The organism is Wolbachia endosymbiont (group A) of Melitta haemorrhoidalis (assembly GCF_964273365.1).
GTDB lineage: Bacteria > Pseudomonadota > Alphaproteobacteria > Rickettsiales > Anaplasmataceae > Wolbachia > Wolbachia pipientis.
On record NZ_OZ187004.1, the window covers coordinates 173,015 to 288,357 of the forward strand.

At 35.6% G+C, this 115,343-nt stretch carries 112 protein-coding genes, 5 tRNA genes and 9 pseudogenes (1 of these 126 cut by a window edge); 68 read left to right on the forward strand and 58 right to left on the reverse strand.

Translation table 11 applies throughout. The annotated features are described in order from the left end of the window. The 3 genes in view from ACICPZ_RS00840 to ACICPZ_RS00850 are tightly spaced (at most 9 nt apart) and all read right to left on the reverse strand, a layout consistent with a single transcriptional unit that may run on beyond the window. Positions 1-1,866, reverse strand: partial view of a type IV secretion system protein gene (locus ACICPZ_RS00840; protein ID WP_264373754.1) — the 5' portion only. Its footprint begins 672 nt before the window's first position; only the first 1,866 of its 2,538 coding nucleotides appear in the window; it begins with the start codon at positions 1,864-1,866; its stop codon lies beyond the left edge, outside the window. Continuing rightward, a complete protein-coding gene (locus ACICPZ_RS00845) occupies positions 1,859-4,264 on the reverse strand; it encodes a VirB4 family type IV secretion/conjugal transfer ATPase (protein WP_010962886.1) in 2,406 nt (801 codons plus the stop codon). The genes ACICPZ_RS00840 and ACICPZ_RS00845 overlap by 8 nt, the downstream gene beginning before the upstream one ends. A gap of 9 nt (positions 4,265-4,273) precedes the next feature. Beyond that, on the reverse strand, positions 4,274-4,570 hold the full coding sequence (locus ACICPZ_RS00850; protein WP_007548615.1) for a type IV secretion system protein VirB3: 297 nt from the start codon (positions 4,568-4,570) through the stop codon (positions 4,274-4,276). A gap of 108 nt (positions 4,571-4,678) precedes the next feature. On the opposite strand from ACICPZ_RS00850, the gene ACICPZ_RS00855 reads away from it, so the two are divergent. Both ACICPZ_RS00855 and ACICPZ_RS06515 read left to right on the forward strand, forming a co-directional pair. Beyond that, the gene (locus ACICPZ_RS00855; RefSeq protein WP_010082403.1) at positions 4,679-6,214 is read left to right on the forward strand and encodes a lysine--tRNA ligase; all 1,536 of its coding nucleotides are present in this window, start codon (positions 4,679-4,681) and stop codon (positions 6,212-6,214) included. A 619-nt stretch (positions 6,215-6,833) separates the two neighbouring features. After that, a complete protein-coding gene (locus ACICPZ_RS06515) occupies positions 6,834-6,995 on the forward strand; it encodes a hypothetical protein (RefSeq protein ID WP_010962888.1) in 162 nt (53 codons plus the stop codon). Here ACICPZ_RS06515 and ACICPZ_RS00865 read toward each other — a convergent pair. Beyond that, positions 6,946-7,089: a hypothetical protein gene (locus tag ACICPZ_RS00865; protein WP_264373756.1), complete on the reverse strand. Its 144-nt coding sequence runs from the start codon at positions 7,087-7,089 to the stop codon at positions 6,946-6,948. The genes ACICPZ_RS06515 and ACICPZ_RS00865 overlap by 50 nt on opposite strands. 204 nt (positions 7,090-7,293) lie before the next feature. After that, positions 7,294-9,927: an alanine--tRNA ligase gene (alaS, locus tag ACICPZ_RS00870; protein ID WP_264374226.1), complete on the reverse strand. Its 2,634-nt coding sequence runs from the start codon at positions 9,925-9,927 to the stop codon at positions 7,294-7,296. Between the two features lie 165 nt (positions 9,928-10,092). Here alaS and ACICPZ_RS00875 point away from each other — a divergent pair, with 165 nt between their 5' ends. The 7 genes from ACICPZ_RS00875 to gpmI all read left to right on the forward strand — a co-directional run bounded on the left by ACICPZ_RS00875 (position 10,093) and on the right by gpmI (position 15,984). Next, positions 10,093-10,536 (forward strand): PAS domain-containing protein, encoded by a 444-nt coding sequence (locus ACICPZ_RS00875; RefSeq protein WP_010962890.1) that lies wholly within the window; start codon positions 10,093-10,095, stop codon positions 10,534-10,536. Positions 10,537-10,634: 98 nt separating this feature from the next. Next, complete coding sequence (rpmI, locus tag ACICPZ_RS00880; protein ID WP_007548610.1) at positions 10,635-10,841, forward strand: 50S ribosomal protein L35; 207 nt, start codon at positions 10,635-10,637, stop codon at positions 10,839-10,841. A gap of 20 nt (positions 10,842-10,861) precedes the next feature. Next, on the forward strand, positions 10,862-11,227 hold the full coding sequence (gene rplT / locus ACICPZ_RS00885; RefSeq protein ID WP_006279340.1) for a 50S ribosomal protein L20: 366 nt from the start codon (positions 10,862-10,864) through the stop codon (positions 11,225-11,227). Positions 11,228-11,239: 12 nt separating this feature from the next. Further along, positions 11,240-12,139 carry a methionyl-tRNA formyltransferase gene (gene fmt / locus ACICPZ_RS00890; RefSeq protein WP_264373758.1) on the forward strand — a complete coding sequence of 300 codons (900 nt, stop codon included), beginning with the start codon at positions 11,240-11,242 and terminating at the stop codon, positions 12,137-12,139. A gap of 80 nt (positions 12,140-12,219) precedes the next feature. Then, complete coding sequence (gene purH, locus ACICPZ_RS00895; RefSeq protein ID WP_264373759.1) at positions 12,220-13,731, forward strand: bifunctional phosphoribosylaminoimidazolecarboxamide formyltransferase/IMP cyclohydrolase; 1,512 nt, start codon at positions 12,220-12,222, stop codon at positions 13,729-13,731. Positions 13,732-14,358: 627 nt separating this feature from the next. After that, positions 14,359-14,430: transfer RNA gene (locus tag ACICPZ_RS00900), tRNA-Asn, on the forward strand. 33 nt (positions 14,431-14,463) lie between these two features. Beyond that, positions 14,464-15,984 carry a 2,3-bisphosphoglycerate-independent phosphoglycerate mutase gene (gpmI, locus tag ACICPZ_RS00905; protein WP_264329640.1) on the forward strand — a complete coding sequence of 507 codons (1,521 nt, stop codon included), beginning with the start codon at positions 14,464-14,466 and terminating at the stop codon, positions 15,982-15,984. Positions 15,985-16,023: 39 nt separating this feature from the next. Here gpmI and fabD read toward each other — a convergent pair whose 3' ends face one another. Beyond that, the gene (fabD, locus tag ACICPZ_RS00910) at positions 16,024-17,004 is read right to left on the reverse strand and encodes an ACP S-malonyltransferase (protein WP_264373760.1); all 981 of its coding nucleotides are present in this window, start codon (positions 17,002-17,004) and stop codon (positions 16,024-16,026) included. A 128-nt stretch (positions 17,005-17,132) separates the two neighbouring features. Here fabD and rpmE point away from each other — a divergent pair, with 128 nt between their 5' ends. The 3 genes from rpmE to ACICPZ_RS00925 all read left to right on the forward strand — a co-directional run bounded on the left by rpmE (position 17,133) and on the right by ACICPZ_RS00925 (position 19,620). Next, the gene (rpmE, locus tag ACICPZ_RS00915; protein ID WP_007548602.1) at positions 17,133-17,336 is read left to right on the forward strand and encodes a 50S ribosomal protein L31; all 204 of its coding nucleotides are present in this window, start codon (positions 17,133-17,135) and stop codon (positions 17,334-17,336) included. Positions 17,337-17,374: 38 nt separating this feature from the next. Further along, positions 17,375-18,169 (forward strand): NAD kinase, encoded by a 795-nt coding sequence (locus ACICPZ_RS00920; RefSeq protein ID WP_006280584.1) that lies wholly within the window; start codon positions 17,375-17,377, stop codon positions 18,167-18,169. Between the two features lie 83 nt (positions 18,170-18,252). Then, positions 18,253-19,620: a hypothetical protein gene (locus tag ACICPZ_RS00925; RefSeq protein WP_264373761.1), complete on the forward strand. Its 1,368-nt coding sequence runs from the start codon at positions 18,253-18,255 to the stop codon at positions 19,618-19,620. A 240-nt stretch (positions 19,621-19,860) separates the two neighbouring features. Here ACICPZ_RS00925 and ACICPZ_RS00930 read toward each other — a convergent pair whose 3' ends face one another. The 8 genes from ACICPZ_RS00930 to ACICPZ_RS00965 all read right to left on the reverse strand — a co-directional run bounded on the left by ACICPZ_RS00930 (position 19,861) and on the right by ACICPZ_RS00965 (position 22,944). After that, on the reverse strand, positions 19,861-20,025 hold the full coding sequence (locus ACICPZ_RS00930; RefSeq protein ID WP_080717614.1) for an IS3 family transposase: 165 nt from the start codon (positions 20,023-20,025) through the stop codon (positions 19,861-19,863). A 238-nt stretch (positions 20,026-20,263) separates the two neighbouring features. Further along, the gene (locus ACICPZ_RS00935; protein ID WP_264374046.1) at positions 20,264-20,668 is read right to left on the reverse strand and encodes an IS3 family transposase; all 405 of its coding nucleotides are present in this window, start codon (positions 20,666-20,668) and stop codon (positions 20,264-20,266) included. Between the two features lie 62 nt (positions 20,669-20,730). Next, positions 20,731-21,015, reverse strand: a complete 285-nt coding sequence (locus ACICPZ_RS00940; protein ID WP_038198869.1) for a transposase — start codon at positions 21,013-21,015, stop codon at positions 20,731-20,733. Between the two features lie 18 nt (positions 21,016-21,033). Beyond that, positions 21,034-21,309 (reverse strand): transposase, encoded by a 276-nt coding sequence (locus tag ACICPZ_RS00945; protein WP_264374228.1) that lies wholly within the window; start codon positions 21,307-21,309, stop codon positions 21,034-21,036. 42 nt (positions 21,310-21,351) lie between these two features. After that, on the reverse strand, positions 21,352-21,732 hold the full coding sequence (locus ACICPZ_RS00950) for a helix-turn-helix domain-containing protein (protein WP_264373762.1): 381 nt from the start codon (positions 21,730-21,732) through the stop codon (positions 21,352-21,354). A gap of 33 nt (positions 21,733-21,765) precedes the next feature. After that, complete coding sequence (locus tag ACICPZ_RS00955) at positions 21,766-22,131, reverse strand: transposase (protein WP_395462129.1); 366 nt, start codon at positions 22,129-22,131, stop codon at positions 21,766-21,768. Further along, positions 22,116-22,274: a hypothetical protein gene (locus ACICPZ_RS00960; protein WP_395462130.1), complete on the reverse strand. Its 159-nt coding sequence runs from the start codon at positions 22,272-22,274 to the stop codon at positions 22,116-22,118. Before ACICPZ_RS00960 ends, ACICPZ_RS00955 begins: the two co-directional genes overlap by 16 nt. 597 nt (positions 22,275-22,871) lie before the next feature. Then, positions 22,872-22,944: transfer RNA gene (locus ACICPZ_RS00965), tRNA-Gly, on the reverse strand. Between the two features lie 180 nt (positions 22,945-23,124). On the opposite strand from ACICPZ_RS00965, the gene ACICPZ_RS00970 reads away from it, so the two are divergent. The 9 genes from ACICPZ_RS00970 (at position 23,125) to radA (ending at position 30,151) form a co-directional block, all read left to right on the forward strand. Beyond that, positions 23,125-23,745: a ribonuclease D gene (locus ACICPZ_RS00970; protein WP_010962900.1), complete on the forward strand. Its 621-nt coding sequence runs from the start codon at positions 23,125-23,127 to the stop codon at positions 23,743-23,745. A gap of 116 nt (positions 23,746-23,861) precedes the next feature. Then, on the forward strand, positions 23,862-24,185 hold the full coding sequence (gene trxA, locus ACICPZ_RS00975) for a thioredoxin (RefSeq protein ID WP_209472576.1): 324 nt from the start codon (positions 23,862-23,864) through the stop codon (positions 24,183-24,185). A gap of 42 nt (positions 24,186-24,227) precedes the next feature. Further along, positions 24,228-24,304: transfer RNA gene (locus ACICPZ_RS00980), tRNA-Ile, on the forward strand. A 70-nt stretch (positions 24,305-24,374) separates the two neighbouring features. Then, positions 24,375-25,031, forward strand: coding sequence for a CADD family putative folate metabolism protein (locus tag ACICPZ_RS00985; RefSeq protein ID WP_022626367.1), 657 nt, complete (start codon positions 24,375-24,377; stop codon positions 25,029-25,031). A gap of 39 nt (positions 25,032-25,070) precedes the next feature. Beyond that, entirely contained in the window at positions 25,071-25,457 is a 387-nt protein-coding gene (locus ACICPZ_RS00990; protein ID WP_007548841.1) for a dihydroneopterin aldolase, read from the forward strand. Further along, complete coding sequence (folP, locus tag ACICPZ_RS00995; RefSeq protein ID WP_264373764.1) at positions 25,454-26,755, forward strand: dihydropteroate synthase; 1,302 nt, start codon at positions 25,454-25,456, stop codon at positions 26,753-26,755. Before ACICPZ_RS00990 ends, folP begins: the two co-directional genes overlap by 4 nt. Beyond that, positions 26,749-27,228: a dihydrofolate reductase gene (locus tag ACICPZ_RS01000; protein ID WP_264373765.1), complete on the forward strand. Its 480-nt coding sequence runs from the start codon at positions 26,749-26,751 to the stop codon at positions 27,226-27,228. Before folP ends, ACICPZ_RS01000 begins: the two co-directional genes overlap by 7 nt. A gap of 1 nt (position 27,229) precedes the next feature. Further along, entirely contained in the window at positions 27,230-27,967 is a 738-nt protein-coding gene (locus tag ACICPZ_RS01005; protein WP_264373766.1) for a putative folate metabolism gamma-glutamate ligase, read from the forward strand. Between the two features lie 840 nt (positions 27,968-28,807). Beyond that, on the forward strand, positions 28,808-30,151 hold the full coding sequence (radA, locus tag ACICPZ_RS01010) for a DNA repair protein RadA (RefSeq protein WP_264374231.1): 1,344 nt from the start codon (positions 28,808-28,810) through the stop codon (positions 30,149-30,151). Here radA and ftsY read toward each other — a convergent pair. Beyond that, a complete protein-coding gene (ftsY, locus tag ACICPZ_RS01015; RefSeq protein ID WP_264373768.1) occupies positions 30,138-31,049 on the reverse strand; it encodes a signal recognition particle-docking protein FtsY in 912 nt (303 codons plus the stop codon). The two genes, radA and ftsY, sit on opposite strands and share 14 nt — an antisense overlap. A 203-nt stretch (positions 31,050-31,252) precedes the next feature. Between ftsY and iscU the strand changes: the two genes are divergently transcribed. The 4 genes from iscU to ACICPZ_RS01035 are packed head-to-tail and all read left to right on the forward strand — an operon-like array spanning position 31,253 to position 34,342. Next, positions 31,253-31,645: a Fe-S cluster assembly scaffold IscU gene (gene iscU, locus ACICPZ_RS01020; RefSeq protein WP_264373769.1), complete on the forward strand. Its 393-nt coding sequence runs from the start codon at positions 31,253-31,255 to the stop codon at positions 31,643-31,645. 10 nt (positions 31,646-31,655) lie between these two features. After that, positions 31,656-32,060, forward strand: coding sequence for a HesB/IscA family protein (locus ACICPZ_RS01025; protein WP_264373770.1), 405 nt, complete (start codon positions 31,656-31,658; stop codon positions 32,058-32,060). Then, entirely contained in the window at positions 32,053-32,511 is a 459-nt protein-coding gene (locus ACICPZ_RS01030) for an iron-sulfur cluster co-chaperone HscB C-terminal domain-containing protein (protein ID WP_264374232.1), read from the forward strand. Before ACICPZ_RS01025 ends, ACICPZ_RS01030 begins: the two co-directional genes overlap by 8 nt. Further along, on the forward strand, positions 32,489-34,342 hold the full coding sequence (locus ACICPZ_RS01035) for an Hsp70 family protein (protein WP_264373772.1): 1,854 nt from the start codon (positions 32,489-32,491) through the stop codon (positions 34,340-34,342). The genes ACICPZ_RS01030 and ACICPZ_RS01035 overlap by 23 nt, the downstream gene beginning before the upstream one ends. Before the next feature lie 7 nt (positions 34,343-34,349). On the opposite strand, the gene lepB is transcribed toward ACICPZ_RS01035, so the two are convergent. The 3 genes from lepB to ACICPZ_RS01050 all read right to left on the reverse strand — a co-directional run bounded on the left by lepB (position 34,350) and on the right by ACICPZ_RS01050 (position 38,162). After that, positions 34,350-35,096: a signal peptidase I gene (gene lepB, locus ACICPZ_RS01040; protein ID WP_010962911.1), complete on the reverse strand. Its 747-nt coding sequence runs from the start codon at positions 35,094-35,096 to the stop codon at positions 34,350-34,352. 949 nt (positions 35,097-36,045) lie between these two features. After that, on the reverse strand, positions 36,046-36,933 hold the full coding sequence (locus ACICPZ_RS01045) for an aspartate carbamoyltransferase catalytic subunit (protein ID WP_006280416.1): 888 nt from the start codon (positions 36,931-36,933) through the stop codon (positions 36,046-36,048). A gap of 203 nt (positions 36,934-37,136) precedes the next feature. After that, on the reverse strand, positions 37,137-38,162 hold the full coding sequence (locus ACICPZ_RS01050) for a Fe(3+) ABC transporter substrate-binding protein (RefSeq protein ID WP_010082338.1): 1,026 nt from the start codon (positions 38,160-38,162) through the stop codon (positions 37,137-37,139). A 497-nt stretch (positions 38,163-38,659) separates the two neighbouring features. On the opposite strand from ACICPZ_RS01050, the pseudogene ACICPZ_RS01055 reads away from it, so the two are divergent. Further along, positions 38,660-39,203 (forward strand): annotated as a pseudogene (locus tag ACICPZ_RS01055) (DUF6444 domain-containing protein); the annotation flags it as partial. A 7-nt stretch (positions 39,204-39,210) separates the two neighbouring features. On the opposite strand, the pseudogene ACICPZ_RS01060 reads toward ACICPZ_RS01055, so the two are convergent. Continuing rightward, positions 39,211-39,618 (reverse strand): annotated as a pseudogene (locus tag ACICPZ_RS01060) (IS4 family transposase); the annotation flags it as partial. Positions 39,619-39,834: 216 nt separating this feature from the next. Between ACICPZ_RS01060 and ACICPZ_RS01065 the strand changes: the two are divergent. Beyond that, a complete protein-coding gene (locus ACICPZ_RS01065) occupies positions 39,835-40,782 on the forward strand; it encodes an IS110 family transposase (RefSeq protein ID WP_209472550.1) in 948 nt (315 codons plus the stop codon). Positions 40,783-40,975: 193 nt separating this feature from the next. On the opposite strand, the pseudogene ACICPZ_RS01070 reads toward ACICPZ_RS01065, so the two are convergent. After that, positions 40,976-41,958 (reverse strand): annotated as a pseudogene (locus ACICPZ_RS01070) (IS4 family transposase); the annotation flags it as partial. A gap of 107 nt (positions 41,959-42,065) precedes the next feature. On the opposite strand from ACICPZ_RS01070, the gene ACICPZ_RS01075 reads away from it, so the two are divergent. The 6 genes and pseudogenes from ACICPZ_RS01075 to ACICPZ_RS01100 form a co-directional block, all read left to right on the forward strand. Continuing rightward, a complete protein-coding gene (locus tag ACICPZ_RS01075) occupies positions 42,066-42,218 on the forward strand; it encodes a hypothetical protein (protein WP_155975182.1) in 153 nt (50 codons plus the stop codon). Continuing rightward, on the forward strand, positions 42,203-43,159 hold the full coding sequence (locus ACICPZ_RS01080; protein ID WP_082942379.1) for an IS5 family transposase: 957 nt from the start codon (positions 42,203-42,205) through the stop codon (positions 43,157-43,159). Before ACICPZ_RS01075 ends, ACICPZ_RS01080 begins: the two co-directional genes overlap by 16 nt. Before the next feature lie 7 nt (positions 43,160-43,166). Beyond that, positions 43,167-43,505 carry a hypothetical protein gene (locus ACICPZ_RS01085; protein WP_231115842.1) on the forward strand — a complete coding sequence of 113 codons (339 nt, stop codon included), beginning with the start codon at positions 43,167-43,169 and terminating at the stop codon, positions 43,503-43,505. A gap of 12 nt (positions 43,506-43,517) precedes the next feature. After that, positions 43,518-43,790 (forward strand): 30S ribosomal protein S15, encoded by a 273-nt coding sequence (gene rpsO / locus ACICPZ_RS01090; protein WP_006279944.1) that lies wholly within the window; start codon positions 43,518-43,520, stop codon positions 43,788-43,790. Between the two features lie 14 nt (positions 43,791-43,804). Further along, positions 43,805-46,078: a polyribonucleotide nucleotidyltransferase gene (gene pnp, locus ACICPZ_RS01095; protein ID WP_095742791.1), complete on the forward strand. Its 2,274-nt coding sequence runs from the start codon at positions 43,805-43,807 to the stop codon at positions 46,076-46,078. Positions 46,079-46,283: 205 nt separating this feature from the next. Next, positions 46,284-46,667, forward strand: a pseudogene (locus tag ACICPZ_RS01100) (DUF6444 domain-containing protein); the annotation flags it as partial. Positions 46,668-46,695: 28 nt separating this feature from the next. Here ACICPZ_RS01100 and ACICPZ_RS01105 read toward each other — a convergent pair. The 5 genes and pseudogenes from ACICPZ_RS01105 to ACICPZ_RS01125 all read right to left on the reverse strand — a co-directional run. After that, a pseudogene (locus ACICPZ_RS01105) lies at positions 46,696-46,851 on the reverse strand (transposase); the annotation flags it as partial. 17 nt (positions 46,852-46,868) lie between these two features. Next, positions 46,869-47,632, reverse strand: a protein-coding gene (locus ACICPZ_RS01110; RefSeq protein WP_156518237.1) for an IS5 family transposase whose coding sequence is annotated in 2 segments (ribosomal slippage) — positions 46,869-47,278 and positions 47,278-47,632 — 765 coding nt in all. Because the reading frame shifts where the segments join, the coding sequence is not laid out codon by codon here. 52 nt (positions 47,633-47,684) lie between these two features. Beyond that, complete coding sequence (locus tag ACICPZ_RS01115) at positions 47,685-47,975, reverse strand: transposase (protein ID WP_395462131.1); 291 nt, start codon at positions 47,973-47,975, stop codon at positions 47,685-47,687. A 42-nt stretch (positions 47,976-48,017) separates the two neighbouring features. After that, positions 48,018-48,398, reverse strand: a complete 381-nt coding sequence (locus tag ACICPZ_RS01120; RefSeq protein ID WP_007549224.1) for a helix-turn-helix domain-containing protein — start codon at positions 48,396-48,398, stop codon at positions 48,018-48,020. An 89-nt stretch (positions 48,399-48,487) separates the two neighbouring features. After that, positions 48,488-49,320, reverse strand: a protein-coding gene (locus ACICPZ_RS01125; RefSeq protein ID WP_209472412.1) for an IS5-like element ISWpi1 family transposase whose coding sequence is annotated in 2 segments (ribosomal slippage) — positions 48,488-48,951 and positions 48,951-49,320 — 834 coding nt in all. Because the reading frame shifts where the segments join, the coding sequence is not laid out codon by codon here. Positions 49,321-49,383: 63 nt separating this feature from the next. Here ACICPZ_RS01125 and ACICPZ_RS01130 point away from each other — a divergent pair. Next, positions 49,384-49,986 carry a transposase gene (locus ACICPZ_RS01130; RefSeq protein ID WP_209472971.1) on the forward strand — a complete coding sequence of 201 codons (603 nt, stop codon included), beginning with the start codon at positions 49,384-49,386 and terminating at the stop codon, positions 49,984-49,986. A gap of 20 nt (positions 49,987-50,006) precedes the next feature. On the opposite strand, the gene ACICPZ_RS01135 is transcribed toward ACICPZ_RS01130, so the two are convergent. Further along, positions 50,007-50,108: a splicing factor 3B subunit 2 gene (locus tag ACICPZ_RS01135; protein WP_264374083.1), complete on the reverse strand. Its 102-nt coding sequence runs from the start codon at positions 50,106-50,108 to the stop codon at positions 50,007-50,009. 3 nt (positions 50,109-50,111) lie between these two features. Continuing rightward, positions 50,112-52,910 carry a WPE palindromic element domain-containing protein gene (locus ACICPZ_RS01140; RefSeq protein WP_264329429.1) on the reverse strand — a complete coding sequence of 933 codons (2,799 nt, stop codon included), beginning with the start codon at positions 52,908-52,910 and terminating at the stop codon, positions 50,112-50,114. Between the two features lie 99 nt (positions 52,911-53,009). Between ACICPZ_RS01140 and ACICPZ_RS01145 the strand changes: the two genes are divergently transcribed. The 6 genes from ACICPZ_RS01145 (at position 53,010) to ACICPZ_RS01170 (ending at position 61,647) form a co-directional block, all read left to right on the forward strand. Further along, complete coding sequence (locus ACICPZ_RS01145; protein ID WP_264374082.1) at positions 53,010-56,099, forward strand: phosphoribosylformylglycinamidine synthase subunit PurL; 3,090 nt, start codon at positions 53,010-53,012, stop codon at positions 56,097-56,099. A 95-nt stretch (positions 56,100-56,194) separates the two neighbouring features. Further along, a complete protein-coding gene (locus tag ACICPZ_RS01150) occupies positions 56,195-56,707 on the forward strand; it encodes a hypothetical protein (protein ID WP_006279733.1) in 513 nt (170 codons plus the stop codon). A gap of 634 nt (positions 56,708-57,341) precedes the next feature. After that, the gene (uvrA, locus tag ACICPZ_RS01155; protein WP_264373775.1) at positions 57,342-60,137 is read left to right on the forward strand and encodes an excinuclease ABC subunit UvrA; all 2,796 of its coding nucleotides are present in this window, start codon (positions 57,342-57,344) and stop codon (positions 60,135-60,137) included. A 54-nt stretch (positions 60,138-60,191) separates the two neighbouring features. Then, a complete protein-coding gene (locus ACICPZ_RS01160; protein WP_264373774.1) occupies positions 60,192-60,527 on the forward strand; it encodes a hypothetical protein in 336 nt (111 codons plus the stop codon). Next, positions 60,528-60,794, forward strand: a complete 267-nt coding sequence (locus ACICPZ_RS01165) for a hypothetical protein (RefSeq protein WP_244663111.1) — start codon at positions 60,528-60,530, stop codon at positions 60,792-60,794. 121 nt (positions 60,795-60,915) lie between these two features. Then, entirely contained in the window at positions 60,916-61,647 is a 732-nt protein-coding gene (locus tag ACICPZ_RS01170) for a ComF family protein (RefSeq protein WP_155969427.1), read from the forward strand. Positions 61,648-61,683: 36 nt separating this feature from the next. Here ACICPZ_RS01170 and ACICPZ_RS01175 read toward each other — a convergent pair whose 3' ends face one another. The 7 genes and pseudogenes from ACICPZ_RS01175 to ACICPZ_RS01205 form a co-directional block, all read right to left on the reverse strand. Next, positions 61,684-61,818, reverse strand: coding sequence for a hypothetical protein (locus ACICPZ_RS01175; RefSeq protein ID WP_256437791.1), 135 nt, complete (start codon positions 61,816-61,818; stop codon positions 61,684-61,686). Between the two features lie 7 nt (positions 61,819-61,825). Beyond that, a complete protein-coding gene (locus ACICPZ_RS01180) occupies positions 61,826-62,782 on the reverse strand; it encodes an IS5 family transposase (protein WP_264706272.1) in 957 nt (318 codons plus the stop codon). Positions 62,783-62,947: 165 nt separating this feature from the next. Further along, positions 62,948-64,495, reverse strand: coding sequence for a UDP-N-acetylmuramoyl-L-alanyl-D-glutamate--2,6-diaminopimelate ligase (locus ACICPZ_RS01185; RefSeq protein ID WP_264374047.1), 1,548 nt, complete (start codon positions 64,493-64,495; stop codon positions 62,948-62,950). Continuing rightward, positions 64,470-65,703 (reverse strand): annotated as a pseudogene (gene metC, locus ACICPZ_RS01190) (cystathionine beta-lyase). The gene ACICPZ_RS01185 and the pseudogene metC overlap by 26 nt, the downstream one beginning before the upstream one ends. A gap of 7 nt (positions 65,704-65,710) precedes the next feature. Beyond that, entirely contained in the window at positions 65,711-65,995 is a 285-nt protein-coding gene (locus ACICPZ_RS01195) for a BolA family protein (protein ID WP_077188332.1), read from the reverse strand. A 70-nt stretch (positions 65,996-66,065) separates the two neighbouring features. Then, the gene (dnaK, locus tag ACICPZ_RS01200; protein ID WP_012673300.1) at positions 66,066-67,988 is read right to left on the reverse strand and encodes a molecular chaperone DnaK; all 1,923 of its coding nucleotides are present in this window, start codon (positions 67,986-67,988) and stop codon (positions 66,066-66,068) included. A gap of 86 nt (positions 67,989-68,074) precedes the next feature. After that, complete coding sequence (locus ACICPZ_RS01205; RefSeq protein ID WP_095742804.1) at positions 68,075-69,838, reverse strand: ribonuclease E/G; 1,764 nt, start codon at positions 69,836-69,838, stop codon at positions 68,075-68,077. Positions 69,839-69,987: 149 nt separating this feature from the next. On the opposite strand from ACICPZ_RS01205, the gene rpmG reads away from it, so the two are divergent. From rpmG to ACICPZ_RS01220, 3 genes are all read left to right on the forward strand, one after another. Continuing rightward, entirely contained in the window at positions 69,988-70,188 is a 201-nt protein-coding gene (rpmG, locus tag ACICPZ_RS01210) for a 50S ribosomal protein L33 (protein ID WP_010082633.1), read from the forward strand. A 25-nt stretch (positions 70,189-70,213) separates the two neighbouring features. Continuing rightward, positions 70,214-70,489, forward strand: coding sequence for a helix-turn-helix domain-containing protein (locus ACICPZ_RS01215; protein ID WP_010082632.1), 276 nt, complete (start codon positions 70,214-70,216; stop codon positions 70,487-70,489). A gap of 308 nt (positions 70,490-70,797) precedes the next feature. Then, positions 70,798-71,739 (forward strand): IS5 family transposase, encoded by a 942-nt coding sequence (locus ACICPZ_RS01220; protein ID WP_264373782.1) that lies wholly within the window; start codon positions 70,798-70,800, stop codon positions 71,737-71,739. Between the two features lie 232 nt (positions 71,740-71,971). Here ACICPZ_RS01220 and ACICPZ_RS01225 read toward each other — a convergent pair whose 3' ends face one another. Further along, a complete protein-coding gene (locus tag ACICPZ_RS01225; RefSeq protein ID WP_264373783.1) occupies positions 71,972-72,853 on the reverse strand; it encodes a zinc ABC transporter substrate-binding protein in 882 nt (293 codons plus the stop codon). Between ACICPZ_RS01225 and ACICPZ_RS01230 the strand changes: the two genes are divergently transcribed. Next, positions 72,845-73,585 (forward strand): metal ABC transporter ATP-binding protein, encoded by a 741-nt coding sequence (locus ACICPZ_RS01230; RefSeq protein WP_151808002.1) that lies wholly within the window; start codon positions 72,845-72,847, stop codon positions 73,583-73,585. The two genes, ACICPZ_RS01225 and ACICPZ_RS01230, sit on opposite strands and share 9 nt — an antisense overlap. Further along, positions 73,582-75,012, forward strand: coding sequence for a 2-polyprenylphenol 6-hydroxylase (ubiB, locus tag ACICPZ_RS01235; RefSeq protein WP_264373784.1), 1,431 nt, complete (start codon positions 73,582-73,584; stop codon positions 75,010-75,012). The genes ACICPZ_RS01230 and ubiB overlap by 4 nt, the downstream gene beginning before the upstream one ends. Before the next feature lie 416 nt (positions 75,013-75,428). Here ubiB and ACICPZ_RS01240 read toward each other — a convergent pair whose 3' ends face one another. From ACICPZ_RS01240 to ACICPZ_RS01255, 4 genes and pseudogenes are all read right to left on the reverse strand, one after another. After that, positions 75,429-75,764 carry a transposase gene (locus tag ACICPZ_RS01240; protein WP_049973597.1) on the reverse strand — a complete coding sequence of 112 codons (336 nt, stop codon included), beginning with the start codon at positions 75,762-75,764 and terminating at the stop codon, positions 75,429-75,431. Between the two features lie 167 nt (positions 75,765-75,931). Continuing rightward, a complete protein-coding gene (locus ACICPZ_RS01245) occupies positions 75,932-76,279 on the reverse strand; it encodes an IS630 transposase-related protein (protein WP_022626382.1) in 348 nt (115 codons plus the stop codon). Positions 76,280-76,456: 177 nt separating this feature from the next. After that, positions 76,457-78,070, reverse strand: a complete 1,614-nt coding sequence (locus ACICPZ_RS01250; RefSeq protein ID WP_010962938.1) for a hypothetical protein — start codon at positions 78,068-78,070, stop codon at positions 76,457-76,459. A 157-nt stretch (positions 78,071-78,227) separates the two neighbouring features. Then, positions 78,228-78,635 (reverse strand): annotated as a pseudogene (locus ACICPZ_RS01255) (IS4 family transposase); the annotation flags it as partial. A 216-nt stretch (positions 78,636-78,851) separates the two neighbouring features. On the opposite strand from ACICPZ_RS01255, the gene ACICPZ_RS01260 reads away from it, so the two are divergent. Further along, on the forward strand, positions 78,852-79,799 hold the full coding sequence (locus ACICPZ_RS01260) for an IS110 family transposase (protein ID WP_209472550.1): 948 nt from the start codon (positions 78,852-78,854) through the stop codon (positions 79,797-79,799). Between the two features lie 193 nt (positions 79,800-79,992). On the opposite strand, the pseudogene ACICPZ_RS01265 reads toward ACICPZ_RS01260, so the two are convergent. Continuing rightward, a pseudogene (locus tag ACICPZ_RS01265) lies at positions 79,993-80,975 on the reverse strand (IS4 family transposase); the annotation flags it as partial. A gap of 107 nt (positions 80,976-81,082) precedes the next feature. On the opposite strand from ACICPZ_RS01265, the gene ACICPZ_RS01270 reads away from it, so the two are divergent. Both ACICPZ_RS01270 and ACICPZ_RS01275 read left to right on the forward strand, forming a co-directional pair. Continuing rightward, positions 81,083-81,235: a hypothetical protein gene (locus ACICPZ_RS01270; protein WP_155975182.1), complete on the forward strand. Its 153-nt coding sequence runs from the start codon at positions 81,083-81,085 to the stop codon at positions 81,233-81,235. Beyond that, positions 81,220-82,161 carry an IS5 family transposase gene (locus tag ACICPZ_RS01275; protein WP_264373782.1) on the forward strand — a complete coding sequence of 314 codons (942 nt, stop codon included), beginning with the start codon at positions 81,220-81,222 and terminating at the stop codon, positions 82,159-82,161. The genes ACICPZ_RS01270 and ACICPZ_RS01275 overlap by 16 nt, the downstream gene beginning before the upstream one ends. Before the next feature lie 356 nt (positions 82,162-82,517). Here ACICPZ_RS01275 and ACICPZ_RS01280 read toward each other — a convergent pair whose 3' ends face one another. The 4 genes from ACICPZ_RS01280 to rlmB form a co-directional block, all read right to left on the reverse strand. Further along, positions 82,518-83,495: a quinone oxidoreductase family protein gene (locus tag ACICPZ_RS01280; RefSeq protein ID WP_038199239.1), complete on the reverse strand. Its 978-nt coding sequence runs from the start codon at positions 83,493-83,495 to the stop codon at positions 82,518-82,520. Between the two features lie 170 nt (positions 83,496-83,665). Next, positions 83,666-84,202, reverse strand: coding sequence for a cytochrome c oxidase assembly protein (locus ACICPZ_RS01285; RefSeq protein WP_010082343.1), 537 nt, complete (start codon positions 84,200-84,202; stop codon positions 83,666-83,668). Next, positions 84,203-84,925: a Bax inhibitor-1/YccA family protein gene (locus ACICPZ_RS01290; RefSeq protein ID WP_010962942.1), complete on the reverse strand. Its 723-nt coding sequence runs from the start codon at positions 84,923-84,925 to the stop codon at positions 84,203-84,205. 79 nt (positions 84,926-85,004) lie between these two features. Continuing rightward, positions 85,005-85,769, reverse strand: a complete 765-nt coding sequence (rlmB, locus tag ACICPZ_RS01295) for a 23S rRNA (guanosine(2251)-2'-O)-methyltransferase RlmB (protein WP_038199241.1) — start codon at positions 85,767-85,769, stop codon at positions 85,005-85,007. 92 nt (positions 85,770-85,861) lie between these two features. Here rlmB and ACICPZ_RS01300 point away from each other — a divergent pair, with 92 nt between their 5' ends. After that, positions 85,862-86,362 carry a Smr/MutS family protein gene (locus ACICPZ_RS01300; protein ID WP_264329445.1) on the forward strand — a complete coding sequence of 167 codons (501 nt, stop codon included), beginning with the start codon at positions 85,862-85,864 and terminating at the stop codon, positions 86,360-86,362. A 348-nt stretch (positions 86,363-86,710) separates the two neighbouring features. Here the strand turns inward: ACICPZ_RS01300 and ACICPZ_RS01305 are convergent, their stop codons facing one another. Then, entirely contained in the window at positions 86,711-86,842 is a 132-nt protein-coding gene (locus ACICPZ_RS01305) for a hypothetical protein (protein WP_255356250.1), read from the reverse strand. Between the two features lie 402 nt (positions 86,843-87,244). After that, positions 87,245-88,279, reverse strand: coding sequence for an aspartate-semialdehyde dehydrogenase (locus ACICPZ_RS01310; protein WP_010962945.1), 1,035 nt, complete (start codon positions 88,277-88,279; stop codon positions 87,245-87,247). Positions 88,280-88,419: 140 nt separating this feature from the next. Here ACICPZ_RS01310 and ACICPZ_RS01315 point away from each other — a divergent pair, with 140 nt between their 5' ends. The 3 genes and pseudogenes from ACICPZ_RS01315 to ACICPZ_RS01325 all read left to right on the forward strand — a co-directional run bounded on the left by ACICPZ_RS01315 (position 88,420) and on the right by ACICPZ_RS01325 (position 90,153). Continuing rightward, a complete protein-coding gene (locus ACICPZ_RS01315) occupies positions 88,420-88,872 on the forward strand; it encodes a hypothetical protein (protein ID WP_015589289.1) in 453 nt (150 codons plus the stop codon). Positions 88,873-89,192: 320 nt separating this feature from the next. After that, positions 89,193-89,577 (forward strand): annotated as a pseudogene (locus tag ACICPZ_RS01320) (IS110 family transposase); the annotation flags it as partial. A 12-nt stretch (positions 89,578-89,589) separates the two neighbouring features. Next, on the forward strand, positions 89,590-90,153 hold the full coding sequence (locus ACICPZ_RS01325; RefSeq protein ID WP_010082346.1) for an IS110 family transposase: 564 nt from the start codon (positions 89,590-89,592) through the stop codon (positions 90,151-90,153). Between the two features lie 213 nt (positions 90,154-90,366). Here ACICPZ_RS01325 and ACICPZ_RS01330 read toward each other — a convergent pair whose 3' ends face one another. Continuing rightward, a complete protein-coding gene (locus ACICPZ_RS01330; protein WP_010082345.1) occupies positions 90,367-91,641 on the reverse strand; it encodes an APC family permease in 1,275 nt (424 codons plus the stop codon). A gap of 135 nt (positions 91,642-91,776) precedes the next feature. Here ACICPZ_RS01330 and ACICPZ_RS01335 point away from each other — a divergent pair, with 135 nt between their 5' ends. The 4 genes from ACICPZ_RS01335 (at position 91,777) to ACICPZ_RS01350 (ending at position 95,068) form a co-directional block, all read left to right on the forward strand. After that, positions 91,777-93,243: a hypothetical protein gene (locus tag ACICPZ_RS01335; RefSeq protein ID WP_208571710.1), complete on the forward strand. Its 1,467-nt coding sequence runs from the start codon at positions 91,777-91,779 to the stop codon at positions 93,241-93,243. Between the two features lie 133 nt (positions 93,244-93,376). Beyond that, positions 93,377-93,577 carry a hypothetical protein gene (locus ACICPZ_RS06520; protein WP_010962949.1) on the forward strand — a complete coding sequence of 67 codons (201 nt, stop codon included), beginning with the start codon at positions 93,377-93,379 and terminating at the stop codon, positions 93,575-93,577. Between the two features lie 92 nt (positions 93,578-93,669). Then, positions 93,670-94,836, forward strand: coding sequence for an aspartate kinase (locus ACICPZ_RS01345; RefSeq protein WP_010962950.1), 1,167 nt, complete (start codon positions 93,670-93,672; stop codon positions 94,834-94,836). 91 nt (positions 94,837-94,927) lie between these two features. Beyond that, entirely contained in the window at positions 94,928-95,068 is a 141-nt protein-coding gene (locus ACICPZ_RS01350; RefSeq protein WP_395462132.1) for a hypothetical protein, read from the forward strand. A gap of 10 nt (positions 95,069-95,078) precedes the next feature. Here ACICPZ_RS01350 and ACICPZ_RS01355 read toward each other — a convergent pair whose 3' ends face one another. After that, entirely contained in the window at positions 95,079-96,167 is a 1,089-nt protein-coding gene (locus ACICPZ_RS01355; protein WP_264373697.1) for an IS481-like element ISWpi2 family transposase, read from the reverse strand. A gap of 195 nt (positions 96,168-96,362) precedes the next feature. Between ACICPZ_RS01355 and ACICPZ_RS01360 the strand changes: the two genes are divergently transcribed. Continuing rightward, the gene (locus ACICPZ_RS01360) at positions 96,363-96,506 is read left to right on the forward strand and encodes a Putative reverse transcriptase (protein WP_022626389.1); all 144 of its coding nucleotides are present in this window, start codon (positions 96,363-96,365) and stop codon (positions 96,504-96,506) included. A 223-nt stretch (positions 96,507-96,729) separates the two neighbouring features. Here the strand turns inward: ACICPZ_RS01360 and ACICPZ_RS01365 are convergent, their stop codons facing one another. Then, positions 96,730-98,646 (reverse strand): ATP-dependent helicase, encoded by a 1,917-nt coding sequence (locus tag ACICPZ_RS01365; protein ID WP_264338041.1) that lies wholly within the window; start codon positions 98,644-98,646, stop codon positions 96,730-96,732. A 127-nt stretch (positions 98,647-98,773) separates the two neighbouring features. Further along, positions 98,774-99,202 (reverse strand): hypothetical protein, encoded by a 429-nt coding sequence (locus ACICPZ_RS01370; RefSeq protein WP_010082321.1) that lies wholly within the window; start codon positions 99,200-99,202, stop codon positions 98,774-98,776. 192 nt (positions 99,203-99,394) lie between these two features. On the opposite strand from ACICPZ_RS01370, the gene ACICPZ_RS01375 reads away from it, so the two are divergent. The 8 genes from ACICPZ_RS01375 to ccmE are packed head-to-tail and all read left to right on the forward strand — an operon-like array spanning position 99,395 to position 106,348. Beyond that, positions 99,395-99,982, forward strand: coding sequence for an NADH-quinone oxidoreductase subunit J (locus ACICPZ_RS01375; RefSeq protein ID WP_010962952.1), 588 nt, complete (start codon positions 99,395-99,397; stop codon positions 99,980-99,982). Further along, positions 99,973-100,281 carry an NADH-quinone oxidoreductase subunit NuoK gene (nuoK, locus tag ACICPZ_RS01380; protein WP_264373713.1) on the forward strand — a complete coding sequence of 103 codons (309 nt, stop codon included), beginning with the start codon at positions 99,973-99,975 and terminating at the stop codon, positions 100,279-100,281. The genes ACICPZ_RS01375 and nuoK overlap by 10 nt, the downstream gene beginning before the upstream one ends. Before the next feature lie 4 nt (positions 100,282-100,285). Next, entirely contained in the window at positions 100,286-102,133 is a 1,848-nt protein-coding gene (gene nuoL, locus ACICPZ_RS01385; protein WP_022626390.1) for an NADH-quinone oxidoreductase subunit L, read from the forward strand. A 3-nt stretch (positions 102,134-102,136) separates the two neighbouring features. Continuing rightward, the gene (locus tag ACICPZ_RS01390; RefSeq protein WP_264373714.1) at positions 102,137-103,579 is read left to right on the forward strand and encodes a NuoM family protein; all 1,443 of its coding nucleotides are present in this window, start codon (positions 102,137-102,139) and stop codon (positions 103,577-103,579) included. Beyond that, a complete protein-coding gene (locus ACICPZ_RS01395) occupies positions 103,576-104,961 on the forward strand; it encodes an NADH-quinone oxidoreductase subunit N (RefSeq protein WP_264373715.1) in 1,386 nt (461 codons plus the stop codon). The genes ACICPZ_RS01390 and ACICPZ_RS01395 overlap by 4 nt, the downstream gene beginning before the upstream one ends. 4 nt (positions 104,962-104,965) lie before the next feature. Further along, positions 104,966-105,838 carry a biotin--[acetyl-CoA-carboxylase] ligase gene (locus ACICPZ_RS01400; RefSeq protein WP_209472430.1) on the forward strand — a complete coding sequence of 291 codons (873 nt, stop codon included), beginning with the start codon at positions 104,966-104,968 and terminating at the stop codon, positions 105,836-105,838. Next, positions 105,835-105,972 carry a hypothetical protein gene (locus ACICPZ_RS01405; RefSeq protein WP_209472432.1) on the forward strand — a complete coding sequence of 46 codons (138 nt, stop codon included), beginning with the start codon at positions 105,835-105,837 and terminating at the stop codon, positions 105,970-105,972. The genes ACICPZ_RS01400 and ACICPZ_RS01405 overlap by 4 nt, the downstream gene beginning before the upstream one ends. Then, on the forward strand, positions 105,956-106,348 hold the full coding sequence (ccmE, locus tag ACICPZ_RS01410) for a cytochrome c maturation protein CcmE (RefSeq protein ID WP_174515681.1): 393 nt from the start codon (positions 105,956-105,958) through the stop codon (positions 106,346-106,348). Before ACICPZ_RS01405 ends, ccmE begins: the two co-directional genes overlap by 17 nt. Before the next feature lie 74 nt (positions 106,349-106,422). On the opposite strand, the gene ACICPZ_RS01415 is transcribed toward ccmE, so the two are convergent. From ACICPZ_RS01415 to ACICPZ_RS01425, 3 genes are all read right to left on the reverse strand, one after another. Continuing rightward, positions 106,423-106,845 carry a hypothetical protein gene (locus ACICPZ_RS01415; RefSeq protein ID WP_174515680.1) on the reverse strand — a complete coding sequence of 141 codons (423 nt, stop codon included), beginning with the start codon at positions 106,843-106,845 and terminating at the stop codon, positions 106,423-106,425. Between the two features lie 69 nt (positions 106,846-106,914). Further along, entirely contained in the window at positions 106,915-108,429 is a 1,515-nt protein-coding gene (locus ACICPZ_RS01420) for a magnesium transporter MgtE N-terminal domain-containing protein (protein WP_264706275.1), read from the reverse strand. A gap of 212 nt (positions 108,430-108,641) precedes the next feature. Further along, positions 108,642-108,717 (reverse strand) — tRNA-Ala (locus ACICPZ_RS01425). Positions 108,718-109,037: 320 nt separating this feature from the next. Between ACICPZ_RS01425 and ACICPZ_RS01430 the strand changes: the two genes are divergently transcribed. Continuing rightward, positions 109,038-109,110: transfer RNA gene (locus tag ACICPZ_RS01430), tRNA-Lys, on the forward strand. Between the two features lie 19 nt (positions 109,111-109,129). Continuing rightward, positions 109,130-110,383 (forward strand): NADH-quinone oxidoreductase subunit NuoF, encoded by a 1,254-nt coding sequence (nuoF, locus tag ACICPZ_RS01435; protein ID WP_264373721.1) that lies wholly within the window; start codon positions 109,130-109,132, stop codon positions 110,381-110,383. Between the two features lie 28 nt (positions 110,384-110,411). Here nuoF and infC read toward each other — a convergent pair whose 3' ends face one another. From infC to nuoI, 5 genes are read right to left on the reverse strand one after another with little or no spacing between them, the layout of a single operon-like run. Beyond that, positions 110,412-110,930, reverse strand: coding sequence for a translation initiation factor IF-3 (gene infC / locus ACICPZ_RS01440; protein WP_006279610.1), 519 nt, complete (start codon positions 110,928-110,930; stop codon positions 110,412-110,414). Between the two features lie 12 nt (positions 110,931-110,942). Beyond that, positions 110,943-112,844, reverse strand: coding sequence for a threonine--tRNA ligase (gene thrS, locus ACICPZ_RS01445; protein WP_264374070.1), 1,902 nt, complete (start codon positions 112,842-112,844; stop codon positions 110,943-110,945). Beyond that, entirely contained in the window at positions 112,841-113,056 is a 216-nt protein-coding gene (locus tag ACICPZ_RS01450; protein ID WP_155969049.1) for a hypothetical protein, read from the reverse strand. The genes thrS and ACICPZ_RS01450 overlap by 4 nt, the downstream gene beginning before the upstream one ends. Beyond that, the gene (locus ACICPZ_RS01455) at positions 113,050-113,172 is read right to left on the reverse strand and encodes a hypothetical protein (RefSeq protein ID WP_264374069.1); all 123 of its coding nucleotides are present in this window, start codon (positions 113,170-113,172) and stop codon (positions 113,050-113,052) included. Before ACICPZ_RS01455 ends, ACICPZ_RS01450 begins: the two co-directional genes overlap by 7 nt. Further along, the gene (gene nuoI / locus ACICPZ_RS01460) at positions 113,172-113,654 is read right to left on the reverse strand and encodes an NADH-quinone oxidoreductase subunit NuoI (RefSeq protein WP_038199316.1); all 483 of its coding nucleotides are present in this window, start codon (positions 113,652-113,654) and stop codon (positions 113,172-113,174) included. The genes ACICPZ_RS01455 and nuoI overlap by 1 nt, the downstream gene beginning before the upstream one ends. Before the next feature lie 131 nt (positions 113,655-113,785). On the opposite strand from nuoI, the gene mnmE reads away from it, so the two are divergent. Beyond that, positions 113,786-115,312 carry a tRNA uridine-5-carboxymethylaminomethyl(34) synthesis GTPase MnmE gene (gene mnmE / locus ACICPZ_RS01465; protein WP_264373719.1) on the forward strand — a complete coding sequence of 509 codons (1,527 nt, stop codon included), beginning with the start codon at positions 113,786-113,788 and terminating at the stop codon, positions 115,310-115,312. The last annotated feature ends 31 nt before the right edge of the window (positions 115,313-115,343 follow it).

The following is a 115,343-nucleotide window of genomic DNA, read 5'->3' on the forward strand; positions in this document are numbered from 1 at the left end:
AACTAGAGATAAAATAAATACATAGCACAGCCACAAAATAACCATCATCAGCAAAATGGCCATAAATATAGCAACAAGAGCTATTAAAATCTGTCCACCAGCAAAAATAATACCGATTACCGAACCTGCAACTAATAAGACAGGAGCAGCACCAAGCAAGACTGCTAACGTTGCAACACCTCCAGTACCAATTTTGCCACCAATTCCATCTAAAGGGGCACCTAAATAAAATAAAATTCTACAATCAAGCCTATCCCAAGGTGCAAGATAACTGTAAGATACCCTCTTTCCTGCACGAGTATATTCATAATCTGTACCTGCTTTATAATTACATATGCCTTTACTTTCAGATGATGCTTTTAGCACTATCTCTGACAAACCATTTGAGAGACGAGTTAATTCTCCATAATAATGAGACATGGTACTGCCTGTTGTGAAGTAAATCACTAAAGCGAATTTTATGATCAACATATACATTTCTTGAGGCCTCTGAACTCCACCAGACATGGCTTTTATAGAGAACAGTATTAAAGCTAAAACTAAAACAGCAGTTACAGTGTTTTTCAGCCTTTTCTGTGCTACAGATATAAAACTCTCACCATTTGGTGCACCTTTACCTGCAACTAAATTATCTAACGATTCCTTAATGCATTGCACTATCATAGAAGTTACGGGAATAGGAGCTAATGATTTACTCCCTGCCTGGTTATAACAAGCTTCAGAAACATACGAGCTAAAACAGCCAGCATTATCATAACCTACAAAAATTTTCCCCCCTTGTCCGTTGAGTCTTTTTTCTTTAGATCTGATAATAGTTTTATAGTCATCATTATTACCAATAGGAACTTTTTCCTCTCCTGTACCATCTTTATTTTTGAATATCATCACAGATTTTTCACACATAGGAGCAAGTGGGTCAGGTGGCAATTCCGTGCACCCCATATCAACCCCTTGCGGCCAAGGAGTCATTTCGATACCAAGCATGCTAACACTGGCTAACTCCACACATAATCTGCCCGTTTTTCTCACTGCTTTGAATGTAGCTCCATGTATGGGTTCGCTCTGTCCTGCTTTGAGAACTCTACATTCCAGACCACCATCAACCTTCGAGGACCATGACCCATCTACGTATCCAGTGTCTTTCTCCCTGACATCAAAGTCTATGTATCCAGGTTTTCCTCTGGAATTAAAGTCTACCTTATTAAAAAGATTACCAAAAGTTAAAGGGTTTCGATGACATACTTCTATATATTCACTGTATTGCACACCATTTTTTGGCCAGTAATAACTCTCTGTACTCTCCTGAACGTTAGAATTTAAGGCTTCTTTTTCTGCTCTTTTCCCGTCATAATCTTTTTTGTTCACGTCTTCCCGAGCTTTATTTTGCAAACAAGAAAAATATTCCTCTTCTGTTTGGTAATTTTCATTGGTGCAGCCACTATAACCTGTGTCTTCTAATTTAAAATTTTTGTATTTTCCATCATGATCACGTGCAACTGGGTGTTTAACAAAACTATGTTCACAAACAACAAGCCCTCCTATCGCTTTCCAGACTCCAACAATTGCAGCTATCATTCCAACAATAACAAGAGCGGTAAACAAACCAGCAGAAGAAACGATCAAAACAATGCCAGTAAATATTGCGCCAACAGCAATCGCTATTCCAGCAAGTGCTGCAGCTGTTTTAAACGCTCCACAATCAGGATTAGAGGCACGACTAAAACTGCCAGTGGAATTAAATCTGCTAACAAATTCTGTCTTGTCAGTACCACTTACTCCATCTGCAAGCACTGGATATGAGAGTAAAAAGTCTATATTTAGTAAAAATATCGCAATTAATAGCAATGACAGCTTAGTCTTAAACATTTTTTACCTTCTGATAAAATATAGGCAACCATACTTTTGGGTTGTCCCCAACTTCATTTAATATATCGTGTAACAATAGAACACTTTCTGCACGTCCGGATAATACGTTGATTATATCATCCAGGCCTTTTAAGTCTATTCTAGCTACTACAGCATTGACTCCTTGTTTCACCAAAAAGAATCTAGTACTCGGATCTGTGTGCTTAATTAATATATATTCACGTTCAGTTAACATAAAAACATCCCGATAGACACTAGTAGCTTTCAGATTTGGTAAAAAAATCTGTGTCGCTGTTTGTTGTACAAGCGTATCGCTAATAGTACTTTTACTTGCATCCTCAACACTCTGAGTAGCAAAAATCACAAAAGCATTTAGTTTTCTCAGTACCTTCAACCAGTCTTTTATCTTGGGTGCAAAAACTGGATTATCTATTAACGCCCATGCCTCATCAAGAACGATAATAGATGGAGTGCCATCAAGAGATATACTAATCCTATGAAATAAATAAATCAAGACCGGTCCAAGAGCAACAGGATCTTTGAGCAAGCTAGCCATCTCAAAACCAAATACTCTTGCTCGTGAAAAATCTAGCAAATCTTCTTTATTGTCAAATATTGCAGCATGAGAACCATTATCATGCCACATAGATATTGCCCCAGCTAGAGTATCAGGACCTGCAAGCCCTAAAAACGGTACGAGGTTTCTCAAGAATCTGTCTTCTTTTCTTAATTTAAAATTTCCTTCAATTGCATCATTAATTCGTGCAATATCTTCTGAAGTAAATTTATCATTATATACCGAAATTAAAGACTTTATCCACTCCATTAAAAATGTTCTATTATCAGAGGTATCATCAAGTTGTAAAGGATTAAAATTTGTTTTAGTTCTTGGTTCTATTACAGTATAGATACCACTAAGTGCTCTTAAGAAAATCTCTGCACCGCGATCTTTATCAAAAAAGAATATCCTTGGAGAAAACTTCATCGCTTGGGCACACAGGAAATTCATTAAAACAGTTTTACCAGCACCAGTTGGGCCAATTATCATAGTGTGTCCAACATCCCTTATATGAAAGTTGAAAAAAAATGGAGTACCAGATGTCGTGTCAAAAACTGTAACGGCATCTCCCCAGTGGTTATTGAATTTATTACCAGTAGGATAATTATGTTGAGATGCAAATCCAGCCAAATTAAGACTACTTATTGTAGCTTTTCTCACTATATAATCGAAATTACCAGGAATTTGCGCCCAAAATGCTGGTTCAAGGTTAACTCTCTCACGTATAGGGTAAACACCGCAATTAGAAAGCTCTGATTCTACCAACGACAGAGCGTTATCCAATGATTTAGGACTTTTTTCTATACATAAAATAGTCAGGTGATGTTGACCAAACGCAATCTTACCACTCATTGCGTCATCAAGCGCTTGAGAAATTTCTGCTATTTGAGAAATAGCTTTATCTGCAGACTGTATCATTCGATTTTGCTGTATCTGCATTTTTCCAATCGCCATTTGCCTGTTTATAAATTGAAAAGATTGCGTAATTATAAACTCGTAAGGAAGTTGTAAAAACGAATCAAGCATTCCTGCAGAAGTATGATTTCCATATTCTTTGATACTAATTATTCCAGCATATTTACTCTCATTATGAGTCACAACCTGTATCATCTTACGGCCAAAGAATAACCTATGTACTGGTAAGTATCTTGATATTTCAGTTCTTAGCGGAAAAAGCGTATTTGTAACGAAGCCACAATTTACGATTCTAGATAGAAACTCCATTATTTCGCAGAACAAACCATCTGGAGTTTCTTTTACTCCAAGAATTTTAGGCGAATAATTTCTAAGGCTTGTCACTACACGATTTGTCGTTTCCTCTAAATCTTCATACGTGGCACGTATATCACTTTCCCAAGCATGTTTTGAAGTTACATGTCCGAATTTTTTTAGTAGATGTGACAAAAATTCTACTCCTTTTGTGTCCGCTCTACGGATAATCGTAATGTATAGGTCATTAATAAATGATTGCCTTGTTGCGTGTTTTTCTCTCCATTTTAGATTTACGTGATTAGCGAAAAAATTCGGCAAACCTTGACTTGCAAATTCATCAGAAAAAATATTTTTCTTACGTCTGATAGTATGAAAATACAAACTAAATGCCGGAGATGAAATGCTTCTTAGCATCTGATTCCTGATGTTGTTCTGTATGACTAAATCCTCGTCATCGGCAGTTTCAAATGCAAAACCACTTAATTTTATAACCTTAACCAACCAATTTTCTTTTGTCATCAAGGTTGTGCTATTCCAATAGCAAGAATAAGGAATAAATTCAGCAGCGTGAACTTCCCTGTTCAGAGTAGATTTATTCTTTGATTGAATAGCCCTAAACCTCAGCATCACACAACGTTAAGCAATATCATAAGAATTGGCTCCATGGTAAAAACGATTTAAACATTTCGAGCACTTTCCCAATTTTACCATAAATAATTCAATAAACAACGGTTCTTTTGCAGAAGCTATATAACCAAGTCCATGTATACCTGGTAACATTAAGAGAATCACTCTTAAATCATTTGAATTAATGAAAATTAGCATGCAAATCAGGACGTTTAATATTGCAAACATATAACTCACACCAAAGAGCATTGCAGGTCTTGTAAGACCTTTAAATAATTGATCTGTTTGTATACTACCTGTGGACATATCTTTAACCTTCTAATAATAGCTCTAACACTAATACTATATCATTATATTAAAAATCCATTGAAACTAGTAGCACTTTAAGTTAAGATACATTATTTAATCCCGATAATGACAAATTGGCCATTTCAAGAAGCAGAAAAAATATTGCAAGAGTTTCCTAATAAAAAAGAAATAATATTTGAAACTGGTTATGGACCCTCTGGTTTACCCCACATAGGAACCTTTGGAGAGGTTTTCCGCACTACAGTTATTGTAAATGCATTAAAAAAAATAGCTCCTGGTATAAAAACCAAAATCATTGCAGTTTCAGATGATATGGATGGTTTGCGAAAAATACCAGATAATGTGCCAAATCAAGAGATGCTAAGAGAGCACTTAAATAAACCATTGACTATGATACCTGATCCATTTGGCACTCATCAGAGTTATGGTCATCATATGAATTCATTGTTGTGTAAATTTCTTGATATGTTTGAATTTGAATACGAGTTCAGGAGTGCAACAGAGTGTTATAAATCTGGCGTTTACGATGAAAAACTTTTACTCTTACTGAAAAATTATGATAAAGTGATGGACGTAATGCTTCCATCATTTCGGGAAGAAAGACAGCAGACTTATAGTCCATTCTTGCCAATATGCCCAAAAACTTCTCAAGTTTTACAAGTTCCAGTAATTGAAACAAATACAGAGAAAGGAACAATCACATATGAAGACCCAAACGGGGAAAAAATAGAAGTTCCAGTGACAAAAGGAAAATGTAAACTGCAATGGAAACCTGATTGGGGAATGAGGTGGGCCGCATTTGGAGTAAATTACGAAGCTCACGGAAAAGATTTAACTCCATCTGCTGTGCTTTCAAGTCAAATATGTGAAATACTTGGAGAAAAGCCACCACTTCTATTTTGCTACGAGCTTTTTCTTGATAAAGAAGGAAAGAAAATATCAAAATCAAAAGGAAATGGCATTTCAATTGAAGAGTGGCTAACTTACGCACCAACAGAGAGCTTAGCATTGTACATTTTTCAGAGTCCTAAAAAAGCTAAACGTTTATATTTTGATGTGATACCAAAATCAACTGATGAATATTTAGAATTTGTAAAGCGTTATCATGAGAACAAAGAAAAGGATATAAATAATCCTGCTTGGCACATTCACCAGGGCAATGTTCCCAGTATAGAAACTTCAGGCATAAATTTCTCACTACTTTTAAACCTAGCAGCAGCTTGTAATGCTGAAAACAAAGAGATCCTATGGGGTTTTATATCCTCTTATGCACCAAACGTTACACCAGAAAATAATAAAATGCTTGATAGACTTTCAGACTTTGCAGTAAAGTATTATCACGATTTTATCAAGCCAACAAAATCATATAAAACTCCAAATGAAAAAGAAAAAGCAGCGTTACTAGATTTGAAGGACACTTTACATTCTCTATCTACAACTGCTACTGCTGAAGAAATTCAATCTCAGGTATTTTCTATTGGAAAAAAATATGATTACACCAACTTACGTGACTGGTTTCAGCTATTATATGAAACGTTACTTGGCCAAAAAACCGGTCCAAGAATGGGATCTTTCATAAAGCTTTACGGAATAGGTAATACGATTTCTCTCATAGAAAGCGCTACTAAATGTATACTTTAGAGTTTACCTCCTTTCATTTGAGCTCTTTAGTTTTAATAAGAATTCCTTGACAAACTCCGCTAGCCCCCTTATCATGAAACTGAAGCTATTGTATTTGCTTTCGCCAATCTGCAGATTAAAAGGTAAGGATTACTTAATGTATCGGCGTCTTATGTTCAATTTTTTGCAGTATATAGATACTGTATGTCTTTACAAAACTTCATCTACATCTAGATTTTTATCTAAATAAGCTGAACGCGCTTATAAAGCGTTACAAGACATCAAAAAATGCCAATACTCGACAGAGATAGTAAAAGACTAGCTAACTCGGGGATTCTTTGTCTTTTTTTCTGCTTAGTAAATTTCTTAAACATTTGCAGCGTAGGTTAGTTGCAATTAAAAGCGGCTGAATCTCGCTTGTCAAGCGTTTAAAACATAAAAAACGCCAATATTTTAAAGCGGATAATAACCACGGGGCTTCTTTTGCCTTTTTTTTCATTTGGTAAATTTCTTAATATTTATAGCTAAACAACAACCGTCATCCCGCTACTTGTTAGCGGGATCTCTTGTTAGCGGCTGAGATACCGCGAATGAATCGCGGTATGACGGTTCGCGGCGGCATGACGATAAGGTTTATACCTTGTCATCCCAGTGCTTGACACTGGGATCCAGCTTTCTTTATAAATTCACCAAAAGTGCTTCATTCTATAACGCAAAACCCATACTCACCAAATCCAATGCATTACTTGCAATTAAGTTTCCTGGATCCCAGTGTCTGGGCACTGGGATGACACCATCATAAAGGAATCAGTGTCAGCTACTTTCATGACACTATTCTTTTTCCTGGATCCAAGTAGTCGAGCTACTTGGATGACAGCTAGCCTGACAACCGTCATCCCGCTACCTGTTAGCGGGATCTATGCTAAGAGATACCGCGAATGAATCGCGGTATGACGGTTTGCAACGGTATGACGGTTTGCAACGGTATGACGGTTCGCGGCGGCATAGTAATTCGTCATCCCGCTGCTTGTTAGCGGGATCTCTTGTTAGCGGCTAAGAGATACCGCGAATGAATCGCGGTATGACGGTGTAGACGATGGTTAAGTATCCCGCTGCTTGTTAGCGCCGCGGCGGTATGACGGTTCGTGGTGGTATGACGTAGAGTGCTTAGAAGCTGTTATTTTGCTATAAATGGCTGTAATGGCATCATCTATTTTATTGCTATCACAGCCTGTTTGTGCAAGTTCAGCATTCCCACCACAGTTCTTTTTAACTGCTATGGATATTAGTTCTTTTGCGCTAATCTTATTGATTAAGTCTTTACTTACTTTAATAATCAAGACTGTTTTATCTTTTTCTGTTGCCGTAAAAGCTATTACCGTTTTTGGTTTTTGTTGCTGCAAAACAAACTCTCTTATTACATTTGCTGGAATATCAGTGAAAGTGTGGCTTATAAAATTTATTCCATTTATTTCGGTGCTTTTTATATTCTCTGCACTCACAAGCTTTTTATATAGGTTTTTTATTTTGGTTTCGGATTTTTTGTGTTCTTGACTTAAAATACTTAATCTGCTTGTTATTTCACTCACTGGCGCTTTTACGAATTCTGCAACTTTTTTTAAGTTAATTTCATTATCACGTACATAATTGATTGCTTCCTGACCAGTTAAAGCTTCAATTCTCCTCACTCCAAAAGCAACAGAACTCTCTGTTACTATCTTAAATAAACCGATTTCTCCAGTATGTTCAACGTGCGTGCCACCACACAGTTCCCTTGAATCTCCAATCTTCACTACTCTTACTTGATCGCTATATTTTTCGCCGAATAACGCCATAGCTCCTTCGTCTATTGCCTGATTCATGCTTTGAATTTTTGTAGATGCGGAAAGATTTTCTCTGATTAGAGAGTTTACCATATCCTCTACCCAAAACAACTGATCTTGAGTCATTTGAGTGTTATGGCTGAAGTCGAATCTCAGTCTATCTGGTGCAACTAGGGAACCTTTTTGAGTGACATGATCACCTAGAATTTTTCTGAGTGTAAAGTGCAGAAGATGTGTAGCTGAATGATTTCTTCTTAAGGTTTGCCTTCTTTCCTTGTCAATGCTTGCTGCAACTGTGTTACCTTTACAAATTGAACCGAACTTAACTATGCATCTGTGCAAATATAGGTCATTAACCTTATTGGTATTCTCGACTATAATAATACTTCTATCAGATTTGATCAGACTGCCAGTATCTCCCACTTGTCCACCTGACTCGCCATAAAAAGGTGTTTTATCAAGTATAATGGTTATCTTTTCTCCCTCCTTTGCAGAATCAATTACTTCATTTTTAGAGGAAACTATAGCTAGTATTTTCGCATCACTTACTTCATTGAACTCATAACCAACAAATTTTGTTTTGCCAAATTTATTGATCAAATCAAACCATACTTGCTCAACAGATTTTTCACCAGATCCAGCCCATTTAGCACGTGCTCTCTCTTTTTGTTCTCCCATTGCATCATCAAAACCCTTCTGGTCAAAATTTATTTTTTTCTCTTTTAAAATATCGAGTGTAATATCCAAAGGAAATCCGTAGGTGTCATATAGCTTAAACGCTGATTCTCCAGGCAAAGTATCGCCTGGTTTTAAATCTGCAGTGAATTTCTCCAGGAGATTGATACCTTTCATCAAAGTGTCTTTAAAGTTTTCTTCCTCTGATTTTAACGTCGTTTCTATTAAGCTTTTAGCTCTGACTAATTCAGCTCCCATATAAGCCGAACTCGTGCTATCTATCAACACTGGAAAAATACGATGGAGTAGGGAATCATTATATCCAAGCAGGTGAATATAACGCGCGGCTCTCCTAATTAATCTGCGTAATACGTAATTCCTGCCCTCATTTCCAGGAAGCACTCCTTCTGCGATGAGAAATGCAGCCGCGCGAAGATGATCTGCTACGATCTTATGCGCTATTTTATTTTCCGTTCTTCCACAGTACTCCTGTGATTTACTTATCAAAGCAGAAAATAAATCAATATCATAGTTATCATGGACATTTTGCATTACAGCAGCTATTCTCTCAAGGCCCATTCCAGTATCGATACATTTTTTTGGCAATTTATGTAAATTACCTTCTTCATCTTTATTAAATTCCATGAATACCAGATTCCAGATTTCAACAATTCTATCGCCCTCTTGTAAATTAGGACTCCCATGGTCATAAAAAATTTCAGAACATGGACCGCACGGACCAGTGCTTCCCATACTCCAAAAGTTATCATCCGTTGCAATTCTTATGATTTTATCACTTGAAAAGCCACTTATCTTACGCCAAATCTCGTACGCCTCATCATCAGTATGGTAGACGGTTATGGATAGTCTGTTTTTATCAAGAGATAACTCTTTAGTGATAAATTCCCACGCAAATTCTATCGCAGTTTCCTTAAAGTAATCACCGAAGCTAAAATTTCCGAGCATTTCAAAAAATGTGTGATGCCGAGTTGTATAGCCAACATTTTCCAGATCATTGTGTTTACCGCCTGCTCTTAGGCACTTTTGACTTGAGACAGCACGTTTCATTTCAGTTTTTTGAGCACCAGTAAAAATATTTTTAAACTGCACCATACCAGCATTTGTGAACATGAGCGTTGGGTCATGTTCTGGAATCAAAGGAGAAGAAGAAACCTGCTCGTGGTCATTATTTACAAAAAATTTTATAAATCTTTCTCTGATTTCGTTTAGCTTCATCGTTTTTATTGAGGTTATCTATAAATAATAAGTTGTAATGGAAATAAAATCAATACCACTCTCTAGATCTCAGAACTTCTAGTGACATGCACCTTGTGGTAAGAAAAAATCAATATATTCACGATAAATTTACCTCATATCTGTGTTTTATATGTGGAAATTGGAATGGAAATTTATGTAGGCAAAGAAAAAAGAATAGCAAATGTGGTGACTCAACACTGGAATGACATAAAAGGATCAGACAGAGATTGGCCAGAAAGGCATGAAATAGACACTGCAGAAATAATGGAATCATGGCAGCATTGTTTTGTCATTGAAGTCAAGGATCAAGGTTATATTTGTGAAAATGCAGGAGAAAAGGCTGTTGAATTCTATGGTTTTGAGAAAAAGACGCGCATTGATAATAAGTATGCAATTGATGCACCATTTTTGCGACTATATAAAATAGATGCAGTTATTGATAAACTTGATACTGTAATAGAGAGTAAATGCCCGATCAATGAAGAGGAAGAAAGTGAAAGTGTTAAAATGAGGCAAGTATTGTTGCCACTTGGGAATAAAGAAGGTATAACACACATATTGGGCGTAATTACTTTTAAACTCCTTTAATATACAATTTTAATTTGATTCTTTAATAAAATTATTTATACTAATGCTTAATTACTATTAAAGAACTCAATAGTAGTGCTTGTAAATTTATTTGGAATATGAAGAAAATAAAATTAAAAACCAAATCTTCTGTGAAAAAGCGCTTTCACCTTACAGCTAAGGGTAAAGTTATTTCTACTCAGTCAGGCAAAAGGCATGGCATGGTAAAGAGAAGTAAATCTAATATTCGTAATCAGCGCGGTACAACGATTCTTGGTAAATCTGACTCGCGTATAGTTAAGCTTCATATGCCTTACGGTATTTAACAAAATGGAGGTAAAATAAAATGGCTCGGGTAAAACGTGGAGTCACTACTCACGCTCGTCATAAAAAAATATTGAAACTGGCAAAGGGTTATAGAGGGCGCGCAAAAAGTTGTTATAGAATTGCATTACAAAGAGTTGAAAAAGCACTGCAATATGCTTATAGAGACAGAAGAACCCGTAAACGTGATTTCCGTAGCTTATGGATAATACGTATTAATGCAGCAGCAAGAGAGCATGGGCTTACTTATGGTAGGTTTATGCATGGTCTTACACTTGCCGGCATTGATTTAAATAGAAAAATTCTTGCTGAGATGGCAGTTAATTATAAGGATGATTTTGCCAAATTAGTAGAAACTGTAAGTGGTAAATTAGCGGAGAATTCTTAAAGCAAAAACACCATGAGAATTATTTTCATGGGATCACCAGGATTTGCTGTTAATTCTCTGGGCTTGTTACTGAAATCAAAGAGCGAAGTGGTGGCAGTATACACCAAGGCTCCAAAACCTTCGGGGCGTGGACAGAAGCCAACGAAATCTCCAGTACATGTTATCGCTGAAGAAAGTAACATAGAGGTATGTACTCCTATCTCTCTAAAGTTTTCGGCAGAGCAAGAAAAATTTAGAAATTTCAAACCAGACGTTGCAGTTGTAGCCGCGTATGGGTTGATACTTCCAAGAGAAATTTTGAATATTCCAAAATATGGTTGTATTAATATTCATCCTTCATTACTACCAAGGTGGCGTGGTGCAGCCCCGATACAGCACACAATTTTAGCAGGAGATCAAGAAACCGGGGTTAGCATTATGCAATTGGATGAAGGATTAGATTCCGGCCCTATTTTAAAACAGGAAAAATTTCTTATCGAAAAGAACGATAATTACAAGACATTGCATGATAAATTATCTAAGCTAGGCAGTGATTTACTGCTGAAAGTGCTAAACGAAATTGAAAAACAGCTTCCCTTAAAACAGAACGATAACAATGCATGTTACGCTGACAAAGTGGAAGACTATAAAATTTATGCAAGTGATGCCTGTGAAGTTGCTTATAGAAAGGTTAAAGCGTTTTACCCAAAAGCATTCATTAAGATAGAAAATAAACGTATCAGGATACTTGATGCTGACTTTGAAGCTCTCGCTTCAGAACAAGGTAAGATTGTTAACGATAATATGCACATAAGTTTAAAAGGTGGCACTTTAATTCCTAAAGTTGTACAAATGGAAGGGAGAAATCCTTGCAGTATTGAAGATTTTATTCGTGGCTTGAAATCAAGCATGGTAAAAAAATTTATAGAATAGGCTGCTTTAAATTAGTGTAGAAATGTAATAGCTAAATTTCCTTTTCTTAGATATAATCTTAAAAAACTTTCCATATAAAAATGAAAATAAAAAGAGCTTTAATATCAGTATACGATAAAACGAATATAATTGATCTTGCATCGTTTTTAACGCAGCAACAAATAGAAATTCTTTCAACGGGAAATACTTATAAAACGCTATCTAGTGCAGGAATAAAAACACAAGAGGTCTCAGATTACACACAATTTCCAGAGATACTGGGTGGTAGAGTGAAAACTTTACACCCTAAAATTCATGGAGGAATACTTTATGATCGAGAAAAGCACAAAAAGGAAGTGCAAGATCTAGAAATTGAGCCAATAGAGCTGCTTATAACTAACCTATACCCATTTTGGGAGACAGTAAGTAGCAGCTCAAATGAAGAGCAAATTATAGAACAAATTGATATCGGCGGGGTGGCGTTAATTAGAGCTGCAGCAAAAAACTTTCGTTTTACTTCAGTTATTTCTAGCATTCAAGACTATGAAGCACTGAAAGCTGAGATGATAGAAAATAACAATAAAACAACATTGGAATATAGAAAACACTTAGCAACCAAAGCATTTGCTCTCACTGCACACTACGATTCTAATATTCACAGTTGGTTTTTATCCCAGAGTAAAAATAATGAGTTGCCAGAGTTTTTCGCACTATATGGGCATAAAGTACAAGAACTCAGGTATGGTGAAAATCCCCATCAAAAAGCTGCATTTTATAGTAATCAATTTACAGAATATCCGTTGGAAAAACTACATGGAAAAGAGTTGAGTTATAATAATATAGTAGATATAGAGTCCGCACTTAACATAACTTCTGAATTCGAAGAGCCTGCAGCAGTGATAATAAAGCACAATAACCCATGTGGCGCTGCTGTTAGTAATAATGCTTTGGAGGCATATGAAAAGGCTCTATCATGTGATGAAGTAAGCAGTTTTGGTGGCATAGTTGCCTTAAATCGGGAGATAGATTTAAAGCTAGCAGAAAAATTAAACGAGATATTTTTGGAAGTAGTGATAGCACCATCGGTAAACAATGAGGCACTAAAAATTTTACAAAGAAAGAAAAATTTAAGAGTGATTATTCATAAATCTTTCCAACAAAATGTGAAATACCAAATTAAAAATGTTGTTGGTGGGTTTTTGGTGCAAGAAAATAATGACCACACAATAAAAGCAGAACAAGTAACAAAGTGCACTACAACAGAAAAAGAAAAGGAAGATCTTATTTTTGCCTGGAAAATATGTAAACATGTGAAATCCAACGCAATAGTTATAGCAAAAGATGGTTGTGCTATTGGCATCGGCGCAGGGCAAACAAGCAGAATAGATAGTGTGAACATTGCAGTGAAAAAAGCAGGTGAAAAATGTAAAGGTGCAGTGCTTGCTTCAGATGCATTTTTTCCATTCCCAGATAGCATAGTAGAAAGTGCAAAACATGGAATTACAGCTATAATTCAGCCAGGTGGCTCGCTGAAAGATCAAGATGTGATAAAAGCTGCAAATGAAAATAAAATTGCTATGTTTTTCACTGGCGTTCGCAGTTTTTTCCATTAGGCTTTGTGTCTTATCGTCATACCGCCACAAACCGTCATACCGCGATTCATTCGCGGTATCTCAGCCGCTAACAAGAGATCCCGCTAACACGTAGCGGGATGACGAGCTTATCGTGCTGCCACGAACCGTCATGCCTCTGCGAACCGTCATACCGCGATTCATTCGCGGTATCTCAGCCGCTAACAAGAGATCCCGCTAACAAGCAGCGGGATGACGGCTGTCGCTTAGCCACAAACGTTAAAAAATTTACCAAATAAAAAAAAAGGCAAAGAAGCCCCGTGGTGCGAGTTTTGACCCTCTAATACTTTAAATTGGCGCTGTAATAATGTGCTAACGCTTAAAATAAGCGCGATTTGGCTGAATGTAGAAAAAATTAAAAAGACATGCAGCCGCTATAATTTTATGTAATCCGCCAATAGATACTCCAAGTTTTTTACTGAATTTTTGTTATTGAACCCGCGCGGATCAAAAACAAGTTTTGAGTCAGAAATACCCTTAATACTACAATAAGAGGGCTGGCGGAGTTTGTCAAGTAAGTTTTTTCGTTTCTGTGACCAGTTGGACTTAAAGTCTATACAAAAAACGTTTACAACCAACGTTCAACATGGTAAATTAAAAGCGGTTTATTCCTCGGTAGCTCAGTGGTAGAGCAGTTGGCTGTTAACCAATTGGTCGCTGGTTCGAATCCGGCCCGGGGAGCTTTTCTCTGTGAAATTCTAGTGTTGATTTTATATGAACATTAAATCAGTGGTTTTATGTATACTAGATGGCTGGGGAAATGGAATAGAGAATAATAAATACAACGCTATTAGCAACGCAAATCCACCTTGTTGGCAATACATTAGCTCTAATTATCCAAAATGTAGTTTATCCGCCTGTGGAGCTGATGTGGGGTTACCTGGTGGTCAAATAGGTAATTCAGAAGTTGGCCATATGAATATTGGCAGTGGTAGAGTAGTAATGCAAAGCCTTCAGCGCATTAATCAAGAGATTGGAACAATAGAAAACAATGTAAATCTACAAAGTTTTATTAATGATCTAAAAAGTAAGAACGGCATATGCCATATAATGGGGTTGATATCAGATGGTGGTGTTCATTCGCATCAAAAGCACATTTCGACTTTAGCAAATAAAATATCACAGCATGGAATCAAAGTGGTGATACATGCATTTTTAGATGGCAGAGACACATTGCCAAATTCAGGAAAAAAATGCATTCAAGAATTTACAAAGAGTATAAAGGGAAATGACACAAGAATTGCTACTGTTTCTGGGCGTTACTATGCTATGGACCGTGACAACAGGTGGGAGAGAACAATTGAAGCTTATGAGGCTATCGCATTTGCAAAGGCACCTTGTCATGATAATGCAGTATCGTTGATTGATGAAAATTATCAAAATAACATAACTGATGAGTTTATCAGGCCCGCAGTAATAGGTGACTATCAAGGTATAAAACCAGAAGATGGAGTGCTGTTGGCTAACTTTCGTGCTGATCGAATGATACAATTAGCAAGTATTTTGCTTGGCAAAACAGATTACGCTAAGGTAGCAAAATTCTCTTCAATTTTAAGTATGATGAAGTATAAAGAAGATCTCAAAATTCCTTATATTTTTCCTCCTACTTCTTTCGCTGATACTCTAGGACAAACAATAGAAGACAATAAATTACGACAATTACGTATCGCCGAAACCGAGAAATACGCTCATGTGACTTTCTTTTTCAATTGTGGAAAAGAAGAACCTTTCTCTGGTGAAGAAAGAATACTCATTCCCTCACCAAAAGTTCAAACTTACGATTTGCAGCCCGAAATGTCAGCCTTCGAGCTCACAGAAAAGCTTGTAGAAAAAATTCACTCCCAAGAATTCGCACTGATAGTTGTAAATTACGCTAATCCTGATATGGTAGGGCATACAGGTAATATAAAAGCAGCCGAGAAAGCTGTGCTAGCTGTAGATGATTGTCTTGCGAAAGTGCTGAATGCTGTTAAAAAGTCAAGCAACACCGCATTAATTGTTACTGCAGACCATGGTAACGTGGAATGTATGTTCGATGAAGAAAATAATACACCTCATACAGCACACACTCTAAATAAAGTGCCATTTATTGTGTCTTGCGATAATCTAAAACTAAGAGACGGAAGGTTATCTGACATTGCCCCTACTATTTTACAGCTACTTGGAATTAAAAAACCAAACGAAATGACAGGCAGTTCGTTGATTTCTTGCATTACCCTCTGTCATTCCAGCTAGGCAGCGTTATGCACCGGAATGACATCAAATAGATGTGTTTTAACTTAATCCAACTTTTAAATTTTTCGCTGTTAGTACTAATGATTCATTAAAGAAGCTGTCAATATCACCAATACTATCTATATTTTTTGTACTGATAGATTGGTCAATTCTTTTGACCAAATTAGATAAAACTTTATTAGGGCCAATTTCAACAAATTTGTTAATGCCACGGCTTGACATATACAAAACCATTTCTCTCCATTTCACTCTGCTTACAACTTGCTTGGCGAGTAAAGTTTTTATAACTTTGGGATCACTCTCCTCTTTAGCTGTAACATTTGATATCAAAGGAACTATAGGACGGGTTATTTTAATACCCTTCAAAAACTCCAAAACTTTTTCATCAGCAGGTTTCATAAGAGATGAATGAAAAGGCCCACTAACCTGTAATTTAATTAGTTTCCTCACACTCGAGTTTTTGAATAAATCGGGTAACATTTCAAGAGCTTCTCTAGTGCCACTTATAACCACTTGTCCGCCACCGTTATCGTTTGCAATTTCACAAATTCCGTCAATTTGAACTGATTTCAATATATCTTCCACTTCATTTATCTCTGCTCCAAGCAACGCAACCATTCCGCCTTTACATTTCAGTGAAGCTTCATGCATTGCTTCGCTGCGAACTTTCAGCAGCTCGATTGCAGACTCAAGCGTTAACGCTCCTGCAGCACACAGCGCTGTATATTCGCCAACTGAATGCCCACAAACATATTTAACATTGTGATCAGTGAAAAGAGATTTGCCAAACACATGCTCCATAACACGTAGCATTGCAATTGATACTGCCATTATAGCTGGCTGAGCGTTTTCTGTAATGGTTAATTCTTCAATAGGACCGTTGAAGATTAAATGAGACAGCTTTCCATCCAATATGCTATCTACTTCATTAAATACTTGTCTTGCAACAGAAAACTCACTATATAAGCTCTTTCCCATTCCTACAAACTGAGAGCCCTGACCGGGGAAAGCAAAAATCATGATAGTTATTATTTATTCCTTATTAAATATACTACTTTATTTATTTTTTGTCAATATTTTAGAATAATGATTGACTTAGTGAATTAAGTTCACTAGAATATTAACTGACTAAAAGTTTATAAACAACAATGAATTATCATAAAATTATTATAGTTATGACAGACGGTCAAGAGTTTGAAACTCGTTCCACTTATGGAAAGGAGGGAGATAGGGTAAAACTTGATAGAGATCCTCTTACTCACCCTGCATGGACTGGAAGTTTGACAAGCGGGTTAGCAAGTAAAACTAGCAAATTAGCTAAGTTTAACGATAAATATGGAAGCATTTTCTAATTCTCCTCCTCTTTAAGTTTTAGAGAGTTTACTGAAGCATGCATAAATACAAAAATATAGGCTATGTTGCTTCTCCATCACCAAAATCGCAGGAAGTATCTAAACTATTAAAGAAACTTAATTTTATCAATATAACAGAAGAAAATAAGTCCGAAATCGATCTATTGATAGTTGTTGGCGGTGATGGCTTTATGCTACGCACTTTGCACAATTACGTCATAGAAAATAAAAACATGCATGTGTATGGGATAAACACTGGCAATGTTGGGTTTTTGATGAATAAATGCTTTAGCTGCAGTGAAGATTTAATTGATCATATAGAGCATGCAACTTCAACTCAGTTAACTTTGCTAAAAATGGAAGCAACAGACACAAGTGGCAAGAGATATCATTACATAGCAGTAAACGAAGTATACGTTTTTAGAAAAGCGAACCAAATAGTAGAGATGAATATTACTATTAATGATAAGCTAAAAGTAGAAAAATTTAGAGGGGACGGAGTAATATTATCTACCCCCACAGGCAGCACTGCATACAACTTCTCTGCCGGTGGCCCAATCTTGCCGCTAAATTCAAATTTACTTGCACTCACTTCTATCAATAGCTATTACCCAAGGCATTGGAATGGAGCGTTAATATCAAACGATACAATCGTACAAATTGACATTAACGACACAAAAAACCGTCCAGCACTTGTAGTATCAGATTACAAAGAATTTCATGATATATCACAGATAAAAATACAAAAAGACCATGAGAACACAATCACTTTGCTTTTTGACAAAGATTACCCTCTGAATGAAAGAATCTTTGATAGACAATTTCTATACTAATAATTATCCGTAAATTGGTATTTACTATATCTTAATAACTATAGCGTAATCAATGCAGCATAGTAATTAATTTTGGAGTGAATATGCCTGGACCAGTAAATGAAGAACAAACAGTAACATTAATTTCTTCCACATCAATAAGTGAAGATGGCGAGATAACACCAGGAATTTTACCAATACCAGCACTTAGGACAAGTACTCCGAAAAAAAATGATGAAAATACAGCTTTAGAAGCTTTGTTAGAGGAAGAATTTAAAGAGAAAAAAAACAGCAATGCTAATTCAAGAGATCCGTTAACTCTTGAGACTCAAGTATCACCTCCTTCCCTAGAAGAAACAAAAGGTGAAGAAACTCATGTTGACGTGCCACAAAATTCAACTCTAAGCAGATCACCTTCTCAAGAGACAGTATTTAGTCCACCTTGGAATAGTGAAATATTAGAAGATTTACAAAGAACTAACAGCTCAAGTATACCTCCAACTGGCTCACTACCATCATACACAAGCGCAGCAGATGGCTCTAAAAAGTCTTTGCTTACAAATAGTAAATTTAACATAAATGACGATGCAATTTTAAAAAATAAAAAAACAAACAGATTCTTGCCAAGAGCAAAGTATTCCATGCAGCAGAAGGGCTTTATAATTTTTACTGCAAGTGCTATTATACTCAGTATATCTGCAGCTTTATTATATTTACAAGATAAAGCAAAATTTATTGCATTTTTTACAAACAGCCCAAAATATATCACTATACCAGTTATCGCACTTGCTGCATTGCTTGCAATTGGTCCAATATTTTTTGCAACAAGGCAATTTATAGATACTGAAGAACATTCCATTCAAAAAAAAGATGCGGATAAAATTTTAGCTGAGGTGTTGGAGCACCAGCCAAAAGATAAAGCTATAAAATCTGTAAGACTGGAATATAGCAATGGCACTCATTCAAATTTTGTACTTAATGCTTGGGAAGCTAAACAAGGCTTCACTAACATTGACGAAAAAGTAATTACTAGAACTAATAAAATAAAATCAGTAATTAACGACAGACCAATATTTACTGCATTATTTACTGGTGTAGTTGCTGCAAATATAGCGTTTCCTCTAGGGCTACTTGCAACACATGGTGTTAATGGTGTACAAAAATTTTACCAAAACCCTTTGACTAATAACATAGGATTATCATTACTTATAGGTTCTGGTATACTTGCATTATCAATTATATGTCTTGGCGTGCATTATTATAGAAAAACAAATTGCACTAACCTTATATATTCTGAAGAAGAGATTGATCCTAAAGATGTTAATGGGAAATTCATTGAGGAAATAAAACGAGAAAGAACAAATGTTCTTGGGGAAAATCACAGTAAAGACGCTAAACGCAGCAGCTTAACGCTTGAGCAAGTTGTGGTTCAATCTCATAATTGTAAGGATATTGTTTATAGTGTCGGTTAATAAAATGCATGATATAGCTAGTGCAGCCCTACGTCATACCGCTGCAGACCGTCATACCGCGATTCATTCGCGGTATCTCTAGATCCCGCTAACACGTAGCGGGATGACGATTGTCAGGGTAGCACCTCCCTCCCCTGTCATCCAAGTAGCTGACTGACCTTACCCAGAAAAAGTGGAGAGAAAGTTTGGAATGTTTTTCACAAAGAGAATGATGAATCAAAATGCTCAGGAATGCAATAGTTAATAGTGACGTTGTTTGTTATAAAAAATTTCTATGTATTCAAATATTGCAGTTCTAGTTTGTTGAGCAGAGTGTTGTGAAGTATCAATAAGTATTTCTCTTTTCAATGAGCTAAAGAAGCTTTCCACAACAGAATTGTCGTAACAACAACCTTTATGACTCATCTATGTTTTTTATGGATAAGAGATATTGATAACCTTGCAAAGTATATTGTGAACCTTGATCACTATGTAATAGTAGATTTTTGGCAGGTTTACGCTTGTTAACGGCCATTAATAAAGAGTCCATAACCAATTGTTTATTTATTGAACTGCTCATTAACTACCATGCGTGAATATAGATCGATTATTGTTGCCAAATATAGCCATCCTTCTTTGGTTTTTATATAAGTAATCCCATACTTTATTTGGTTGATCGACAATAAAGTTTTGGTCTAATATATTGGGAGCTACTGTCCGTTTGTTGTTTCTTAATTTTAAATTTTCTTCTCAATATAGCCTGAATACCATTTTTCTGCATAATACTTTGCACTGTTTTTAAGTTGCAACTTTTACCCAAAGCCTTTAATTCAGCATGAATTTTAGGAGCTCCATATCTACATTTAGAAGCTTGATATATTTTTTGAATATCTGCTAATAACTCTTTATTTGCTGATTCTCTACTGCTTATTTTCCTTGTAGTCCACTTATAGTAGCCACTAGCAGAAAATCCTACATAATTCCTGTACTTTATAGCAGTTATAGCCTTTCTTATAATAGTCCGAATGCGATAAGATATGTGTTTATGGCTATAGCAGGCCAGTAGCATATTACGGTCTGTTCGGATTATTGTAAAAAGAGCTATACTATGCTCTTTTATAAAAAAATATTTTACTCTTTTTGACTGGCCAGGGCTTTTTTTAAAATGTCTCTTTCTCTTGTTACTTTTGCTAACTCTTTCTGTAAATCAAATCTCTCTTTGTCATAAGGTGCTACATCTGGAAATGCATTTGCCGCTGACTTTTTTTCGTTATATTTCTTCATCCATTTTCCTAATACACTATCCCTTATTCCTAGATCTCTTGCTACTTTTGCAACTGGTTGACCTACCTTTCTTTGTTCATTTGCCAGCTTAACAGCTTCCAATTTGAATTCTGCCGTATATTCTCTTGCCATTTCTAATCCTCCAAAATTTTATTTTACCCAAAAAAACTCTTTTCTTTCTCTCCACTTTTTCTGGGTAAGGTCAGTCTGTCCAGGTTCCAAGATCGGTGTCAAAAATTGCTCAAACCATCCATTAAAAACATCCATATTACAGTGGCCTTCAAAGGTTAACGGAACAACTATCTTTCTTCCACTTAAGGCTGCAACCATACTGATTCGTTGAGTTTTCTTTCCAGATTTTAAGGCATAAAACCGCTGTCCTTTCTGGCAATATCCGTAGTTCGGTGTTATCAATGCCAGACTCATCTATATACACTAAGTTTTTAGGTTCTTTTGTCGCTATAATTTTCAAAAATTCAGCACGTTTTTCTTCGTTTCTTTCCTTGTATCCATATGTCTTTTTTTGCGCGTAAATCCAATTTTTTTAAGGGCTCGATAGATCGTTTGGATACTAACGTTGTTCCAAAGTTTAGCCATTTCCGATAGAGTCTTTCCTCCGTATTCTCTGGCAAATTTGGCAAAGGTATCCCAGTCGGTAATTTTGTGATTGTAACCCCCATTTCCAAGTTTTTTTGATTGAAAGTCTCCTGTTTCTTTTCTTCTTTGCTGCCACTCCCATAAAGTAGTTCGTCCAATCTTAAATCTTGCTGCCACTGTTTCTCTGCTTTCTCCTTCGTCTAGCGCTTCCATTGCTTTTTTTCTTAAATCATAACTATATGCTGCTGGCATTCAACCTCCTTATCATCATCTACCCTTATCCTATCACATCCGGACTTTTATGGAAAGAGCTATATTTTTATCAATTCTGCAATCATTTATCTTAATATTAAGTTTCTTAAACCTTCTTGATGCTTGTGAATAGCTGATAACTGCCAAATCTCTTCCTATTTGTTGCAAATACCCTTTTATAAACCCGACTGTTTGTCTTAAACCAATTCTAAAGAAACTGACGATTATATGCACCAAAATCACAACTTTATCACTATAAATATAGTTGCCGCCCTGCATTTTTGGACAATTCTCGTACCAATTTTCTATGGCGTCATTGATATAACAAAAAATGCTTCCTCTTTCTTGGAGAAATTTGTTATATTCATGGCAGTTACTGACTCTCATTCTTTGTGGCATATTTTTTCTTCAACAGTTAAATGGCTATTTATAATGAATTTTGTCAGTAACTGCCAGTTCTTTTCACTTGAGCGATGCAACAAAGCCATCCCAGTGTCACGCACTGGGATGACATCATCCTTTTTTTGGGATTCCAGCGTCACGCGCTGGAATGACAGCAGTCCTACGTCATACCGCGATTCATTCGCGGTATCTCAGCCGCTAACAAGAGATCCCGCTAACAAGTAGCGGGATGACGATTGTCGTTTAGCTATAAACATTAAGAAATTTACCAAACGAAAAAAAAGGCAAAAGAAGCCCTGGGGTTATTATCCGCTTTAAAATATTGGCGTTTTTTATGTTTTAAACGCTTGACAAGCAAGATTAAGCTGCTTTTAATTGCAACTAACTTACGCTGCAAATGTTTAAGAAATTTACTAAGCAGAAAAAAAGACAAAGAATCCCCGAGTTAGCTAGTCTTTTACTATCTCTGTCGAGTATTGGCATTTTTTGATGTCTTGTAACGCTTTATAAGCGCGTTCAGCTTATTTAGATAAAAATCTAGATGTAGATGAAGTTTTGTAAAGACATACAGTATCTATATACTGCAAAAAATTGAACATAAGACGCCGATACATTAAGTAATCCTTACCTTTTAATCTGCAGATTGGCGAAAGCAAATACAATAGCTTCAGTTTCATGATAAGGGGGCTGGCGGAGTTTGTCAAGGGATTTTTGACGAAATGATTTTGAAAGCAAAGAGCGGGAGAAGGGGTTCGAACCCTCGACCTCAACCTTGGCAAGGTTGCGCTCTACCAACTGAGCTACTCCCGCAATTAAATTAACCTAAATTTACTTAATTATAGGCATATACAGCGATTTGTAAACCCCGTGTACACGAAAAATGTGAGAGCCCATAAATTTGCGTGGTTCCTTCTATGATCTTTTCGTATACTTAAGACTCATTTTTGATTATCATAGGTTTTCAATTGTGCCAAAAAATGTATTAATTTTATGGGAATATTTTTATATAAAGACGACTTGCCAGCTAGTTCAATACCAGATGATATAAGGTCTATAGCTGTTGATACCGAGGCAATGGGGCTACTTCATAGCAGAGATAGATTATGCCTTGTGCAGCTCTCTTTTAATGATGGCAACGCTCACTTAGTTCAACTCAAGAACGATTATACAGCGCCAAATTTAAGAAAAATATTAGAGGATAAAAATATAACTAAAATATTTCACTTCGCGCGATTTGATGTGAGCATAATACGTTATTACTTGGAAACTTGGGCACTTCCGTGCTATTGCACAAAGATAGCTTCACGTTTAGTTCGCACTTACACAGATAATCATAGCTTAAAAGAGTTGTGCTTAGAGCTGCTTGATACCAAACTAAATAAGCAGCAGCAATCTTCTGATTGGGGAAATGAAAATTTAACAGACAAACAAAAAAGTTATGCTGCATCTGATGTTTTGTATCTCCACAGGATAAAGGAAAAGCTAGACTTAATGCTGGAACGTGAAAATAGAAAAGAATTGGCCCAAAAGTGCTTTGAATTTCTTCCTACTCGTATTGAGTTAGACTTAATGGGTTGGGAAAACGTGGATATCTTTAACCACCAGATGTAATAGAAGTTTTTTGTTTGTGCAAAACACTTTAGGGCAATTTTTCAAGCTCTGCGGTAAGAATTTAGTTGATTAACTGCTAATAGATACGCTATATTTTACAAAAATTTAGGTATTTTATGAGTGATGATATTACATCGGTAAATGATCAAAATTTCAAATCTGAAGTCACTGACTATAAAGGGTTTGTTCTGATAGACTTTTGGGCAGAATGGTGTGGGCCATGTAAAAGTCTAATGCCACGTATCGAACAATTGGCTAAAGACAGAAAAGGCAAGATTAAGATCTGCAAATTCGACATAGATGAAGGGACTGAAGTGCCAAGTAAGTATGGGGTTCAATCTATACCTACTTTGATTATATTTCAAGATGGTAAGGAAATTGCACGCAAAATTGGTGCAACAAATGATCTGCTAAGTTGGGTTGATAGTGAAATAAGCTAATAGACAAATTTGCTTTTGTGTGTATTATAAATATTGATAAAAGGGATTGTAGCTCAGTCGGTTAGAGCAGTTCGCTCATAACGAATTGGCCGTAGGTTCGAGTCCTACCAATCCCACCATTGTTAGCATGATCGTAACAATGAGAAAACTATAGTATATGAACTATATATTAATGTAATGGGGGAAATGATGGAATTTACTAAGTCTCTAAATAACAAGTTAGATGAATTGCACTTACTAAATCATCCATTTTACCAGTCATGGAATACAGGAAGCTTAAGCTTGCAAGCTTTACAAACCTATGCTAAAGAATATTATCACCACGTTGCTGCGTTTCCTCGTTACATCAGTGGTATACATTTTCTGTGCCCAGATCTAAAAATGCGACAGGTTTTACTTGGTAATTTAATAGAAGAGGAACAAGGTGATGAAAATCATCCAGAGTTATGGAAACGTTTTGCTGAAGGGCTTGGCGTTGCGCGATCTGATCTTCGTGAAAGTGCACAGATTAAGGAGACACAAGAATTAATTGATGGTTACTTTGACATTGTAAGATCAGGTTTTGCAGCAGGTCTTGGAGCCTTGTACGCTTACGAACGTCAAACTCCAGAGGTTTCCAAGTCTAAAATTGAAGGTTTAAAAAAACACTATTCAATAAGTGATGAGCGTTCTCTTCAATTTTTTACGGTCCATATGCATGCTGATGAATGGCATTCTGAGGAATGTGCAAATCTCATTGAAGATCTAGATGAAAAAGAGCAAGATAAAGTTATGCAGGGTGCTCAAAAGGGAGCAAGGCTCTTGTGGGGTTTTCTTGATGGAATGATGAATGCTAGCGTGTGTTAGTAGTTGTAAGTAGCTTAAACTCAGTGATGTTGGAATGCAATGTCTGCATGTAATCTTCTTATATCTGACTTACGGCTTTGGGTTCATTTAGGCTATAGTGCAGAAGAGAAGTATCATTCTCAATTAGTTAGTGTTAATATTGATTTTACCTTTAAATCCCCCCCTTTAGGACTTACAACTGACCGGCTTGAGGATACTATATGCTACTTGGAGGTAGTTCAGAGTATTCAATCTCTCGTTCAAAGCAAGCAATTCAACTTAATCGAGCATTTAACTCATGATATATACAGGACCATTAATAACCTTGTGATGCAAAAAAAGCTTATTATTTCTTCTATAGGCGTAACTATTCACAAAGTTGCACCACCTGTCCCCAGTGTGCATGGAGGTGTTTTCTTTACTTATCGTAATGCGTTGCAAGAATGATTTACATTTCTATTGGCTCAAATATGGGGAATCGCTTTTCCCATTTACAAAAGGCTGCTCAGTTACTGCAGGAGCGCTATTTTAAAAATTTAAAATCTTCAATTATTCTGGAAACTAAGGCTATTTTACCAAATGATGCTCCACCTGGGTGGGACAGGCCATTTCTAAATATGGTTGTGTATGGAAGTTGTTCTTCTTCTCCTGAAGAGCTGTTAAAGGGCCTTAAACAAATTGAATGTGACATTGGCCGTCTGCAGGTCTATGAAAAATGGGCACCTCGCGTTATTGATTTGGATATTTTGTTATGGGATGACCTGACACTTGATACATCCTACCTTAAGATTCCTCACCCAGAATTGATAAACAGACCATTTTTGCTTCACTTGATGGCAATGCTGAGCCCTATGGATAATACTCCAATAATCAACAAAACGTTCGGTACTGTTGCTTATGATATCCCTAATATTCAAGATTGTTTTTTAAAGAGTTTTACGCTTTCGCCAGAGCTTGTGGGTATTGTCAATATTACTCCTGATTCATTTTCAGATGGTGGTCTTTATTATGATGCAGATCAAGCAACCAAGCAGGCACTGCGGCTGTTATCAGATGGTGCAAGCATAGTTGAACTTGGTGCTCAATCAACAAGACCTGGCTCCTCAATACAAACTCCAAAAGCAGAATATGCACGCTTAAAACCAGTGCTTGATGACCTTAATCAATATATGAAAGTTGGTGACATTAAAGTCAGCATTGATAGCTTCTGGTCAGACGTTATTTTAAATGTTTTGGAACACTACAACATTGCCTGGGTAAACGATCAGAAGGGAGACCTAGATGATAATACCTTAAAAGCGATTGCTAGCAGTGGATGTAGTATCGTTATTATGCATTCACTCTCCATACCACCACATAGTGACAACATTATCCCAAGTGACATTGATCCAATTGATACCATAAATAATTGGGCAGAAAAGAGCATTAACAGGTTACTTGCCCTAGGTTTTGATCAAAGCTCGATCATTATTGATCCTGGTATTGGTTTTGGCAAATCTATGTACCAGAATATCCAGATTTTACGCAGTATAGAAACGTTACAAAATTTTGGCTGCAAAGTTCTGGTTGGTCATTCTAGAAAGTCATTTATTTCTTCTTTTTCTACAGAACCTGTCTTTAACCGAGATTTAGAAACAATTGCTTTATCATCTGCATTGCACAACAAGGTTGATTTCCTTCGAGTGCATAATGTGCGTGATCACATGCGATTCTTTGTAGCTCAAGCTGCTTTACAGGGATGCTAGTTATCGGAATTATGGCTGTTGATCCCAAGGGGGTAATTGGAATAAATAATGGATTGCCCTGGCATTATCCAAGTGAGTTAGATCATTTTCGTCAGGTGACTGACAAACAAGTTATTGTTATGGGAAGAAAAACATTTGAAACTATGCCTCAAAACATATTGAAGGATCGTATCCCTGTTGTTTTTTCTCGTAACAAATTAAATTCTTGTTTTAACAGAGGAGTAAAATGCACTATTATTTCTTCTATGCAAGAGTTTTTGTCAATCCAAAGTAATTCTAAAGTCTTCATGATTGGTGGAACACAAATAGCGCATCTTTTTTTGGAGTATGATCTAATCTCAGAATTTATCATAACAGAAATTCACAAACCCTATAAAGGTGATGTATATTTCAACTTAACACTTCTTGATGGATGGCATAAAACTATTCTCACCAAAACGAAAGATTATACTATATGTAGGCTAATACGTTAATATGCATGTTAAAGCAATTTATACCCACCGCATTGAATGTGGGGAAGTATTAGAGCAGGTTCTTGATCGCTATGTTTCAGAGTTGCTAGGAGAGGAAGTTGTTCTTGCTATCACATCAAAAATCATTTCTATTTGTCAAAAACAAGTGGTTTGCAAAACTGCTTGTTCTAAAGAAGAGCTAATCAAAAGAGAAGCTGATGCAATTGTTGATGTAGACCATAATTCTTACGGCATCTATTTAACAATCAAAGACAATATCTTAATTCCATCTGCTGGTATTGATGAATCAAATGGTAATGAAATGTATATTTTATACCCAAAGGATGTTCAGAAAACAGCTCTATCAATATGGAACTATCTCAAGACAAAACACTGCATAAAACATCTTGGTATTTTGATTACAGATAGTAACATAACACCTATGCGCCTTGGGGTTACGGGCGTTGCTCTTGGTTGGTGTGGATTTGAACCACTTTATTCCTATATAGGCAAGCCAGATCTTTATAATCAACCACTGCAAGTAACACAAGTCAATCTTCTTGATGCACTGGCAACATCTGCTGTTTTAGTTATGGGAGAAGGGGCAGAGCAAACACCGATGGCAATAATTAGTGGTGCACCAAAGGTTCACTTTCTTACTCGTCCGCCAACTACAGAAGAAGAAAAAAGTGTGAAGATATCTATGGAAGAGGACCTTTACTCTCCTCTCCTCATGCGAGCCCGCTGGTTAAAGAGTTAAAGAGGAACTTAAAAATTTGCTATTAGACTTCTTACATAACCATATAACATTGGGAATAGAAACAAAAAACTTACTTGACACCCTTCGCCAGCCCCCTTATCATAAAATTGAAGCTATTGTATTTGCTTTCGCCAATCTGCAGATTAAAAGGTAAGGATTACTTAATGTATCGGCGTCTTATGTTTAATTTTTTGCAGTACATAGATACTGTATGTCTTTACAAAACTTCATCTACATCTAGATTTTTATCTAAATAAGCTGAACGCGCTTATAAAGCGTTACAAGACATCAAAAAATGCCAATACTCGACAGAGATAGTAAAAGACTAGCTAACTCGGGGATTCTTTGTCTTTTTTTCTGCTTAGTAAACTTCTTAAACATTTGCAGCGTAAGTTAGTTGCAATTAAAAGCAGCTTAATCTTGCTTGTCAAGCGTTTAAAACATAAAAAACGCCAATATTTTAAAGCGGATAATAACCCCAGGGCTTCTTTTGCCTTTTTTTTCATTTGGTAAATTTCTTAACGTTTGTAGCTAAACGACAACCGTCATCCCGCTACGTGTTAGCGGCTAAGAGATACCGCGGCGGTATGACGGTTTGCGGCGGCATGACCTCGTCATTCCCCTACGTGTTAGCGGGATCTAGAGATACCATGACGGTATGACGGTTCGCGCGGTGGCATGACCTCGTCATCCCGCTACGTGTTAGCGGGATCTATGCTTTGAGATACCGCGAATGAATCGCGGTATGACATAGGGAACCCTTTCTTGGGTTAGCTATAGATTTACTTCGCATATTCAGCTAATTTTTATTACAATTACAACAAAATAATTTTGGCTTTGATGAAAACTGTATATGTATGTCAATCCTGTGGTCACAGCACTGGTAGGTGGGTAGGGAAGTGTATTGCATGTGACAATTGGGATACAATTGTTGAGGAAATAGCAGTAAAAACGGGCAAAAGAAGTATATCTGCGCCAATTTTAATAAAGACGTTATCAGGTAGCGAAATTATCACTCCAAGTCGTTTTCTAACAGGAATAGAAGAATTAGATAGAGTTTTTGGTGGGGGTATCGTTCAAGGTGCTAGCATTTTAATTGGAGGCGAACCTGGAATTGGGAAATCCACCCTTTTGCTTAGAATTGCAGCTAATGTTGTGCAACTTTCCTCTTTTGAATGTCTTTATGTATCTGGCGAGGAATCTTTAGAGCAAGTGAGTCTCAGAGCAAAGCGTCTTAAGATAAATGAACCTAAAATTAAGCTTTTATCTACAGTGTCTTTAACTGATGTAGTAGCAACAATAAAGGAAAACAAAAGTATTAAATTCTTAGTAATTGACTCTATACAAACAATGTATGATAGCAGAATTACATCAGCACCAGGAACTGTAACTCAGGTCCGCACTTGCGCACATGAATTAACCATTCTTGCGAAACAATATGGTATTTCTCTCTTAATAGTTGGTCATATAACTAAGGATGGACAAATAGCTGGACCTAAAACTTTGGAGCATATGGTGGATACGGTATTATATTTTGAAGGTGAAAATAGCAATCAATATCGCATTTTGCGTACTATTAAAAATAGATTTGGCCCTGCAAATGAAATTGGTGTTTTTGAGATGTCTGAAGCAGGACTTGTGCCTGTTGATAACCCATCATCATTGTTTCTGATGGCCCATGACAGAGAAGTAGTTGGCAGCGCCGTATTTGCAGGAATTGAAGGTTCAAGACCAATTTTAATGGAAGTTCAAGCATTAATAGCAGGAACTAATATGGCAACCCCAAGAAGGGCAGTAGTTGGGTGGGATATTAATAGATTGGCTATGATCATCGCGGTGCTAAATGCTCGTTGCAAAATGTTTTTGCATGATAAAGAGGTATACCTAAACATTGCAGGGGGACTCAAAATACAGGAACCATCGGCTGATCTTGCTGTTGCTGCTTCCCTTATTTCAAGTATAGTAAATTTACCGCTGCCAACTTCTTCAATAATCTGCGGTGAAGTTGCACTTTCAGGAGAAATTAGGAACATCTCGCATGCTGATCTCAGACTAAAAGAAGCACAAAAGTTAGGATTCAAAAAAGCAATTATGCCTAAAAATGGTAACTATTCTTCTCATGATATTGAAATAATCAAGCTTGGTCACGTAAGGGAATTAAGAGAAGTCTTTAATTACAATTAAATAACGCTTCAGCAAATTCTTTGCTAGTAAACTCCCTTAAGTCCTCTATATTTTCGCCAATTCCTATAGCATGTAACTTTATCTTATAAGCTTCTGCAAGTCCAATTACCACTCCACCCTTAGCAGTGCCATCTAGCTTTGTTACGATTAGCCCGGTAACATTAACCATTTTGCTAAATGCTTCTAATTGGCTATAAGCATTTTGGCCGGTAGTTGCATCAAGAACTAAAATAACATCATGAGGGGCAGTGTCATCCAATTTCTTTATCGTTCTATATATTTTTGATAACTCCTCCATAAGGTTCACATTATTTTGCAGCCTTCCTGCTGTGTCAATTAGAACAACATCAACGTTGTCTTTTATAGCTTGACTTACAGCTCTGTATGCCACACTTGCAGAGTCGCTACCGTACTCTCCAGTAACAATTAAGCAATCAGAACGTTCTGCCCAAATGTTTAATTGCTCACTAGCAGCCGCTCTAAATGTATCGCATGCAACAAGCATAACGGATTTTCCCATTTCCTTATATTTATATGCAAGCTTACCTATAGTTGTGGTTTTACCGTTACCGTTTACTCCGCATACCATTATTATATGTGGTTTTTTATTTAAAATTAACGGCTGTACAACTGGGCTCAATATAGCTTCTATTTCGTTCATTAACTGCTGCGAGATAATATTATGTTCAACTTCCTTGTCAAACTTGATGCTTGTGAGCCTATCGATAATCAACTTAGAAGTTTTATGACCAATATCCATGCTAATTAGCAATTCTTCTAGCTCATCTAAAAGCGACTGATCTAATTTTTTTTTGCCAGAAAAAATACTTTTCACCCCGTCGCTAAAGCGAGAAGAAGTTTTTAACAAGCCTTTATAAAGGTTACTAAACAAACTCAAGGGAATACTCCTTTTTAAATTATAAACTTAATGACAACATAGAGACGCTGATTGTAAAGAAATACACGTATTATGTGTATTTGTAAAGTTAAACAGTCGTTTTACGGGAATTTTGAAAGTAAAAATCACGTAAAACGATTGTTTTCCTTTAGTTTTTAACCTAAATATGTTATAATGTAAAATAGCAGTTTATAGGTAATTTTATGAGTTATAATGAGAAAATTTTAGATCATTATGAAAATCCAAGGAATGTTGGCTCTCTGGATAAAAATGATCCAAGTGTTGGTACTGGTTTAGTTGGTGCACCATCGTGCGGTGATGTAATGAAATTGCAGATAAAGGTCAATGACAAAGGTGTTATTGAAGATGCAAAATTTAAAACTTTTGGCTGCGGTTCTGCCATTGCTTCAAGTTCCTTGTTAACAGAGATGATAAAGGGAAGAACCATCAGTGACGTTACACAGATAAAGAATACTCAAATAGTGGAAGAGTTGTCTTTACCTCCAGTGAAGATACACTGTTCGGTGCTTGCTGAAGATGCTATAAAGGCCGCTATTTATGACTATCAAAGCAAACAAAGTAAAGGTGGACATTGAGAACTAAAGCATGAAAGAAGTAGGCGGAGGTGAAACTGTAAAAAAGAATAAAAAACTTATCACTATAACTGCGGAAGCAGTAGAAAGGATCAGGTATTTATTGGACCAAAAGAAGCATACTAACCTTGAGAAACCGGAAGAAGCAATAGGAATAAGAGTGCTAATTAAGCAAAAAGGATGTTCTGGTTTAAAATATGATATTGAATATGCATATGATACTCGTCCTTTAGAGTCGGTAATTGAAGAAAACTGCAGTGATGACCAAAAAGTTAAAGTGTTGATCGATCCAAAATCCGTCATGTTTATTCTTGGCTCTGAAATGGATTATGTAGAAGAAAAATTTTCATCGGGTTTTGTTTTCAAAAATCCTAATGAGAAAGGAAAATGTGGTTGTGGAGAGAGTTTTCATGTCTAGCAGCTATTTTACATTGTTTGAAATTGAACCAACTTTCAATATCAGCTTTGATGAGTTAGAGAAAAAATATATTGAGCTAAGCAAAACTGATATAAATGAAAGACAGTCCCAAAACATGGAAAATATTAACAGAGCTTATCAGATACTAAAGTCACCGCTAAAACGTGCCGAGCATTTGCTAGATTTTTTTGATGTGAAAAGCCAAAAGGACCACTTAAATTCTGAAATATTAAGTGAATCAATGGAAATAAGAGAATATTTGCTGGACTGCGATGATCTACAATTTGCAAGCAGGATGATTGATGAAAAAATAAAAGGTTGCGTTAAAAACCTAATTAACACTTTTGCTGTAAAGAATTTTGATGGAGCTGCTACACAAGTCTTAAGATTGAAATATTTATATAAGTCATTTGAGGAGGTGAAAAAGAATGCAACCGATTCAAATTTCTGAACCAAATTCAAGTGAAGTAGTTTTTGGTATAGATCTTGGTACTACCAATTCTTTAATTGCCATGGTAAATAAAGCTGGCAATGTGGAGATATTTAAAGATGAACAAGGAAGAGAACTGCTGCCTTCTGCTCTTTCATATGAAAATAATACATTGAAAACTGGCTACGATGTCGGTCAAAATGCAATCTACTCAATAAAGCGTTTAATGGGTAAAAGTGTTGAAGAATTAAATAAAGAAGGCGTCAATTTTGAAATAGATCATGAAAGCGAAAAAGTTATTAGAATAAAATGCGCAGAGGAAAAGTATCTTACTCCTATTGAGATTTCTGCTGAGATATTAAAAGCTTTATGTGAGAGGGTAAAAAAGTCTAAGGGGCTGGAAGTAAAAAAAGCAGTGATTACTGTGCCAGCTTACTTTGACGATTCAGCACGTAACGCAACCAAATATGCGGCAAAATTAGCTGGAATAGAAGTTCTTCGCCTCGTTAACGAGCCAACCGCTGCAGCGCTTTCTTACTCCATTGAAAAGAACAATAGCAGTGGAATATATGCAGTTTATGACCTTGGTGGCGGAACGTTCGATATTTCGATATTGAAATTGCACCAAGGAGTGTTTCAAGTTCTTGCGGTTGGTGGTGACACCAAACTCGGCGGTGATGATTTTGATCATTTGCTGAGTTCAATTGTGATTGATAAGTATAGAGAAAAGGTAGGTTTAAACAAAGAATGCTCTAGTGTCATCCCAGTCTGGGATCCAGAAAGTTTGATTACAAATGAACACACTAGAAAGTTATATAATAAGAACTGGATTCCAGTGTCAGCTACTTGCATGACAACACTTATTGAATCACGTATTGTAAAAGAATACCTGAGCGAAAACACCGTAGGCACTTTTGAATTCAATATTAACGGCAAGCCATTTAAATGTGAAATTACCAGAGAAGAATTTGAACAGGCAATAAGTCCTTTAGTTAATAGGACTATCAATATAGTCACTCGTACTATAAGTGATATAGATCTTAAAATTGACGATATAAGAGGAGTAATTTTAGTTGGTGGTGCAACTAGAACACCATTGGTTCAAAATTCACTAGTCAAACTCTTTGGAAATAAAGTACTAAATGACGTGGATCCAGATAAAGCAGTTGCCATTGGGGCAGCTCTGCAGGCTCATGATTTAACTTCGAGCTCAAAAGATAGGAATATTCTCCTGGATGTTTTACCTCTATCACTTGGCATAGAAACTATGGGAGGCATAGTTGAAAAAATCATACCAAGAAATACGCCACTGCCAGTTTCAGAAACAAAAGAGTTTACAACTTATGTCGATGGACAAACAGCAATGAAAATTCACGTTTGTCAGGGAGAACGTGAAATGATAGAGGATAACAAATCTCTAGCGCAGTTTGAACTAAAAGGTATACCGCCACTGCCTGCAGGTTCTGCAAGAGTTGAAATAGAATTCACAGTTAACGTTGACGGAATCTTGACTGTTACTGCAAGAGAAAAAACCACCAGAATCGAGCAGACAGTTGAAGTAAATTCAAGTTTTGGCTTGAGTGAAGCTGATATTCAAAATATGGTTGACCAGTCAATAAACAGCTTTGACGAGGATATGAAGGCTCGTTCCCTTGCAGGCGCTAAAATTAATGGAAATAAACTCATACACTTGGTTGAAAACAATAATAACCTTTCCACTGATCAAAAGTTGAAAAACCTATTACAAAATGCAAAAAACGCTTTACAAGGCAATGACTTGAATGAAATTAACAACACTATCGCCGAGTTAGAAAATTCTTCTTTAGAGTTGTGTGAATTAACAAATAGGTAGAAAAAGCTTACACAACCTTGTGCAATACCCTATTTAATCTCAAAGCAACAGGTAACCTGAAATTAAATGGTAACCAATCGACCTTTCCTAATTTAAATGATAAACCAACTATGCTTACACGCCCAATGATATTTTCCATTGGTACAAAACCAACTTCAGGAAACCTACTATCTAAAGAATTATTTCTATTGTCTCCCATAACGAAAAATTGATCGTTAGGTACATAATAAACCGGAGTGTTATATGATAGCTTATTAGAAATGTCATCTACCAAAATCTCATGTTCCTTGCCACTTAAAAGCGTTTCTATATATCTTGGTATGTTACGATTTGACTCATAATCAAAAAAACTTTCAATTTGCCTTCGCTCTACTTTCTGATCATTTAGGTATAATTCTCCCTCTATCATTTGCACTTTGTCACCTGGTGTTCCTATTACTCGCTTAACAAACCTGATGCTGTCATTTCTTGTGGGTTTGAAAACTACTATGTCGCCACGCTTTGGAGGGGTATAAAAAATCCTGCCGCTAAAAATGTTTGGAGAAAATGGAAAGGAGTGTTTACTGTAACCGTATGAATATTTACTAGTAAAAATGTAATCCCCTTCAAGTAGGGTGCTTTTCATTGAACCAGAAGGTATATGAAATGGCTCGAATAAAAAACTACGTATTGATAGCGCAATCAACAGTAAAAAAAACAATGAAGATAAAAATCTTCCCGTTCTTATCACCCAGTTTTTGCTTAGTTCTTCCAACTTTTCCAACTTTGTTTTTCTTATAGATTAAGCTTATTATAATACATAAATTAAAAAATGGTAATATGAAATTTTACTTGTGAATGTTATTCCTCTATTCAAAACAATTTTGAAAAGGCGGTTCATTTCTTTCAACGGTGTCATCCAAGTAGCGTGACACATAACTGTACGAACATTGCAATTTGCAGGTGGCAGATGAAAGTAGCTGATGCACATCTGTACGAACATTTGCTTTTGTTAAGGTAATATGGTGTTATGAAAGTAGCTGACACTGGAATGGCTTTGTTGCATCGCTACTTATGAAAGGCTAACTATAGTTAGGATTATAAGCAACCTATTGAAAATCTTGTTTTTTTGCAATCAATCTGATCAAATTTAAGAATAGTAATTTGTTATTTATATTAATAAATTTAATTCTATTGAAAATAGCTAAAGCATTGAAATTCTTGAATTTTAGCCGGATTGGTAAATGGTAGTGAAATTTCTTTTACTCAAATTTAGGTATTCATTGACCGTTCTTGTTATAAATACCAGAATAATAAGCTACTGATATTCCCTATCTTTTTTATCTTTAATCCATCATAGCTAGCGATGCAACAAAGCCCACTGGAATCTAGGTTGTAACCGTTCACGGATTGTGAGAATGAATAAAGAACTAAGCAGTCGTAACTTTTGGAAGGGATTTTGGCCATTGAGACGTGATGTCAAAAATATCGACAACATTCTTTCCACAAATCTTTCTCCATGTTCCGACCAGGTGAAAAAGCTGTTTTTACGATAGCCGTCTAATTTGCCGTTCTGCAAGGTTGTTGATTGACTTCAGGCTTTCGTAAAAACTTCCACACCATATCCTCGGCCTTAACATCTTAATGGCCATTCTCAAACCATTTACAAGCCTTGTCATTTCATGCCCCCCCTTTTTGCATTAGTTGTGTAGCATCTTTTAATATTAGCAAGGCCTATAATAGTGCAACACTGCCTTACGTATTGCCAATCCAAATTCTACTTGCTGTAAAATAACACAATCTGCTACATCGCTGCTAATCTCAATCCCTCTGTTTATTGGCCCTGGGTGCATAACAATCGCATCTGGTTTTGCGTATGATAGCTTTTGTGAATCAAGTCCATACAAATAAAAATATTCTTTCTCTGAAGAACTATTATTCATGCGCTCTTTCTGCAATCTCAAAAGCATAATTACGTCAGCATCCTTTATACCTTCAATTAATGAATAATGGACTGAATCTACTTCAGGAAAATGCTTACAAATCAAAGTTGGTGGTGCGACCAAGTTTATCTCTGCTCCAAACATTTTTAGCAATCTTATATTTGATCTTGCAACTCTACTGTGCAGAATATCTCCACATATCACAACTTTGAGGTCCTTTATTTGCTTTTTGTGATTGCTGATTACAAGATAGTCTGCAAGAGCTTGAGTTGGATGTTCACTACTTCCATCGCCTGCATTGATTAGCGAGCAGTTAACATACTTTGCCAGTGTATTAATGATACCACTACTTTTATGCCTGATTATTATGTAATCAGGATTCATTGCATTTAATGTTTTGATCATGTCTTTTAGATCTTCTCCCTTGTTAATAGAAGAAGATCTTATTGGCAAAGTTACAACATTTGCTCCAAGGCTTTTTGCTGCTATTTCAAAAGACGCAAGTGTACGCGTTGAATCTTCAAAGAATAAATTTATTACTGTCTTATTTTCCAAGATATGACTATTTGCAACTTCTTTTTTAAGGTACTGGTTGGCCAACTTAGTTATATTTTCTACATCATCGACTGTAAGGTCTGAGATGTTTAACAAATTCCTTCTCTTGTTCATAGTTTCCTTTTCAACTACTTGAACCTATTCTACTTTCTTATTACCTTTTTTCAATAGACTTCTTGTGCAGCAATTGTTTTGGTGAAAGAACGGAAAAAGATAGTAAAGTCAAAATTAAGTTAGAAGGAAGAAAAAGTTCAGCGAGTCAAGAGTAAGGTATATTAGCATAAATCTTTCATCCCAATGTTTAGTGGCGCTGGGGATTACTTCCACTTACACTCATCCGCTATCATAACAGCCTCAAAAAGATGCTTCTCAAGTTCACTTAGAGGCAAATCACTTTGTGAATAATTTCCCCAAGATTTTAGTATATCGGAAGTTTCAACGCCTTCAATAATAGGATATTCTTGGTTTTTTTTAGCGTATAACTCTTGAGCCTGCTTGCTTACTAAAAATTCCAATAAGACTATAGCATTTTCCCTGTTTTTTGCGTTTTTTGTTACTGCTGCACCACTGATGTTTACCATTACACCGTGATCGTTGCGATTAGGAAAAAAAGCCCCTAGCTTGTCTGCAACATTCTTTTTATTTTCTGATGAAAGAATTCTCGCAAAGTAGTAGCTGTTTACTATTGCAACATCTCCCTCACCCGCTGCTACGGCGTAAATTTGATCAGTATCACCACCACTTGGTTTTCTTGCCATATTGCTCACAATTCCGCTTACCCATTCTTTCGTCTTTTCAAAACCATTATTTGCAATCATAAAAGCAATTAACGATCTGTTATATGGACTTGTAGAAGAACGCACTAATATTTTTCCTTTCCATTTTTCATTTGCTAAATCTTCATAAGTACTTAAGTCCTTAGGGTCTACTGACTCTTTATTGTAAACCAATATCCTAGCTCTTTTTGTAAGACCAAACCAATAATCTTCACTGTCTCTAAATCTTGCAGGTATAACACTTTTTAAAACCTCTGAATCTACTTGAGATAAAAGTCCTCTTTTTTTTGCTAGAATTAAGTTGATTGCATCAGCAGTCAAAAATAAGTCAGCTTCACCACCGTTTTCCATTCGTGAAAGTAGCTGAGAATAATCATCAATGATGTAACGTACTTTAATACCTGTATTTTTCGTGAATTCATCAAACAAAGTACGTACTAATTCTTCTTTGCGCGATGAATAAACATTTACCACTTGTGAGTCATTAGTTCCGTCGTTTCTGTATAAATAAGTAATAACTATCAATATAATTGCTATTAAGGATGTGAATATAAAGGCTTTTTTCATATTGGATAAAAAATAACTTCTTTCAGTTAAAGTTACCAAGATGGTACAACTTTAGCAAGTGTAAAGTTCGTTAGATAAATCATAAAAACTTCCTTGACAAGCTTCGCCAGCCCCCTTATTATAACACTGAAGCTATTTATTTATCTTCGCAATCTCTGCAGTGGATTAATGACAAAAAACTTAATGTATTTGGCGTAAATCATGCTTAATTTTTTGCACTATGTGCACCTTATGTCTTTATAAAATTTCTAGGTTTTTACCTAATATAAGCTGAAATGCGCTATTTAAAACATTAAAAAACGCCAACTTAAAAAATGGATAGTGAATAACTAGCTACCCTAGGGTTTCTTTTGCCTTTTTTTCTGTTTAGTAAATTGTATCCGTTCAGCGGAGTGGTAGAATAAGGTAGACAAAGCAAGATAATAAAGATAATCATAGAGCAAAAGTGAGGTAATGTGGTAAACCTTTGAGAACTTTGCAAAAATTTACAGCAAAAAATAGAAAAACTGAAAGCAGAGATAGAAAACTTAAAAGCAGAAAATAAAGCTTTAAAGATAGAGAACGCTGAATTAAAGGAAAGGCTCGGTTTAAATTCAAAAAACTCATCCCTGCCCAGCTCAAAAGAGCTATACAAAATAAAAAAGGACAAGCCAAAAAGCGAAAGGAATGTTGGCGATCAGGTTGGGCATAAAGGAAATTTTCATGCCACAATGGAAGCGGATAAAGTAGTAAAAATAGAGTTGCCTAATATTTGCGAATGCGGAGGAGAGCTTGTAATATGCGAAAAACCTTATGTTCACCAAAAAGTTGATCTTCCGGAAATTAGGCCTTATGTAGTAATTGGAACATGGTCGTTGTTGGAGATGCAGAAAAAGAAAAAGTAGCAAGTTACCAGAAGGTGTTACGCCAGATACATTTGGTCCAAGGGTTAAGTCTATAATTGCAGCACTCAGCGGATTTTACAAAAACTCAAAGCGTGAAGTGGCTAGTATCATAAATGACATTTTTAATTTGAACATAAGTGTTGGCAGCATATCAAATCTTACTATTACCCACAAATATGAGGTTCGTGAGCAAGTCGCCATCCTTCTGCTAAATCAAAGAGACGTTTATATCCTTTCCAAAGAGTAATTGGTCCTGGTTTTGGGTCATTTTTTCTTGCTAAATGGCCTCCAAGTTCATGAAACAGCTTCTTTTATGTTGGGAACTACACTTGGACATGGTTTTCTGTGTATTTTAACGTATAAAACTTTCCATTCTTCTTCAGCTAATAAGGTAGTACATGGTAATGTTGGGTTAGCTCTTGCAATTGATGTAATAAAGAAGATCCTCCAAGCAATAATACTCATAACTGTTAGATATCTCATTAGTCTTTCTGCTATTCCAAGCCTACATTCTTCAACTTTGAGACCGGATTTAAAATTTTATGTAATATCTCTATTTTCCATCTAAGGCAATTGTAAGTTAAAAACGTGATATAAAAGAGATAAGAGAGAAAGATAACCCTGCTCACTAGGAATAGCGGGCGTGCGCGACCGAAAGGAAATTGGTATTACAACCGTTGGTATCAAGGTACGCTAGCCCTATCTCTCGATACGTTTGAATAGTTGCTTGGGACATATATATGCACCCGTTTACAATCTTAAATTAACTAAAACTATCGAGGTTTATTATGGTTACATCTTATCAAAATTTTATTGGCATTGACATCGGAAAATTTAAAAATGTCGTTGCAATTCACAAACAGAAGAATGCTGTCGAATTTGATAATAATGCTTCTGGTTGGCAACAATTATTTCAAGAGTTTTCAGATATTCTACCTAATGCTTTAGTGACTTTAGAAAATACAGGGAAATATGAGCTTGGCTTATCACATTTTCTTACCGACAAAAATATTGCCGTGCATCGAGCTAATACTCGTAAAGTAAAAAGCTTTATTTTATCTCACGGAACTTTAGCAAAGTCTGATAGATCAGATGCAAGAGCTCTTGCTCAATATGGATTTGAACGCCATAGAACTATCTCTCTATTTGTACCTACCTCTACAGAACAATCAACTTTGGCTGCACTTTGTCAACGTCGTGATGATATTACGCAAATGAGAACTCAAGAAAAATGCAGACTTGAAGCACCGGAAAATGATCATATAAAAGAAAGCTGTCAAAAGACCATTGAGTTTTTCGATAGTCAAATAAACGAACTCAATGATACTATACAAAAGATTATTGATGAAAGCCGCGAATTACAACAACGCCAAAAAATTCTTAAAACAGTTCCTGGAATAGGTAAAAAGTTATCACAAGATTTTTTGTGTTTAATGCCAGAGCTTGGTTACTTAAATAGAAAAGAAGTAGCAAGTCTTGCCGGAGTTGCACCGCATCCAAAAGAAAGTGGTAAAGCTGTTGGTTACCGAAGGATTACAGGTGGTAGAAGTAACGTTCGTTCAAAGCTCTTTACAGCCGCTATGGCTGCTACAAGGTCAAAATCTATACTTGGCGCCTTTTATTCTAAGCTTGTTGAAAGTGGTAAGAAGAAGATGGTGGCTATAACAGCCCTAATGCGTAAAATTATAGTAATTGCTAATACAAGACTTAAAGAAGCAATTAATTTGCATACTTAAAAATCTTCACAACGGTAACTGAAATTGGCTAATGAATATGTGCGTCCACACAGACTTAAAGCACATATTCATTAGCTTAAGCAGAAATTGCTGTGGTAGCTGTTTGATATAAAATTCTATTTCTATGACAAACGGGTTTTTATTGCCCATATAATTTGCAAAATTACACAAATAAAAAAATTTTTAAAAAACATAGTTGATACCAACTAATTTTTTCAACAGCTTCATCGAAAGTATTAACTGAAAGATTCGTTAATAGCATCCATTCTAGCGGTTTTTTTTAAGGGAAGGGGAGTTTTCTCAACAACATAAACTGCATAAAGTGGTAATTTAGGTAGTTCTTCCGTCTTATGCCTAATATTATTCTTAGATGGATTCATCATAAACTTTCCAAATCTAACTTCCAAACGTGCTGTTCTTTTTGGCTTATTATCTTTTACAGGAACTTCAACTTCTACCGTACCTGCACAATGAGAGGATTTAATAAATGCCCATAACTTCTGCTCACCTTTTTCAGGATATCGAGATTTTCTATTTACTGCTCTATCTCTGCATGCTCTAACTAGCACTGCCGAATTAAGATTATGTGCAAGCTCAAAAAAGTCATATATATCTGCTTCTCTATCGCATACAGTTATAGTCTCAGTTTGAGTTGGATCAATAATATTATTTGTTTTTCTTAAAGTTTCCAACCACTTTACGCTTTCTTTATCTTCAATGCGATCGCTCTTTTTTTTAAGGTTCTCAGTTTCTTCAGGTCTTGAATAAACTTTTTGATCTAGTATCCCTAGTACCAAACCTTCTATACTAACGGCAAGAGCTGTATGCATTATAATACCTTTTGCAGTATCATAACTGGACAAATTTGCTAATCCGCTTGTTTTTTTATGGTTATTATATACAATGTAACTGGTATCTTGAATGACAAGAACCCTCTTGTGAGCTTTTGTTCTCTCAACCGTCTTATTAATATGTGTAGCTAAAATATCACTTTCTTTTACATTCTCATTTTGAAAAAAACGTTATGCTGTTTTTGCTTCTGACCAACTTTCACATGCTTGATTAATCTAACTTTCAGGTAATTTTGTCAAACATATCAGCAATCTTTACTAATCGCTCAGTTAACCTTTTATCTCCAAATTCATTTTTAGCCCATTCACTACTTTTACTTGCCATTTTACACCCTCAATATTTGCAAACTTTAATATTGTAATATTTTACTTTTTAGTCCATTTATATTTGTGGGTAATAGTAAGGAATGACACCGTCTTGGATGGAAACCAGTGTCAGCTACTTTCATGACACCATCACAAGGTGAAACTGGATCCCAGTGGGCTTTGTTGCATCGCTCAAGTGAAAAGAACTGGCAGTTACTGACAAAATTCATTATAAATAGCCATTTAACTGTTGAAGAAAAAATATGCCACAAAAAATGAGAGTCAGTAACTGCCATGAATATAACAAATTTCTCCAAGAAAGAGGAAGCATTTTTTGTTATATCAATGACGCCATAGAAAATTGGTACGAGAATTGTCCAAAAATGCAGGGCGGCAACTATATTTATAGTGATAAAGTTGTGATTTTGGTGCATATAATCGTCAGTTTCTTTAGAATTGGTTTAAGACAAACAGTCGGGTTTATAAAAGGGTATTTGCAACAAATAGGAAGAGATTTGGCAGTTATCAGCTATTCACAAGCATCAAGAAGGTTTAAGAAACTTAATATTAAGATAAATGATTGCAGAATTGATAAAAATAATATGGAAGATATCGAAATTGCTATAGACAGTACAGGAATTAGTATATACAACAACACTCCTGGTCACAGCAAGGAAAATAGCACTGACAGAAAATATCGTGGCTATGAGCAAACGAGAAAATTGCACGTAATGTTGAATATAAACAACAAAAAAGCCATAGCTGTAAAATACAGTAACGGTGTCTACTCTGATCACTATGGAGCTTGTGATTTGCTAAAAGAAGTCGATTTTCAGTATGTCATAAAAGTACTATATGCAGATAGGGCATATGACAGAGAAAAGCTCTATAAGCTGTGTAATCAATATGGTATAAAAAAGAAAATTCCTCCGAAAAACAACGCAGCAGAGCATCCAAAGTTAGACTATATGGCTGAGAGAAATTCTGCAGTCAAGCTCATAAAGTCATATGATGAAGATGGTATAAAGAAGTGGAAAAAAGAGATGAGTTATGGAAAAAGATCTTATATAGAAAGTTTTTTCTCGCAACTGAAACAAACATTCGGGTTTAGTTTTAGGAATAAATCTGAGACAAATAGAGAGAAGGAACTACTTGTTAAATGCTATTTGCTCAATAAGTTCACTGATATTGGTATGGCTAAATTTGAGATAGCTTCATAAATTTATTGTGCGTTACCTACTATCCGAAGAGCGATGCAACAAAGCCATCCCAGTGTCAGCTACTTGGATGACAGAGGGGGGTGGGATGACAGAAGATGATGGAGTGACAGGGAGTAATACAAAAAGTTTCGTCATCCCCATTGAATCGGCTTTAAAATCGATGTTCAAAGTTGAAATTTCCCTAGAAGATGCGGGGAAAATCAGAAAAGGTCAGGAAGTTGTATTAAATAACTTGCGTAATTTAAAGAATCATGATATTTGTTGTACGGTGGTGGGTAGTGTACCTATTGCAATCTGCAGTTTTATTTATGGTTGTGTGAAACCTATTCGTGTTTTTAATATTTAAAATGAGGTTTAGATGTCGATAACATCCGAAAAGAAAAAGAGTTTGATAAATATATATGCAATTAAAGAAGATGATACAGGCTCATCTTTTGTACAATGTGCAATTTTGACCGAGAGGATCAGTAACTTAACTGAGCATTTTAAAGTGCACAAGCATGACCATCACTCTAAGCGTGGTTTACTTATATTGATAGGTAGAAGACGCAAGCACTTAAATTATATAAAGCGTAAATTTGGTAATGAAGCCTATCAGGAATTAATAGAGAAGTTAGGCATTAGAAAATAATCGAGGAATTTAATATGTTTAAAATTATAAAAAAATCTATAGAGTGGGGTGGTCGTGCCTTATCTTTAGAAACAGGAAAAATAGCACGCCAAGCTCATGGTTCAGTAGTTGTAAATTACGGTGATACTTCTGTTTTAGTAACTGTTGTCCGTAAAAAGAAGGAAGAAAGCGTTGATTTCCTACCTTTAAATGTGCAGTTTATCGCAAAAAGCTATGCCATGGGTAAGATCCCTGGCGGGTTTTTTAAAAGAGAAGGCAAGCCATCTGATAGAGAAACTTTAATCTCAAGAGTAATAGATAGAAGTATAAGACCACTATTCCCAGAAGGATTTCATGATGAAATTAGTGTGGTGTGCAATCTATTAACTTATGATACAGTCAATCCTCCTGAAGTGCCAGCATTGATTGGTGCTGTTGCAGCTCTTGCAATTTCTGGTGTTCCCTTTCACTTTACTATAGCTGGAGTGATGGTTGGTTGTGATGAAAATAATAACTATATACTCAACCCTTCTGTTCAAGAGATGAAAGCAAGCAGCTTGGATCTGTTTTTGTCTGGTGATGAAAATTCAATTTTAATGGTTGAATCAGAAGTGAAAGAGCTCTCTGAAGAAAATGTTTTTAATGCAATAAAATTTGGCCATGAACACCTTAAGCCTGTCATTAAGCTCATAAAAGAGTTTGCTGATACAATTGGCAATAAACCTGAGAGCTTTGCCCCTATTGATGCATCAGATATAACACAAGAGCTCGAAAAATACGGTAAAGATTTTGAAAAAGCATATTCGCAAACAGTAAAACAAGAGCGAGTTCAAGCTCTAGAAGCGATCAGAGAGAATATATTGAATACTCTTAAAGAAACTGGAAAAGACGAAAAGTTAATTACGTATGCAGTAAAAAACTTTGAAAGATCTTTAGTACGTGAAATAATTAGGAAGAAAAGTGTAAGGATAGACGGTCGTAAGCATGATGAGATACGTCAGATAGAAGTTGAAGTTGATATTCTGTCCAAAACTCACGGTTCTGCACTATTTACAAGAGGCAATACTCAGGCACTGGTTGTTACTGCTCTTGGCACCACTCAAGATGAGCAAATTGTGGATGATATTGAAGGGGATAGACGTGAGCATTTCATGTTGCATTATAACTTTCCCTCATTTGCTGTTGGAGAAACTTCTGCTGCGCGTGCACCAGGAAGAAGAGAAATCGGTCATGGCAAACTTGCTTGGAAAGCAATTCATCCTGTTTTACCCGATAAGTCTGAATTTCCTTATACAATAAGAGTAGTGTCCGAAATTTTGGAGTCTGATGGTTCTTCTTCTATGGCAACAGTTTGTGGGACTTCTCTTGCTTTAATGGATACGGGTGTGCCAATAAAGGCCCCTGTTGCTGGAATTGCTATGGGTCTCATCAAAGATAAAGACGAGTATGTAATACTTTCCGATATACTTGGTGATGAAGATTATCTTGGTGATATGGACTTTAAAGTAGCAGGAACTAGTGAAGGGGTTACGGCGCTACAAATGGACATGAAAATTTCTGGTATAAGCTTTGAAATTGTTGAAAAATCTTTAGAACAGGCAAAAGCTGGAAGATTACATATTTTAGAAAAAATGAATGCAGTGATTTCAGAACACAGTGATGATGTCAAAGACCATGCACCAAGGATGTTATCATTTTACATAGATAAAGACAAAATTTCTGCTGCTATAGGTTCTAAGGGGAAAAATATACGCAGTGTGTGTGAAAGAAGTAATGCAAAAATTGAAATAGGAGATGATGGTAAAGTTTCTGTTTTTGCTACGAGTGGCACTGAAGCTGAAATTGCAAAGAGTATGATGATTGATTCAATAACAGAACTAGAACAAGGTTCTATAGTTGATGTCAAGGTTGTAAGAATAGAGAAGTCTATTGTAGAGCTTGAATTTCTTAATGGCAGAAAAGGAAAAATGCACATAAGTGAAGTAGCTAATGAACATATAGATTCTATAGAGAGCGTACTTAAACAAGATGATACTTTCAAAGCACTAGTAATTGACTTCGAAAAAGGTGGGTGTCCAAAGTTGTCAAGACGTCGGGTTGATCAAGAGACGGGAGAGTTTTTTGAAGGTGAGCTTTACAACGAGGAAAGGAAAGATGGTCCAAATGACAGGGATAATTATTACAATAATTCATTTAGTAGAAAACCTGGAGGAAGTCACCATAAGAGGCCTCCTCGTCCTCGTTCTGGTTTCAGCAACAGAAATAGGCCGAAATTTGGTAATAATGATTCATCATCAGGTTTTTATTAAGAGTAAACTTCTTGCGTTACCTCTCGTCATTCCAGTGCTTAACACTGGAATGACACCCTTTCTGGTGAAGGTTGTTCTCAAATCACAATGTTAGTACAATTGTGGTGTTAGCTATAGCTAACCCAAGGTATCCGTTCAGCGGAGTGGTAGAATAAGGTAGACAAAGTGATCTAAAAAGATAATCATAGAGCAAAAGTGAGGTAATGTGGTAAACCTTTTAGAACTTTGCAAAAATTTACAGCAAAAAATAGAAAAACTGAAAGCAGAGATAGAAAACTTAAAAGCAGAAAATAAAGCTTTAAAGATAGAGAACGCTGAATTAGAGGAAAGGCTTGGTTTAAACTCGAAAAATTCATCTCTACCGAGCTCTAAAGAATTGTACAAAACAAAAAAGGACAAGCCAAAAAGCGAAAGGAATGTTGGCGATCAGGTTGGGCATAAAGGAAATTTTCATGCTACAATGGAAGCGGATAAAGTAGTAAAAATAGAGTTGCCTAATATTTGCGAATGCGGAGGAGAGCTTGTAATATGCGAAAAACCTTATGTTCACCAAAAAGTTGATCTTCCGGAAATTAGGCCTTATGTAGTATAGCATTTCTCATAATAGTCCGAACAGGTCATAGGAAGGCAGAATCAACAGCACGACGAAAGGATTCGAATAGAGGAATGTTTTTCCTGGCTCTGTTTTTTATAGCAAACCAATGATGCTCAATTTTGTTGAAATCTGGAGAATAAGGCGGCAGATACAAAATTTCTGCACCAACCCCTTTAGAACCTGTCTTGAAAGGAGTTAAGCAGCTAATTTAGTAAGCATAGAAGTAATCATATTAAATAAGATATTGTTTTTTGAAGTAAGAGGAGAATGCTCGTAATCCTTGCTCATGCGTCTAAAATTGGAAAGCCAAGCAAAGGTTCGTTCTACAATCCAACGTTTAGGAATAACCTGAAATCCTGTATCAACCAATTTCTTGGTAATCGTTAGCAAACATCCAGTTTCCAACAAACATCGATTTTGTAATTTACCTTTGTATCCTTGATCAGCAAAAAACTTACGTAATGTTGGAGCTTTGCATTTAGCTTGAATAAAAAGATTGGTAGCACCATCACGATCCTGAATGCTTGCGCTGTGTACCTCTGCAGTAATTACAAGACCTAGTGTATCTACAATAATATGGCGTTTTCTACCCTTTATTTTTTTACCGGCATCATATCCTCTTGATCCCCTTTTTGAGTCGTTTTCACTGATTGACTGTCAATTATACCTACTGAAGGTGTTTCATTTTTACCAACCATTTTTCTTACCTCTTTTACTAGCATGTCATGTATTTTTTTCAATTTTCCATTATTACGCCACCTGATAAAATAGTCATACACCGTTTTCCATGGGGGAAAATCCTTTGGTAGCATTCTCCACTGGCAACCACCCCTCATTATATACCTTATTGCATTAATAATTGTTCTGATGTTATGTTTTCTTGGTCGTCCTATCGCTCCTTGTGCAACATAGGGCTCTAAAATTTCCCATTCCTTGTCACTTATATCACTTGGATACAATTTACCCTCCTATTTTTTGCTTACCTCATCATACTCTTTTCTTTATTCCCTTTCAAGACAGGTTCTTAGCAAGCTCGATAATCTTATCAGACTTATGAAAAGTAGCATTGTCAAGAATGACAGTCTGTCCAGGTTCCAAGATCGGTGTCAAAAATTGCTCAAACCATCCATTAAAAACATCCATATTACAGTGGCCTTCAAAGGTTAACGGAACAACTATCTTTCTTCCACTTAAGGCTGCAACCATACTGATTCGTTGAGTTTTCTTTCCAGATTTTAAGGCATAAAACCGCTGTCCTTTCTGGCAATATCCGTAGTTCGGTGTTATCAATGCCAGACTCATCTATATACACTAAGTTTTTAGGTTCTTTTGTCGCTATAATTTTCAAAAATTCAGCACGTTTTTCTTCGTTTCTTTCCTTGTATCCATATGTCTTTTTTTGCGCGTAAATCCAATTTTTTTAAGGGCTCGATAGATCGTTTGGATACTAACGTTGTTCCAAAGTTTAGCCATTTCCGATAGAGTCTTTCCTCCGTGTTCTCTGGCAAATTTGGCAAAGGTATCCCAGTCGGTAATTTTGTGATTGTAACCCCCATTTCCAAGTTTTTTTGATTGAAAGTCTCCTGTTTCTTTTCTTCTTTGCTGCCACTCCCATAAAGTAGTTCGTCCAATCTTAAATCTTGCTGCCACTGTTTCTCTGCTTTCTCCTTCGTCTAGCGCTTCCATTGCTTTTTTTCTTAAATCATAACTATATGCTGCTGGCATTCAACCTCCTTATCATCATCTACCCTTATCCTATCACATCCGGACTTTTATGGAAAGAGCTATAAGAGGTTGTCCGGAAACTAGTAAATTCAAGCATATTCCCTCTTTAACATAACCCTACTCATAGCTAGGTATATGAAATTCTCAGTGGATGTTGTGAGTAAATCATACTCCTTCGATAGCCTTCTATTCCTATTAACCCAAGCAAAAGTCCTTTCTACAACCCATCTTCTTGGCTGTACTTTAAACCCTTGTTCTCTTGTTGGTAGTAGCTCAGGTGGCGTATCTTTGTGCACCCAAAATCTACATGGAGGCCTTTTAACAATTTCAATATCTATGTCATATTCTTCCTTTATGTGATTCTTTAAATTTCTTCCTTGGTATCCCATGTCAGCCCACATTTTTTTAACTTTAGTATATTTTGTTCTCATATTGTTTAATGCTATTTTAATACCATCTCTATCATTTTCGTTAGCAGCGCCTACGTAACAACCTAGTATAAAACCCTGAGTGTCTGTAATTATATGCCTTTTTCTACCCTTTACTTTTTTACTTCCATCATAGCCTTTGATCCCCCCTTTTCTGTAGTCTTTACAGATTGACTATCTACTATACAGGCACTCGGCTGCTCATTCCTTCCTATTTTTCTTCTACTATATTTTGTAATTTCATAATTCATTTTCTCAAAAATTCCCTGCTTCTTCCATTGCCTGAACTGCTCATACACAGTCTTCCATAGCGGAAAATCATTTGGTAAATACCGCCATTGACACCCTGTACGCAATACATAGAAAATTGCTTCTAATATTTCTTTTTTGCTATACTTTGGCGGCCTTCCTCCTTTCTTGTATGATACTCTGAAGTGTTTTTCTATTCTTGCCCATTCCCTTTCGCTTAGATCTGTTGGATACTTTTTTCTCATCTTTACCCCGTACTAAAATTTCAGATATTATAGCCTTTTACTTGTTTCCGGACAACCTCTAATATGGAAGATATCGAAATTGCTATAGACAGTACAGGAATTAGTATATACAACAACACTCCTGGTCACAGCAAGGAAAATAGCACTGACAGAAAATATCGTGGCTATGAGCAAACGAGAAAATTGCACGTAATGTTGAATATAAACAACAAAAAAGCCATAGCTGTAAAATACAGTAACGGTGTCTACTCTGATCACTATGGAGCTTGTGATTTGCTAAAAGAAGTTGATTTTCAGCATGCCATAAAAGCACTATATGCAGATAGAGCATGTGATAGGCACAAGTTTTATAAGTTGTGTAACGAATATGATATAAAGACAAAAATTCCACCAATAAACAATGCGGCAGAACATCCAGAAATAGATTATATGTCTGACAGGAATGCTGCTATTAGGTTAATAAAATTATACGGTGAAGATGGCATGAAAGAATGGAAAAAAGAAGTAAATTATGGGAAAAGATCTTATATTGAAGGGTTTTTCTCAAGATTAAAGCAAATATTCGGATTTAGTTTTAGGAATAAATCTGAGATAAATCGAGAAAAAGAACTAAATGCTATTTGCTTAATAAATTCACTGATATTGGTATGGCTAAATTTGAGATAGTTACATGAATTTACCATAAATCACCATCTCATAAAGTGTGATGCAACAAAGCCATCCCAGTGTCTGGGCACTGGGATGACACCCTTTTGGATGGAAACCAGTGTCAGGTACTCGGATGACACCATTTACAACCACTCTCCTACCCTTTCTAGCTGTTTATAGCTGTTAAATCTCAGGAATTTATCAAAATATGGAGAGGCAATAAAGGGTGTGGAATTACTTAAATAGTTAGATAAAAAACCAGGCAGATCATTTTTTAATTCTTGCATTTTGTATCTATAATTTTGTATAGAAATAACTTTTATTTTATCATAATCAAGTTTCCAATAAGCAAGTTCTGAGACTTCTCTTTTTGTTATATGTTCTACCGCTAAGGCTTGTAAAATTAATTGCGGAAAAAATCCCGACATTACTTCTTCATTGGAAGGTGGTGTACCAAGCTTATAGTCTATAATTGCCACTTGCCCACTTGGTAGATACTCAACTCTATCACATCTTGCTATCAGTGAAATTTCTTGTGGCTTATTTGTCATCCAAGCAGTTTCATACTGATCACAAGAACCAGTGTCACGCGCTGGAATATGAAATATCGGACAGGAAAAGTTCTTTTCCAACTCAACATAATTGCTTCGAGTTTCATCAAATTCGACAAAAGATTGAATTATCCTTTGCAGTCTTACCCACCACATATTTGAAAAATTAAACTGACTAGTCGAGAATGCTTTTCGTGCAATGCTCATTGGCGATTTTTTGTTGCGTAAATATCTTGCAAGAATGTTGTGTACCATAGTGCCAAATTCCAATATCGATGGCTTGAAATTCAAGTCTCTTAATTGTTTAAGACCCAGTATATATTCAACGTAAAATGAATAAGGATTACGAATTAGCTTTTCTATTGCACTGCAAGACATCACCTGCATTTTTTCTTTTCTAACTTCGGTTTGAGGTTTTGGCATAGGCTGAGTACATGGAACAGTACATTCAGGCGTATTTAATATCCTTAGCCAATCACGATACGGCTGCTTCCCCTCCTTGAGTAGAATTTCCAAACGCTGCAATAGAATTGGCTTTCTATGGCTTAGCGATCTTGTAATATAAACCTTACTTGCACAAAACAAATTGTGTAAAGTATAAAAAAAATACCCCTGCTCTTCTTGCGCAGAAGGAAGATTAAATTTTTCTCTCGTAAGTGCATTCAAAAGCGGACTTTGAAAGCTTGGCGCTTCATTAAATCCAGCAAGTATTACAACTTTGTTGTGATATAAGCTGAATTTATTCAAGTCACTTGCTACAAAGAAAAACTCTTTCTCTAAAAATAAGGTCAGAATTTGGCTATATAACTCTAAGGAGCATTTAATTCCTACACCCTCACATGCATTTGAGAAATTACAGGTAAAATTACCTATTTCACTATTTAGCTCTGAAAAATTTATACCAGATAATATATTAATACACTGCAAATGAGTTGCTACCACATCGAAAATAGAGCAATTTATAGAACGAAGTAAAGGATTAAATATAACCTCTAACTTACTGATAATAAGTAATATATCTTCTTTGTATTTTAGCTTTTTATGGGCATTGATAGCATTTATAATATCGCTCAGACCATTTGTACTAAAGTTGCGTAATATCTCTATTTCAAATTCAGATAAAATCCGAGTGTACTCTTCTTGAGTGTAACCAAAAGTCACTAGCCTATGTTTAAGGAGCGAAAGTAATGACACACTGCTCCAATTTGAGGTCAAAACTTCGATACTATAAAGCAGAAGCGTTATATAAGGGTAATTTTCCGGTATGGCACTGTGTTGCCTTGATAAACATGCTATACGAGCTGCAAGTAATTTATCAAAGACGACCAAAGAAATGTTTTCATAACCTTCATTTTCTATAATTAATGATGTCACTTGTGCTTCTTCCTCTCTGGAATCACAAGTGATGACTTCAATATTGCCAACATGTCCACTACTAACTTTGCTTAGATCGGCAGTTGTATCAAAGACGTAATCTAGATATTCCTCAGGACTTCCTGTTATCCCAGCCCTTTCTTCTGTCATCCAAGTAGCTGACACTGGGATCCAGTTTTCATTATACAGCCACCTGGTGCGCTCATTTAAAGTTAAGTTTTCTGGATCCCAGTGTCTGGGCACTGGAGAACACGCTTCTGGCAGAAAACTAACATCCCTTCTATCCACTTTTAAATAATCGAGCAGATCTTTCAGGCAATATTGATAATGTTTTTTATCAAGCGATTTCCAGTCTTTCTCTTTAATTTTCAAATTCAAGTTAGGCAAAATTATTTTTCCAAATGGCAGATCATATATAGCCCTAATTAACGACTTATCCTTTCCAATTCCAACAAAGATTATATATTGGTCTTTTTGTAAAGAGATTATCATATTGTTTATGTAATCACTCTTATGTTTTAATATATCTACTACTTCTAAATCTTTTAAAGTTTTACTCCAAGTCTCAGTGAGTAAGCTTATGAAATTCTCTATTTTTTTTGAATGTTCATCAAATTGATAACAATCCGTTGTTTGGGTAGATTGAATTTTATCAAGCAGTGATGGCAGGCTATAAGCTAAATCAATTGGAAAATTATCATTATTTTTTCTATTCCACTCCAATATGAATTGAATGAGTAGCAGTGTCCTTTTTGTTGGCTTGATAACTTTAACCCTATCAAGATTTAATATTAAATCTTCCTCATCAATATTCTCTAGCGAAACTATCTCTGGCAAAATTATGCATTTTTTAGCGTTATGATTCTTGAATGCACTCAGCAGCGCTATCACATCCCTCTTGCAAGGAAGTATGATTTTTACTTCAGGAATTTTTTCTCTTTCATATTCAGAAAATATGTGCTGAACCAGCACATCAAAAAGAGATTCATCCACATTAACGGTAAAAACTCTTCCCACTAACAGTAACAATTAATACAATATTTTATTGTATAGAAATTATTCAAAATATAAACGTGCTTGTATGCTATTATATATTAAAATTTTTTATAACATTACATGGCAAACATTAGAATAGAAGTTTTAAATAAATGCGAGCAAATTGGCCGCAGATGGTTAGTCAACGTTTACTCGATTTACATACGCAAAGGATTACCATCCAAATTATATGAAGAAATTTGCGGGCTATTTTATAATAAAGTCATACAAGACTGCCGTTATTATTCCTACAATGAAAACCTTGAAGAAGTTCCGTATGATTTCATAGAACCACAAGCAAAGTGGGGCTTGGAAATAAGCTTCCTACCTGGCATGACCGATAATGTAGGCAACACAGTGAAACAAATTGTTAGAGAGTATTTAATAAGCAAAGGCTATATCGACCAGCCTGTCATCCCAGCCCCTTCTTTTGTCATCCCAGTGCTTGACACTGGGATCCAGAAAGAGAAAACGCAGATTCCAGCGTCACGCGCTGGAATGACACCAATTGAGATCAAAGCAAGAAGTTCAAAATTGATTCTAAGTCAAGGAGATTTACCAACCGAAGATGATATAAAACAAGAGTTCAACCCCATCACTGAGTATTGCACACTTATCTGTAAAGAAAATAATAACTATAGCTGGAAATATTATGGTAAATATAAGTCATTAAATACCCACTCCGGTGTCATTCCAGCGCGTGACCAGGAAAAAAAAGAATGGATCCCAGTGTCAAGCACTGGGATGACAGAAAAAAAGGCTGGGATGACAAAAGAGAGCACTGGAGTGATATCAAGTAGTAATGGGGCTAAATCTGTTGATTTAAATGTAAGTGACCAAGAACTTGAGAAAATCAGCAGAGATGGAATCGATGGTAATGGCACTTTAGGGCTCTCGCTGGCAGCAATGAAAGCTATAAAGGATTACTTTAAAAAACTTGGTAGAAATCCATATGATATTGAACTTGAGTCTCTGGCACAGACTTGGTCTGAACATTGTAAACACAATATTTTTTGCTCCCCTATTGATGAAATAAAAGACGGTCTATATGCTCATTATATTAAGCGTGCAACGCGTGAGATAAATTCTGACATATGCGTGTCAGTTTTCTCCGACAACGCAGGAGGAATAATTTTTGATGACGATTACTTGATTGTAGATAAAGTTGAAACTCACAATAGCCCTTCAGCTCTTGATCCATTTGGTGGAGCAATGACCGGAGTGCTTGGAGTTAATCGCGATATAGTGGGTTTCGGGAAAGGCGCAGAGCCTATAATGAATACCTATTACTTTTGCTTTGCCAAAGAAGCAAAAGGCAAATTTTATAGGGATAAAGAGCGCACTGATGAGATCTTACCGCCAAAATATATAATGAAAGAAGTGATTCACGGTGTTAATGTTGCTGGTAATTGCTCTGGTATTCCAACACAACTTGGATCGGTATATTTCGACGATAGATTTTGTGGCAAGCCATTAGTTTTTGTCGGAAGCATTGGAATTATTCCACGCAATATAAATAATGCACCTTCACACATTAAAGGACCAAAAAATGGCGATAAGATTGTAATTATTGGCGGAAGAGTTGGAAGAGATGGAATTCACGGTGCAACGTTCTCTTCAGAGGCTTTATCGGGAAATAGCCCTTCAACAATTGTGCAAATTGGTGACCCTATAACACAAAAAAAATTATCCAATGCCGTCATAAAAGCAAGAGATCTTGATCTTTATAATGCAATAACGGATAACGGAGCAGGTGGGCTGTCGTCGTCTATTGGTGAAATGGGAAAAGACGGATTTGAAGTTGATTTGAGCAAGGTTCTCCTTAAAAACGATGGTATGGCTCCGTGGGAAATATGGATATCAGAATCACAAGAGAGAATGACCTTAGCAGTGCCAGAAGAAAATCTCCCTATGTTCAAGCAAATCATGAAAAAACATGATGTGGAGGTTTGTGTGATTGGAGAGTTTAATGAGAGTGGTAAAGCTGTTGTTAAATGTCCTGAAGGGAAAGTAATAATGGACATCGAAACTGAATTTCTGCATGACGGTAATCCCAAAGTGCATTTACAAACAAAGCCGTGGTCTAAGGAGCCTGCTGTCATTCCAGCACACAACACAGTAAATCAAGAGACTGAACTAAAAGAAATGCTAAGCAGACCAAACATACGCAGCAAAGAGTTTATAGTGGTGCAATATGACCATGAGGTTCAAGGATCGTCAATACTGAAACCACTGCAAGGCAAAGGAAGAGTGTGCAGTGAAGCTGTTGTCTCAAGGCCTGTTCTTTCTTCAAATAAAGGTGTTGTAAAATCGCAAGGATTTGGCTCAAGTTATGGAGAAATTGACACCTACCACATGGCAGCATGTGCAATTGACACCGCGATACGCAACTATGTAGCCGCAGGAGGAAATATAAATCATCTAGCGTTGCTCGACAATTTTTGCTGGTGTGATGCTTATAATCCAGAAAGGTTGTGGCAACTAAAGAAAGCTGCAGAGGCTTGTTACGACTTCGCAACTGCATTTAAAACACCATTCATATCCGGAAAAGACAGTATGTTCAATGACTTCAAGGGATATGATGAAAATGGCGAGAAAGTGATAATCTCTGCACCACCTTCATTACTCATCTCAGCAATTGGAATTATAGAAAATATTGAAAATGCGGTATCGCTTGATGTAAAAATGCCAGGGGACTTGATATATGTGCTTGGAGAAACACTTGATGAACTTGGTAGATCTGAATATCAGTTATATAGTGGAATAGGTAATAACAACGTACCAAAAGTTGATGCAAAGAGCGCTAGGAAGTTGTATGAGCGTTACAACCAGGCAATAAAAGATGGCATAATTGCCTCTGCAATTGCACCAAACTTAGGCGGATTAGTTATTGCTCTGGCAAAATCGCTAATTGCAGGAGACCTTGGTGCTGAAATCGATCTTTCACTAGTGCCAATAGGAAAAATACAAAATACAGACATAATAAACAAGATAATAATGTTTTCTGAATCGCAAAGTAGAATTTTGGTTACTATTGCACCACAAAATCAGAAGAGGTTTGAAGAATTGTTTGAAGGTGCAGTTTATTCATGTATTGGCAAAGTAACAGAGAAAAAGGTGCTAAACATAAAGGATGTTTTAAAAGTAGATCTGAAAGATGTGGCATGCTAATATAAAATATTTTTCTTATTATGCTAAATAACTCTTTTACTATATGTAATGTTTATTTAGAATGAATGTATGTTATTAATTTTGGGTAGGTAATTATGTCTATTTTATCGATACTCCTGTTTATCAGTCTTTCTTTACTCAACACTTCAAATAAATTGATGATATGTGCTGCCTTATTTGTGGGAGCTGCTTTAGTTGTAAATTCAATGGTTGAATTTTATGGCAGAAGCAAAGCTACGTACAACTTAATAGTGTGTACAGCGCTATGTTGTGTTTTTAAATGGCAAAGTTTTAATTTGATGATATTGATTTCATATACTGCAATTTTAGTATCTCTTCTCTCAAGCATAATTATTTTTGAAAAATTGAAGTCCAAGTTGAATTTTCATATGGCAAATTTCATTACTTTAATTATAGCATCAGTGGTTGATAGTGCCGTTGTATGTGTTGGATTACTATACAAATTTTCTGCAGGTAAATGCTTATCAATATACATTAGAGATTTAATTTTTAAGTTTTCTTATGTGTCAGTATTGAGCATCTGCTTGTTTGTAGGAATGTATTTATTTTGCTTGGCGAACAAGAAGTATTTTAAGATTTCCACATAACCTGTTTTCTGATATAGCTAAACTGACTTTGGGTCCTGGGGGTGTATTTGGTGGTCCTAATACGTAACAACAGTTTAGAATTTATAGGTAGCCTAAACCCACAACTGTACAAACACTATGATTTTAGCCTATCAGGGGGGTGTCATTCCAGTGCCCAGACACTGGAATCCAGAAAAAAGAATGGTGTCATCCCAGTGCTTGACACATAGCTGTACGAACATTCATTTTTGAAGGTAAATTGCACAGCAAATGGTGTCATTCCAGTCTGGAATCCAGAAATTTTGCTTATAACTGAGCTGATGAGCTAAAGGTAGTTGTCTTACGCTAAAACAAACGTTTTTAATTAAGTTGCATAGAACCAGTGTCTGGGCACTGGCCCACTGGTGGGAATTGCTCCTAAACTACAACGTTCGTACAGCTATGTGCTTGACACTGGGATGACATCATAGAGGCACTGGCCTACTTAACCGTCATACCGTCGCGGTATCTCAGCCGCTAACAAGTAGCGGAATGACGATTTATCAAACGCTGCTTAATTTTCCGTAACAGTTGAAAAAATCAATAGAAAATCAATATATCACTATAAATTCACGTATTTTGAGGCTATAATGGTTAATACGCTATATGGTATAATATGGACGATTTTATCAGAGTTAAGGGCGCAAGGGAACATAATCTGCAAGGTGTAGACGTCAATATACCGAAAAATAAGCTAGTTGTTATAACTGGGCTAAGTGGTTCTGGCAAGTCTAGCCTTGCATTTGATACGATTTATGCAGAAGGCCAACGCCGGTACGTTGAAAGCCTGTCAGCTTACGCGCGTCAATTTCTCAACATTCAGGATAAACCAGATGTTGAGTCGATTACAGGTCTCTCTCCTGCAATATCTATCAACCAGAAATCGATCTCAAAAAATCCAAGGTCAACAGTTGGAACTGTTACCGAAATTTACGATTACTTGCGCTTAGTATATGCACGAATAGGAGTTCCTTATTCACCTGCAACTGGATTACCAATAACAAAACAAACGGTGTCTCAAATTGTAGATACTATAATTGCGTTACCTTTAGAAACTAAGATATATATACTTGCCCCTGTTGTGCGTGGTAGAAAGGGAGAACATCTTAAAGAGATATTGGAAATTAAAAGACAAGGTTACGTAAGGTTCAAAATAGATGGTGAAGTGTACAATGTAGATGACTTGCCTAAACTCGATAAGAACAAGAAACACGACATTTTTGTGGTTGCAGATAGAATATCAATATTGGGCGATATAGGAAATCGACTGCCAAGTAGTATAGAATCCGCACTAAAACTTGGTAATGGTCTAATGTATGTAGAAATAGTAAACCTACCTGACAACCATAATTCCGAGTATAAAAATGGTCAAATTCTGACTTTTTCAGAGAATTTTGCATGCCCCGAGTCTGGTTTCACTCTTGAGGAAATAGAACCAAGATTATTTTCTTTTAACAGCCCTTACGGTGCATGTGGTTCGTGTAATGGGCTTGGTAAAAAGCTGGCTATTGATGTGAAGCTGATAGTGCCAGATGAAACTCTTTCAATATCTGAAGGCGCTTTAAAGCCAGTGGGATCAATGTTCCGTCAAGTGCACACAGGTTATGGATTTTTAAAAAGTGCAATTCTATCACTGGCTGAAAATTGTAAATTTAGCCTTGATGTTCCGTGGAAGAACATAGATCAAGAAGTAAAAGATATGATACTCTTTGGCTTCGGTAAATTTCAAGGTTTGGTCAGTATCTTAGAAAACCAGATGGATTATGATGAAACGCTTGTTGAGCGATATTGCTCTGTTACTCACTGCAGAGAATGCACTGGCTATAGATTGAGAAAAGAAGCGCTTACAGTAAAAATTGATAGCAAACATATAGGTGAAATATCAGGGCTTAGTATCGATGAATCCCTTAAGTGGTTTGAAAATTTGCCAGACAAGCTCACAGAACAACAGAAGCAAATCTCAAATAAAATACTAAGTGAAATAATCAAGAGGCTAACATTTTTAAAGAATGTAGGGTTGAATTACCTAACGCTTGATCGAGAATCTAGCACTCTCTCTGGCGGCGAGAGTCAGAGGATCAGACTTGCTTCGCAAATTGGCTCAGGATTAACGGGGGTTTTATATGTTCTTGATGAACCCTCGATTGGCCTTCATCAATGTGATAATGATCGGTTAATTGCCACACTAAAAAACTTAAGAGACATGGGTAACACTGTAATCGTTGTTGAGCATGATGAAGATACAATAATGGCTGCTGATTATGCGATTGATATTGGTCCTGGAGCTGGCGTAAATGGTGGAAAAGTTGTTGCAGAAGGAACACCAGACCAGGTGCAAAGAAATTCGGGGAGCATAACAGGGCAATATTTGAGTGGAGAGAAAAAAATTTTAATTCCAAGGAGAAGAAAGCAAGCAACTCAGTTCATAAAAGTAATAAATGCATGTGAAAATAACTTAAAAAATGTGAACGTTAAATTTCCTATAGGGAATCTTATTTGTGTTACTGGAATATCAGGAGGGGGAAAATCAAGTTTAGTCATAGAAACGTTATATAAATATTCAGCACATAAGATACATCATTCGTCTGCAAGGTATGGTCAGTGTGATAGAATAGAAGGCCTTGAATATATAGATAAAGTTATAGAAGTTGATCAGTCGCCAATTGGTAGAACTCCTGCGTCAAATCCAGCAACATATGTTGGTATGTTCACTCATATAAGAAATTGGTTTGCAGGTCTTTCGGAGTCAAAAGCAAGGGGATATAATATAGGCCGGTTTTCATTTAATACCAGAGGGGGAAGGTGTGAGGCTTGTAAAGGTGATGGGCACTTAAAGATAGAGATGCATTTTCTACCGGACGTTTATGTGAAGTGTGAGCAATGTAAAGGGCGAAGGTATAATCGGGAAACATTGGAAGTTACTTATAAAGAAAAATCAATCTCTGATGTCCTTGATATGACGATAGATCAAGCTTGTGATTTTTTTGAAAACCTTCCAATGGTAAAAGAAAAGTTGATTTCTTTGCAGGAAGTGGGGCTTGGCTATATAAAACTCGGACAGTCGTCAACAACGTTGTCTGGGGGTGAAGCACAACGAATAAAGCTGTCCAAGGAGCTATCAAAACGATTTACCGGAAGAACATTGTATATTCTTGATGAGCCAACAACTGGATTACACTTTGAAGATATAAATAACTTACTAAAAATACTCCATAGATTAGTCGATCTGGGAAACACTGTTATAGTTATCGAGCACAATTTGCACGTTATAAAAACTGCAGATTATATAATAGACATCGGACCAGAGGGCGGAATAAAAGGCGGAGAAGTGATTGCTACTGGAACTCCAGAAGAAGTGGTAAAAATTCCAGAAAGTGTTACAGGCAGGTATCTTAAAACGTATTTATTATAAACTATTTCTTAATTATATTAGGCTAGGTTGCATATTTATGATTTGGAGATAAGAATGTCAGTATATCGATACTTTAGAAGGTACGTTGAATATGGAGTTGTACCTGCTAAGAAAGCAGAAGATAACACACTAGTTCCAGAAAATAGTTTCTATAAATCTGTACGTTACGTTGATAATGTGCTAGGACCTGTGAAAGATGTAATTTGTGGAGTTGAGAGTAAAGACAATTATAACAAGTATTATCAAGATAATGATAAATGTGAATACGTGGGCCACAGAGCAGAGGGAGTGTATTCATTGTGTACACTGGGTGCTGTTTTAGCAGCCAACATAATATTGCAACCTTTATTTTTGATAGTGGCATGTTTGTCATACTTTCCAGTCAAGTGATTGTCAAAAATAACAGGGGACTATTGTTTAAAAGCAAGTACAAAGTCATTAGTTGATCATTCAAATGCATTTTTAAGTGCTGGGCAAGATTGTGCTAATGCAGTAGCTAGAGTATTTAACAAGATTGTAAGTTATGCTTGCGCTGCTATCGTTTGGGCTGCCGCGTCAATCATAACGCCACTTGTGTGGGCTTGTGACAAAGTGCAAAGTAAGTTGAGTGAAATACAGGAACCAGAAAAATATCAGCGTTTATCTACTGAGTTATAAGTTCTGCTTTTTCAGCAGTGGCTTAGTTTGAACTATATTGAGATGAAATAAAAAGTGAAAGAGTGTAAGCACAAGTTACTTTAGCTATACTATATAAATTTTATAATATATTTAATGAGTTGTGAACCTTCTCTTACTAAAAAAAGCTACAAATCTCATATTTCCAAGCGTATGCGTAAGTTGCGAATGTATCATTGATGAAAATCTTAATCTGTGTAGTGAATGCAACAAAAAAATCAATTTTCTAACTAAGCATTACTGCAATGTTTGTGGCGTAGTAATCTCAGACAATATTTATACGTGTGGTAAGTGCATCATCAATCCTCCACCGTTTAAAGTATTAAGATCAGTTTTTGCTTATGATCAACATAGTAGAAACATGATTATAAATTTCAAATTTTTTGATAATTTGAATTACGTAAAAATCTATGCAAAGTGGATACACCAAGCTAATCAGGATACATTTCAGAACGCAGAGATCATAATTCCTATACCGTTACATAAAATGCGCTTGTTTAAACGTAAATATAATCAAGCAGCACTGCTTGCAAAAGAATTGAGTAAGTTGTCCAATTTATCCTATACGCCATTTGCAATAAAACGCCTTCGCCATACTGCGCCTCAAGCTGGTCTTTCACTTAAACAGCGTGAAAAAAATTTAAAGAAGGCTTTTAAAACAAGCAACAAGAAAATTATCGAAAATAAAATCGTGATATTAGTTGATGATGTGGTAACAACCGGAGCAACTGTAAGATCTTGCTCTCAGGAAATTTTAAACTCCGGTGCAAAAGAAGTGAGAGTGCTATCACTTGCAAGAACGGTGAATGATTGGACCTCTTGCATAAAAAATTAGCAGTCAGTATCATCCAAGTAGCTTGACTACTTGGATCTATTTTTTTCTAGATTCCAGCGCCAGCGTCACGCACATAGCTGTACGAACATTGTTTGCCAAGGAGGGTGTCATCCCAGTGCTTGACACTGGGATGGCTTTGTTGCATCGCTCTTCGGATAGTAGGTAACGCACAATAAATTTATGAAGCTATCTCAAATTTAGCCATACCAATATCAGTGAACTTATTGAGCAAATAGCATTTAACAAGTAGTTCCTTCTCTCTATTTGTCTCAGATTTATTCCTAAAACTAAACCCGAATGTTTGTTTCAGTTGCGAGAAAAAACTTTCTATATAAGATCTTTTTCCATAACTCATCTCTTTTTTCCACTTCTTTATACCATCTTCATCATATGACTTTATGAGCTTGACTGCAGAATTTCTCTCAGCCATATAGTCTAACTTTGGATGCTCTGCTGCGTTGTTTTTCGGAGGAATTTTCGTTTTTATACCATATTGATTACACAGCTTATAGAGCTTTTCTCTGTCATATGCCCTATCTGCATATAGTACTTTTATGACATACTGAAAATCGACTTCTTTTAGCAAATCACAAGCTCCATAGTGATCAGAGTAGACACCGTTACTGTATTTTACAGCTATGGCTTTTTTGTTGTTTATATTCAACATTACATGCAATTTTCTTGTCTGTTCATAGCTGCGATACTTTCTATCTTCGCTATTTTCTTTGCTATGACCAGGAGTGTTGTTGTATATACTAATTCCTGTACTGTCTATAGCAATTTCGATATCTTCCATATTATTTTTATCAATTCTGCAATCATTGATCTTAATATTGAGTTTCTTAAACCTTCTTGATGATTGTGAATAGCTGATAACTTGCAAATTTTTCCCAATTTGCTCAAGGTATCCTGCTATAAACCCAACTGTTTGCCTCAGGCCTATTCTAAATAAACAAGTTATTATGTGCACCAAAATTACAACTTTATCGCTATAAATATTGTTGCCACCTGGTATTTTTGGACCATTCTCGTACCACTTTTCTATGGCTTCGTTGATATAATGAAAAATATTTCCTCTTTTTTCTAGAAATTTGTTATATTCGCTATGGTTACTGACCCTCATTTTTTGTGGCATATTTTTTCTTTCAAGGTTAAATGGCTATTTTATAATGAATTTTGTCAGTAGCCACCAGATTTTTTCAGTTGCTATGCAACAAAGCCATCCCAGTGTCAAGCACTGGGATGACATCACTTTTGCTTCAATATTCGCACATTAGCGGAGGTAAGCCCATTGCGAAAATCAGTATGTTAAGGCATGATTTTTAATAACCTCAACATCGCTAAATTCAAAAGTTTGGTTGCCTATAATTTGAAATTTCTCATTTCCCTTTCCTGCAACTAGCAGAATCATACCCTCGTTATAGGCAATATCTACGCCTTTCTCTATAGCTTCTCTCCTACCTCCTATCTCCAGTGCATCAGGGCAATGTAGCAAAATATCGTGGCGAATTTTTGCCGGATCTTCATCACGCGAATTATCATCTGTAATTATTACTTTATCTGCATACATTTGTGCTATTTTGCCCATTTCTGAACGTTTCGTCTGATCGCGATTTCCACCGCATCCAAAAACTAGAATTATTTTTTTGTTGATATGCCATTTTAAAGACAATAGGGCTTGTTTAAGCGCACTTGGAGTATGAGCGTAATCCACGAATGCAAAAGGTTTCACTTTTTCCATTCTTCCTGGTGGAGAAACGAGTTTTTCTACGCATATTTCTCTGTAATTTAATCCAGATATACCAATTGCACATAGCAGATTATATGCTTGAAATTTTCCTAAAACTGGGAAAAATGTATTGTAAATTTGGTTATCAATTTTTACTGTAAGATGTTGACCATTAGGGGTTGATGTTTGCTCTAATAAAGTAATATCAGAGCCTTTTTTTCCATAAGTCACAACTTTATTACTGCGTTTTTCAGCTATTTTAAGCAATGCGCCGTATTCATCTATATCCGCATTTAAAATCGCTGTTTTTCCTTCTGGTAATACTTCGTAAAATAACCTTTTTTTAGTTTCTAAATATCCACCAAGACTTTTATGGTAATCTAAATGATCTTGCGAGAAATTAGTAAAAGCTGCAGCACTCAACTTTAATCCATGGATTCTGTATTGATCAATCCCATGACTTGATGATTCCAACACTAAGTGTTCTACACTTATACCACGCAATGTTGCGTAAAGGTCTTCTGCACCTGGAGTGGTAAGGCTGTTGCTATTACCTTTTCTGCCATTATTGATGCATGTTTCAAGTGTTCCAATAGACGCAGCATTATAGCCAGAGTTTTGCCAGATCTGGCGGCAAAATTCTACTACTGAAGTTTTACCATTTGTACCAGTTACAGCAGCAACATATTTGGGCTGTTTGAATTGATAAAACCTGCTGACTATTTCGCTGTATATTTCTTGAGGGTTTGGGTGTTCAAGCACTGCAAAGCTCGAAGTATCTGTCATTCCAGTGCGTGACACTGGAATCCAGTTTTTATTATACAATTGCCTAGTGTGCTCATTTGCAATTAAATTTTCTGGATCCAAGTAGTCAAGCACTGGGATGACATCTTTCTTGGCCCCTTGTATCACAACGTCTACACAGTTGTGTACGTAACACTGTGATTCAGTAGGAAGGATATGGATTCCAGTATCGCATGTTGCGTATTCTTTACTCCTTTCTGACACACAAACAAAAAGATAACCTTCCTTGACTCTCTTGGGATTACATGTAACGCCCTTGATTTCAATATCAAAGTTAACATCAATAATGTTATGCAGTAATTCTCTCAGTTTCATCTGCCAGCTTTGATATTCAAACATAGCAGTCTTGCTAGTGCAGCATTTAAATCAGAGATCAAATCCTCAGAATCTTCTAGTCCACAAAATATCCGCATGAAACTTCCACCATAATCTGAATTCATTACAGATCTTGACATAGATCTACGATCTATTGGTAATATCAAACTGTCGCACCCTCCCCAAGAAGCACCAATACTAAAAATTTTCATATGATCAACCATGCAGCTTAGTTCTTCACATGAATATTCTCTATCCAGTATTATACTGAATACGCTACTTGCTCCTTTGAAGTAACTTTTCCATAATTCGTGTTGAGGATGGGAGGGAAGTGCTGGGTACAAAACTTTTTTGATTTTTAAATGTTTTTCTAGCCACTTTGCCACTTCCATTGCTGTATTTTGGTGCCTTTTTATACGTGTGTGCAGTGTTCTTAGTCCCCTATGTGCAAGGTAGCAGTCGTGCGATTGAATGGTTACTCCATAATTTTTATAGCTCTCATAAAGCAATTTAAAAGTTTCACCTTCAGCAACCATAGCTCCCATCACTAAATCTGAGTGACCGGCTAGATACTTTGTCACCGCATATAGTGCAACATCAACTCCATAATCAAGCGGCTTAAATAACAAAGGAGTGGCCCATGAATTGTCACAAACGGTCACAATTTTATGTTCCTTAGCAACTTTTACTATATGCTCTATATTCGAAATCTCAAACGTTACAGAACCAGGAGTCTCGATCATTATCAATGAAGTATTACTCTGAATTAAATCAGTTATATCCTGTGTTGGATCATAAAAAGTTACTTCTGTTCCTCTTTTTGGTAGCTCATTTTCTGCAAACCTCCTAAGCCTATAATAACTATTATCTTGAATTAAAACGTGCGAGCCTGCTTTAGCGAAAGTTAGAATAGCAAAAGTAAGTGCAAATAGTCCGGAAGGATAAATAAGCGCTTGTCCACTCCCTTCAATTTCAGCCAGTGCATTTGAAAGATAATGAACAGTAGGAGTACCAACATTACTGTAGCTATAATCCCTTGCAACACCATCATTGATTACATCGTATATACTTTCTCCATTTGCTGCATTTAAGTAGTCCTTGTAAGTAGGGAATAATATGGTAGAAGAATGATAAACTGGCGGGTTCATGGAACCTTTATAGTCATTAAATTTTCTTCCTGCTTTAACTAATATAGACTCTTCCTTCACATTTTTATTATTTATTTTTTAAATTGTACTCATCTTGCGTATACAAGTGAAGAGAAATTGCATGTATTAGCTCTATCTCACCCTTCAATAACTCATAAATCAACTTGTGTCTTTTTAGAACGCTCATTCCAATAAAGCCGTCAGATATTAATATTAATTTAATGTGCGAAGGTAATGTTGAAGATGAAGCAAAATAATGATCAGCATGCTTTGCTGATTCATCGATAATGTTGATATCAATTACATCTATCGAATCGCGTATCTTTTCTTCTATTGTTTTAATAATATCCATAATGGTTTCTTTAAGCAACAATATGCTCCTCTTGTCATCCCAGTATCAGCTACTTGGATGACAATCGCAATTACTTATTCTCTTCTTTATTATCTATGTCTTGATAATCAGAATCTACTACTTTTTCCTCTTTATCATTTGGATTTCCTTCTGATGAAAAGCCATTTTCAGCACTATTTTGTTGAGATGCTTGATACATAGCTTCTCCAAGTTTCATAGATAATTGAGAAAGATTAGTGACTTTCTGCTGTATTGAATCAGCGTCATCAATGTTATCAGATTTACTAACTTCTTTTAATTCGTTAACTGCATTTTCAATAGCAGATCTATCTTCTGGTGAAACTTTATCACCATACTCTGTCAGAGACTTTTCTGTAGAATGGACTAAGCTATCCGCTTGATTCTTCACTTCAATAAACTTTTTGCGCTTTTCATCTTCTTGCGCTTTTTCTTCAGCTTCTTTTACCATGCGATTTATTTCATCATCAGATAAACCACCTGAAGATTGAATGCGTATTTTTTGCTCTTTTCCAGTAGCTTTATCTTTTGCAGAAACGTGTGCTATTCCATTTGCATCTATATCAAATGTCACTTCAATTTGTGGCCTTCCGCGCGGAGCAGGAGGTATCCCTTCCAAACTAAACTGACCGAGTAGCTTATTATCAACTGCCAGTTTTCTTTCACCCTGATGCACCTTAATTGTAACAGCTGTTTGGTTATCTTCTGCAGTTGAAAACACCTGAGATTTTTTAGTAGGAATTGTAGTATTACGCTCAATAAGTGGAGTGAATACTCCTCCTAGAGTTTCAATACCAAGAGAAAGTGGGGTCACATCAAGTAGTAACACATCTCTTACATCACCTTGAATGATCCCCGCCTGTATTGCAGCTCCAATTGCTACAACTTCATCAGGGTTAACTCCTCTATGTGGATCTTTGCCAAAGAATTCTTTAACTTTCTCTATGACTTTTGGCATACGAGTCATGCCACCAACAAGAACCACTTCGCCAATTTGACTAGCAGATAAACCAGCATCCTCAAGAGCTTTTTTACAAGGAGCCATAGTTCTTTCGATTAAATCATTCACTAAGCTTTCAAGTTTTGCTCTCGTTAATTTCATATTTAAGTGTTTTGGACCACTTGCATCAGCTGTAATAAACGGTAGATTTATTTCCGTTTCCATTGCACTTGATAATTCAATTTTCGCTTTTTCAGCAGCTTCTTTGATTCTTTGCATAGCCATTGGATCATTTTTCAAATCAATGCCATTACTTTTCTTGAATTCATCTAGTAAATAACTCACTACTCCATTATCAAAGTCTTCACCTCCAAGATGGGTATCACCGTTTGTTGCTTTCACTTCGAAAACTCCATCACCTATTTCAAGTATTGAAACGTCAAATGTACCACCACCAAGGTCATATACTACTATTGTGTGCCCATGTTTCTTATCAAGACCATAAGCAAGTGCTGCAGCAGTCGGTTCATTTACTATTCTGAGTACATTTAATCCGGCAATTTTTCCTGCATCTTTTGTTGCTTGACGTTGAGAGTCGTTGAAGTATGCTGGCACTGTTATCACAGCATCTTTTACTTCCTCTCCAAGATAAGCTTCTGCTGCCTCTTTCATGTTTTGTAGTATAAATGCACCAATTTGACTAGGAGAATATTCTTTATTATCAGTTGTTTTAACCCATGCATCACCACTTTTTGCTGCAAATACTTTGTATGGTACACTTAGATTTTTCATCTCAGGATCACTATATTGACGGCCTATTAATCTCTTAGTAGCAAAAAAGGTATTACTTGCATTGGTGGTTGCTTGCCTTTTTGCTGGAGCACCAATCAACCTTTCTCCTGAAGAAGTCAATGCAACTATAGATGGAGTAGTTCTTGCCCCTTCTTTATTTTCTATTACCTTTGTATCCTTGCCCTGCATTATTGCAACACAAGAATTTGTTGTTCCGAGATCTATGCCTATTGCTCTTCCCATAATGAGTACCCCATTGTAAATATTATCTGATATAAGAATATATAAGTATAGGGCTCATTAATTACAAGCCCAATTTAGGTTTCTAATTAGTTATTAGAACTTAAAAGGCGCGAAAGCCACTTAGTCAGCCAAAAATTGCCTCGTAGTTTATTTGAATTATCAGCTTCTTCATTGCTGCTATCCCCAATTTGGTATCCAGAGTTCTGTAATGGCTTATAACCGTTTAAATTAACATCATCTCCTTGTTTTAAAACAAATGTATTTACATCTAAACTGTTATCAATACTAACGTTCAATGTAATATTAAACTCTTTTTCGATTGTAGAAACTGTATTGCGTTTGTTATTAAAAATGTGCGCTATAACTGCACTGTGTGCTACTAAATCAAAAGACTTATTTCGATTCTTGTTAGCAATATGTTGTAAATCCCTTAGTATTGATGAAACAATTACTTCGTTTGATTTTACTCTTCCAGTACCTTTGCAGTGTAAACACTCTGTAGTATTAATTTCTTGTATGTTTGGTTTAATTCTTTGTCTTGAAAATACCATTAAACCAAAGTCATTTATGTAGCTAAATTGAACTTTAGCTTTATCATCTTTAAACGCTTGCTTTATAGCAGACTCAACAGCTCTGCAATACTGATATTTCAACATATCAATAAAATCGACTACTATTAATCCTGATAGGCCCCTAAGATTCACCTGTCTTGATATTTCAGGTACTGCTTCCATGTTGGTTCTATAAGCTGTTTCTTCTATGCTATCTTCTCCTGTCATCTTTCCTGAATTTACGTCTATTGAAACAAACGCCTCAGTTAAAGTTATTATCAAAGACCCACCAGATGGCAATTCTACTCTATTGCTATATAACTCAGAAATTTGATCTTCGATTCCGTAGTAAGTAAAGATCGGAGCATAACCTCTATACAATCTATAGCGCAACTTACTACCTTTTAGTGCATTGTTAGCATATTGCCTAACTGCCTCAAAAGCTTCCTTTCCAGACACTATAACTTCTATACCATCGCTACAAAAATCACGAACAGATCTCATAATTACATCTGCTTCATTGTAAATTAATGATGGAACGTTTACAGAGAAGGCATTTTTTTGAATGCTCTGCCATAATGAGGATAAGTAATTGTAATCCTGCTCAATTTCTTTCTTATTTTTTCCTGAACCAACAGTTCTTACTATTAAACCTGATCTTTTTGGCAAGTTTATTGAACTCAGTATCTCCTTTAACTGCTTTCTGACATTAGCATCTTCAATTCTGCGGGACACTCCACCTTTGCTCATGGAATTTGGCATGAAAACACAGTATCTACCCACTAAAGTTATGTATGTTGTAAATGAAGCTCCTTTATTGCCTCGTTCCTCTTTAGTTAGCTGGACCAATACTTTTTGATTTACTGAAATAACATCTTGTAATTTGTATTTTTTATATAAAGGTACCTCTCTTACAAAACCACTACCTGATCCGTTGACATTCTTACTAGCTGCAGAATCTGAAGAAACATTTGCTGAGGCTTCTTCTATACAATCGTCATTTGAGTAGCCCTCAAAGATAGTTTCCTTTTCTTTTTCTGGAATGTTGAAGTAATCTAGAGATATCTCGGAAAAAGACAAAAAACCTTGCTTATTTTTCCCATATTCAATAAATACGGCTTGCAAAGAAGGCTCTATACGCTTTATATAAGCAACGTATATATTACCTCTTAATTGTTTTTTTTCCTTGAATTCTTGTTCAAATTCTACAACCTTGTTATTAATTGACAAGGCAACTCTTACCTCATTAGAACAGATAGAATTTTCTATCAATAATACCCTTTTACCACTATTTGTCACTTATTTACCGTTTGCTTTTTATTCTGAAGTTAACTTTATGCTACTTAATGCACTGTTGATTGTCAAGGATTTTGCAATCTGCATTATTCGATTGACTTTTAGTATTTTGCGTAATAAACTCGCATAGAATTTATTATATCATTATAAGTATGGCGAAAAAAAATGCTTCTTTGCTCGTTAAGTTAGTCAGCACTGCAATCAAGATAACAAAAACTGGTGAAGAAAAATCAACTGGCTATTTTTATGTAAAAAAGCGTAATCCAAAAAAGCTCACCAAAAAACTGGAGTTTAGGAAGTATGACCCAGTAGTCAGAAGGCATGTGTTATTTAAAGAAGAAAAACTAAAGTAATTTTTTTATAAGGAATTTTATTATTATGCAAAATTTACAATTAAGTTATCCTATAATAGTAGAGTTGGGGGATGTGAAAGATACAAAACTGAAATTAATAAAGGTCATTGCACAATTAATAAGTAAGAAGTACACAACACAGAAAAAAGCAGCAAACGCTCTAAAGATTGATCAACCTAAAGTATCTCAAATCAATAGGTCAAAAATCGAAGGGTTCTCCTTAGAATACTTGCTTAACTTATTGATTGTATTGGGCCAAGACATAAACGTAAGAATAAAGCATAATTCTAAACCTGCATAATATGGTATCCGTTCAGCGGAGTGGCAAAATAAGGTAGACAAGATAAATCAATCTCGGTGTCAAGCACTGGGATGACAAGGTATAAACCTTATCGTCATGCCGCCGCGAACCGTCATACCGCGATTCATTCGCGGTATCTCTAGATCCCGCTAACAAGTAGCGGGATGACGGTTATCAGGCCAGCACCCCTACGATGTCATCCCAGTGCTTGACACTGGGATGGCTTTGTTGCATCGCTCAAGTGAAAAGAACTGGCAGTTACTGACAAAATTCATTATAAATAGCCATTTAACTGTTGAAGAAAAAATATGCCACAAAAAATGAGAGTCAGTAACTGCCATGAATATAACAAATTTCTCCAAGAAAGAGGAAGCATTTTTTGTTATATCAATGACGCCATAGAAAATTGGTACGAGAATTGTCCAAAAATGCAGGGCGGCAACTATATTTATAGTGATAAAGTTGTGATTTTGGTGCATATAATCGTCAGTTTCTTTAGAATTGGTTTAAGACAAACAGTCGGGTTTATAAAAGGGTATTTGCAACAAATAGGAAGAGATTTGGCAGTTATCAGCTATTCACAAGCATCAAGAAGGTTTAAGAAACTTAATATTAAGATAAATGATTGCAGAATTGATAAAAATAATATGGAAGATATCGAAATTGCTATAGACAGTACAGGAATTAGTATATACAACAACACTCCTGGTCACAGCAAGGAAAATAGCACTGACAGAAAATATCGTGGCTATGAGCAAACGAGAAAATTGCACGTAATGTTGAATATAAACAACAAAAAAGCCATAGCTGTAAAATACAGTAACGGTGTCTACTCTGATCACTATGGAGCTTGTGATTTGCTAAAAGAAGTTGATTTTCAGCATGCCATAAAAGCACTATATGCAGATAGAGCATGTGATAGGCACAAGTTTTATAAGTTGTGTAACGAATATGATATAAAGACAAAAATTCCACCAATAAACAATGCGGCAGAACATCCAGAAATAGATTATATGTCTGACAGGAATGCTGCTATTAGGTTAATAAAATTATACGGTGAAGATGGCATGAAAGAATGGAAAAAAGAAGTAAATTATGGGAAAAGATCTTATATTGAAGGGTTTTTCTCAAGATTAAAGCAAATATTCGGATTTAGTTTTAGGAATAAATCTGAGATAAATCGAGAAAAAGAACTAAATGCTATTTGCTTAATAAATTCACTGATATTGGTATGGCTAAATTTGAGATAGTTACATGAATTTACCATAAATCACCATCTCATAAAGTGTGATGCAACAAAGCCCACTGGGATCCAGGAATTTTATTAAGTTAGTAAGCATAAAAGCAGCCATTTTATGTTAAAATACAACGTTTTGATGATTATGAAAAAGCTGGATTCCAGACTGGAATGACACCATTTGTTGTAAACTCACTTCTTCTTGATTTGTAGAACAATAAAACAGTAAGCTAAAAGGGAACTTATTACTCAACAAAACAAGACTTAAAATTTTGTGCAATGCTATTGATTATAGCTAGATATGCATCTTTTCCAGGCTCTATGTCTGATCCAATAGGGTCAAGAATTACCATTTTTGCGTCATTAGAAAGGGCGTTAGGCTTTATGCTATCTTCCTGTGAATGAGCAAATATACATTTAACGTTTTCTTCCTTCATTATCTTTTTTAGCTTCATTAAACTCTTCATACCTATGTAAGAATCCTCTTCTATAGAAAGAATAGCGCTTGGATGATTTAGACCGAAATATTTTTCAAAATATTGATAAGCATCATGAGTAACGATGTATTTTTGATTTTTAAAATCATTCAGTTCTTTCATGATTTCTTTTACTTCTTGGTCTATTTTTTTTATAGCTTTTGTTGCATTAGAACTGTATCGATGGGAATTTTCTTTATCTATGTTAGACAATGTTGCACTTATAGAAAGTATCATGCTCTTTGCATTTTCGGGACTCAGCCACATGTGTAAATCTTTTTCATCTTGAATGTGAGTGATTTTTCTAGAAAATGAATGTGGCCGAGTAGGAAGTAGGTTGATTGCCCTTGACAATTGCACTAGTTCTTTATTATTTTTGGCGAAAGTTTGAACAAACGTCTCTAAGTTATCGTCAACATAAAATATAACGTCACTTGATTCTAAATTACTCGCATCAGATGGCTTTAATATATAATTATGCGCAGATGTTGCATAGCCAAGCAATTCCGGTTCTAAAATCCCTTCTGTAACAGAAGCTACAAGTGAGTGGATAGGTTTGATTGTAGCTACAACTTTTAAATTGGATGAAAAGGCGATATTATAGTATAGTGTAAATGAAAGTAATAGAAACAAAGTCAGTAAATGTCTCATATAAATGTTGAGAAGAAGTTAAATTTTGTCAATAAATTAAATAATGTCAATAATCATGTTCTAAAAATAGAAAATCTTGCTCTCACATATGATGGTAAAAGAATCCTTGACAATATCAATATGTTCATGGAAAGAGGAGACGTAATTACAATACTTGGTCCAAATGGTGGAGGTAAAACCTCTTTAGTGAAAGCAATTGCTGGCATAAATAAAAGCTGTACCGGTAATATCGTATTTGCTGACAACATAAAAATTGGCTATATGCCGCAAAATTTTAGTATTAGTAATTTGATGCCAATAACAGTTGAATATTTCCTTTTAAATAGCTCCTTGAAAAGACTAAAGAAAAATCAATCCATTATTACAGAAACGATAGAGTTGGCTGGTATCGGTAACATTTTGAAGAATCAAGTGTTAGAAATTTCTGCAGGGCAAACACAATTATTGCTACTTGCACGTTGTTTAATTGCAGAGCCTGACTTGATCATTCTAGATGAGCCAGTTAGTGCAATGGATATTAACGCACGGGCTAAGTTCTATGATATTATAAGCAAAATAGCAAAAAACCGATTAGTGTCGATTCTTATGACTTCTCATGATCTTAACTCTGCTCTACCATCCTCAGATTACATAATTTGTATAAATAATACTATCTATTGCCAAGGCAAGCCTGATGAGATTATGAAAAATAGAACCCTAAATGAAATATTTAGCAGTTACGCAGCGAAATGATTCAAAATATTTTGCGTCTTCTGCACATAACTACGGTGCTGACGCGTTACAATATATTACCTTATTTACTTCCACCATCAAAGAAATCAATAAATAAGATACAAGGCCATAAACTAAAGCGTGCTCTTGAAAAATTAGGTCCGGTGTTCATTAAGTTTGGGCAGTCTATCTCATCACGTACTGATGTTTTAAATGAGGATATAACAAATAACTTGTTATTGATATGTGATAGATTGCCATCGTTTTCACATAAAATAGCAGTTAAAACTATAGAAAGTGAGTTTAATTGTAAATTGAGCGACATTTTTTCAAGCTTTTCTGAAAAGCCAATTGCAGCAGCATCGATTTCTCAGGTGCATAGAGCGGTTACAACTGAGGGTAAGGAAGTTGCTGTGAAGGTTTTAAGGCCAAATATTGAGAAAACATTCTCAAGGGATATAAAAATGCTTTCTTGGCTTGCAGAAATTGCAGAAAAATTTAGCGAACAATCAAAAAGGCTGAGGCCAATTGAATTAGTCAAAACTTTTGCTGAAATTTGCCGATTAGAGTTAGATCTACGTTTTGAAGCTGCTCACTCTTCGGAACTAAAGGAAAACACAAAAAATGACAGAGGTTTTTACGTACCTGAAATAGATTGGAATAGAACTTCGAAAAAGGTTTTAACATTAGAATGGATAGAAGCAACGCCAATATACGAAGTTGAAAAACTGAATAATCGTAAGCAAATAGCTATCAATCTTATAGAATCGTTTTGCAATCAAGTATACAGGGATTGTTTTTTTCATGCTGATATGCATCCTGGAAATCTAATGGTTGATAGTAATAACAATATTATTGCCCTGGATTGTGGAATCATGGGTAGAATAGATCGTGAGACATGCTATTACGTTATAGAGATACTCAAAGGCTTTTTAAATCGGGATTATGATCACGTTGCAAAAATGCACTTTAGGGCTGGTTATGTTTCATCACAGCATAGAAATTTTGTCACAGCTTGCAGGGCAATAGGTGAACCCATTATTGGGCAGCCTATACAGAAGATTTCATTTGCTAGTTTACTTGCTCAGCTATTAAAAATAACTGGTGATTTTGATATGAAAGTTCAAACACAATTGTTATTGCTGCAGAAAACTATGATTTTACTGGAAGGGACATGTAGAAAGATCTACTCAGAAATCAATATGTGGAAAGTAGTTGAAGCGTGGATAAGCAGTCAACATGAAAATAAAATAGGGTATAGGGAAAAAATTAGAAGTTCTTATCCTGTAAAAACAATCCAAGGGATATTTAGCCTTATAGAAAAATTAAACCTAATAGCTGATAAAAAATTAGAAAACATCCAAATTAAAAATAAATCAAATGGAAAAGTCTATTTTTTATTGTGGTTTGTAATTATAATTCTAATCGTTAAACTTTTAATTTCTTAAACTATGGGAAAAAACTGCGTCAAATCCAATTTTTATTCAACTTAATTTTTAATCTGCAGGAGCCGAGTTGAGAATGTCCAATTTTCCACTTTCTTTATGTATCTGTTCAGCAGAGTGGCAAAATAAGGTAGACGAGAAAAGACAACTATAGGAACAAATGGGTGTCATGCCAGTGCGTGACACTGGCCTCTTGTTTCAATGTTAAACAAAATACCATAGAATTCAAAAAGACAATTCCTAGAAAATTTCTACATCCAAAAAAGGCATAAGTTATGTTAATGCTGTTTGAATGAGATGATATAAAGATAAGCCAAATTTTTACAAAGAAAACATTTCAAGCAGCAAGACACCTTTGATTGAAAGAGAGCACCAAATTTATGGGGTGAGTAACTGCGCTATTTCAACTATAGTATTTTCTAAAACGAATGATAAACGTCTAAAATGGTATTACCAACTAAAAGGTGTAAGTCTGTACATTGATGCATTAGAGGTCTGAGGCAACTTTTGATGGTGTGCCAACAATGCTCTATCGGATTTAGATCAGGTGAATATGTTGGAAGATAAAGCAAATGACAGCCAAAAGACTCTATTAATGACTTTGTTTTGGGAGTTTTATGGAATGTAGCATTATCCATAACTATGGTTGTATCACGCTGTAATTGTGGAAGTAATCTTCGCTCTAACCATACATTAAATATATCTTTATTACACCCTCCTGTGAAGGTCATTGGTGCAATAAACTTCTCATCCACCTATTATACTCACTCTTTCCCGCTTTTTTCCTGGAACATCAGCATATATTTTTTCTCCTCTTGGAGCTCGTGCATATTCTCGGTATAGTCTATTATCAACTCCTGCTTCATCTATATATAAAATGCTACAGTGGTCTATTTTTGAGACTTTATCGATAAATTGCTGCCTATCTTCTTGATTGCGCTCTTGATAGAATGTGACTTTTTTTAAAGGTTATTTTTAGCTGTCTTAATCTATACCAAATTGCACTTATCCCAAAGCCAAGGTTTTGTTTCATTTCTGCTAGTGTGTGATCTGGGTGTTTTTTGACATATTCTTTGAGTATTTCTGGATCTATTTTTCGAATAAAACCAGTACTTTTTACCGCTTTGAGACCTTGGCCAGTAGCTTTCTTTTTTAGCCATCTATATAGTGTTGCTATCCCTATCTCAAAAACCTCTGCAACTTCAACCTTTGACTTTCCTTTTTCTACCAAAGACACTGCTTTTTCCCTTAAATCTACACTATATACCATCGCTTTCCCTACTTTAAAAAAACATATTATACCTTTATCATTCGCTTTTGAAAATACTATAGTTAGCGGAATGACGGTTTTTCAAATTGTCGGTAAATCTAAGTCAGTTTAGCTATAATTTCCTAAATTTGCTCACAATCTCTTGACTTGACACATATGTTTTTTTCCCAAATGTTACTATCTTCCTCCTTTTCCTTTCTCAATTTGTGCAACCATTTCCTTTACATTTGCATGCGTGAGAAGGGAATTTTTGCTGACATGAGATTTTGGATCAGATTTTGCTGTTACGTGTTTCGTTGCAGATCTTTTATTCTCTGTTAGAAATGAATGAGATTGTTTTTTCTTCACACCGATATCCGCTTGTGCTGCTGGAGTGGTTTTGCTTTCAGCAAGCTGTACATTAGCATTTCCTTTTGCTTGATTTTGCTCAAATTTTTCTTTTAATGCCTTTACTTTACTGCCCATCTCGCGATTAGCTCCTCCTTTCATAGTAGCTGCTGCTACTTTTGGTATCGCCTTACCAGCAGCTTTTTGTGCTGATTTCCTATTGTCTTGATTTTCAGATTTTAGTGGTACTCTTTCAGCTGATTTTTTAAGAATTACTCCTACTACTTTTGGCTCTGTGCTTACTTTTTGATTAGCACGGCTTAGATTTTTAGGCTTTGGCGGTACTGCAGGTTTATCTTTGATTACCACTTTCGATTCTTGTCTAACTTCTTGACCAGTAGTAAACATTTTTTTTGGCACTTGCGGTGGTTTTGGTGGTACGAGGGATTGAGGTTGTTGTTTCTGCTTACGTTCTCTTTTTGCTTCTATATGTTCTTTAGGAACTGTTGCATAAATTGGCTCTTCTTTGGGCGATTTTGAACTCTGCGAATTTTCTATTAAAATTTTACTCTTCTTCTCTTGATAATTTGATATCTCTTTGTATACAGACTCTTCATTTAATGAACTTCCATAGCCTGAATCTTCTCTCTGCTCATATAAAGGATTTTCCTTTTGCTTTTTCTCTTGATAATTTGATATGTCTTCATATTCAGACCCCTGATCTAATGAACTTTCATAGCCTGAATCCTCAGAAGGATTTTCCTTAGCATCAGGCATACTAAAACTATTAGCTCCTTTTAGTAAAGAAGATGTAGACTTTGCCTTGCTTTCTCCATCTGAGGATATTTCTGATTTAAAGCGTACCTTCCTCGAATCTGGAGCAGCCGGAGGTGCTGTTGTTGGTCGCTTTATTTGCCTCATGCGATTACCACCTAATTTTTCTTTCGGCTGTTCTTCTTTTCGCAGCTCAAAAGTACCTTCCTTTTGCTTTCTACCTTCCAAACTCACTTCGTGTGATCTATCTTTTCCTTGACTCTTTTCACTTTGTTCTAAATTTAAAGAATCTTTTAAAATATTATTTTTTCTGAAATCTTTTTCTAATTGTTCCAAGAGATCAATTTTTTTTAAAATTCTTGTATACTTAGCTGCTGTTTCTAAAGTGAAACTTGACAACTCATCATTTACAAAATTACTTATACTACTGTTCTTGGTTGGAAAATTTTTTCCCAAAATTCTATTCATTAATGTTTTAAAAAGACCTAATGGCTGTTCTACATAATTGTTCAAGTCAGTATATATAACAAACTCAGCTATACCTTTTGCCTCACCTGTAAAACCTTCTAATGCATGAGATAAATCCCTTAACGTTTTGTTATATTGTTTCTCTGCATTTCCTAGCTTTACAGCTTTGATCAGAGAATCGAGATTTTTTTTATAGTTCTCACTTTTAAATGGATTATTCATACTAATTACAGCTCATTATTTATTAAAATATAGATCTAAAATATTAAGATCTAGTAAATATTACTTTTGTAATTCATGTAGAACTATAGCTATAATAAGTAAGATTTCCCTACGTCATACCGCCGCGGTATCTCCAGATCCCCCTAACAACTTACTATTACCCACAAATATAAAGTTCGTGAGCAAGTCGCCATCCTTCTGCTAAATCAAAGAGACGTTTATATCCTTTCCAAAGAGTAATTGGTCCTGGTTTTGGGTCATTTTTTCTTGCTAAATGGCCTCCAAGTTCATGAAACAGCTTCTTTTATGTTGGGAACTACACTTGGACATGGTTTTCTGTGTATTTTAACGTATAAAACTTTCCATTCTTCTTCAGCTAATAAGGTAGTACATGGTAATGTTGGGTTAGCTCTTGCAATTGATGTAATAAAGAAGATCCTCCAAGCAATAATACTCATAACTGTTAGATATCTCATTAGTCTTTCTGCTATTCCAAGCCTACATTCTTCAACTTTGAGACCGGATTTAAAATTTTATGTAATATCTCTATTTTCCATCTAAGGCAATTGTAAGTTAAAAACGTGATATAAAAGAGATAAGAGAGAAAGATAACCCTGCTCACTAGGAATAGCGGGCGTGCGCGACCGAAAGGAAATTGGTATTACAACCGTTGGTATCAAGGTACGCTAGCCCTATCTCTCGATACGTTTGAATAGTTGCTTGGGACATATATATGCACCCGTTTACAATCTTAAATTAACTAAAACTATCGAGGTTTATTATGGTTACATCTTATCAAAATTTTATTGGCATTGACATCGGAAAATTTAAAAATGTCGTTGCAATTCACAAACAGAAGAATGCTGTCGAATTTGATAATAATGCTTCTGGTTGGCAACAATTATTTCAAGAGTTTTCAGATATTCTACCTAATGCTTTAGTGACTTTAGAAAATACAGGGAAATATGAGCTTGGCTTATCACATTTTCTTACCGACAAAAATATTGCCGTGCATCGAGCTAATACTCGTAAAGTAAAAAGCTTTATTTTATCTCACGGAACTTTAGCAAAGTCTGATAGATCAGATGCAAGAGCTCTTGCTCAATATGGATTTGAACGCCATAGAACTATCTCTCTATTTGTACCTACCTCTACAGAACAATCAACTTTGGCTGCACTTTGTCAACGTCGTGATGATATTACGCAAATGAGAACTCAAGAAAAATGCAGACTTGAAGCACCGGAAAATGATCATATAAAAGAAAGCTGTCAAAAGACCATTGAGTTTTTCGATAGTCAAATAAACGAACTCAATGATACTATACAAAAGATTATTGATGAAAGCCGCGAATTACAACAACGCCAAAAAATTCTTAAAACAGTTCCTGGAATAGGTAAAAAGTTATCACAAGATTTTTTGTGTTTAATGCCAGAGCTTGGTTACTTAAATAGAAAAGAAGTAGCAAGTCTTGCCGGAGTTGCACCGCATCCAAAAGAAAGTGGTAAAGCTGTTGGTTACCGAAGGATTACAGGTGGTAGAAGTAACGTTCGTTCAAAGCTCTTTACAGCCGCTATGGCTGCTACAAGGTCAAAATCTATACTTGGCGCCTTTTATTCTAAGCTTGTTGAAAGTGGTAAGAAGAAGATGGTGGCTATAACAGCCCTAATGCGTAAAATTATAGTAATTGCTAATACAAGACTTAAAGAAGCAATTAATTTGCATACTTAAAAATCTTCACAACGGTAACTGAAATTGGCTAATGAATATGTGCGTCCACACAGACTTAAAGCACATATTCATTAGCTTAAGCAGAAATTGCTGTGGTAGCTGTTTGATATAAAATTCTATTTCTATGACAAACGGGTTTTTATTGCCCATATAATTTGCAAAATTACACAAATAAAAAAATTTTTAAAAAACATAGTTGATACCAACTAATTTTTTCAACAGCTTCATCGAAAGTATTAACTGAAAGATTCGTTAATAGCATCCATTCTAGCGGTTTTTTTTAAGGGAAGGGGAGTTTTCTCAACAACATAAACTGCATAAAGTGGTAATTTAGGTAGTTCTTCCGTCTTATGCCTAATATTATTCTTAGATGGATTCATCATAAACTTTCCAAATCTAACTTCCAAACGTGCTGTTCTTTTTGGCTTATTATCTTTTACAGGAACTTCAACTTCTACCGTACCTGCACAATGAGAGGATTTAATAAATGCCCATAACTTCTGCTCACCTTTTTCAGGATATCGAGATTTTCTATTTACTGCTCTATCTCTGCATGCTCTAACTAGCACTGCCGAATTAAGATTATGTGCAAGCTCAAAAAAGTCATATATATCTGCTTCTCTATCGCATACAGTTATAGTCTCAGTTTGAGTTGGATCAATAATATTATTTGTTTTTCTTAAAGTTTCCAACCACTTTACGCTTTCTTTATCTTCAATGCGATCGCTCTTTTTTTTAAGGTTCTCAGTTTCTTCAGGTCTTGAATAAACTTTTTGATCTAGTATCCCTAGTACCAAACCTTCTATACTAACGGCAAGAGCTGTATGCATTATAATACCTTTTGCAGTATCATAACTGGACAAATTTGCTAATCCGCTTGTTTTTTTATGGTTATTATATACAATGTAACTGGTATCTTGAATGACAAGAACCCTCTTGTGAGCTTTTGTTCTCTCAACCGTCTTATTAATATGTGTAGCTAAAATATCACTTTCTTTTACATTCTCATTTTGAAAAAAACGTTATGCTGTTTTTGCTTCTGACCAACTTTCACATGCTTGATTAATCTAACTTTCAGGTAATTTTGTCAAACATATCAGCAATCTTTACTAATCGCTCAGTTAACCTTTTATCTCCAAATTCATTTTTAGCCCATTCACTACTTTTACTTGCCATTTTACACCCTCAATATTTGCAAACTTTAATATTGTAATATTTTACTTTTTAGTCCATTTATATTTGTGGGTAATAGTAAGGAATGACACCGTCTTGGATGGAAACCAGTGTCAGCTACTTTCATGACACCATCACAAGGTGAAACTGGATCCCAGTGGGCTTTGTTGCATCGCTCAAGTGAAAAGAACTGGCAGTTACTGACAAAATTCATTATAAATAGCCATTTAACTGTTGAAGAAAAAATATGCCACAAAAAATGAGAGTCAGTAACTGCCATGAATATAACAAATTTCTCCAAGAAAGAGGAAGCATTTTTTGTTATATCAATGACGCCATAGAAAATTGGTACGAGAATTGTCCAAAAATGCAGGGCGGCAACTATATTTATAGTGATAAAGTTGTGATTTTGGTGCATATAATCGTCAGTTTCTTTAGAATTGGTTTAAGACAAACAGTCGGGTTTATAAAAGGGTATTTGCAACAAATAGGAAGAGATTTGGCAGTTATCAGCTATTCACAAGCATCAAGAAGGTTTAAGAAACTTAATATTAAGATAAATGATTGCAGAATTGATAAAAATAATATGGAAGATATCGAAATTGCTATAGACAGTACAGGAATTAGTATATACAACAACACTCCTGGTCACAGCAAGGAAAATAGCACTGACAGAAAATATCGTGGCTATGAGCAAACGAGAAAATTGCACGTAATGTTGAATATAAACAACAAAAAAGCCATAGCTGTAAAATACAGTAACGGTGTCTACTCTGATCACTATGGAGCTTGTGATTTGCTAAAAGAAGTTGATTTTCAGCATGCCATAAAAGCACTATATGCAGATAGAGCATGTGATAGGCACAAGTTTTATAAGTTGTGTAACGAATATGATATAAAGACAAAAATTCCACCAATAAACAATGCGGCAGAACATCCAGAAATAGATTATATGTCTGACAGGAATGCTGCTATTAGGTTAATAAAATTATACGGTGAAGATGGCATGAAAGAATGGAAAAAAGAAGTAAATTATGGGAAAAGATCTTATATTGAAGGGTTTTTCTCAAGATTAAAGCAAATATTCGGATTTAGTTTTAGGAATAAATCTGAGATAAATCGAGAAAAAGAACTAAATGCTATTTGCTTAATAAATTCACTGATATTGGTATGGCTAAATTTGAGATAGTTACATGAATTTACCATAAATCACCATCTCATAAAGTGTGATGCAACAAAGCCATCCCAGTGTCAGCTACTTGGATGACAAGAAAGGGAGCACTGGAATGACAGGAGAAGGGGGGCTACTACCGTCATAAAGGAACCAGTGTCAGTTACTCGGATGATACCTTTTTCTACTTAATTTGGGTTATGCAAGAAGTCTATTCGCGGTATAGATTCCGCTAACACGTAGCGGGATGACGGTTGTCGGTAAATCTAAGTCAGTTTAGCTATATGCTTTTAATTCCCCCAAAAGGAGAATTAAATATGTGAAGTTCTAGTTGATATGACTTAATGAATGGTTAGTTTAAATTACTAATTTATTTAAGAGATTTTGATAATATTTAACCCACTCGCTTTTCTATTTTCCATATCACGATGTGCTTGAATTATTTCATCAAATTTATATTTTTTATTGATCCGTACAGTTAAAAGTTTTTTTCTTATCATCTCGAAGATTTCCATTGTGGTAAGCACTAATGTGAATCTATCATGCTTATAATGGTATATTGAGGTTCCAGTTGCAAATAACGAACGTGAACTAAGTAAAGAAAAACTAATAGGAGCGTTACCTGATATCTGCCCATAGGAAACGTATATGCCGAACCTGCCTAAAGATTCAAAAGAAAGCTTGCTTGTAGCGTAACCTATAGGGTCATACACTGCACCTACTCCTCTGTTTTGCGTAATCTCCATAACTTTAGAAACGAAGTCTTTATCATTGTAGTTTATTGCGTATGTGCAGCCACTTTGTAAAGCTATCTTCATTTTTTCATCAGAGCTTACAGAACCTATCACTACACCTTTTTTATCCTTTGCCCATTGGCATATTATTTGTCCTAAACCACCATTAGCCCCATGAACTAGCACGAAAGCACCAGGCCTAACTTTATAAGATTGATTAACTAAATAGTGAGCTGTCATACCTTTAAACAGCACTGCAGCAGCAACTTCATCAGATATGTCATCTGGAATTTTTATCAGATATTTCTGGTGTATAATGCGCTTTTCACAATATGCCCCTGGAGGAGCTGTGCAATATCCAACTCTGTCTCCAACCTTCAATCCATCACTGATTTTTTTACCAAGCTTTTCAATAACTCCCACTGCTTCTACCCCAAGCACTGATGGTAAATTTTTAATTTTGCGCGTACCTTTTCTGTGCTCTAAATCATAACGATTTAAGCCGATAGTTGTGTGACGTACTAAAACTTCCTCGCCTTTTGGCTCACCTATACTCTTATCTACAAATTCTAATACTTCTGGTCCCCCAGTTTTTTTAATTTGTATAGCTCTAACCATGATGAATATTAAGATAAAAACTTTGATTATGTTATCTAACAATTAATATTTTGCAAAGTTATTGTTTTCACAATCAATAGACTTCTTGCGTTACCTCCTGTCATTCCAGTGTCAGCTACTTGGATGACACCCTATTGATTACTGAAATGACACGGTTTGCAAACATTCTGTTACTTAAGCTTAAAGAACGTGTATGATAGTGTTATTTCGCCCAAATCTTTTGTATTACTATCAAGCATTATCTCAGGATCTATATAGAAAGATACGGGCATAGCTGCTTTTTGTTTTGGTAGCAACATTTGCTCTTCAAAACAAAAGCATGCAACTTTATTGAAATACTTACCTGCTTTGAAAGGCGTAACATTATACACCGCCATACCAAATGAAGGCTGATCAGATAGATTTTTTGCGTAATAAAACGCTAAACTTTGTTCTCCTATGTTTACGTCAACGTAGTTAGTTTCTGATTTAAACTCCCAAGGTAGATCGGACATTATATCAGCATTGAAATGGACCCTGATCTTTTGGTTAGTTATATTTGTTGTTGTGTTAGTTACTTTTCTTATTGTGCCACCATACCCAGTAGCTTTACAGAAAATGCTATATAGAGGTACCGATGCATATGCAAGACATATCATCGACACAACTAAAGATACTAAAAAGAAAACTATAGAATTCTTACTGCCTTTCCTTAAAAAGGAAAACATCTAATCCCTATTGTTGAACAAGTTAAGTAACCTGAGTAGATTGAGAAATATATTAATAAAGTCAAAATAAAGATTAGTTGCACCGAGTATTGCCAATTTAGTAGTAGCAACTTCTGATCCGTCATTATGTTTATAATAAACGTCCTTGATTCTTTGAGCATCATACGCAGTCATTAAGGTAAAGACTATTACTGATATGAACGATATTGCAAAGTGGAGAGGACTACTTCCAAGAAATAAATTTACTATAGACGCAATGATTAACCCCCAAACTCCCATAATCAAGAAAGAGCCCATACTTGTAAGATCTCTTTTTGTAGTATTGCCATATAAAGCCATAGAGCCAAACATGATTGATGTAATGAAAAACGCCCTTGCTATATTTTCTGCAGTATAAACTATAAAAACATAAGATAAGGAAAGCCCCATTAACACTGAGAACGAGAAAAATATAGTAACGGCAGACTGAGCACTTAGGTGTTGAATTCTATAAGACATGTAGAACACCAATGCAACCGGAGATAACATTACCACAAGCGATAGAACGGGATTAGAATAAATTACTTGAAAAAGACCAGAAAATACTGTTAAAAATGCAACAAGCCCTGTGACGCCCAAAGCTAAAGCCATGTAATTATATACTTTAGTTAGGTAACTTCTAAGCCCAGCACTATAATAAACGCCTTGAGAGCGAATATCCTGTTCATTTCTCATATAAGACATAATATAACTCCTTTTATCCATTACTTAACACATTATAATATAAAACCATATTTTTATCAAGTGTTTTTATTATAAACAGCTATGCGCTGGCATTTGTTTTAATATAAATAGAATATAGGCCTATTGCTGCTGCGTTTGAAACATTTAAACTGTTAATTGCATTTGACATTGGGATTTTTAAAAGATAATCACAATTTTCTTTAACTAACCTCCGCATTCCTTTCTCTTCAGAACCAAAAATAATTACTCTTTTTTTCTCAAAACTCTTTATTTCATCTATATTTTCTTTAGCATTGCAATCAAACCCGTAACACCAGTAGCCGACCTTTTTTAAATACTGCATAGTTTTTACTATATTTGTAACGTATATTAGCGGAACAATATCTAAAGCCCCACTTGCTGCTTTTGCAATAGATGCATTTTCACTCGGTGAATGGTTATGTGGTAAAACCAATGCGTCGACATTAAAACAAGCTGAAGTTCTTAAAATTGATCCAATATTGTGCGTGTCAGTGACTTGATCTAAAATGACTATAGTAGAACTGTCGTTTGAGCTTTCAGCTACTTCTTCGATGCTTAAGTTATAAAGAATAGGGGCAACATTTAAAGCAATTCCTTGATGGTTAGCACCTTTGGGTAAAACGTCATTAAGTATTTTGTTTTCTACTAATCGAACTTTAATGCCCTTACTATTTGCATATTGCTTAATTTCTTTTTCGTGTTCTCTATAGAAATTTTCTGTTACTAACAGTTCTATACACCGCCTATTTTTATTCTTCAGTGCTGACATGCAGGTGTGCTTTCCATACAGCCAAAAATTCTCATTAGTTTTTGACGATTTCATCGTATTATTGAAAATCGGGTTTTTATAGAATAAGCAACATTTTACTATGTTTAGATATTGTTGTAAAATTATACAATTCGATTAATGCGTTTATGTCGGACGATGAGTTGGATTGGCAAAAAAATGTTAAGCCAATAGAATGTAGAAAAGTTACTTTGAAAGTTGATCATAAAGTAAATATAAAGTCTATGGTTGATAAAGGTACCTCCGACTTACAAGGGAATTTTCTTAATACCAATAATGGTAACTCATCATTTTGTCTTGACTACAACACAAAATCAAAGATTGATAGGGGTAAATATTTTATAAGCGATAAGCTCGATTTGCATGGCTATAATATAGAGGATGCTTACTGTAAATTGATAGATTTTATTATCAAAAATTATCGAGCAGGAAATAGATGTTTATTGGTAATTACGGGATACGGCAGTGCAACAAATAAAACAGACACTATAAAGAATAACTTAAATAAGTGGTTAAATGATACTAAAATCCAGTATATGGTTCTATACTACCAACAAGCTACGAAAAAACATGGTGGTAAAGGGGCTTTTTATGTTTTATTAAGAAGGAATAAAAACCTTGAGTCCTGATACTTAAAATTCCTTTTAAGCCTTAATTTTTCTTGTATAACCATACAGTGTTCGGCAGCGCGTGACGCACAACTGTGCGAACATTGTGATTTGGGTCTACCAGGAAGGATGTCTCCCAGTACCTCTTTTCCCGTCATCCCGCTACGTGTTAGCGGGATCTCATTTCACTTTATGAGGGTGTCATCCGAGTAGCCCCTTTCTCGTCATCCCGCTACGTGTTAGCGGGATCTCATTTCACTTTATGAGGGTGTCATCCGAATAGCTTGACTACTTGGATCCAGATTGGATACTGAGTTGGTGAGTATAAAAGTATAGCTTCTACGTCATACCGCCGCGGTATCTCAGCCGCTAACAAGTAGCGGGGTGACGAGTTACTATACCGCTGCGAACCGTCATACCGCGATTTATTCCATAGCTGTACGAACATTCATTTTTGAAGGTAAACTGCACAGCAAATGGTGTCATTCCAGTGCTTGACACTGGAATCCAGCCGGCTTTGTTGCATCGCTAGCTATGATGGATTAAAGATAAAAAAGGTGGAGAATATCAGTAGCTTATTATTCTGGTATTTATAACAAGAACGGTCAGTGAATACCTAAATTTGAGTAAAAGAAATTTCACTACCACTCACTAATCCGGCTAAAATTCAAGAATTTCAATGCTTTAGCTATTTTCAATAGAATTAAATTTATTAATATAAATAACAAGTTACTATTCTTAAATTTGATCAGATTGATTGCAAAAAAAACAAGATTTTCAATAAGTTGCTTATAATCCTAATTATAGTTAGCCTTTCATAAGTAGCGATGCAACAAAGCCATTCCAGCGTCACGCGCTGCCATGTGATATACAATTTCCTTCGAATTACAACGTACGTGCGCTCTATATGCACTTGATTGACAAATGCTCTCTTATCAAAATCTCAAGAATCTGCACTATATTTAATGCTGCGCCTTTGCGCAGGTTGTCAGCCACTATCCACATATTTAATCCGTGCTCAACAGTATTGTCTCTTCTAATACGCGATACATATACAGCATTCTCCTGTACAACATCAATTTGAGTTATGTATTCACTATCTTCACGCCTGTTGTACACTAAAACTCCACTATCTTCGGCTTCACTTAGCACTTCACGAGCTTGTTCTTCAGTGATATGTTGATCAAATTCCACATTTACTGCCATAGCGTGACCGATAAAGACGGGTACCCTTACACAAGTTGCAGTAACTTTTATATCTTCCTCTAAAATTTTTTTTGTCTCCTCTTGCATTTTCCATTCCTCTTCTGTAGAGCCATTTTCCATGAATTCTCCTACATGGGGAATGCAATTGAATGCTATTTGCTTAGAGAATATCTTGGGTTTTTTAGCTTCGTTCATAAAGATTTTTTTTGTCTGGTCATAGAGCTCATCCATTGCTGCTTTGCCTGCACCAGAAGTTGATTGATAAGTTGAAGCAACGATTCTCTTTATTTTTGCTTTTTGGTGTAATAGATGTAGTACTAGCAGCATCTGTATTGTAGTACAGTTTGGATTGGATATTATGTTGTGGTTTTTATATTCCATAATTTTTTCTTTATTAATCTCTGGAATAATGAGTGGCACACCCTCTTTCATTCTAAAATGGGAACTGTTATCTATCACGATGCATCCAGCCTGTGTTGCAATTGGTACATACTCTTCAGAAACATGAGATCCAGCACAGAAAATGGCTACATTAGTTCCAACGAAGTCATAATCCTCAAGGCATAAAACTGTTAACTCTTTGTCACCAAAGCTCACCTTCTTCCCTTCTGATTTTTTCGATGCAAGTGCAATAACGCAATCTATCGCCTCATCTTGAAATTCAGCAAGCGTGCTTAATACCTCACGCCCTACTCTTCCGGTTGCTCCAATAACAGCAATTTTGTATCTCATATAGATGAACCTCTAATTTTAAAGTTCTATTATATTTTTACTGACAAAATTTACAATTGTTTTAATATTTTTACCTTGCAATTAATTGTAATTTAGCTATTATTATGCAATATTAGTAATATTACATAATGAAATGAAAGATGAGTAAGGAATACGATGAAACTAAGGTTAAACCTGCAATGTCTACACCTCAAGGGCCTGAAGGAACCAATGGATCAAAGGCCCAAAGTGTTCTTTCGAATAAAAGAAAGCCTACAATAAATTTTGATGATAAAAAGTATGGTGTAAAAACCTCTAAAATAGACCAACAGTCTCTAAACAAAAGACAAGAATCTTCAAAGCTAAGAGATCTCTTAAGGTCAATACCAATAATAAGGAGATTTTTAGCAAGGATTTTCACACCTGAAAAAATAGAAATCATCAGTAACCCTATATATGACAACATGGAAGCATATAAAAAATCGCAGGAAGATTACCCTAGTAAGATAAAAGATGAAACTAGTATAGATGATGAACACACAAAAGAAGTAGATAGTAAACTTGAGAAGGGTAATGTTGAACAAGTGGACAACAAGAAAAGTCGTAGTTCATAAATATCAATCATTTAAAAATTATCTCTAGTTATAACATTGTATCTGTTCAGATGCATGGCTCATGTACAAATATTGAAACAAAAATTCCAGTGCTCCTTTCTCGTCATCCCAGTGCGTGACACTTGTATCTTTATGATGTGAGGCATTAGAGCTAAAATACCTCACAGGGAGGGTGAAGCTGATGCGACACTAATGCCATTAAGCCAGATTTTGCTTCCCTCCCATAGAGTTAAAGACTGAACAGTATCTTTTGGAATTATATCCCGTATTACAAGGTTAGTCTAAACTCTCAGTTTATTTATAGTCTTGGAGGCAATTTTATGCAAGTAAATGCTATTTTGGGTGTGGATATTTCAAAAAAGAAATTTGATGTTTGTTTGTTAGTGGACAGTAAAAAACGACACAAAGTCTTTCAAAATAATCAAGATGGTTTTGCAAAACTTGTAGTTTGGTGCAATGGCCATGGAGCAAATCTTACTCATTTATGTCTTGAAGCAACTAGTTGGTATGGAGAAGATTTGGCTACTTTTATGCACGATTTAGGACATAATGTCAGTATAGTAAACCCAGAAAGCTTTTGGCAAAAGTGAGCTGCTCAGAAATAAGACAGATAAATCAGATGCAGCTATGATAGCTAGATTTTGTATCGCCAACAAACCTGCTCTTTGGAAGCCCATTGCACCTGAAATGAGGCATTTGAGGGAGCTTTACCGTTGCATGCAATCGCTAAAAGATGATAAGGTGCAACAGACAAATCGCTTGGAAAACAAAAATATGCATTCCAGTTGCAAAGAAGCTATATCTAAAGTAATTTTGGCAATAGAGGAGCAAATTATTGTTCTCGAAAAAGAAATTAATGAGCATATAAATAACTATCCACATCTAAAAAATATGGTGGAAAACCTTAAGACTATAAAAGGTATAGGATATCTTACTGCTGTTGCTGTTGTCGCAGAAATGCCATCAGTTGATAACTTTGACAATGCTAAACAATTTACAGCTTTTGCTGGTCTAAATCCAGGACATTATCAATCGGGATCGTCAGTAAGTAAGAGAAGTTGCATATGCAAAATAGGATCTGAGCGTATTCGAAAAGCTCTTTATATGCCAGCTATAGTAGTCAAAAACCATAATAATCATTTTCAAAAGTTTTGTCAGCGTCTAGCAAGTAAAGGCAAATGTCCAAAAGTCATAGTTCTTGCGTTAATGCGAAAATTAATGCATGTCTTTTTTGGTATTCTTAAAAATAATCAACCATTTAATTGTAATTTTGTTGGATAATTTGTTTGACAGCAGAGACAGTATCTGGGATCCAGATTGGGCACTAAGTTGGTAAACACGAAAGCGATTAATCCTTTACAACGTTTTTGATGGAACTGCGCGAAAGAACTGGATGCCAGTGTCACGCACTGGCATGACACCCATTTCTTCCTATAGTTGTCTTTTCTCGTCTACCTTATTTTGCCACTCTGCTGAACAGATACATAACATTTGCTATACAGAAACTCTGCGATACCAAAATAAATAAAGAGGTACGCCACTTGCAGTGAATAAGCTTGCGATCAGCAAGGTATTCACAGAAGTTTCAAATATTACCCAGCAGCAAAAGGTTGTTGCTATACTGCCAATCAAAAATTTGTAACAACTCTTTTCTTGCACAATAACTTTGAGAAAAGCAAGACTGCATGCAAGGTAAACAAATAAAAATGAAACTACAGAAAAGTCGATAATTGATGTGATCTGCTTAGCAAAATTGTTGCTTGAAGTGAGGATTAGTAAAGTTGCAGTTCCAACTGAGCTAGTTGTTATGCCCCAGAAAGGAGAACCGTGCTTGTTTCTTTGAGCAAAAAACTGTGGCATCAGTTTATCTTTTGCAAGGCCAAGGGCCACTTGTCCACTAGCTAGTACCCAAGCGTTTAAAGTACCAACACAAAAAATGAACGCAGTTATAGAAATAATCAAGTGCCAATTGCCAGAGGCCATAATTTTTATTGCGTCAACATATGGTGCTCTTGAACTTGCTAAATCATTGCCATTTATTAATCCCATAATTGCAAGATTGTTGATAAAATACACAACAGCAACAGAGATTGTTCCAAGTACCACAGCTCTTGGTATTGTTCTAGCTGGATTATCAACTGACCCTGCAGGTGCTGTTGCCAATTCAACTCCAATAAAACCCCATAGAGTAATAAGTGTAGAACGGGCAAGAATCTGCGATGTTGTAAGATTTGATATTTCTTCACTTATGATGAAGTTATTTCTATCAAAAAAAAACAATGCTGCTATAGGTATTACAAGCAATACAGAAATTTTTATCACCGTCAATAAAAACTCAACACGTCCAGCAGTAGCTACTCCTCTAAAATTTATTAGTGTAATAATTGTAAGTAATAACATCTCTAAAAACAGATGTACGTTTTGAATATCTTCATGGAAAAATGGTGTAAGATAACCAACACCCACAACTATTACGGCTGTTGTGCTAACCCATGAGATCACCCAATACGTCCAACCAACAAAAAAAGCTGCAGCAGGGCCAAAAGCATGCTTTACATAGACGTGAGGGCCACCCGTTTCCGGAAATTTTGCGCAGAGTGAGGCAAAAACTAAAGCAAGAGATATAGCACCAAGCCCTGATATTATCCAGCTTATAAGGCTATACATGCCATATGGAGCAAGGCTAATTGGAAGCATAAAAATTCCAGAGCCAATTTGGCTGCTAATCACTAAGGCAAAAATAGCCCAAAAACCTATTTTATTTGACACAATAATTCTTATCTAAATAGATTAACAATATACCCTAAACTCAGAAATTTCAATTGATCTTTTAACATAAAAACTTGCATTTTTTTCAATTTATTCCTAAAATAGATTATATTAACAGATTATTAAGAGGGGGTTATGAATCCGAGATTAAAAGCATTTTTGGTTGTTTGTAGTATTATTGCATTTTTGATTGCACTTTTGTTTCTCGTGTATTATTTAAATCTTCTTGTTAACTATATCCTTGACCCGATTCTAGTTCGTCCCTTTGAAAGATTATACAAAAACTTAATTGTTGATGGTCTTTATGCCTATTTATCTACAAGCACTTCTAGCCCTGCACTAGCATTTTTGGCTACAGGTTTTATTGTTATTGCTGCGTTTATTTGCCTGAATAAAATGCTTCTTCCCTTGCAAGAGAAGATCATAAACAACTATACCTCCTTTAAAAACAACAATATTGATAGCAATAGCATGTTGTTTGAGGTTTATAAAGATCCAACAATAAAATTAAAGGACAAAATCTTATTCTTCAGTATACACTTGATATATTACCTACAGCTTCCATTTTTGTATATTGCATCAAAGGTATCAGCTCTACGTGGGTTTCTTATATTTAATTTTGGTTTATTATTGTTAAATTATGCACTGCTAATTCCAGTAGCACTTCTTGAGTTAATAAAATATCCATCAGTAAAACTCTTTTCACCTTTGGGTTTGAATGTAAAGCAGCTAAGCTTTTTGTTTAATGTAAGTGATGTGGGTACTAGTAGTCAGAGCGTTCATACTAGAAGTTTTCAGCAAAGCGTTATTGAATGTGCCAAAAAATTAAAGGAAGAACATGGTACGCCGTTAAATGAGTTGGATGAAGAGTTTAAAAGTTATATAAGCGGTTTAACAAGTCAGCAAAAACGAATGATAGAACCTTATCTAAGATTGGATGGTTATGAAACTGGGGAGTGGGTAAATTGGGCAGATTCACAAACCGGATTGACATTGACACAGGCTATAAATTTAGTTTTAATTGCGGCAAGAAAGCAAAATGCAGATATAGAATTATTGAAGTCTATATTACTGGTTCGCTTTGAGGAAAGTAATCGCCAATGTGGTCCTGGAATGCTCAACCGTATCATTTATGCATTAAGTGGTCTTAAAGCGGAAAATAATTTTGCAGCTCAACTAGAGCCTCAGCCAATAGGAAAGTTGGCTAGTGATGCTACTAAAAGATTTCTTGAGAAATATGTGGATAAGCACTACCATAAAATAAAAGTTTTGAAAGAAAATTTTGATAATTTGTATTCACCAAGTTCTGGGGTGGATTTGAGCAGCGTGAGTGATGAAGTAAAGGATGGCATTTCCTATACAAGAGATGCTATAAAAGAATTTGTGTTTAAGGAATTATATGTAAAGTTTTATAACGACTATGGAGAACATATTCGGAGAGGGCAAATAAAACAAAGGCTAAGAGAATTAATAACAGATGAAGTCATAGATGCAGCAATATCTTATAAGATAGACGAGATAGAAATTCCTGCAGAACCACTTACTTATCTTGAAAGAGTAAAAACATTTTTTGGAGGTCATGCAAGGTCTTCTGCTGCTTAGTGGTTTAGTTCGTGCTATATAGCTAAACTGACTTAGATTTACTGACAATTTTAAAACAACAAATTCGTCATTCCGCTACTAGTTAGCGGAATCTATACCGCGAATGAATCCATAGCTGTACGAACATTGTGATTTGAGAGCAATTTCCACAAGGGAGGGTGTCATTCCAGTGCTTGGCACTGGAATCCAGCCTTTATTATGCAGCCACTTGGTTGAAATTAAGTCTTCTGGATCCCAGTGTCTAGGCACTGGGATGACACCATTTGCTGTGCAATTTACCTTCAAAAATGAATGTTCGTACAGCTATGGAATGAATCGTGGTATGACGCGTTAGCTATAGCTTTGTCTTCCCTTTTCTGAATGGCTTGCAAGCTGCTATCTCTACAAAAACTATATTTTTCTTCAGAAGAGAGTTATATTGTAACTATGGACAAAATAATCATAAAAAAATTTGGTGGGACTTCGCTAACTGATTTAAACCGAGTTGCAAATTTGATAAAAAACGATATTGAGAAAGGTTGTAATGTAATCGTTGTTGTATCTGCTGTTGCAGGATTTACTGACCAAATGGTTTTTCAGGCTAGGCAAATCTCAAATTTAAGTTATAGACAAGAGTTATCAGAGTATGACGTTATGCTTTCAGCAGGAGAACAAATCTCTTGCGGTCTATTAGCTATCACTCTCCAATCGATCGGAGTTAATGCTAAATCGTGGCTTGCCTGGCAGTTACCAATTGTAACTGATGATTTTTATTCTGAGTCTAAAATAAAAACAATAAAGATTGAACGTGTGAAAAGATCTTTTGCTGAGGGTTATACTGCTGCGATCATTGCTGGTTTTCAGGGTATAAATGATGATAGAATCACTACTTTTGGAAGAGGAGGCTCTGATATATCAGCAGTTGCCTTCGCGGTAGCCTTTGGTGTTAGAACTTGCGAAATTTTTACTGATATTGATGGAATATATACAGCAGACCCGAGAATTGTTCCAAAGGCACGCAAGCTCAAATTTATCTCTTACGATGAAATGTTGGAAATGTCGTCATCTGGTGCTAAAATACTGCATAATCGTTCAGTACAACTTGCAATGAAACATAACATTAAAGTGCAAGTGCTATCCACTTTTAAGGAAGTAGAAGGCACCACAGTGCTACACAAAAGGGATGTACTAGAGAGATACTTAATTACTGGAATAACTTATAGCACTAATGAAGCTCTTGTAACTTTCACTAACCTTGCAAATAACTTGCGTACTTTAAGAGATATAGCAGGAGCAAACGTTAAAATTGATATGATACATGGGTCAAGTTTTGTTATCTCCAAATTTGATATTGATTTAATGGAAAAGTTACTGAATAAGAATGAAAATTATGCTATAAACGATAATGTAGCTAAAATTTCAATAATTGGTATTGGTGTTATGTCTAACACTGAAGTGATGCACCGCACACTCAAGGTTTTAAGCGAAAAAAAGATAGAAATACTTGCTATCACAACATCTGAAATCAAAATCAGTATAATTGTTCAAAAAGAATGCGCTGTAGCTTTAGTCAAAGATTTACATACTGAGTATGAGCTTGATATGCAGCACTAGGATAGGCTTGACGTCCAGTTGTCTAAGAGTATGTCTTAAAAAGGAATGAGGAAAAAAATATGATAGTGTAAGTAAAAAATAGGAGGGAAAATTGTATCCAAGTGATATAAGTGATAAGGAATGGGAAATTTTGGAGCCACATGTTGCACAAGGAAAGATAGGGAGGCCAAGAAAGCACAATATCAGAACAATTATTAATGCAATAAGGTGTAAAAGACAAGATTTGATCTGACAGACAAGAATTAACTGACAGAAGAATTGAGGTAGTCAAAACTAATATCAGGCTCTTGTGTAATGCTACTAATATTTTTCTGAAAAGCAATATATTTGCTATCAAGAAAAGTTTGCATAGGCGTTTTGCCATAGCAATATTTACCCGAGTGAGGTCTTGTCTCATTATAAGAACGCAACCAATGATCAACATCAATCTGTAGATCTTCCAAAGAACTGTAGATTTTCTTTCTAAAGATGATATTGTAACACTCATCTTGCATGGTTCTATGAAACCTTTCACATATGCCATTAGTCTGTGGAGAGTTGGCTTTAGTTCTAGAATGATCGATGTTTTCTATGCCCAAATAAAGCTGATAAGCGTGATTTTCGGGCTTGCCACAATACTCCGTACCCCTATCAGTTAAAATGCGTAATAATGGAATTTTCTGCTCATCAAAAAATGGAATAACTCTATCGTTGAGAAGATCTGCAGCTGTAATAGCTGTTCTGTCCGTGTAAAGTTTAACCATTGCAACTCTGGAATAAGTATCAACAAAAGTTTGCTGATAAATGCGCCCTATACCTTTGATATTGCCCACATAATAGGTATCTTGAGAACCCAAATAACCTGGATGTTGCGTCTCAATTTCACCATGAGCTTCCCTTTGTTCTTTCACTTTTTCTAAAGCTGCAAGTTGTTCTTCAGTTAAAATGATTCCGTCTTGAGCTACTTTTGTCTCTAGTGCTTTAAGTCTCTTTTTGAGAGTTTCAAGGTCATTTCTTAGCCATACAGACCTTACTCCTCCCTGAGAAATTATTATACCTCTTTTTCTCAGTTCATTTGCAGCTCTTTCTTGCCCATATGCTGGAAATTCTGTTGCTATACTAATCACTGCTCTTTCTATATCGTCGGAAACTCTGTTTGCTAATAGCGGTTTTTTCTTACTTATTTCATGTAATGCTTCCTCTCCTCCATTTTCATATAACTCCTTAAAGCGATAAAATGTATCTCTTGAGTATCCCATCACTTTGCATGCTTGAGACACATTTCCTAGTTGTTTTGCTAGTTCTAATAATCCTAGCTTTGGTTTTAATATTTTTGTCTGTATTGTACTCATATCTAACACTCCTTTATTTTTATTATTTTTAACTTACTTTTTTAAAGTGTCAGGTCAAGTCTTATTTAATACACATACTGTATGTTGAAAGGTGGATGAAATCCCCTATTCAGCAAGCAGATGGCAGTAAGGTAGTTAGGGAAAAAAGGAGTTCCGCAAGGAGGTTCAATAAGCCCAATCATTTCAAACATATTTATGCACCATGCATTTGATATATGGATGAAACAAAATCACCCAACAGTACCATTTGAAAGATATGTGGATGATGCGATAGTGCACTGCAGAACTAAAAGACAGGCAGAATTTATGCGAGCAGCAATTGAAGAAAGATTGGCATAATGTAAGCTAAAATTGCAACCTGATACCAATGCCATTCCAAAACTCCATCATTATACTGCCTTAGTATAACCTTCTCACTTCTATTGTCTATTTGTTTGTTATGTAATAGAAATTGGTATGAGATTGAAGAATTAAGTGTGAACGGTTACAGAATTTTTGCCAGGAGAAACATATAGTTAAAGTAATTCAGATTTGTAAGATATGTTTATCTGCAATTATAGCTTCAACAGTAGGCAATGTTGCTTTTAATTACCTCAACATTTTCTCTTGGCAATTCTTTAATGAACCGAGAAGTGCGCATCGGTTGCCACTGGTTGTTAATTTCCCTCCTATCTGCACATGAAATGATTAACCTTTCTTTGGCTCTGGTTATGCCAACATATGCGAGTCTCCTTTCTTCTTCTAAAGCTTTACCACTTTTGTCATCAAAAGATCTTTGATGAGGAAATAATCCCTCTTCCCAACCAGGTAGAAACACGCACGGGAATTCAAGTCCTTTGGCTGCATGAAGAGTCATAACATATACGGTGTCATCGTTATTCATATTATCCACTTCCATCACCAGACTTATATGCTCCAAGAAAGTTGTGGCATTATCGAAATTTTTTAAAGATGAGATGAGCTCTTTAACATTTTCTATTCGTGCTAAGCCTGTTACCTCCTCATTTTCAAGCATTTCAATATATCCTGATTGGTTTGCTACGATTTTAACGAATTCATGCAGTGGTTTTACGCTTACTATTTCTTCCCAAGCTTTAATTTTATTTAAAAAATCGTTGAGTGAGAGTTTAATTCTTTCGGTTACCTGATTACTATTAACTAATATTTTTGCTGCCTCAAAAAAAGAAATTTTGTTATCCTGAGCAGTCGTGTATATTTTCTTTAGAGTTGTAGCTCCTATGCTTCTTTTTGGCCGATTTACTATCCTTTCGAAAGCTAAGTCATCGTTATTGTTTGTAACAAGTCTTAAATATGCAATTATATCCCTGACTTCCTGACGTTCGTAGAATTTTACGCCACTTATAATCTTGTAGGGAATTGAATATTTTATAAAATACTCTTCGAGAACTCTAGTTTGAAAAGTGGCCCTTACCAGCACTGCAATGTCACTAAATCTGTATTTATTGAGTTTCAATATCTGTTCGCTTATGAACCTTGCTTCAGCTTTCCCATCCCATAATTTTATTAGATTTACCTTTTCCCCTTCAATGTTTGTTGTCCACAATTTTTTTTCTAAGCGAGTCTTATTGTGATTGATAACATATGACGCAGTTGCAAGTATGTGGGATGTTGACCTGTAGTTACACTCTAGTTTAACGGTTTTTGCATTTTTAAAATCATCAGAAAACTTCAAAATATTTTCAACTTCTGCACCACGCCAACTATATATCGACTGGTCATCATCTCCTACACAGCAAATATTTGAGTGCTCTTTTGCAAGGTATTTTAGCCAAAGATATTGTATCGCATTTGTATCTTGATATTCATCTACCATAACATATTTAAACTTGTTTTGGTAGTAGGACAGAACTTCGGTCTTTTGATTAAAGAGCTGTATGTTATATAGCAATAAGTCACCAAAATCGACAGAATTAAGGAATTTCAACCTTTCCTGATACTGGTGATAGACTTTGAGTGCAGTTACATATACTGGCCTAAATGATTGAATATCTTCCACTTCAGATGGCAATAAGCACTTCTCTTTCCATTGCTGAATAATATTCATAATGGTCTTACATTTTTCTGATAGGTAATCAGGATTTATTTCATTGATAATATTTTTTATTACCTGTAATTGGTCATCCACACCAATGATTGTAAAATTGGGGTTTAAGCCCACAATTTCTGCGTGCAGGCGCAAGATTTTTGCTGCAATTGCATGGAAAGTGCCAAGCCATGGTATGTTTGTGCCCGTTAGCTCAAGTACCCTTGATACCATCTCATTTGCTGCTTTATTTGTAAATGTAACTGCTAATATCTCATCAGAATAAGCGTGACCGTTTCTAATTATGTGTGCTATTCTTGAAGTAATCGTTCTTGTTTTTCCCGTCCCGGCTCCTGCCAGTATCAAAACTGGTCCATCTATGTTAGTTACAGCTGATTGTTGTTCTGGATTTAGCAGTGAGAGATAATCGTTCATCGTAGCCCTATAGATTATAACTTCGTAAAGTTAAACCTATGATTGAAATATTGTAAAGGTTTTATTGAATAGAACAGTTAAAGAATGCTTCACTCAAGTACTACATATTTAAACGTAGGTTTTACATCTATTTTGTTTTAGTAGTTTCAGGTGTATGTCGAGTAACAACAACTTGATTTGAGGTATTGGCACCAGAACTTCTGCTTGTTGGGTGGATAAGTGGAGTTTGGAATGGCTTATATGTACGGTTTAGTTCCTTCATTTCTATTTCTTCAACTTCAACAAGGGGTTTTTCTTTTGGGGTATAGCGATTATGCGTTGCAGGTCGTTCAGTGAGATTTTCATATGTTTCTTTCAACCAAGTTCCGATATCATACATAAATCCATACGCTTTTTCTTTAAATTCTCTCAATGATCTACTGAAACTTGCTAGTGTGTTATTAAAGTAAATTGTCATATAGTCTCTTGTGGTGTATTGATAACTTTCTCCATCTAGTCTGCTACTTTGTGCGTTAGAACTATTGTTGCTTTTAAAATAACCAAATATGTTGTACATTTTGAGCCGCCATTAATTACTAACATACACATATTATATATTGATAAATTAAGGACTTAGAAAGCGCTCTGTATAATAATTTAAAATGGAGCTGGAGCTTTGTAGTACAATGTTTTCAAACGTTTAATATAATATTGACTTTACAACGATAGTCACTTTAAATTAGTAACTATTGTTGCAGTTAAAGTATCAATGCCTTTTTTCTTTTATTTTTTTGCAATTCTTAGCATTTTATCTGCTGTATGCGTAATTAGTGTAAGAAATCCTGTGCATGCAGTATTATTTTTAATTTTCACCTTCGTTAACTCTGCAGTGCTTTTCATTCTCCTTGGAGCTGAATTCATCGCTATGATGGTACTGATAGTATACATCGGTGCAGTTGCAGTGTTGTTCCTCTTTGTAGTTATGATGCTCGATATTGACTACATAAGATTGCGCCAGGGTTTTGCGAAGCATTTCACTCTTGGTGCTATATTGTGTGGTGTGTTTTTTTTGATTATCAGTTTTGTAATCCGCAGCTCAACGCTGAATATAAGTAATGTTATAAACTATAATGCCAATAACGTGAAAGCTATCGGTAATTTGCTCTACACTGACTACATGTACGCTTTTCATCTTTCTGGAATTTTGCTACTTGTTGCAATTGTCGGTGCAATTGCTCTTACTTTGCAGGACAAGAAAAAAGGAGTTAAAAAACAGAATGTATTAAAGCAATTGACGCAATCTTCATCTGTAAAATTGGTTAAGGCTAAATTTGGAAAAGGAGTGGAATGGAAATAGGATTAAATCATTTTTTGATAGTTACTGCTATTTTGTTCACTGTTGGGGTGTGCGGTATTTTCATCAACCGTAAGAGCATAATCAATATATTGTTATCAATAGAAATATTATTGTTGGCGATTAACATCAATCTAGTTGCTTTTTCTGCCTTTATGAATGATATAGTTGGGCAAATTTTTGTGATGTTTGTGTTGACTGTTGCGGCAGCAGAGTCAGGAGTTGGGCTTGCAATATTGGTTGTATATTATAGAAGCCGTGGCAATATAGATGTTGAACAAGCAAATTTAATGAAAGAATGAAAGTATGATGGATATACTGAAATTAATAGTATTTTTGCCACTTTTTGGTTCGCTATTTGCAGCACTTTTTAGAAAAAGTCAGTTAGTTACAACGGCAGGGATTGGAATATCTGCAGTTTTATCTTGGTATGTTTTTCTCACCTTCTCTGAAAATTATCACTTGAGTTTATTTCCTTTGTTTTCATTGAGCATCTTAAAAGTAAATTGGGCAATTAGTGTGGATGCTCTCTCATCCTTAATGCTTATTGTTATTACCACCGTTTCACTGGTAGTACATCTCTACTCTATCGGTTATATGGAGCATGATAAGGGGAAGTCGAGGTTTTTTTCTTACCTATCGCTATTTACGTTTTGCATGATTGTGCTGGTTGTAAGCGATAATTTCGTGCAGCTTTTTTTTGGCTGGGAAGGGGTTGGCCTATGTTCTTATTTACTCATAGGATTTTGGTTCCAAAAATATTCTGCAAATAATGCAGCAATTAAAGCATTTGTTGTGAATAGGGTAGGAGACTTTGCACTATTGATTGGAATCTTTCTTATTTATTATACATTTCACTCTTTGAATTTTACTGAAGTTTTTGACACAACTGATCTTCTTGGCACGCAGAACATTAGGGCATTCTGCTGTGAATTCAAAGTAACTCATATAATATGCATATTACTTTTTATTGGCTGTATGGGTAAATCTGCACAGCTTGGTTTACATGTTTGGTTGCCAGATGCAATGGAAGGGCCAACTCCTGTTTCTGCACTTATTCACGCAGCAACGATGGTAACAGCAGGTATATTTTTAGTAGCAAAGTGTTCTCCATTGTTTGAGTTATCAAATGTGGCACGAGAATTAATAGTTATCGTTGGAGCACTCACTGCTTTTTTTGCAGCCACCGTTGCAATTACTCAGAACGATATAAAGAAAATAATTGCTTATTCAACCTGCAGTCAACTTGGTTATATGTTCATGGCATGTGGGCTTTCTGCTTACAATGTTGCTATTTTTCATTTAATGACACACGCTTTTTTTAAAGCTCTACTATTTCTTGGTGCTGGCAATGTGATTCATGCAATGCATCATGAGCAAAACATTCAGAAAATGGGAAATTGCTGGAAGAAAATCCCTTGCACTTACGCTCTCATGTGGATTGGATCTCTTGCGCTTTCTGGGATATTCCCATTTGCAGGTTTTTATTCAAAGGATTTGATAATTGAACATGCTTATAGCACGGATAGCTTTGCTTTTGTAATAAGCTTAGTTGTTGCATTCTTCACAGCGTTTTACTCTTGGAGGTTATTGCTTCTTGTGTTCCACAGCCAAAAACAAAGTAAAATTAATATACATGAGGCACCAAAGATTATGCTTATACCATTACTGATACTCGCTTTTGGATCAGTATTTTCTGGAATATGGGGAGCAAATATTTTGAACATAACTAGTAATGCGTTTTGGAAATCAAGTTTAGTGATGATTGATGAGCATGGAGTTCATAATTTCTTTATAAAACTACTGCCAACCTTAGCAAGCCTAAGTGGAATAGCACTTGCGTACCTAATTTACCAATATCAAGTAATTAGGCAAATTAAGAGTAAATTTTTACTTAAGTTTTTGCAGAATAAATGGTACTTTGATGAGGTGTATGAGTTTGTTATAATTGCACCGATAAGGTTTATATCTAGGCTTCTATGGAAGTTTGATGTTAAGGCTATTGATTCATTTGGACCAAATGGTGTTGTAAGGTTGGTTAATGAATGTTCAAAAAGTTCTATAAAGTTACAAACTGGTTATATATTTGATTATGCATTTATTATGTTTGTTACTCTAATAATCGGTGCTTTATATATTATTGGAATTAAATAGAAGGTGTTGTTACTTAGTATATTCTTGCTTCCACTGATAGGAGCGTTGATTTTATCCTTAATCAGGATTAATCATCAATCTATACACTTAAGATTCCTTGCTCTATTTTTTGCTGTACTTCCATTTTTGCTTAGCATTGTAGCTTGTATAGAATTTGATTATAACAATGCGGACTTTCAGTTTGTCAGCTACCCAATTAGAAATGTTGGAATAGGGATAGATGGTATATCGTTGCTTTTCCTTCTGCTTACAACTTTCTTGTTTGTAATTTGTATACTCTACAACTGCAAAATGAGTTATACGACCCTAAAAGCCTATATGGCATTGTTTCTACTGCTTGAGAGTTTTGTAGTCGGTTTTTTCGTTTCACTGAATGCTATAAGCTTTTATGTGTTTTTTGAAGCTGTTTTAATACCAATGTTCTTTATTATTGGCATCTGGGGAGGAAAACACAGGGTATATGCAACGTTTAAGTTGTTTCTTTATACATTAACTGGCTCATTATTATTTCTACTTGGATTGGTTTACATCTATAACATTTTTGGAACGTTTAATATACAAAAATTAGCTACATTAGTGCCAAGCCTTGATCTTGAAGTGCAGTCATTGCTGTGGATTGCATTTTTTATTTCTTTTGCAATAAAAGTACCGATGTTTCCATTTCACACTTGGCTTCCTGATGCGCATGTACAATCACCAACTTCTGGATCTGTGATTTTAGCTGGCTTGCTTATTAAAATGGGAGGATATGGATTTTTAAGGTTTTCTATTCCAATGCTTCCTCAGGCAAGTTTATATTTTTCAAATTTCGTTGTTGTGCTGAGCATTATTGCGGTGATATATGCTTCGCTAGTTGCGTTTGCTCAAGATGATATAAAGAAGTTAATAGCTTATTCTTCAATAGCACATATGGGGATCGTTACTGCTGGCCTCTTTTCATTTTGTGAGGAAGGAGTACTGGGTAGCATATTTCAAATGATTAGTCATGGCCTTATTTCTGCTGCTTTATTTTTGTGTGTTGGAATGCTATATACTCGAACTGGAACTTTGGAGATTGCAAAATATTTTGGCATAGTAAACACAATGCCAAAATTTGGTTTTATGTTCATTTTATTTTCAATGGCTTCAATAGGGCTACCTGGAACATCTGGATTCATAGGTGAGTTTTTGGCTATGGTTGGAATGTTTAAGAGCATAGGGTTTTTTACAGGATTTATCGCACTTGGCACTATTTTAAGCGCAGTTTATATGCTGAATTTATGTAAGCAAATAATATGGGGGGTTAGCTATTCTAAATTATTAAATAACCGCTTGGATAGCATAGAATTTTCTGTCTTAATTCTGCTTGCAGTGTTTGTTATTTTGCTTGGATTCTACCCAACCCTTGCACTGAATTATTTGAAGCCATGTATGGCAAATTTGTTAGTCAAATATAATGCGCTATGAATTATATACAGATATTGCCGGAAACGTTCTCTATTATCTCCTCGTTAGTGTTGCTGCTGCTTGGGATTATATTTAACCGCAGAACTATCAACTTATTAGCACTTGGCTGCACAGTGGTAACTTTGATTATTTTAATTCTTTCGGCAGAAAACAATGAAATTTTTCTCTTTAATTCGTTGTTAAAACTCAATTTATACATCAGGTCAGCCCAAGGGTTAATTCTCAGCACAGGAATTTTAATACTTTTGATGCTGAATTTATCAAAATATGACTATAAGTATGAATTTTCAATGCTGATTCTTTTTGCGCTATTTGGCATGATAACTTTGGTTTCAGCAAATAGTCTGATTTCTTTTTATTTAGCTTTTGAGTTGATGAGTATATCTTTGTATGTTCTTGCGAGCTTTAATAAAGATTCGATTTATTCATGTGAAGCAGGAGTGAAATATTTTACACTCAGTGCATTATCTTCCTGCATTATGCTATATGGAATGTCGCTGCTTTATGGATATACAGGACAAGTCAATTTCTCTGAGCTCGGTTCATTCTTGCAAAACCATCAGATAACTTATGGAATAGTTTTTGGGTTAGTCTTTGTCCTAATTGGTTTGTGTTTCAAGCTTGCTATTGCTCCTTTTCATATGTGGGCTCCAGATGTCTATCAAGGTGCACCTACCATAGTAACTGCGTTTTTTTCTACGGCCCCAAAAGCTGCACTTGTAACATTTTTAATTCGATTGATGAATGAAGAGTTAGTAAATGTAAAAAGTTATGTTCAGCCTATTTTCTTATACGTTTCAGCATTGTCTGTGCTTATCTCAGCTTTTGGGGCCTTACGTCAGCAAAACTTAAAAAGGCTGCTTGCTTACAGTTCAATTGGTCACATTGGTTTTATATTTGCTTCACTTTCTATTTTTACACAAGCAGGAACAGATAGTGCCTTAATGTATCTGGTGATATATATCATCACAAGCATAGGGCTATTCTCATATCTCGTACAAATTGACGATGACGATTGTGATATTGCAAATTTACCTGGTATAGGGAAGAAACGCCCAATTGTAGCATTTCATCTTTCTGTGCTGTTACTCTCAATGTCGGGAATACCTCCACTTGCTGGGTTTTTCGCTAAATTTTTTATATTCAAAAGTTTAATAAATTCTGGCTTTATCAGCCTGTCCTTGATCCTTGTAATAGCGAGTGTGATATCATGCTACTATTATTTAAATATCATGAAAGTTATGTATTTTGATAAAGCTAGTGGTAATAAGGTTGCTTATTCTAAGGGTCTATTCATTATCACTTCAGTGGCTTCACTGATCAACCTCGTTCTTTTCTTGTATGTAGAAGATCTTTACTCACTCATTGAACTAAAGGGCTGACAAGGTGATCCCTGAGGGCTTTCATATTCATCATTACAAAGAAGTTTCAAGCACTAATAAAGAAGCGTTGGATTTAATTGATAAAGGAATATCAAATGAAACCGTTATTATTGCCGATAAACAAACAGAAGGCAGGGGGCGCACCGGAAAAAGTTGGGTTTCTCCAGAGGGTAATTTTTATGCGAGTTTGGTGATAAACCTCTTTAACGATTATCTGAATGAAAGCCAGCTTTCGGTGTCATTCCAGCGCGTGACGCTGGAATCTAGAAAAAAAGAAGAATGGATCCCAGTGTCAAGCACTGGGATGACATCAGAGGGCATTGGGATGACAGAGAAGGGTTTGGTGAATAAAATTGCGGATGTTAGCAAATTAACAGAATTGACTTTTGTTACTGCTCTTGCTGTTGGAAATACTATACTGTCATTTATAAATGGTCTAAATCTCCAGTATAAGTGGCCAAATGATGCCCTTATTGATGGCAAGAAAATAAGTGGAATATTGCTTGAAAAAAGATCCAATTCGAATTGGCTCATTATAGGAATTGGAATTAATGTCAGTCATGCACCACTTCCAGGAACAACGTGCATTAGCAATTACGGTGAGTCTGTGTCTAACATAGATCTGTTAAAGGAATTAATAATAAATTTTAATAAGCTAAGAAAGCAATGGCTATTTGATGGGTTTTATGCTATAAGAGAAATGTGGTTAAAAAAAGCATTCAAAATGAATGAGCAAATCAGTGTAAAGTTAGCTGACAAATTGTATGAAGGAATTTTTGCTGATATAGATAAAAGTGGTAAATTGGTGTTGCAGCAAAAGGATGGAAGCTTAATTTATTTTGATGCAGGTGAGTTATTTATTGGCAGTGCATTATGAATACATATGTAATTTTTGCTTACCTTATTAGTTTCACGCTGATTGTTGGAGAGCTAATTTTTACCATTTCTTGCTATACTAAAAGTAAAAAAATTCTAGAAAGCCTGAAAGATAATAATGAAGAAGAAACATAAGCGATTACTTATAACTTCAGGAATTTTCTGCTTTTTAAGCTGCATAGTCTTTTTTATTTTAACAACGCTCAAAGAAAATATCTCATTTTTCTATACAGTAAGTGAGGCAATAGTTTTACCAAATAGTCAAAAGCCAATCCGTGTTGGTGGAATGGTTGTTGAAGATAGTGTGATACGGAGCGAAAGTGAAGTAGTTTTTCAAATGACAGATTTTAACAAAAGCGTTGTGGTAAAATACCAGGGAATACTTCCACCGATGTTTTCAGAAAAAAGTGGTGTTGTTGTGCAAGGTAAAATGTCTGATAATAATACCTTTCTTGCAGATACGGTGTTTGCAAAACATGATGAGAACTATATGCCGAAAGTTTTAAAATAGATTCCTTAATCTGGCTATATTGAAATAGTATGTAGAGAGAGTAACAGCCTGCTAGCAAGCTGTTACTTTCTTAACTACCACAATATATCAGGATGGGTTGGTGCTGTCCATTCATCTTGATCTATGTCTATGTCCTCACCACCAGATTTTTCTGATTTTAGTTGTTTTATCTCTTCTTGCAAATCATTAAGCTTTTTTATTAAATCTTTATTATTGTTACCAACCTCTTCAATTAGGTTGCCAAGTTTACCTTTCTCTGTTTCTAGATTAACGTTTAATGCGCCAAGAGACTCTTTATTAGAGTGCAGCACATCGTCCAAATTAGGAACAAACCCATCATTTAGGTCTTTGACTAATTTATCGAAAATCTTGTGAACATAACTAACTTGTGCATTATTTTCTTTCTGTTTCTCAAAAGATGAAGGTCTATGTTTAACTTCTATTTTGTCCATTATTTTGAAATTGCTTACATTCTTCTGTTCACTGTAATCACTCATATTAACTCCTATAAAAAATTAAAATTTCAAAGTTAGCTAAACTACATATAGGTAATCTTCCAAAATTTCCTAAATTCCATACTCACTCTGAATATACTCTCCCATCATCGTCAATTCAGTATCAATACCTTGAAAATATGGGGCTTGCCATCCCTCTTCATCTATATTTATGTCCTCATCACCTGTTCCTTTAAGCTTGTCGAGTATCTCAATCATTTTCTCGTTCTGTTTACTCTGCTTTTCAAGTTCCCCTTTTAATGCATCAATAATAGCTTTAGACTGATCCTTACTGCCGAGATCACCAATCACAGCTGTCACTTTCTCATAAGGCAGTTTGTGAATGATGTCTTTAAGCTCTTCTGCACCTACGTTATCCAAAAGTTCTTTAAACTGCTCATTAGACATATTGCGAGCAAAAGCTTGAAGTTTGTCTGGGTTGTCAACTAAAGACTTAATGATAATCTGAATCTTATTAGAATCAGTTAAATCCTGAGCAATTGCTTCGAGTTTCTCAGGATCAAGCTTATTAACTAAGTCTTTCAGTTGTTCTTCTTGCAGACTATTTACTAAAGCTTTCAACTGCTCACCTTCTAATTCTTTAGAAAGTATTGTCAAGTGGTGCTCAGCCAAGTCTTTTGCAAGCACTGTAAATTGCTCGTCATTTAAAGTTTTAATAAGTGCTTTGAACTGATCCACTTTTAAGTGAGGTAAAATTTCTTTTACTTGCTCTGGATTTAAGTCTCTAACTAGAGCTTCAAGCTGAGCATCATTTAAAATAGGAACAATTATTTGTAATTTTTCTGGATTTAGTTCCTGAGCAAGAGTTTGTAATTGGTGGTTGGTTAGATGATCTACTAAAGCTTGGAGTTGGTTATCTGTTAAGTTCTTTGCTAAGGTCTGTAGTTGGCTTGAGCTCAGTTCAGGAATTATTTTTTGCAGTTGCTCGTTACTAAGAGTATTGGTAAGAGTTTTTAGTTGGTCGTCTGTTAGGCCCTGAATAAAAACTTTGGTAAACGTGCTTGATAGCAACAGTAGCACATCTCTTATATGTCTCTCACCGTAGTATAACATAATGTCTTGTAATACCTCATTGTCAGGTGAATCGATTATATTTCCTGCCTCGTCTGAAAAATAATATTTATTGTTGCCAGTATCTGAATCTTCCCATGTTACATATTTGTATTCCAATTTTTTTGATTTAATAGAACTGCTACACATAGTTTTGAAAGGCTGCACAAGTTCTCTTGTATATGATAACTTAGCCAACTCATTACCGTAATATACAAATGTATGGTTACTTTTTACATAATCTAAGTTAGAATCACTTTTATAATCTTTGGCTACCAGATTTCCTTCATTTTCTTCCTCCAGACATATGTAACTGTCTAGGCAAGAACTGCTGCAAAGTTTTATAGGCAATAAGCCTAGTACTACATCGTTTTTATCATCCAGCGATACAAGCTCAACTTTTTTAATAGGCATTGTAGGATCATTACCTTCAGGCCACTTTATCCTTGTAGTCGGGGTTTTTCTAAACACCTCTTTTCCAGGTATCATCTTAAAAACATGCTTTTTTCCACTCATAGGCGTTACCAATAAATTAATTGTTAGTATTCTAACATTTATTGATTAATTTATTGTTAAGTTAGTATATATTACAATTGTAATAACCAACATTACTTGTGTAGAGAAAAGTTACGAAAAGAAATAGAGATTTTCAGGGAAATAGTATAAAATCCTCATAGATTAAAATAAGCTGCTTTGACAGGTTTTGTGGCGGCTAGAGCTGTATAGACTGGTGGAGGCAAGCGGGATCGAACCGCTGACCTTCTGCGTGCAAAACAGATGCTCTACCAGCTGAGCTATACCCCCAGGTAATTCTTGCTTAAAGCATAAATCACTCAGGCTGAAATGCAAGAAATATTTATCTATTAGGCTATTGCTAAATAGTGTACAAATTCTGCAGGGTGTACACACTTCTCTATTTTTTTGTCTCCTTAGCGTTATACGTCACACCATCCAAATAAATCTGTGAACTGAAAATTAACAAGAAGTTTTCCTTTAAAAATTTTTTAACTAAATTATCACTAACGCAGTATATTATATAATTTATTTAACCACACATGAAAATTTTAGTTTGATTAAAACGGATAAAAACTGTATTGATGTTTAGTATAGCTGAAAAATGAAATGATCCCGTAGCTCAGCCGGTAGAGCAACTGACTTTTAATCAGTGGGTCACGCGTTCGAATCGCGTCGGGATCACTCACAAATTTTGAAAAACATGCTAAAAGAACAAGACAAAATATTCACCAACCTAAATGGTAAAGAAACTCCACTACTTGAGGGTGCAAAAAAACGTGGTGGTTGGCAAAAAACAAAGGAATTACTGGATTTAGGATCAGAAAAAATCATTGATGAAGTAAAGAAATCTGGCTTGAGAGGTCGAGGGGGTGCAGGATTTTCCACCGGCCTTAAGTGGAGCTTTATGCCCAAAAATCTCCCAAAAGCATATTTAGTAGTCAATGCAGATGAGTCAGAACCTGGTACATGTAAAGATAGAGATATATTGCGATATGAGCCACATAAGTTACTTGAGGGAATTCTCCTGGCCAGCAGAGCGATCAGCGCATCAGTTGCGTATATTTATATCAGGGGTGAATTTTATAATGAATATTTAGTTCTGAAAAAAGCACTTGAGGAAGCCTATAAAGAAAACTTAATTGGAAAAAATGCCTGCAAATCAGGTTATGATCTTGATGTGTTTATCCATAGGGGCGCAGGAGCTTACATATGTGGGGAAGAAACAGCTCAACTCGAATCAATTGAAGGAAAAAAGGGCTTTCCTCGCATGAAGCCTCCATTTCCCGCAGGTGTTGGACTTTTTGGCTGCCCAACCACAATAAACAACGTTGAAACTATAGCCATGGTTCCAGATATTCTGAATCGCGGAGGAGAATGGTTTGCATCTCTTGGTAAACCAAATAATACTGGTACCAAGGTCTTTTGTATTTCAGGGCACGTAAACAACCCGTGTAATGTTGAAGAAGAGCTCGGAATTCCATTACGTGAATTGATTGAAAAATACGCAGGTGGAGTGCGAGGGGGTTGGGATAATTTACTTGCTGTAATACCTGGTGGGTCTTCAGTGCCATTAATTCCAAAATCTATATGCGATACTATTGAAATGGATTTTGATTCATTAAGAACTGCACAATCAGGGCTTGGTACTGCTGCTGTAATAGTGATGAATAAATCAACTGATATAATAGCTGCAATAGAGAGGTTATCACACTTTTATATGCATGAGTCCTGTGGACAATGCACACCATGCCGTGAAGGTACTGGATGGATGTGGAGGATTATGAAGAGGATGGTGGCAGGAGATATTAAGCCTGATGAAATAGATAAGCTGCTTGACCTTACAACTCAAATAGAAGGACATACAATTTGCGCACTTGGCGATGCTGCAGCTTGGCCGATTCAAGGATTAATAAGACATTTTCGCCATGTTATCAAAGAGAGAGCGATAATTTAACTTTACTTATACTTCTTAAGCCGTTTTGCTACTTAGCAACCAGAGCTAAAAAATATTGATTCCCTTCTCTTTTAGGTGCCAATTCTACCTTTGCGATATCTTCAGTGTCTCGAATTAGCCGTTCTAATTTTTCCAGTCCAACTTCAGTGTTTATAAGCTCTCTCCCTCTAAATCTCATTGTGACTTTAATTTTATGTCCGTGGGCAAGTAAGTCTCTTGCTTGACGCAATTTTGTTCCGTAATCGTGATCACCAATATTGGGACCCAGTTTAATTTCTTTTATAGTTAATGTTTTTTGTTTCTTTTTTGCTTCACTTGCTTTCTTTTTTATATCATACTTTTGCTTGCTATAATCCAGAATTTTACATACTGGAGGGGTTGAATCAGGTGCAATTTCCACCAAGTCTAAACCAACACCCTGTGCAAATTCCAAAGCTCGTTCTATTGGCACGATTCCGACCATTTCACCACTATGATCAACTAAGCGTACCTCCTTAGCTGTGATAAATCCATTAATTCTGTTTTTATTGTTCTTTTTAACTTGCAAACTTTAACTCCCTTAATTCAAATTAATACTTTTTAACAGCGATTCATTAGCCTTTTCCAAAGAAAAAGACTCCTGTCTTTCCGATCCTAAATTTCTTACTGACACAGTTTTACTTGTAACTTCATTTTTGCCTACAATCCACAATATAGGAACCTTGTTTGAACTATGCAAACGTATCTTATAACTAATTTTTTCATTGGTCAAATCAGTCTTGACTCTCACACCTTGTTCTTTTAAAATATTGCTAATTTCTGTGGCGTAACCGTCAGCTTCATTTGTAATGGTCAGAATAGCAAGTTGCGTTGGAGCAAGCCAAACTGGAAATTTTCCTGCATAATTTTCTATCAAAATTCCGATAAAACGCTCAAAAGTCCCAAGAATTGCCCTATGTAACATGACAGGGTGATGCTTGTGCCCATCTGCCCCTATATAAAAAGCTCCCAGACGTTCTGGTAAAATGAAATCAACTTGTAATGTTCCACATTGCCAATTTCTGCCTATTGCGTCTTTCAAAACGAACTCTAACTTTGGACCATAAAATGCACCTTCACCAGGGTTAAGTTTATAACTCAAGCCCGCTTCTTTAACGGCTTCAAGCAGCGCTTTTTCAGCTCTATCCCACACTTCATCATTACCTGCTCTAATATCTGGACGGTCTGAAAATTTCACAGAAATTTCATTAAATCCAAGCTCTGAATATACTTCTTTTAAAAGGTCACAAAACTTTATAGTCTCAGAATTCACTTGTTCTTCCATACAAAAAATGTGTGCATCGTCTTGCGTAAAACCACGCACTCGCATCAGTCCGTGCAATGAGCCTGAGCTTTCATTTCTATGGCATGTGCCAAACTCTGCCATACGTATTGGTAAATCACGGTAGCTCCTGGTGTGAGAATTAAAAATCTGCACATGACAAGGACAATTCATGGGTTTTATTGCTAACTTTTTATTCTCAGATTCGTCAACAATAAACATATTTTCACGAAACTTATCCCAATGTCCAGATCTTTCCCACAGCTCTTTACTTACTAAAATAGGAGTTTTTACCTCAAAATAGCCATTATTTATTAGCTTCTTTCTGATGTAAGACTCAAGAACATTATATAGAATATATCCTTGTTCATGCCAAAAAACCTGCCCAACAGCTTCCTCTTGGATGTGAAATAAATCCATATCCTTGGCAATTTTGCGGTGATCACGTTTCTCTGCTTCTTTGAGACACTCAAGATAAGCGTTTAATTCATCCTTATTTCTCCATGCTGTGCCATATATTCGCTGCAACATTGGGCCCTTTGCATCACCTCGCCAGTATGCACCCGCTACTTTCATAAGTTTAAACGCTTTAACTCTACCGGTTGATGGTGAGTGCGGACCACGGCATAGGTCAACAAAATCACCTTGCCTATAAACAGTTAGGTTTTCACCCTCTGGTATGGATGAGATAATATCAACCTTATATTTTTCGCCTATACCACTAAAGAAATCAACTGACTGCTTGCGAGTCCAAACTTCTCGAACAAATCTGTGGTTACTTTTTACAATCTCTTTCATTTTCTTTTCTATTGCGGTAAGATCGTCCGTAGTGAAGGTACGACCTGTAGCAAAATCATAGTAAAAACCGTCCTGAATTGTTGGGCCGATAGTAATCTGAGTATTAGGAAATAGCTCTTTCACTGCCTGTGCCATTATGTGAGCAGCATCATGCCTTATTATATCTAAACCCGCTTCGTCACTCAGTTGTATCACCTCTATCTCTGCATCAGCTTCAATTTCACGTGAGAGATCATGCAACTCACCATTTACCTTAAAGGCAATTGCTTCTTTCAAAACATCCGGTTGTAATATATCAAAGCCAGTAACTTTACCACTGTATTCTTTTACTTTTTGTTCGGCTGAAAAAGTAATCCTAATCATTTATCGACCCTTTTGTCTAACCCTCTCTTTGTCATCCCAGTGCGTGACACTGGGATCCATCTTATTTTTATAATGGAAATTAGTTTAACGTATGCTCCTAAAATCTGTTGTCCATTGCACAATTTGCAAATATTTTTATACCTGGACCCCAGTGTCAAGCACTGGGATGACACCTTTGTGTTTGAGGCAAAACAGGCTATAACATTTAACATACTGCCCTCGCAAACAAATGTTTGTACAGTTGTGTATCAGCTACTGGGATGACACCACCCCTAGTGGGCACTGCCCCTAAATCATAATGGATAACAGGGTTATAAGCTCTGAACATTAATAATAAGGCCTATTCTTTTTTAACCTGAGTGCAATTGCGTCTTCCCAAACTTCACCATTACGCAATAACTTTTCTTTATTGTACATTAGCTCCTCTCTTGTTTCAGTAGCAAATTCAAAGTTAGGACCTTCAACAATTGCATCAACTGGACATGCCTCTTGGCAAAGTCCGCAGTATATGCATTTTGTCATATCAATATCATAGCGCGTGGTGCGGCGACTACCGTCTTCTCTTTCCTCTGCTTCAATAACTATTGCTTGAGCAGGGCAGATAACTTCACATAATTTACAAGCTATGCATCGTTCTTCACCGTTTGGATACCTACGCAACGCATGCTCACCACGAAACCTTGGACTTAAAGGGCCCTTCTCCATAGGATACCTCAAAGTAACCTTTGGCTTAAACATATATTTTAATGTAATAACAAACCCTTTAATTAACTCTACAAAAGACCAGTACCAAGCTAATTTCTTGAGCATAAAATATTTAAAACTTGTGTCAGTCATTATAAATCATATTATCAGTTTTCAAAATAAATATTTTCACCTGGGTGACTTTTTAGGTATTTTGGTTTCTTAAGTGTAATATTGCTAAGTAGTTTATATAAATAATGACAAACACAAATGAAACTATTTTCGCTTTATCGACCGTATTTGGTAAGTCAGGAGTTGCAGTAATCAGAATTTCAGGCAACTACGCGCTTAAAGCTTTAAATCATTTTCATATTAAGAAAGAAATTAAACCAAGATTTGCTACTTTAGTTGATCTATATGATGATTCCAGTCAATTGATAGATAATGGAATAATCATCTATTTCCCTGCTCCAAACAGTTTCACTGGCGAGGACGTTATAGAGTTACAAGTGCATGGAAGCAAGGCAGTTATAAAAATCATCTTGGAGGAATTATCAAAAGTTTTCGTTATGGCCAAGCCTGGAGAATTCTCACTTAGGGCTTTTCTAAATGGTAAATTTGACTTAACGCAAATAGAAGGGATTGCAGACTTAATTGATGCTGAGACGAAAATGCAAGCTAAACAAGCGATTAAGCAGATATCAGGAGAATTGGAGAGACTATACAGCAATTGGAGGCAAAGATTAATAACGATACAATCCAAAATCGAAGCATATATAGACTTTCCAGAGGACATTTGGGCAGAAAAAAGTGAATTGGAAAAAATTAATAATGAAGTGCAATCTCTCGTGCAGTTGATACAAGAGCATTTAAATGATAATAGACGGGGCGAAAGGTTGCGTGAGGGTTTACATATTGTAATAACTGGTGAACCAAATGTCGGTAAATCAACTCTGTTTAATTTCTTAGCCAAGCGTGATATTGCTATTGTTTCTGAATATGCAGGCACAACAAGAGATATACTTGAAGCTCATATTGACATTGGCGGATACCCAATCATTCTCTCTGATACTGCTGGAATTCGTGAAAGTTCAGATCCAATAGAATTAGAAGGTATAAGTCGAGCGAAAAAGAGGTCTTTTGAAGCTGATTTAAGAATAGAGCTATTTCCTTTTGAACAACGACACGATGTCAATTATCAAGCCGCAGGCAATATACCATCTGTCGTTGACACACAACTATGCAAATATTGTAATCAACAAACGGTGTCATCCCAGTGCGTGACACTGGGATCCAGATATAAAAATACTTGCAAATTATGCAATAGACAATGGATTCTAGAAACATGTGCTGAAAACAATGTTCATAGCTGGATTCCAGTGTCAGCTACTTGCATGACATCAGACCAAAATGACACCATTTATGTATTGAGCAAAGCTGACGATGTTATCAATAATCACAATATAAAAATTAATGGCATAGATCTTTTACCCATTTCTATTCTAAAGGAAATAGGTACAAACAAATTGATCTCTCTCATAAAAGAGAAGGCAGAGGAAAAATTTGGGCATGATAGAGACACTCCTGTGATTACTCGGCAAAGACATAGGAATCACATGAAGAAAGCACTGGAACATTTACAACGTTTTAATATCGATAATCCAATTGAGTTGATATCTGAAGATTTGAGGCTTGCTGCATTTGAACTTGGTGCGGTGATTGGAATTATTGATGTTGAGGAAATATTGAGTAGTGTGTTTAGCAACTTTTGCGTGGGCAAGTAAAGCTTTTATAGATTGCTTAAAATCAAATGTT

Coding starts and splice junctions, on each gene's coding strand:
- ACICPZ_RS01035 (WP_264373772.1), top strand. CDS start 32,489: ATGCAACCGATTCAAATTTCTGAACCAAATTCAAGTGAAGTAGTTTTT.
- ACICPZ_RS01260 (WP_209472550.1), top strand. CDS start 78,852: ATGGTTACATCTTATCAAAATTTTATTGGCATTGACATCGGAAAATTT.
- ACICPZ_RS01420 (WP_264706275.1), bottom strand. CDS start 108,429: ATGAGTGGAAAAAAGCATGTTTTTAAGATGATACCTGGAAAAGAGGTG.
- iscU (WP_264373769.1), top strand. CDS start 31,253: ATGAGTTATAATGAGAAAATTTTAGATCATTATGAAAATCCAAGGAAT.
- ACICPZ_RS00920 (WP_006280584.1), top strand. CDS start 17,375: ATGCATAAATACAAAAATATAGGCTATGTTGCTTCTCCATCACCAAAA.
- ACICPZ_RS00970 (WP_010962900.1), top strand. CDS start 23,125: ATGGGAATATTTTTATATAAAGACGACTTGCCAGCTAGTTCAATACCA.
- ACICPZ_RS00875 (WP_010962890.1), top strand. CDS start 10,093: ATGGAAATTTATGTAGGCAAAGAAAAAAGAATAGCAAATGTGGTGACT.
- ubiB (WP_264373784.1), top strand. CDS start 73,582: ATGATTCAAAATATTTTGCGTCTTCTGCACATAACTACGGTGCTGACG.
- ACICPZ_RS01290 (WP_010962942.1), bottom strand. CDS start 84,925: ATGTCTTATATGAGAAATGAACAGGATATTCGCTCTCAAGGCGTTTAT.
- gpmI (WP_264329640.1), top strand. CDS start 14,464: ATGAACATTAAATCAGTGGTTTTATGTATACTAGATGGCTGGGGAAAT.
- ACICPZ_RS00940 (WP_038198869.1), bottom strand. CDS start 21,015: ATGGCAAGAGAATATACGGCAGAATTCAAATTGGAAGCTGTTAAGCTG.
- nuoI (WP_038199316.1), bottom strand. CDS start 113,654: ATGCTCAAGAAATTAGCTTGGTACTGGTCTTTTGTAGAGTTAATTAAA.
- ccmE (WP_174515681.1), top strand. CDS start 105,956: ATGAAGAAGAAACATAAGCGATTACTTATAACTTCAGGAATTTTCTGC.
- ACICPZ_RS01370 (WP_010082321.1), bottom strand. CDS start 99,202: ATGTACAACATATTTGGTTATTTTAAAAGCAACAATAGTTCTAACGCA.
- purH (WP_264373759.1), top strand. CDS start 12,220: ATGAAAATAAAAAGAGCTTTAATATCAGTATACGATAAAACGAATATA.
- thrS (WP_264374070.1), bottom strand. CDS start 112,844: ATGATTAGGATTACTTTTTCAGCCGAACAAAAAGTAAAAGAATACAGT.
- ACICPZ_RS01415 (WP_174515680.1), bottom strand. CDS start 106,845: ATGAGTGATTACAGTGAACAGAAGAATGTAAGCAATTTCAAAATAATG.
- ACICPZ_RS00955 (WP_395462129.1), bottom strand. CDS start 22,131: ATGCCACAAAGAATGAGAGTCAGTAACTGCCATGAATATAACAAATTT.
- ACICPZ_RS01450 (WP_155969049.1), bottom strand. CDS start 113,056: ATGTTAAATGTTATAGCCTGTTTTGCCTCAAACACAAAGGTGTCATCC.
- ACICPZ_RS01080 (WP_082942379.1), top strand. CDS start 42,203: ATGCCACAAAAAATGAGAGTCAGTAACTGCCATGAATATAACAAATTT.
- radA (WP_264374231.1), top strand. CDS start 28,808: ATGAAAACTGTATATGTATGTCAATCCTGTGGTCACAGCACTGGTAGG.
- ACICPZ_RS01120 (WP_007549224.1), bottom strand. CDS start 48,398: ATGCCAGCAGCATATAGTTATGATTTAAGAAAAAAAGCAATGGAAGCG.
- ACICPZ_RS00850 (WP_007548615.1), bottom strand. CDS start 4,570: ATGTCCACAGGTAGTATACAAACAGATCAATTATTTAAAGGTCTTACA.
- ACICPZ_RS01195 (WP_077188332.1), bottom strand. CDS start 65,995: ATGGATATTATTAAAACAATAGAAGAAAAGATACGCGATTCGATAGAT.
- uvrA (WP_264373775.1), top strand. CDS start 57,342: ATGGACGATTTTATCAGAGTTAAGGGCGCAAGGGAACATAATCTGCAA.
- folP (WP_264373764.1), top strand. CDS start 25,454: ATGATTTACATTTCTATTGGCTCAAATATGGGGAATCGCTTTTCCCAT.
- ACICPZ_RS01335 (WP_208571710.1), top strand. CDS start 91,777: ATGAATCCGAGATTAAAAGCATTTTTGGTTGTTTGTAGTATTATTGCA.
- ACICPZ_RS01180 (WP_264706272.1), bottom strand. CDS start 62,782: ATGCCACAAAAAATGAGGGTCAGTAACCATAGCGAATATAACAAATTT.
- alaS (WP_264374226.1), bottom strand. CDS start 9,927: ATGAAGCTAAACGAAATCAGAGAAAGATTTATAAAATTTTTTGTAAAT.
- ACICPZ_RS01045 (WP_006280416.1), bottom strand. CDS start 36,933: ATGAACAAGAGAAGGAATTTGTTAAACATCTCAGACCTTACAGTCGAT.
- ACICPZ_RS01280 (WP_038199239.1), bottom strand. CDS start 83,495: ATGGTTAGAGCTATACAAATTAAAAAAACTGGGGGACCAGAAGTATTA.
- ACICPZ_RS01315 (WP_015589289.1), top strand. CDS start 88,420: ATGAGTAAGGAATACGATGAAACTAAGGTTAAACCTGCAATGTCTACA.
- ACICPZ_RS01130 (WP_209472971.1), top strand. CDS start 49,384: ATGGAAGATATCGAAATTGCTATAGACAGTACAGGAATTAGTATATAC.
- ACICPZ_RS01360 (WP_022626389.1), top strand. CDS start 96,363: ATGCACCATGCATTTGATATATGGATGAAACAAAATCACCCAACAGTA.
- rpmG (WP_010082633.1), top strand. CDS start 69,988: ATGGCGAAAAAAAATGCTTCTTTGCTCGTTAAGTTAGTCAGCACTGCA.
- ACICPZ_RS01250 (WP_010962938.1), bottom strand. CDS start 78,070: ATGAATAATCCATTTAAAAGTGAGAACTATAAAAAAAATCTCGATTCT.
- ACICPZ_RS01000 (WP_264373765.1), top strand. CDS start 26,749: ATGCTAGTTATCGGAATTATGGCTGTTGATCCCAAGGGGGTAATTGGA.
- rpsO (WP_006279944.1), top strand. CDS start 43,518: ATGTCGATAACATCCGAAAAGAAAAAGAGTTTGATAAATATATATGCA.
- rpmI (WP_007548610.1), top strand. CDS start 10,635: ATGAAGAAAATAAAATTAAAAACCAAATCTTCTGTGAAAAAGCGCTTT.
- ACICPZ_RS01405 (WP_209472432.1), top strand. CDS start 105,835: ATGAATACATATGTAATTTTTGCTTACCTTATTAGTTTCACGCTGATT.
- rlmB (WP_038199241.1), bottom strand. CDS start 85,769: ATGAAATCGTCAAAAACTAATGAGAATTTTTGGCTGTATGGAAAGCAC.
- ACICPZ_RS01225 (WP_264373783.1), bottom strand. CDS start 72,853: ATGAGACATTTACTGACTTTGTTTCTATTACTTTCATTTACACTATAC.
- pnp (WP_095742791.1), top strand. CDS start 43,805: ATGTTTAAAATTATAAAAAAATCTATAGAGTGGGGTGGTCGTGCCTTA.
- ACICPZ_RS01285 (WP_010082343.1), bottom strand. CDS start 84,202: ATGTTTTCCTTTTTAAGGAAAGGCAGTAAGAATTCTATAGTTTTCTTT.
- dnaK (WP_012673300.1), bottom strand. CDS start 67,988: ATGGGAAGAGCAATAGGCATAGATCTCGGAACAACAAATTCTTGTGTT.
- ACICPZ_RS01185 (WP_264374047.1), bottom strand. CDS start 64,495: ATGAAACTGAGAGAATTACTGCATAACATTATTGATGTTAACTTTGAT.
- nuoK (WP_264373713.1), top strand. CDS start 99,973: ATGGAAATAGGATTAAATCATTTTTTGATAGTTACTGCTATTTTGTTC.
- ACICPZ_RS01005 (WP_264373766.1), top strand. CDS start 27,230: ATGCATGTTAAAGCAATTTATACCCACCGCATTGAATGTGGGGAAGTA.
- ACICPZ_RS01220 (WP_264373782.1), top strand. CDS start 70,798: ATGCCACAAAAAATGAGAGTCAGTAACTGCCATGAATATAACAAATTT.
- nuoL (WP_022626390.1), top strand. CDS start 100,286: ATGATGGATATACTGAAATTAATAGTATTTTTGCCACTTTTTGGTTCG.
- ACICPZ_RS00945 (WP_264374228.1), bottom strand. CDS start 21,309: ATGAGTCTGGCATTGATAACACCGAACTACGGATATTGCCAGAAAGGA.
- rplT (WP_006279340.1), top strand. CDS start 10,862: ATGGCTCGGGTAAAACGTGGAGTCACTACTCACGCTCGTCATAAAAAA.
- ACICPZ_RS00985 (WP_022626367.1), top strand. CDS start 24,375: ATGGAATTTACTAAGTCTCTAAATAACAAGTTAGATGAATTGCACTTA.
- ACICPZ_RS01375 (WP_010962952.1), top strand. CDS start 99,395: ATGCCTTTTTTCTTTTATTTTTTTGCAATTCTTAGCATTTTATCTGCT.
- ACICPZ_RS01455 (WP_264374069.1), bottom strand. CDS start 113,172: ATGTTCAGAGCTTATAACCCTGTTATCCATTATGATTTAGGGGCAGTG.
- ACICPZ_RS01065 (WP_209472550.1), top strand. CDS start 39,835: ATGGTTACATCTTATCAAAATTTTATTGGCATTGACATCGGAAAATTT.
- rpmE (WP_007548602.1), top strand. CDS start 17,133: ATGAATTATCATAAAATTATTATAGTTATGACAGACGGTCAAGAGTTT.
- ACICPZ_RS01030 (WP_264374232.1), top strand. CDS start 32,053: ATGTCTAGCAGCTATTTTACATTGTTTGAAATTGAACCAACTTTCAAT.
- ACICPZ_RS01115 (WP_395462131.1), bottom strand. CDS start 47,975: ATGAGTCTGGCATTGATAACACCGAACTACGGATATTGCCAGAAAGGA.
- mnmE (WP_264373719.1), top strand. CDS start 113,786: ATGACAAACACAAATGAAACTATTTTCGCTTTATCGACCGTATTTGGT.
- ACICPZ_RS01215 (WP_010082632.1), top strand. CDS start 70,214: ATGCAAAATTTACAATTAAGTTATCCTATAATAGTAGAGTTGGGGGAT.
- ACICPZ_RS01245 (WP_022626382.1), bottom strand. CDS start 76,279: ATGGTATATAGTGTAGATTTAAGGGAAAAAGCAGTGTCTTTGGTAGAA.
- ACICPZ_RS00865 (WP_264373756.1), bottom strand. CDS start 7,089: ATGACGGTTGTCAGGCTAGCTGTCATCCAAGTAGCTCGACTACTTGGA.
- ACICPZ_RS00845 (WP_010962886.1), bottom strand. CDS start 4,264: ATGCTGAGGTTTAGGGCTATTCAATCAAAGAATAAATCTACTCTGAAC.
- ACICPZ_RS01355 (WP_264373697.1), bottom strand. CDS start 96,167: ATGAGTACAATACAGACAAAAATATTAAAACCAAAGCTAGGATTATTA.
- ACICPZ_RS00935 (WP_264374046.1), bottom strand. CDS start 20,668: ATGCTACTGGCCTGCTATAGCCATAAACACATATCTTATCGCATTCGG.
- ACICPZ_RS00925 (WP_264373761.1), top strand. CDS start 18,253: ATGCCTGGACCAGTAAATGAAGAACAAACAGTAACATTAATTTCTTCC.
- ACICPZ_RS01150 (WP_006279733.1), top strand. CDS start 56,195: ATGTCTATTTTATCGATACTCCTGTTTATCAGTCTTTCTTTACTCAAC.
- ACICPZ_RS01300 (WP_264329445.1), top strand. CDS start 85,862: ATGTCGGACGATGAGTTGGATTGGCAAAAAAATGTTAAGCCAATAGAA.
- ACICPZ_RS01395 (WP_264373715.1), top strand. CDS start 103,576: ATGAATTATATACAGATATTGCCGGAAACGTTCTCTATTATCTCCTCG.
- ACICPZ_RS01310 (WP_010962945.1), bottom strand. CDS start 88,279: ATGAGATACAAAATTGCTGTTATTGGAGCAACCGGAAGAGTAGGGCGT.
- fabD (WP_264373760.1), bottom strand. CDS start 17,004: ATGATTTTTGCTTTCCCCGGTCAGGGCTCTCAGTTTGTAGGAATGGGA.
- nuoF (WP_264373721.1), top strand. CDS start 109,130: ATGCTAAAAGAACAAGACAAAATATTCACCAACCTAAATGGTAAAGAA.
- ACICPZ_RS00990 (WP_007548841.1), top strand. CDS start 25,071: ATGTCTGCATGTAATCTTCTTATATCTGACTTACGGCTTTGGGTTCAT.
- ACICPZ_RS01050 (WP_010082338.1), bottom strand. CDS start 38,162: ATGAAAAAAGCCTTTATATTCACATCCTTAATAGCAATTATATTGATA.
- fmt (WP_264373758.1), top strand. CDS start 11,240: ATGAGAATTATTTTCATGGGATCACCAGGATTTGCTGTTAATTCTCTG.
- ACICPZ_RS01325 (WP_010082346.1), top strand. CDS start 89,590: ATGCAATCGCTAAAAGATGATAAGGTGCAACAGACAAATCGCTTGGAA.
- ACICPZ_RS00930 (WP_080717614.1), bottom strand. CDS start 20,025: ATGAGTCATAAAGGTTGTTGTTACGACAATTCTGTTGTGGAAAGCTTC.
- ACICPZ_RS01345 (WP_010962950.1), top strand. CDS start 93,670: ATGGACAAAATAATCATAAAAAAATTTGGTGGGACTTCGCTAACTGAT.
- ACICPZ_RS00855 (WP_010082403.1), top strand. CDS start 4,679: ATGACAAATTGGCCATTTCAAGAAGCAGAAAAAATATTGCAAGAGTTT.
- ACICPZ_RS01025 (WP_264373770.1), top strand. CDS start 31,656: ATGAAAGAAGTAGGCGGAGGTGAAACTGTAAAAAAGAATAAAAAACTT.
- ACICPZ_RS01145 (WP_264374082.1), top strand. CDS start 53,010: ATGGCAAACATTAGAATAGAAGTTTTAAATAAATGCGAGCAAATTGGC.
- trxA (WP_209472576.1), top strand. CDS start 23,862: ATGAGTGATGATATTACATCGGTAAATGATCAAAATTTCAAATCTGAA.
- ACICPZ_RS00950 (WP_264373762.1), bottom strand. CDS start 21,732: ATGCCAGCAGCATATAGTTATGATTTAAGAAAAAAAGCAATGGAAGCG.
- ACICPZ_RS01230 (WP_151808002.1), top strand. CDS start 72,845: ATGTCTCATATAAATGTTGAGAAGAAGTTAAATTTTGTCAATAAATTA.
- ACICPZ_RS01275 (WP_264373782.1), top strand. CDS start 81,220: ATGCCACAAAAAATGAGAGTCAGTAACTGCCATGAATATAACAAATTT.
- ACICPZ_RS01365 (WP_264338041.1), bottom strand. CDS start 98,646: ATGAACGATTATCTCTCACTGCTAAATCCAGAACAACAATCAGCTGTA.
- ACICPZ_RS01160 (WP_264373774.1), top strand. CDS start 60,192: ATGTCAGTATATCGATACTTTAGAAGGTACGTTGAATATGGAGTTGTA.